This is a genomic window from Devosia sp. GW821-FHT12F11, assembly GCF_058806655.1.
The window spans coordinates 339,185-452,259 of record NZ_JBXAPX010000002.1 but is presented as its reverse complement, the minus strand read 5'-3'; the positions used below and the strand labels follow the sequence as shown (position 1 = coordinate 452,259).

The window sequence follows — 113,075 nt, the reverse complement described above, 5'->3', positions numbered from 1 at the left end:
GCGTGGAGCAAGCTTGCCATGCAGAGATCCCTCACCGTCATCTACACTGCCATTGTCCTCGATGCCGTCGGCATCGGCCTCATCTTCCCCATCCTCCCCTCGCTGCTCGCCGAGGTGACCGGCGCCGACAACGTCGCCGCCTATATCGGCATCATGACCGCGCTCTATGCCGTCATGCAGTTCGTCTTCGCGCCGATCCTCGGCGCCCTCAGCGATCGGCTCGGTCGCCGCCCGGTGCTGTTGATTTCGCTCGGCGGCGCGGCGATCAACTACCTGTTTCTCGCCTTCGCGCCGAACCTCTGGCTGCTGTTCATCGGTCGCGCCATTGCCGGGCTGACCAGCGCCAATGTCTCGGTTGCCACCGCCTACGTCACCGATATCTCACCTGAGGAAACCCGGGCCCGCCGCTTCGGCCTGCTCAATGCCATGTTCGGCATCGGCTTCATCATCGGCCCGGTGCTCGGCGGCGCGCTGGGTGACTACTGGCTGCGGCTACCCTTCATCGCCGCCGCCGTGCTGAACGGCGCCAACCTGCTGCTCGCGCTTCTCGTGCTGCCCGAGTCGCGTACCCCGAGCCGCGACAAGCTCGATCTCGGCGCGCTCAGTCCGCTCCGCTCGCTGCGCTGGGCCCTGTCGCTCAAAAGCCTGAGGCCGATGATCTTCATCTTCTTCGCCTTCGCCGCCACCGGCGAGGTTTACGGCACCTGCTGGGCCCTATGGGGTAGCGACACCTTCCAGTGGAACGGCTTGTGGATCGGCCTGTCGCTCGGCGCATTCGGCGTTTGCCAGACGTTGGCGCAGGCCTTCCTCCCCGGCCCCGCGGTAAGACTGCTCGGTGAGCGCGGCGCTATCCTTGGCGGCATTGCCGGCGCGTGCATTGCGCTCGTTGTCATGGCCTTCGCCACCCAGAGCTGGCTGATCTTCGCCATCATGCCGGTCTTCGCGCTAGGCGGCATCGGCGCCCCGGCGCTGCAGTCGCTCGCCACGCGGCAGGTCGACGAGAGCCAGCAGGGCCAGTTCCAGGGCGTCCTCGCCTCGGCGGTCAGCCTCGCCTCCATCTGCGCGCCGCTGCTGTTCTCGAGCCTCTATTTCGTCTTCCGCGACCACTGGCCCGGCGCCATCTGGCTTTCCGTCGTCGCCCTTTACGCCGTGCTGGTGCCGCTGGTCTTCAGCCTGCGGCTCAAGCCGGTCTCTCCGACGCCTGAAGCTCCCAGGAAAGCCGCGACCGGCAGGTCGGTGTCGGCGCGCCCCTAGACCCCCCGCACCAACTCCGGATCCACCAATGCGCCCTTGTGGCCGATCACCACGCCGGCCACCCGGTGGGCGCGCTCGGCCGCCTCGACCGGCGACAGGCCGCGAGCTCGGCCGCTGAGATAGCCGCCGTTGAATGAATCTCCGGCGCCGGTCGCATCGACGACCTTGTCGGCCGTCGGCGCCGGCACATACTGGCGCACCCCGTCGGCGGTGGCGACGAAGGCAGGCTTCGCACCGTCCTTTGCCACCACTTCCTGCGCCCCCAGCTTCAGGTAGCGCTCCGCCGTAGCCTCAGGCGAGGCATCGCCGAACAGCGGCGCTTCGTCGGTATGCGTCGGCAGCACGATGTCGGCGATCGCCGCCGCGGCCGTCAGCGTCGAGGCCATGATCTTCGGACTGGTCCATAGCGCCGGCCTCAGATTGGTGTCGAACACCACGGTCGCGCCGGCGTCGCGCGCCTTGACGATGGTGCGCATCAGCTTGCCGCGGGCTCGCGGCGCGAGGATCGCCATCGAAATTCCCGAGAAATACACCGTATCGGCACCCACCACCGCGGCCTCCAGTGCTTCGACATCATCGGCGAGAAGCTTGGCTGCCGATTGGCCGCGCCAATAGGTGAAGTGCCGGTCGCCCTTTTCCTGGTGGATCATGTAGAGCCCAGGGCGGCGGTTGGCGATCGTCTGTATCCGCTCGGTGCCGATCCCCGCTTTCTTGATGAATGCCCGCATCTCGGCCGAATACATGTCGTCGCCGAGCGCCGTCACATAGTCGACGTCCCAACCTTCCGGCAGCAGGGCCCGTGCGTACCAGGCGGTGTTCAGCGTGTCGCCCGCATAGCCGAGGCGGTACATGCCGCCTTCGCCGCCAGACATTTCGATCATGGCTTCGCCGATACTCACGAACCGTTTGGTCACGCCGTCTTTCCCCTCAACTGCCCAATGCTTATGCCGGGGATATTTTGCCCACGCAACCGCCTGGTATGGCAGTCCCCGACATGCTCCGTTATTGATGCACGTCGCCCACCTGATCCCACCCCGCGCCGCGTGGTGGGGAGGGCCGTCTGCCTACGGGAGGAACCGTCGCATGCCACGCCTGTCTATGTCCGAAATCCGTTCAGACGCCGTCCACACGCGCGGTATCCACGTGATGGATTACGACCGGTCGACGGTCACTCCGGGCATCGTCCACCTCGGCATCGGCGCCTTTCACCGCGCCCACATGGCCGCTTATGTCGACAGCCTGCTGGCCAACAACCCCAGTTGGGGCATTATCGGCGCCTCGCTTCGCCGGCCCGATACCCGCGACGCGCTGCAGCCGCAGGATTTCCTCTACACCCTCGCCATCCGCGATGCCTCGGGCACCAAACCGCGCATCATCGGCGCCATCCTCGATGTGCTCGATGCCAACACGCAGCGCGCCCAGCTCATTGAGACCATGGCGGATCCGGCGATCCGCATCGTCTCGCTGACCGTCACCGAGAAGGGCTATTGCCACGATCCCTCGACCAGCGAGCTCGACGAAAAGCACCCCGATATCGTCCACGACCTCGCTCATCCGGAGACGCCGATCAGCGCCCCCGGCATCATCGTCGCCGCGCTCGACCTCCGCCGGCAGCGCGGGCTCGTGCCCTTCACCGTGATGAGCTGCGACAATCTCCCGTCGAACGGCAGAACCGCCGGCCGCATCGTCCGCCGCTTCGCCGAGCTAAGAGGAGCAGGGACGAACCTGGCGGATTACGTTGGAACCGTGAGCTTTCCCTCGACCATGATCGATCGGATCGTGCCAGCCACCACCGACGCCGACCGCAGCATCGTCGCCGAGATCACCGGTCTTGAGGACGCCTGGCCGATCATGACCGAGCCCTTCACCCAGTGGGTGATCGAGGACGATTTTCCCGCCGGCCGACCGCCCTTCGAAACCGTCGGCGCCGAACTGGTCGAAGATGTCGAGCCGTTCGAGCTGATGAAGCTCAGGATGCTCAATGGCAGCCACTCGACCATGGCCTATCTCGGCTACCTCTCGGGCTATCAATACGTCAACGAAGCCATCGCCGATGCCGGCATCGCGAAGCTCATTCACGGGCTGATGACGGAGGAGGCGATGCCGACCCTGCCGATGGCGCGCGCCACGCTCGAGGCCTATCGCGACCAGCTGCTGGCCCGCTTCGCCAACCCGGCCCTCAAGCACCGCACCTGGCAGATCGCCATGGATGGCACACAGAAACTGCCGCAGCGCCTGCTCGGCACCATCCGCGACCGGCTCAAGGCGGCGCAGCCGTTCCCGCGGCTGGCGCTGGGCGTCGCGGCCTGGATGCGCTATGTCACCGGCATCGACGAAGCCGGCCAGCCCATCGATGTCAAAGACCCGTTGGCCGCGCGGTTGCGCGCGATCGCCGACGAGGCAGGACGTGATCCGGTGAAGCTGGCGGACGGCCTTCTCGCCGTGACCGAAGTCTTCGGCGCCGACCTGCCGCAGGTCGCAGTTTTTCGCGACACCGTCACCAATCACCTGAAATCGCTGCTGGAAAACGGCGCGAAGGAGGCGGTGCAGCGGCTGAGCTGATAGCGTCCGGCGAGGCGAACCCCGTTCGCAAGCATTGACGAGCGGCCGGCTTTGATGCCCTCTTCGCTCGGGGACCGATAGGGGGATGGGTCGTGCGTAAGCTATTGATTGGCATCGCGATCGCGGTGCTGTGCAGCAGCGCGGCCAGTGCCGCCAGCACGTCCGGGGTCCGCTGTGAGGACCCACAGGTCATCGACTACATCAAGACCAACCTCAAGGGGATGAAATCCGAGGACGGACAGCAGCTCTCCAGATATCTCGGCGACAACTCCAAGCTCAGCGCGACCACCATTTCGGCGCACCGCGACGGGTTCGTCTGCAAGATCAGCCTCAGTCTCACATTCGGCGGCAACACCCAGACGATCCGCGGCCGGTTCGTCTACCGCCAGTTTTCAGGCGACCGGGCAAGCGCAACGTTCATCCCGTTCTAGATTTCGTTGGCTTGTTGCGATCCCGAACCGCAAGGGTCCGTTTTGCTGAAGGCCTCCAGGTCGAGACGGCTAAAGCCGCCCCTCCATCGCCCGGTCGAAGATTTCCAGCGCCAGCTTTTTGGTCAGTTCCACCGGGTTGCCACCCGCCGTCGGGTCGACGATCGCCATGTCGCCGATCAGCTCGCGCTTCTCCCCGCTCACCTTGAAGTCCCTCAACGTATTGGGGACGTTGAGCTTGGCGCGGAGGCCATTGATGGCGCTGAGGAACGCGTCGAAGTTCGGCGGGAGACCGCAATAGGCCGCGAGCCGGGCGATCTTGGCTTCGATCGCATCGCGGTTGGCCACCAGTACATAGGGCATGAACACCGCATTGGTCATGCCGTGGTGCGTGTCGTAGAGCGCCCCGACCGGGTGGCTCAGCGAATGGATGGCGCCAAGGCCTTTCTGGAAGGCAGTCGCGCCCATTGCCGCCGCGCTCATCAGGTGACCGCGGGCTTCGATATCGTTGGGGTTCTCTACTACCTTGGGCAGGTTCTCGAGTGCCAGCCGCACCCCTTCAACGGCGATGCCGTCGGCCAGCGGGTGATACCCCTTGGCGCAATAGGCCTCGAGGCAATGCGCCAGGGCATCGAAGCCGGTGCCCACGGTGATGAAGGTCGGCATACCGACCGTCAGCTCCGGATCGGCAATCACTACCTTGGGCATCATCAATGGGTGGAAGATCACCTTCTTGGTATGCGTCGTCTCGTCGGTGATCACCCCGGCGCGTCCGACCTCCGAGCCGGTCCCGGCGGTGGTCGGCACCGCGACGATCGGGAAAATCCCCTTGGGGTCGGCGCGGGTCCACCAGTCGCCGATATCCTCGAAATCCCACATCGGCCGGGTCTGCCCGGCCATGAAGGCAATCACCTTGCCGGTGTCGAGGCCCGAGCCGCCACCGAAGGCGATCACCCCGTCATGCCCGCCCTGCCTGAGCACCTCGATGCCGGCGTTGACGTTGGCCGAGATCGGGTTGGGCTTCACATCGGCGAACACGCCGACCTCGAACCCGGCATCGCGCAGCAGTTTCAGCGTGTTCTGCGTCACCGGCAGGTTCACCAGCCCGGCATCGGTCACCAGCAGCGGCCGCGCAATCCCTGCAACCTTCAGCGCCTCCGGCAGCTCGGCAATACGGCCGGCGCCGAACTTCACGGCGGTGGGATAATTCCAGTTGGCCTTGGTCGTCATGTTCCCGGTCTCCCGATAGCCCAGTTCTCCACCGGGTCATTCCCGCGAAAGCGGGAACCTCTGTTTATGTCTCACCACCCAAACGGGTTTTCCCGCTTCGCGGGAAGGACCCGGCAAGGGTGGCATCACCATGCCCCAAACGACGTGGTGGGGCCCTAAACCTTCTTCAGGTGATAGCTCTTGGGCTGCGTCAGGTTCGCGTAGCCGATCTCGCTCAGCGCGCCGCCCTTGCCGGTTTCCTTGACCCCGGTCCAGACCAGTGCCGGATCGAGATAGTCACAACGATTGGCGAACACCGTGCCGGTCTCGACCTTGCTGCCAATCTTCGCCGCCACTTCGAGGTCCTCGGTCCAGATCGAGGCGGTCAGCCCATAGGGGCTGTCGTTCATCAGTTCGATCGCCTCGGCGTCGTCGCGCACCTTCATGATGCCGACCACCGGCCCGAAGCTTTCCTCGCGCATCACGGCCATCTGGTGGTTGACGTTGGTCAGCACTTCCGGCGCGAGATAAGGCGAGCTCTCCTCGTCGAGGTCGTGCTTCGAATTGAGATGCGCCTTGGCGCCCTTGCGCAGCGCCTCCAGCGTCTGCCCGCGTACCAGGTCGGCGAAACGCGGCGTCGCCATCGGCCCGACCATGGTGTCGGCGTCGAGCGGGTTGCCGAGCGTCCAGCCCCTGGCGTTCTCGACGAAATCCTTGACGAAGCGGTCGTAGACCGAGGCGTGCACGTAGATGCGCTCCACCCCGCAGCAGCTCTGCCCGGAGTTGAAGAACGAACCGTCGACCAGGTTCTCCACCGCGTGCGTCAGGTTCGCATCCTCGCGCACATAGGCCGGGTCCTTGCCGCCGAGCTCCAGCCCCAGCGTTGCAAAGGTCCCCGCCGCGGCGCGCTCGATGCGCCGCCCGCCTTCTACCGAGCCGGTGAAGTTGACGTGGTCGATCTTGCCCGAGCCGATCAGCTTTTCGGTATCGGCGTGGTTCAGCACCAGGTTCTGGAACAGCCCATCCGGCATTCCGGCCGCCTGGAACGCCTCGGCGAAGCGCTCGCCCACCAGCAGCGTCTGCGAGGCGTGCTTCAGGATCACTGCGTTACCCGCCATCAGCGCCGGCACGATCGTGTTGATCGCCGTGAGATAGGGGTAATTCCACGGCGCGATCACCATAACCGTGCCCAGCGGCTCGCGCGCGATCCAGCGCGTGAAACCCGGCTTGTCCGGCCGCATCGACGGCTTGAGGCTTTCCTCGGCGATGCCGATCATATGGCGCGAGCGCTCTTCGACGCCGCGCTTTTCGCCGCCATAGCGCACCGGCCGACCCATCTGCCAGGCCAGTTCCGGCACGATCTCGTCGTTTTTGGCGAGCAGGGCATCGAGGAAGTGCTCGAGGAACTTCACCCGCTCCTTGACCGTCACTTCGGCCCAGACCTCGCGGGCCCGCCGGGTCTTGGCCACGGCGGCGTCGATCTCGGCGCCGGTGGCGACCTTGCGCTCGGCATACACGCGCCCATCGATGGGCGAGACGATCTGGACCCTGTCGGTCATCTGTCACCTATGTGGTTGTGCCCGGAGTTCTAGCTGCGCTCGAACCCGCGCTTCAACTCCCAATCGGTGACGCGCCGGTCATACTCGAACTGCTCCCAGTTGCCGGTATGCACGTAATGCCCGATCACCGGCTCGCCGAACGCCTCGCGCAGCATGCTCGAGTTCTGCATCGCGGCCACCGCGTCGCGCAGAGTCTTGTGCACTTCCCGTAGCTTCTCGCCGACATAGGCGTCGCCGGTGAAGGCTGGCTCGAGCGGCAGCTTGTCCTCGACGCCCTTCAGCCCCGCCGCGATCAGCGCCGCATAGGCGAGGTAGGGGTTGAGGTCCGCCCCGCCGATCCGGCACTCGACGCGCACCCCCTTGGTGTTCTCGCCGCAGAGCCGAAACCCTGCTGTGCGGTTGTCCGACGACCAGATCGCCTTGGTCGGCGCGAAGGTGCCGGCCTGGAAGCGCTTGTAGGAGTTGATGAACGGCGCGAGGAAATAGGTGATGTCGCCGGCATAGGTCAGCAGACCCTGCATGAAATGCTTCATCAGGTCGGACATGCCGAGCTTGTCGTTGCTATCGACGAAGGCGTTCTTGCCGCCTTTGGCGAGGCTCATGTGGATGTGGCTCGACGAACCGGCGAGCCCGAAGTCCCACTTGGCCATGAAGGTGATAGCCTTGCCGTGGCTGTGCGCGATCTCCTTCATCGCGTTCTTCATCACCACATGTCGGTCCGCCATGGTCAGCGCATCGGCGTAGCGCACGTTGAGCTCTTCCTGCCCCGGGCCCCATTCGCCTTTCGAATTCTCCACCGGAATGCCCGAGGCCTGCAGCTGCCGCCGCATGGCGCGCAGCACCCCTTCTTCCTTGGTGGTCTGGAAGATGTGGTAATCCTGGATGTAGTAGCCGGCGGTGGTGAGGTTCCTGTAGCCCTTGTCCCAGGCCGAGCGAAAGCTCTCGTCGAACAGGTAGAACTCCAGCTCCGAGGCGAAATTCGCCGTCAGCCCGAGCTTTTCCAGCCGTTTCAGCTGCGCCTTGAGGATGGCGCGCGGGCTGTGCGGGATCGGCTCGTGATGGTGGTGGTCGACGAGGTCAGCGAGGATGATCGCCGTGCCCTCCAGCCACGCCGCCTTCATCAGCGTCGTGAGGTCGGGCTTCATGACGAAATCGCCATAGCCCTTGGCCCAGTTGGCCGCCTCGTAGCCGGGCACCGGCTCCATATCGATATCGTTGGCGAGCAGGTAGTCGCAGCCATGCGTCTCGTCGATCGCCCCGTCGAGGAAGAACTCGGCCTGGAAGCGCTTGCCGATCAGTCGGCCCTGCATGTCGGGAAACGCCACCAGCACGGTGTCGATGGTGCCGGCTTTCACGTCGGCCTTCAGTTGATCGAGCGTATAGGCGGCTTGTGCCATGGCAGAACTCCCTCGGAACGCTGGTCTTGTTGTTGGTTGGGAGGGGACCGCGGCGCCTGGCCGCGATCCCCGGGGCCCTACTTGTTGGCGTGTGCGAGCGCGAACTCTTCCTCGGGCGAGAGGATGAGCTTGTGCCGGCCGACCACCGCGAAATAGACGATGCCGACCGCGCACCAGACGATCACCCAGATCACGCCCTTGAAGAAGTTCGGATCCTGGATCTGGTAGCCCAGCGTCACCGCCGCGATGATGATGGTCAGCACGGCGCCGGGGACGCCCACCGGGCTCTTGAACGGCCGCTCGATGTTCGGCAGCTTGCGGCGGAGGATGATGAAGCTCAGCGCCTGCGCGATGTAGCTCAGCATTGCGCCGAACACCGCCATGTTGAGCAGCACCGAGCCGATGATGTCGTCACCCAGCTGTGTTTCGCCCGGCCCGCCGCCCCCATTGGCGAACCAGATCACCAGCATCACGCCCAGCCCGAGCACCGAACCGGCGATCATGGCGAAATGCGGGGTCTTGTACTTGGCATGCGTTTCCGACAGCGCCGATGGAAAATAGCCGGCGCGGCTCAGCGAATAGACCTGCCGCCCCTGGGCGTAGAGAATGGTGTGGAACGAAGCGACGAGGCCGATCAGCGCCACGACGCCGAAGGCCGAAGCCGCCCAGCCCACATCCGGGAACATGGCGCGGATACCGTCGAGCGCCGGCTCCAGCGACGAGCCCAGAGCAAACGAACCGACGCCGGCGATCGAGGGGTTGAGCAGCACCACGAGGAACGCCGACAGCGCCAGCGTGGCAAAGCCCAGCATGATGCCACGCGGCATGTCGCGCTTCGGATCGACCGATTCCTCTGCCGCCAGCGGCACCTGCTCGATGGCGAGGAACAGCCACACCGCGAAGGGCAGGGTGGCGAGCACGCCGCCAAGGCCCTTGGGGAACCACTCGCCGCCGCCTTCCGGCAGCTCGGAGCCATCAGGGGCGATGTTCAGCGCCCAGCGCGAGAAGTCGATATGGCCAAAGGCGCTGATGTAGAAGAACGCCAGGCCTGCCAGCGAGATCAGTGTCACCGCCAGCGTCACCTTGTAGCTCAGCGCCACCCCGAAGATGTTGAGCGCCAGGAAGATCGCGTAGAACACGATCCATAACACCGGGTAGAGCGAGGTATCGAGCCCGGTAATCGAGCCGAAATAGGCCGAGATGAACGTACAGATCACCGCGGGCGTCAGCACGTACTCGACGTTCTCGAACAGACCGGTGACGAACCCACCCCAGGGGCCCATCGAGCTGCGGGCGAACGAGTAGGCAGCGCCGGTATGGGGCAGCGCCGGGCTCATCTCGGCGATCGAGAAGGTCAGGCCCAGATACATGATGGCGATGATGATGCCGGCCACCAGCATGCCGCCCCAGCCGCCGGTGGCGAAGCCGAAGTTCCAGCCCGAGAAGTGACCCGAGATCACCGCGCCGACGCCCAGCGCCCACAGCGACCAGATACCGGCATAGCGCTGCAGGCCGCGCTTTTCGAAGTAGGTCTTGTCGCGGGTGGCGTATTTCACACCACCCGCCTGCGTGCCCGTGGCACTAGACGGAATGTCAGCCATCAAACCCTCCTGTGAACTGACGTGTTCTGCTCGGTCGGTGATGTAGCCGCTGCCCAGCCGCGCGACCCAAGCGCGGCGGTGAGGCATCGGGCCAGCCGGGCGGCCCATAGGCTCACCCCTTCTGGTTCGAGAATTTCGTTGTGTCGGATCTCGATCATCGACGATTCGAGCCCCCGTCCGTCGCCGTGATGCTCCAGCGTGTAAGTGACGCCGTTGAGCGCCGAGTAGGGCTGGTTCCAACCGATGTCGAGGCTCGCCTCGTCGGCCGCCAGCGCGTCACGCAGCGCCGCGGTGAACCGGTTGTCCCGCCCATGGATCAGCCCGATCGGCCACGGCCGCGGCACATCCTTGTAGAGCGGGGTGAACGAATGCACCGTCACCAGCACCGTCTCGATTCCGGCCGCCTTGCGGCGGTCGAGCACACCCTCGAGCGCCGCGTGAAACGGCGCGTGATAGGCCCCGATCCGCTCCGCTCGCTCGTTGTCGCCTATGCCCTGGTTGCCGGGAATGTCGGTCCGCTCCGACACCACCGGGATCAGGTCCGGCGCGTCATGGTCGCGGTTGCAGTCGATCACCAGCCGGCTGACCGTCGAGGCCACCAGCGACGCGTCGAGCAACTCGCTGAGCTCGAGCGCCACCGCCATGGCGCCCGGGTCCCAGGCGACATGCATCAGCCGCTGGTGTGGCGTCAGGCCAAGATCACCATAGCGGTCGGGGAAACGGTTCGAGGCGTGGTCGCAGGCCAGCACGAAAGGCGATCGCCCCTCGGCGTTGAACACCAGCACTGGCGGAATGACGCTCGCCTCGTGGCTCACGCCGGCCTCATGGCCCACCATACTGACCCCTGTGGGACGTGCCGGCCCCCAAGCCTTCGCCCCTGCTGTCTGATCCGCGCGAGGCCCTCTCGGGCGGATCGTTAACGGGCAGTTGACGGGTTTTTGACCGTCTGGTCAATCCACCCGCTACATCTCGCTGTGGGACTTCATGAAGGCCTGCGGGGAGACGATGATCTTGCCGTCCACCTCGCCGATCAGCTTGTCGTCCTTGCCCTCGTAGCTGAGCGCGTGCAGCACGGAACGGATGATCCCCAGCCGTCCGCGTTTCTTGTCGTTGTTGAACACGATTCGCCACGGCGCGTGCTCGGTGTGGCTCGCCTCCAGCATCCGGTTGCGCGCCTTGGTGTAATCGTCGAAGCGTTTCAGCGCTTCGAGATCGATGGGCGAGAGCTTCCACACCTTCAGCGGGTCATGCCGCCGGTCGTGGAAGCGTTTGAGCTGCATTTCGCGCCCGATGGTGAGCCAGAACTTGAACAGGTGGATGCCATCGTCCACCAGCATCTTCTCGAAATCCGGCACCGCCCCGAGGAAGCGGTTGGTTTCTTCGGGCGTGCAGAACCCCATCACCGGCTCGACGCCGGCCCGGTTGTACCAGGAACGGTCGAACAGTACCTGCTCGCCTGCCGCCGGCATCCAGTCGACATAGCGCTGGAAGTACCATTGCGTGCGTTCCCGGTCCGACGGCTTGGGCAGCGCCACGGCCATGTTGAAGCGGGGGTTGAGGTTCTCGAGATAGCTGGCGATCGAGCCGCCCTTGCCGGCCGCGTCGCGCCCCTCGAACACGACGACGATGCGCTTGCCGGTCTTTGATTGATCGTGCTGCAGCAGCGCCAATTGCCGCTGTACCTGCAGCATTTCGGTCTCGTAGACGTCCGAGTCGAGCTTTTCATCATAGGGAAAGCCCCCGGACTCGAGCGCCCTCTTCTTGATCGAACGCGGCAGCACCGGGTCTTCGAGGTCGAAGCCCTCCAATGCGTCGGACATGAACGAACTCCGTGGCCTGTCATGACGGTGTCACAACCGTGCTATGAACACCCCGATCTGGCAAGCCGGGGTGAATCGCCCCAGGGCTCCCAAGGAAGGCTCGATGGCGGAAGAAGCGCAGCGCTCGGCAACGGGGATCACGTGGCTCGATACGGTCAGGGCCCGGCTTTACGGCCGGCTGCTGATGCTGCTCGCCATGGGGCTGGTGTTCATGACCCTGGCCGGGCTCAACCTCATCGATCCCTGGCTCGATATCCTCGCCTACGCCATCATCGTCGGCATCGCCGCCCTGGTCCCTGAAACCAGTGAGTCCGCCACCGGCGCCGCCCCTGGCGCCAGCACCACGGAGCTCGCCTTCGCCGATGCTGTCCGGCACTTTGCCGATGCGCTGCCCGACCCTTCGATCGTCATCGACCGTCGCAGCGTTATCGTCCATCTCAACGGTCACGCGGCCCGGCACTTCCCGGGCGTCGTCGCCGGCAGCCCGATCGCCTTCACCATGCGGTTTCCGCAACTGCTTGCCGCCATCGAGGCCGCACGGCTGGGCGCCTCGCAGACCATCGAGCTGCATCAGACCGTCCCGACCGAGACCTGGTACAAGGCCACCGTCGCGCCGCTCGCAGCCGGCGATCCGCTCAATGATGGGGTGCTGGTCATCACGTTGCAGAGCCAGACCGAGGAGAAGCGCCTCGAGATGCTGCGCACCGATTTCATCGCCAATGCCAGCCATGAGCTCCGCACCCCGCTGACCTCTCTGGTCGGCTTTATCGACACGCTGCTCGGCCCCGCCGCCAACGACAAGGAAGCCCGCGAACGCTTCCTCGGCCTGATGCGTGGCCAGGCCGCCCGCATGGCCAAGCTGATCGAGGACCTCTTGTCGCTGAGCCGCATCGAGATGCGCCAGCACATGCGCCCCACCGCCCCCGTCGAGCTGGGCGCGCTGCTGCGCGAAGTCGCCGAGGGCCTGCATAAGCTCGCCGAAGACACCGACACCAAGCTCAGGGTCCAGGCGCCGGACGAGCCGGTCACCGTCAGCGGCGATCGCGACGAACTCTACGAGGTGTTCGAGAACCTTATCGATAACGCCATCAAGTACGGCGCCGACGGCGATACCATCGACATCACCCTGTCACCGGATGCCGGTCGTCGTGGCTTCGATGCCATCGTCTCGGTGGTCGATCACGGCGTCGGTGTCGCCGCCGAGCATGTGCCGCGCCTGACCGAGCGGTTCTACCGCGTCGATGCCGATACCAGCCGCAAGAAGAAGGGCACCGGCCTCGGCCTCGCCATCGTCAAGCACATCGTCACCCGCCATCACGGCGTGCTGTCGATCAAGAGCCAGCCGGGGCAGGGCACCCGCGTCGACGTGCTGCTCAGAAAATGACAGTCGCCCGGGTTTCCACAGGCCGAAATCCGTAGAGATAAAAATAGTCATTATAGATCAACGATCTAGGCTGTCACAGAAATGCAATCCCAGTGTCATAAAACCTTGTGACAACGCCCCTAGGTTCCGCCTTGCAGACAGGGCGGCCGGAGGAACCGGGACCGTCGACTGGCCTGAAGGGGCCGATCCTTCCGAAAGGGAACATCATCATGAAGATTGCAGTTTTCGCGAGCGCCGCGGTTATCGCGCTTGCCGCCGGCCTTGGTGCGGCCGCGGCGCGCGACCAGGTCCAGGTCGCCGGTTCGTCCACCGTCCTCCCCTATGCCAAGATCGTCGCCGAGTCGTTCGGCGAGGCCTTCCCCGACTTCAAGACCCCGGTCGTCGAGTCCGGTGGGTCGGGCGCCGGCATCAAGCAGTTCTGTGAAGGCGTCGGCGAGGACAAGATCGACATCGCGAATTCGTCGCGCGCCATGAAGGCGGAAGAGCTCGAGACCTGCAAGACCAACGGCGTTGCCGAAGTTGAGGAAGTCAAGATCGGCTACGACGGCATCGTCTTTGCCACCGACATCGCCGGCCCGGATTTCGCCATCCAGCCCGCCGACATCTACAAGGCGCTCGCCGCCCAGGTCGTGGTTGACGGCAAGCTCGTCGACAACCCCTATACCAAGTGGAACGAAGTGAACCCGGCGTTCCCCGAGTGGGATATCGCTGCCTACATCCCGGGCGAGAAGCACGGCACCCGCGAAGTGTTCGAGACCAAGCTGCTCGACGCCGGCTGCGACAAGGACGCCCTGAAGGCCGCTGGCGTGGCTGACGATGCTGTCGCCAAGACCTGCATCGCCATCCGCAAGGACGGCAAGGCCGTCGACATCGATGGCGACTACACCGAGACCCTGGCGCGCATCGACAGCAACAAGACCGGCGTCGGCGTCTTCGGCCTCGCCTTCTACGAGAACAATGCCGACAAGCTGAAGGTCGCAACCGTCGGCGGCGTGGTGCCCTCGACCGAGACCATCTCGTCGGGTGAATACCCGGTCAGCCGTCCGCTGTTCTTCTACGTCAAGAAGGCGCACATCGGCGTCATTCCGGGCCTCAAGGAATATGTCGACTTCTTCATCTCGGACGACATGATCGGGCCGGACTCGCCGCTCGCTCAGTATGGCCTCGTGGCGGCTCCCGATGCCGAGCGCGAAGAGATCCGCGCCAAGTTCGAAGCCGGTACGGCTCTCTGATACGACATCTCGGCGCGGGCCTCGGGTCCGCGCCGTCTCCCGCGCATAGCGCGGGTCTACCCGCCCGTAGCGGCGGTCTAACCGGGGCAAGTGAGGCGTCATGTCAGCAGGCTGGGTAGTAGCAATCGTTCTGGCCATTGGTGCCGTGGCTTATTTCTTTGCCGCCCAGCGCGCCCGCGTGCAGCGCGACGGCACCGACCGGTCCAAGGAAGTCGCGCACTCGCTGCCGACCTATCACGGCTGGCTCGCCTTCATCTTCGCCACCGTCCCGGCGCTGCTGGTCTTTCTCGTTGTCAGCTCCGTCTCGGCCGGCTTGCTCGACAGCCGCATCCGCTCGGAGGTCACGGCCCACATCGCCGATCCTGCAGCCGCCAGCCTCTCCATCGGCATTGTCCGCAATGCGTCGAACGCGCTGACCCAGCTCAATCTTTCGGGCGCCAATGTCCCGACCTCCTATGCCGCGCTGCGCGATATGGCGACGTCGGCCGGCATCAGCCTTGCCGAGAGCGGTGAGGACTACATGGTGCCGCTCGCTGCCAGCGTGAATGCCGATGCCGGCGTCCACAAGCTGATCGGCCAGGGCCTGACGCTGCTGCTGTCGCTTGCCGGCGCCGCCTTCGCCTACTCCCGCATCCGGCTGCGCCTCAGGGCCCGCAACCAGGTCGAACGGGTTGTGCTGTGGTCGCTGCTGGCCGCCTCGTCGGTCGCCATCCTCACCACCGTCGGCATCATTCTGTCGATGCTGGGCGAGACCATCCACTTCTTCTCCGAGGTCAACCCGCTGACCTTCTTCTTCGGCACCGTGTGGGACCCGCGCTTCGCGGACGCCGGTGCAGGCGCGACCAACGGCCAGTTCGGCCTCATCCCGCTGCTCATGGGCACGCTCTATATCGCCCTGGTCTCGATGCTGTTCGCCGTGCCGGTCGGGCTGATGGCCGCCGTCTATATGGGCGAGTACGCCTCGAACCGGGTGCGCTCGACCGTCAAGCCGCTGCTCGAACTGCTCGCCGGTATCCCCACCATCGTCTACGGCATCTTCGCCGTGGTGACGCTGGGGCCGTTCTTCCGCGATCTCTCGGCGGCGCTCGCCGGCGGGTTTTCCTTCATCCAGGCGCAGTCGGTGTTCACCGCCGGCATCGTCATGGGCGTGATGCTGATCCCGGTGGTCTCCTCGCTTTCCGATGACGTGATCACCGCGGTACCCCGTTCCATGCGCGACGGTTCGCTGGCGCTCGGCGCCACCCGGTCCGAGACCATTCGCAAGGTGATCCTGCCGGCCGCGCTCCCCGGCATCGTCGGCGCGCTGCTGCTCACCGCCTCGCGTGCCATCGGCGAAACCATGATCGTGGTGCTTGCCGCCGGTGTCGCCGCCCGCATCAACTTCAACCCGTTCGAGGCGATGACCACCATCACGGTCAAGATCGTCAACCAGCTCACCGGCGACCTCGAGTTCAACTCGCCGCAGACCCTGGTCGCCTTCGCCCTCGGCCTCACCCTCTTCACGCTGACGCTCGGCATGAACGTCTACGCGCTCTACATCGTGCGCAAGTATCGGGAGCAGTATGAATGACCGACGCAGCCTTGCCCCACGCCACCGTGGCCACCACGGCTTCGGCCCGTCGTGATTTCGGCCTGAAGCGCCGCCACGCCGCCGAGTTCCGCTTCCGCCTCTATGGCATCGTAGCCATCGTCATCGGCCTCGGCTTCCTCGCCGTCCTGCTGGTTTCGATCTTTTCGAAGGGCTACACGGCCTTCGTCCAGACCGCGATCACCGTTCCGGTGGAGTTCTCGGCCTCGATCATCGACAAGGACAATGAGCGCGCCACCAACCCGCGCGTCCTCGTCTCCGCCAACTACCCGATCATCGCCCGCAATGCCGTGGCCAAGGCGCTTGGCGTCTCGCCCGACGACAAGGCGGCGATGCGCGATATCGGCAAGTTCGTCTCCGACGGTTCGCGCTCGACCCTGCGCGAGATCGTCGTCAACGACCCCTCGGTGATCGGCACCACCCGCAACGTCACGCTCCTCGCCGCCGCCGATATCGACAGCGCCAACAAGGGCCAGATCGATCTCAGCGTCCCCGAGAGCAAGCGCAAGGTCTCCGACCAGCAGGTCGCCTGGCTCGATCAGCTCAAGCAGGAAGGCGCCATCTCGACGCCGTTCAACTGGGGCCTTCTCACCTTCGGCGCCTCCAGCCGCCCGGAGACCGCGGGGCTCGGCGTGGCGCTCGTCGGCTCGCTCTACATGATGGCGATCGTGCTGCTCTGCGCGCTTCCCATCGGTGTCGCCGCCTCGATCTATCTCGAGGAATTCGCCAAGAAGAACCGCTTCACCGACTTCATCGAGGTGAACATCAACAATCTGGCTGCCGTGCCGTCGATCGTCTTCGGCCTGCTCGGGCTGGCGGTGTTCATCAACTTCTTCGGCATGCCGCGTTCGGCGCCGATCGTCGGTGGCCTCGTCCTCACGCTGATGACCCTGCCCACCATCATCATCGCCACCCGCGCCGCGCTCCGCTCGGTGCCGCCCTCGATCCGCTCTGCGGCGCTCGGCATCGGTGCCTCGAAGATGCAGATGGTGTTCGACCACGTGCTGCCGCTCGCCACCCCGGGCATCCTCACCGGCACCATTATCGGTCTCGCTCGGGCACTCGGTGAAACCGCGCCGCTGCTGCTCATCGGCATGGTGGCGTTCGTCGCCGACCGCCCGACCACGCCGCTCGACCCGGCGACCGCTTTGCCCGTGCAGATTTACATGTGGGCCAACGAGGCCGAGCGCGCCTTCGTCGAGCGCACCTCGGGCGCCATCATCGTGCTGCTGCTGTTCCTCGCCCTGATGAACCTTGCCGCCATTCTCCTCCGCCGCCGCTTCGAGCGCCGCTGGTAACCTCTGACCTGGATGACCGACATGTCCCTCGAATCCGCTGCGACCATTGCCGCTCCCGTCTCGCGTCCCAACGCTCTGCCGAAAATGACCGGCGAGAATGTCGGGGTGTTCTACGGAGCCAAGCAGGCGCTGTTCGACGTCAACCTGAAGATCGAGCAGTTCAACGTCACCTCGCTGATCGGCCCCTCGGGCTGCGGCAAGTCGACCTTCCTGCGCTCGCTCAACCGCATGAACGACACCATCGACGGCTGCCGCGTCACCGGCAAGATCAACCTCGACGAGGACGATATCTACGATCCGTCGATCGACGTGGTGGAACTGCGCGCCCGCGTTGGCATGGTGTTCCAGAAGCCCAATCCGTTCCCCAAGTCGATCTACGAGAACGTCGCTTACGGCCCCAAGATCCACGGCATCGCCCGCAACAAGGCCGATCTCGACGAGATCGTGCACTCCTCGCTGCGCCGCGCCGGCCTGTGGAACGAAGTGAAGGACCGCCTGCAGGAGCCGGGCACCGGCCTTTCCGGTGGTCAGCAGCAGCGCCTCTGCATCGCCCGCGCCATCGCCACCAAGCCAGAAGTGCTGCTGATGGACGAACCGTGCTCGGCCCTCGATCCGATCGCCACCGCCGTCATCGAGGAACTGATCGACGAGCTACGTGAGAACTTCACCATCGTCATCGTCACCCACTCCATGCAGCAGGCCGCCCGCGTCAGCCAGAAGACCGCGTTCTTCCACCTCGGTAAGCTCATCGAGGAAGGCAAGACCGAGGACATCTTCACCAATCCCAAGAACAAGCAGACGCAGGACTACATCACCGGCCGTATCGGCTGATCCGAGAGGAATTCGAGAATGGCATCGCTCAACGAGCACATCGTTTCCTCTTACGAGGACGAACTCACCAACCTCAACAAGGCCATTTCCGAGATGGGTGGCATGGTCGAACAGGCCATCACCGAGTCGGCCGTCGCCTTGCTCAAGCTCGATCACAAGCAGGCCCAGGACGTGCGCCTGTTCGACAAGAAGATCGACGACATGCAGCAGCGCATCAACGACGCTGCGGTGTCGATCATCGCGCGTCGCCAGCCGATGGCCGCGGACCTGCGCATGGTGGTGACCTCGATCCAGGTCGCCAACGATCTCGAGCGCACGGGCGATATGGCCAAGCAGCTGGCCAAGCGCGCCATGCAGATCGAGTCGCTCGGTCTCGCGCCCAAGTTCTACAATGGCGTCAAGCACATGAAGGAACTGGTGGCGCGGCAGCTGAAGAGCGCCATCGATGCCTACCTCAATCGCGACTCCGCCGCGGCGGTCGAGGTCTGCAGCCGCGATGACGAGGTCGATGCGATGTACAACTCGCTGTTCCGCGAACTGCTCACCTATATGATGGAAGATCCGCGCAACATCACGCAGTGCACGCACCTGTTGTTCTGCACCAAGAGCCTCGAGCGCGTCGGCGACCACGCCACCAACATCGCCGAAGCCGCCTACTATCTCGAAACCGGCCGCCACCTCGGCGCCGACGAACAGCAGCGCCAGCCGCGCTGAATCCCTTCGCCGTCTCATTGCGACGGCGAAGGTCTAAGCCTTTGATTTCCAGAGCTCTCAGGTCCGTAGCTGTCCTGAAAGCACTCTAGGGGTGATCCGATGTCCGCTACCATCCTGATCGTCGAGGACGAAGCCGATCTGGCCGTCCTGCTGCGCTACAACCTGGAAGCCGAAGGCTTCCGGGTCGCCACCGCCGCCTCGGGCGACGAGGCGGTGGAGCGCATCCGCGACGGCGTCCCGGATCTGATCCTGCTCGACTGGATGCTGCCTGGCCTTTCTGGCATCGAACTCTGCCGGCGCTGGCGCTCTCGCGAGGAAACCGCGCGCACCCCGATCATCATGATCACCGCGCGCGGCGAAGAAGAGGAGCGCGTCCGCGGCCTCGCCACCGGCGCCGACGATTATGTGGTGAAGCCGTTCTCGATCCCCGAGCTCCTCGCCCGCATCAACGCGCTGCTCCGCCGTTCGAGCCCGCAGCTCGTCACTGCGGTGCTGAAAGCCGGTGACCTCGAGCTCGATCGCACCAGCCACCGCGTCCGTCGCGGCGGCCGCGAAGTGCACCTCGGCCCCACCGAGTACCGCCTGCTCGAATACCTGATGCGCCACCCCGGCCGCGTCTACTCCCGCGAGCAGCTGCTCGACGGCGTCTGGGGCAACGATGTCTATGTCGACGAGCGCACCGTCGATGTGCATGTCGGGCGCCTGCGCAAGGCCATCAACCGCCACCGCGACGCCGACCCGATCCGCACCGTCCGCGGCGCCGGCTACGCCTTTGACGAGCGCTTTGCGGCGGTGAGTTGAGCGCCAAACCCACCGGCGTCATCCCCGCGAAGGCGGGGACCCAGTGGGATGTCTCAACGCCAGCGAGGGCCGATAGTCCGCACTGGGTTCCCGCCTGCGCGGGAATGACGCCGGTGGGTGGAACCGAGTCCCCTAAATCACCCGCTCCGCACAGATCCGATAACTGTCCGCCCACGGCCGCAGCTGTTCGAACGTCGCGCTGGCCGCCAGTACATCGGCATCGGCGTAGCGTCGCCCGATGATCTGCATGCCGACGGGCAGCCCATCCACCAGCCCGGCCGGGATCGACGCGGCCGGATGCCCGGTGAAGTTGAGCGGGTAGGTGAGGCACCAGCCGATCCCCTGGTCGACGGCCTCGCCGTTGACCTCGCGCGGCCCGTGCGTGTTGCCGCCGACCTCGTTCTTGACTGGTAGCGCGGCGACCGTCGGGGTGATCACCAGGTCATAGGTGGCGAAGGCAGCCTGGAACGCGTCGTAAATCTCCGACCGCATCGCCTGGTCGCGGCGGAGGTCCGCCGCCGTCATCGTCTGCCCGTAGCTTTCGATCCAGTGCAGGTACTCCGGTGGGAAATCCCCGCGATGCTGCCCGAGCAGGTCGAGCCCACCGGCTTTCACCGCCTCCAGCGTTCCCAGGTTGAGCGGCATCATCAGCCGTAGCCAGAGGTCGCTCAGCTCGCGCTGCGAATAGCGGATGCCGAGCTTGATTTCCTCGACCTCTGCGCCGGCTTCGCCGAACGCGGCGACGGCCCGCTTCACCGTCTCCGCCACCCGCGGATCGACCGGGAACACGTCGAGATTAGGGCTGTAGCCGATCCGGAACCCCTTGATCGACTTCTTCAGGGCGCCGAGGTAGTCAACCGTTTCGTCTAGGCTCAGCGGGTCGCGCGGATCGTAGCCGCCGAGCACGCTCATCGCCAGCGCCGCATCTTCGACCGTGCGGGTGATCGGTCCCTCGAACACATAGGGCAGGTCGCCGGCAAACGCATTGGGCCGCATCACCACCGGCACGCGCCCGAAGGCCGGCTTGTAGCCATAGACCCCGCACCACGCCGCGGGGATGCGGATCGAGCCGCCGGCATCGGTGCCCTCGGCAATCGACACCAGGCCATCGGCGACGATCGCTGCGCTGCCACCGGAGGAACCGCCCGGGTTGCGTGTCGTGTCGAACGGGTTGCTGGTCGGCCCGAACAGGTAGTTGTCGGTCACTCCGCGCAACCCCATCACCGGCGCGTTGGTCTTGCCCACGAGGATGGCGCCGCCTTTTTCGATCCGCTCGGCGAACGGGCAGTAGAACTGCGCGATGTTGTCCCTGAGTGCCCGCACCCCGCCGAAGGTTGTCGGCCAGCCCGGCTTGAAATCGAACAGGTCCTTGATCGCTGACGGCACGCCATGTAGCGGCGGCAGGACCGCTCCGCTCATCACCGCTGCCTCGGCCGCCTTCGCCTCGCGACGCGCATCGTCGAAACCGAGATAGATCAGCGCATTGAGGCTGGGGTTGCGCGCTTCGATCCGCGCGATCGTTGCCTCCATCACCTCGACCGGCGACACTTCGCGCTGGCGGATGCGTCGCGCCATTTCGGCAGCGCTCACATAGGAATAGTCACTCGACACGTCGCGTCCCCCTCTTGTTTCCGGGCAGGATACTCGACGGGAAAGCGGGCCCCGCACAATGCACCGTTCGACGGGGAACGCTGATCTACCATACCAATTCCTGCTTGCCTTAACCCGCTGCTTTTGTTCAGGTCCACGGCCGGTTGCGGCGAGGGATGAGGAAGATGAAGACAGCGTTGGTCGTATGGGGTGGGCTCGAGCTGCACGAGCCCGAAAAAGGCGCGCATATCGTGCGCGAAATCCTCGAGGGCGAGGGTTTCGAGGTCGACGTCACCGGCGACTACACGGCGCTGGGTGGCGAAAATGTCGGCTCCTACGACCTGATCGTGCCGCAGATCACCGGCGGCGAACTCGACCGCGAGAACTCGATCCGCTTCTGCGCCGCCATCGAGGCCGGCACCGGGCTCGCGGGCTTCCACCACGCGCTGGCCACCAGCTTTCCCGGCAATGCGCGGATGCGCTTTCTCGGCGGCTGCACCTTCGCCACCCACCCGGGCGATATCATCAGCTACCGGGTCGACCCCAAGGTGACGGACGACCCGATCATGGCCGGCATAACGAGCTTCGAGCACACCTCGGAGCAGTACTACATGCATGTCGACCCCACCGTTGAGGTTCTCGCCACCACGACCTTTTCGGGCGAGCACGCCTTCTGGAAGAAGGGCGCCGAGATGCCGGTGGTCTATAAATCCGCCTATGGCCACGGTCGCGTCTTCTACACCGCGCTCGGCCACAAGCCGGCCGAGCTGGACAAGCCCGAGATCAAGACCATCCTGCACCGGGGGCTGCTATGGGCAGCCCGCTGATCCCCTCCCGTCCGGTCGGCGCGACCGGTCTCGACATCAGCCGCATCGGCTTCGGCGGCGCGCCGCTCGGCGACTTGAAGCGGGCGCCGACCGATGCCGGGGCCCGCGAAGTGCTTGAGGCCGCCTGGGATGCCGGCATCCGCTACTTTGACACTGCCCCGTTCTACGGCGCCGGCCTGTCGGAGCGTCGGATCGGCGATTTCCTGCGCGACAAACCAAGGCAGAGCTACGTTCTGTCGACCAAGGTGGGGCGTCTTCTGGTCCCCGACCGCGCCTTTGCGATGGAACGCCACGGCGATCCGCGCGCCCTGCCGTTCCGGCCGAAGTTCGATTTCACTTACGACGGGGTGATGCGCAGCTACGATAACTCGCTGCAGCGGCTGGGGCTCGAAAGCATCGACATCCTGTTTCTCCACGATATCGGGGCCTTCAGCCAGCGCGAGCGCCATGCCGAGACCATGAAGCAGGCACTCGAAGGCGGCGGCATCCGTGCGCTCGAAGAGTTGCGCGCCTCGGGTGCGGTGAAGGCGATCGGGGCAGGGGTCAACGAGTGGCAGATCATCGATGAGCTGATGAACCATGCTCGCTTCGACATTTTCCTGCTCGCCAACCGCTACACCCTGCTCGACCAGCAGGTGATCGACACGCTACTGCCGCGGGTCAGGCGCGAAGGCGTAGCGATCGTCGACGGCGCTCCGCTCAACAGCGGCATCCTCGCCACGGGTCCGGTTCCAAACGCGATTTACGACTACGCGCAGGCGAGTCCCGAGATGATCGAGAAGACCCGCCGCATCGAGGAACTGTGCCGCAAGCACGGCACCACGCTGATCCGCGCCGCACTCAACTTCCCGCTCGGCCACGAGGCGATCACCGCCATCATCCCTGGCTTCTCCAACGTCGCCGAGTTCAACGACAACCTTGCCGGCTATCGCAAAGCCATCCCCGACGCACTCTGGGCCGAGCTACGGTCGGCGGGCCTGCTGCATCCGAATGCGCCGGGCCCCGTTACCCCGATACTGGCGTAGGATACGCTCGAAACTTCCAACCACCCCGGAGGCCCCCATGGGCGAACGCATCAAACTCACTGCTTCCGATGGCTTCGTCCTCAACGCCTACCGCGCCGCGCCGGAAGGCAAGCCGCGCGGCGGCGTCGTGCTGATCCAGGAGGTCTGGGGTCTCAGCAACTGGGTCCGCAGTGTCGCCGACCGCTGGGCCCGTCACGGCTACCTGACCATCGCTCCGGCGATGTTCGACCGCGCCGAATACGGCTTCGAGAGCGAGAACTATGGCGCCGACCACTTTCCTCTGGTCGGCGAGCTGATGAAGAAGTTCTCGATGGAGACCGCCATGACCGACGTCGAGGCCGGCATCAAGGCCGCTTCCGAAGCTGGCAAGGTCGGCATCACCGGCTATTGCTTCGGCGGCCGCGTGAGCTGGATCGCTGCCAGCAGGCTGTCCGGCCTCAGCGCCGCATCGGCCTACTATGGCGGTGGCGTGCCGAACTACATCGAGCTGACGCCCAAGGTGCCGATCGAGATGCATTTTGGCGACAAGGACCAGGGCATTCCGCTCGAGCAGGTCGAGCAGTTGAAGGCCCGCCACCCGGAGGCGGATATCTACGTTTACAGCGGCGATCACGGCTTCTGTAACAGCGACCGTCCGGACAAGTTCGACGAAGCCTCCTGCACCAAGGCCTCGGTGCGCTCGCTGGAGTTCTTCCATAAGCACCTTGGCTGACCTCGCCCGCCACCTCGGCTATCTTGAGGAGGCGGTGGCCGACGCACGAACGGCCATGCTGTCGCGCAGGAAAGCGATGCTGGCGGCCTATCTGGTCGATGCCTACGCCGACCGGTTGTTCAGGGCGAGGGCCGAGCCGGCGGCCGATGTGCTGGAGTTTCGCGCCGCGCTCGCTGGCGCCCACCCGGCACTCGCCAGCCTCTTCGATCTCGTCGGCGGCCGGGCCGAACTCGTCACCGAAGCCGTCGAAGTGCCGCTCGCCAAGTATAGCAAGCTCGGCGTCGAGGACTTTATGGTCAGCCTCTACAACGGCCACACCGTGCAGCGCCTGCGCATCATTGGTCCGGATGGCAGCCGGCAGGACGTGCACGAGGTGCTGGCGGCGGCGCTGGAGGCCTACCTTGGAGAGGGCGGCACCACCCCCTCCGAGCTGCGCTAAGTCGCTGACGCGACAAGCTGCGCTTGCCTCCCCCATCAAGGGGGAGGTGGGGGCCGGTGGATTGGACTGGATCGCGCCACATACACTGAACGGCACCTCCCCCTTGATGGGGGAGGATGGGAGGGGTGGGGCTACAGGCGAGATGTGGCGGTTTGAGGGGGCTCGAGCGCGACTACCGCTCCATCGCCTCCAGCAATTCCAGCAGCTTCCGCGTCGTCTGCCAGCTGCGGATGGTCATCGATTTGTAGAGCGGCGACTCCATGATCCTGCTGAGCCGGCTTTTGGTCCGTTCGGCGCTGAGCCGCTGCGAGTAGATCATGCCCTCGCCGGGCCACACCTTGTCGACGCCGTCGCGCGGTTTGAACACCGCGAAGGCCTCGTCGCGGTCGATATCCATCAGGAATATCGCGTCGCTGTGATACGTGTCGGGTTCGTCGCCGAACCCCTTGGGCCGTTTGTCGACAATGGCCCTGAGCTGCTCGTGGCTGAGCACCAGCACCTTGACCAGCTCGTCATCGAGCTTGAACGTCGCCGTCAGCCCGTCCTCGATCTCTCTGGCAATGTTGGGGGCCGCGAGTTTCGAGCGGAACATGGCGTTGCCTGAGGCGATGTAGGTCGAGACATCCTCGAGCCCGATCTCTTCCAGCAGCTTTTTCAACCCCGCCATCGGCACCTTGTTCTTGCCGCCGACATTGATGCCACGCAGCAGCGCCAGGTAGGTGGTTGTCGCCATGCTGTCCTCCCGCTTCGTCGAGACCCTCAAAATGACAAAGGCCGGGATCGCTCCCGGCCTTTGTTGAAATCAATGCGACGCTCAGCGCTTCTTCTTGTCGATCTGGTGGTAGGCCCGGCGCGAGTGGAACTCGCAGTAGGGCTTACCCTCGTTCGAGTGCTGGCCGCAGAAATAGAAGTCCGGGGTCAGCGGATCGCCGATCGGCCACTTGCAGGTGTGTTCGCTGAGCTGCAGCAGGGTCAGCCGTTGCTCCACCGGGATGAAGAGCTCGGCCGCCTGCGGCGCCATCTCCATCTCGACCGCGAATTCCTCTTCCATCTTCAGGGCCGTTGCGCCGTGAATGGCGCCACCGCCACCACCGCCGCTCCCGACATTCATCGAGTTGCGGGTCTTCATCACCGTGCCCAACCCGCTCGAACGCGAGGTGCTGGCCGGCGAGGAAACGCGGCGGGCGGCGGGACGCGGTGCACTGCGCACCCGCGGCGTCGACGTCGCCGGCTTGGCGCGGCCCGAGAGCTTCAGCCGATGCACCTTGCCGATCACCGCGTTACGGGTAACGCCTTCGCCCAATACGCCCGCGATCTGACTGGCGCTCAGCCCCTCAAGCCAAAGTTTCTTGAGCAGCTCGACGCGTTCTTCAGTCCAGCCCATCAACTATCCGCTCCTAAACCGCCATTCAGGACTCTGACAGACTCCTCAGCCGTGCCGTTGCCTCAGCAACAGCCCGATACGCTACGCATCGTAGGTCTGATGGGTCCGCCACACGAGATATCGTGTCCCAATGCCTTGATACTACACGGGTCGCGGAATCCGGTGCAAGAGTCGCTGCCGTTTTACACGGGGAAAAAGCGTCTGCAATTTGGCCGTCGTCGGAAGCCGCTTCAAATCAGGCACTTGAGGGCGGCAAGCCCCGTTTCCGTTGACTTAAGTACTCCACAAAGGCATATGGAGAGCCTGCAACGCGCCGCATTTTCGCAGCGCGTTTTTGGTTTTTGTGGGGCTTTTGCAACAGTCCCGGAACGAGCCCATGAAAGGGGTGCGAATATGTCTGCGCTGTACGGTACGTATGCCCGGTCCGACCTCGCTTTTGAGCGGGGCGAGGGCGTGCGATTGTTCGCGCAGGACGGCACGCCCTACCTCGATTTCCACGCCGGCGTGGCGGTCAACGCGCTGGGCCACGGCGACCCGCACATGGTGGCGGCGCTCAAGGCGGCGGCCGAGAGGGTCTGGCACACCGCCAACACCTTCACCATTCCCGAGCAGGAACGGCTCGGCCAGCGGCTGGTCGAGAACACCTTCGCCGATGCGTGCTTTTTCACCAACTCGGGCACCGAAGCGGTGGAGTGCGCGGTCAAGACTGCCCGGCACTATTTCTGGGCCAAGGGCGAGAAGGACCGCTACGAGATCATCGCCTTCACCGGCTCCTTCCATGGCCGCACTATGGGGATGATCGCCGCCTCCGGCAACGAGCATTATCTCGAAGGCTTCGGCCCGCCGCTCGAGGGCTTCAAGCACCTGGCGCCCGGCGACCTGAAGGCCGTTGAAGCTGCCATCACGCCAAAAACCTGCGCCATCCTGATCGAGCCGGTACAGGGCGAGGGCGGCGTTACCGCCATGACCGCCGAGTATATGCGGGGCCTGCGCGCGCTCTGCGACAAGCACGGCATGCTGCTGATCCTCGATGAAGTGCAGTGCGGCTATGGCCGCACCGGCAAGTTCTTCGCCTATGAGTGGAGCGGCATCGAGCCCGACATCATGGCCGTGGCCAAGGGCATCGGCGCCGGCTTCCCGCTGGGCGCCTGCCTCGCCAAGGGCGAGGTGGCCAAGTCCATGATCCCCGGCACGCACGGCTCGACCTATGGCGGCAACCCACTGGCCTCGGCCATGGGCAACGCCGTGCTCGATCGCATGCTGGCGCCCGGCTTCTTCGATCACGTCGACAAGATGGGCCAGCGGCTCAACTGGCACCTGCAGCAGTTGGCGCAGCGCTTCCCGAGCCAGGTCCTCGAGCTACGCGGCAAGGGCCTGCTCGCCGGCATCCGCATCGCCTCGCCGGTGCGCGACGTGGCGGCCCGGCTGCGCGACGAGCATCACATGCTGGCCATGACTGCCAATGAGAACGTGCTTCGCCTGTTGCCGCCGCTGGTGGTGACCGAAGCCGACATCGAGGAGGCGGTCGGCAAGCTCGCGGCCGTCTTCGAGGCCATCGAGGCCGAGGCCCCCAGCAAGGCAACCGCCTGATCCCATTCACGGCACGCGATCTGAAGGGCGGGAGACAGCAGCTCCCGCTCGGCGCGTTCCGAAAAGGAGAGGTCCCGAAATGACCGCTACCCCACCTAGGCACTTCCTCAATCTCGACGATTTCGATGCCACGACGCTGCGCGGCATGCTCAACCAGGCCGTCGAACTCAAAGAGCGACTGAAAAAGGGCGATCGACCGCAGCTCCTCAAGGACAAGGTGCTGGCGATGATCTTCGAGCGCCAGTCCACCCGTACCCGCGTCAGCTTCGATGTCGGCATGCGCCAGCTCGGCGGCGAAACCATCTTCCTCACCGGCCAGGAAATGCAGCTGAGCCGGGAAGAGACGCTCGCCGACACCGCCAAGGTGATGTCGCGCTATGTCGATGCGATCATGATCCGCATCCTCACTCACCAGGATCTGCTCGATCTGGCCGAGGCCGCCACCGTACCGGTGATCAACGGCCTGACCCGCCGCGCCCATCCGTGCCAGGTGATGGCCGACGTCATGACCTTCGAAGAGCACCGCGGCAGCATCAAGGGCGCCAAGGTGGCCTGGGTCGGCGACAGCAACAACGTGCTGGCCAGCTGGGTGAACGCCGCCGAGCTGTTCGGCGCTGAGCTGACCATCGCGGTTCCCGAGGAGTACGCGCCGGAAAAGGACCTGCTCGCCGACATCAAGAAGGCCGGCGCGGCGGTCAAGCTGATCGAGGATCCCCAGGAAGCGGTGCGCGGCGCCGACCTCATCATCACCGACACCTGGGTGTCGATGGGCGACACCGACGCCGCAGAACGCCGCCGGGCCTTGAAACCCTACCAGGTGAATACCCAATTGATGGGCTTGGCCGACAAGGACGCGCTGTTCATGCACTGCCTTCCGGCCCATCGCGGCGACGAGGTGACCGACGAGGTCATAGACGGGCCGCAATCGGTGGTCTTTGATGAAGCCGAGAACCGGCTTCACGCCCAGAAGGCGATCCTTTGTTGGGCCCTGGGCCAAGACCGGCAGAATATCTGACCGGCAGAACATCTAGCCGTTCTGCGACACTGTTATGCGCGACACGAACCAGCGCGGGACCCCGATCCGATAGCGGAGCGGGGTCGTTCCCGCGAGATTGGATTATGGATGACTCAGACTGAGCTCAGCACCTATGGCCTCGATCGCCCGGAGTCGGGCGATGATGTCGTGGTGCCCTTCACCCTCGAAGGGCTCGATAGCCGCGGCCGCGTGGTCCGCCTCGGGCCGGCCCTCGATGCGATCCTCACCCGCCACAACTACCCCGCTCCGGTGGCGCGCCTGCTTGGCGAAGCCGTGGTCCTGGCCTCGCTGATCGGCTCGTCGCTGAAGTTCGAGGGCCGCTTCATCATGCAGACCCAGACCGATGGTCCGGTGAACCTGATCGTCGTCGACCTCGATGCGCCGGATGGCCTGCGCGGCTATGCCCGCTTCGATGCCGACGCGGTGATGATGGCGATCGAGCGCGGCGAGACCAAGCCGGGCCAGCTGCTCGGCAAGGGCCACCTCGCCATGACCGTCGACCAGGGCGTCCATATGGAGCGCTATCAGGGCATCGTGGCGCTCGAGGGCGGTACGCTCGAGGATGTGGCGCACGCCTATTTCCAGCAGTCCGAGCAGATCCCGACGCTGGTGCGCCTCGCTGTTGCTGAGCATTCGGTGCGCGGCGCCGGTGGCCCGCAGTGGCGGGCCGGTGGCGCGCTGGTGCAGTTCCTGCCGCCGCACGGTCAGTCGGTGATGCCGGACCTGCCGGGCGACGGCGATTTCGACAACCCCGAGACGGCCGATCCGGATTTCGTCGAAGACGACAAGTGGACGACCACCCGGGCGCTGCTCTCGACCGTCGGCGACGACGAACTGGCCGACCCGGATGTCTCTGCCGAGCGGCTGTTGTTCCGGCTGTTCCACGAAACCGGCGTCCGCGTGTTCGAGCCGATCGCGCTCGAGGAGCGCTGCACCTGCTCGGCCGAACGGATAGAGGCCATGCTGCGCGACAATTTCTCGGCCGAGGAGCGCCAGGAGATGGTGGTCGACGGCGAGATCGAGGTGGTGTGCGAGTTCTGCTCGGCCGATTACCACTTCAAGCCGCACGAGTTCGACGAGCAGCACTCGCACCAGCATTAGGACTGCCGTACCTGGTAACCCGGGTGGGCGCGATGTTGCGCCCCCAACAAGGTGTCATCCCAGCGAAAGCTGGGACCCATTCATCCACTTGCGCTGCGGCGAGTTGGGTCCCAGCTTTCGCTGGGATGACACCGAGTTTGGATGAGCTCTCCGTTCCCCATCCATCGGGCAGCGTAGGGAGGGCCGGTGTGCATCGCGCGTGACTCCGTCACATCAACGGGAGTAAAATCCCCTTGTCTGCGGAGGCCTCCCATGTCCGACGCCACACATCCCAGGTTCGGTTCCGACGAGTACCGCGCGCTCGGCTCACTCGCCATCACGCTCCTCGTCATGGCCGCGCTGCTGTTCCCGCCTGCGGGCACGCTCGCCTGGGACCGTGGCTGGTGGTACCTCGCCAGCTTCGTCGTCGCGATCCTCGTGGCGATCGTCTACATCTGGCGCGTCGACCCCGAACTCTTCGCCATCAGGCGGAAGCCCCAGGCTGGCAGCAAGCCATGGGACCTCGCCTTCGTCGCGGTGACCCTCACCTCGATGGCGGCCATCCTGTCGGTGGCCGGACTCGATTACCGCTTCGGCTGGTCGCAACTGTCTGATGGCGTGGTCTGGCTCGGCTACCTGATCTTTGCCGCCGGGTTCTGGCTCACCGCCTGGGCGCAGGGCGTCAACCGGCACTTCGAACTTACGGTGCGCATCCAGACCGATCGCGGCCACAAGGTCATCGACGCCGGCCCCTACGCGACGGTCCGCCATCCCGGCTATGTCGGCGGCGTGGCGCTCGGCATCGGTACGGCGCTGGCGCTGGGCTCGCTGGTGGCAGTCATCCCCGCCGTCTTCTGCGCTGTCGCCCTGGCCTTGCGCACCCTCGCCGAGGAAGCGACCCTCAGGGAGGAACTCGCGGGCTATACCGACTACATGCACAGGGTCCGCTTCCGCTGGGTCCCCGGCATCTGGTGACGAGGCGGTCGCTTCACTCGCTCGCCAACGCCACCACCGGATCGAGCCGCGCCGCCGCGCGCGCCGGCATGAAGCCGAACAGCACGCCGATCAGGCTCGAAGAGACGAACGCCGCGATGATCGTCGTCGGCGAGTAGATGAAGCTCAGCCCGCTCACCAGCTTTTCGACGCCGAAGCCGATCCCCAGCGACAACAATACGCCCACCGTGCCGCCGATCAGGCAGACCAGCACCGCTTCGATCAGGAACTGCTGCAGGATATCGCCCTGTCGCGCCCCCACCGCCATGCGCACCCCGATCTCGCGGGTCCGCTCGCGCACCGACACCAGCATGATGTTCATCACCCCGATGCCGCCGACGATCAGCGAGATCACCGCAATCGCCGAAATCAGCAGCGTCAGCGTCTGCGAGGTTGACTGGATGGTCTCGCGGATCGTGTCGGTGTTCTGCAGGCTGAAATCTACCGTGCCGTGCCGCTGCTCGAGCAGCGCCTGGATCTCCGCCTGTGCCTCGGTGACATCAGCGCTGTCGGCGACGCGGACGGTGATGGTAGAGAGCCAGCTCTGCCCCAGGATGCGCGACATTGCGGTGGTGTAGGGCATCCAGATGCTGATCGCGTTCGACTGCGGCCCGAAATTGTTGGTGCTCGCCGCAACGACGCCGATGATCCTCAGCGGCACATTGCCGACCAGCACGACTTGACCGACCGCATCTTCGCCATTGGTGAACAGGGTATCGCGCGCCGTGGTGTCGATCACCGCCACCTGGGCGAGCGAACTGGTGCTGGCCTCATCAAAGGCGGCACCCTCGACGAAGCTGCGGTTGTTCACCCGGAAGTAATCGGCGCCAACACCCTGGATCTGCGCGGCAGCACTGACATTGCGATAGCGCGCCTGGCCGCTGCTCGACACCTGCGGCGTGACGCTGTCGGCATATTTCTCGGCCGCAATCGCCGCTGCATCTGCAGGTACCAGCGTGCGGATCGCATCGCGCCGCCGGTCGGCGGCGTTGGTACCGGGCATGACGTTGATCGTGTTGGTGCCGATCGAGCTGATCCGGTCGAGCACCGTCTGCTGGCTGCCTTGCCCCAGCGCCACCACCGACACCACCGAGGCGATGCCGATAATGATGCCGAGCATGGTGAGGAAGGTGCGCAGCCGATGGCTCGACAGCGCCCGGAGCGCCATCTGGAACGCCTCGCCGACCCGGTCCAGCGCCTCGCGCCAGCGCGGGATCCGTCTAATCGTCTCGGCGGCCTTCCGCACGGGCCCGGCGGCGTTGTCCTTGCGTCGATCGGCGATGATCACGCCGTCGCTCAGCTCCACCACGCGGTCGGCCTGCGCCGCCACGGTCGGATCGTGGGTGACGATGATGATGGTGTGGCCTTCGGCGTTGAGCTCCTTGAGCAGCGCCATCAGCTCCTTGCCGCTCCTTGAGTCGAGCGCTCCGGTCGGCTCGTCCGCGAGGATGATCTCGCCGCCGTTGATCAGCGCCCGCGCCACACTCACCCGCTGCTGCTGGCCGCCGGACAGCGCATTGGGCCGATGGGTGAGCCGCTCGCCCAGCCCCAGCTGCTCCAGCAGCTTATGCGCCCGCTCCCGCCGCGCTTCCTTGCGGGCCCCGGCATAGATCGCCGGCACCTCGACATTCTCGAGCGCATCGAGATCGGCCAGCAACTGGTAGCGCTGGAAGATGAAGCCGAAATGCTCGCGCCGCAGCTCCGCCAGCTCGTCCGGCGCCAGCCGGGCGATGTCGCGTCCGGCCAGCCGATATGCGCCGGTCCAGCCATTATCGAGGCAGCCCAGCACGTTCATCAGCGTCGATTTGCCCGAGCCCGACTGGCCGATGATGGCAATCATCTCGCCAGCCTCGATGTCGAGGTCGATATCCCTGAGCACCGTGATGCTCTCGGCGCCGACCGGGTATTCCCGGCGCAACTGCCGGATGGAAATCAGCGGTTCGGTCATCGCCTCGGCCTCAGCGCCCGAACCCAGCCGGCGGGCCACCGCCGGCGAGGATGTTCCGGTTGGCGCCCTGGCCGTTACCGCTGCGGGTCGCCGGAGCGGCTGCTGTGGTATTGACCACGAGATCGCCCTCCTCGAGCCCCGAGAGCACCTCCGCCGTCACGTTATTGTTGAGCCCGATGGTGACCTGCCTGGGCTCGGCGGCCTCTTGCTGCTGGTCCCAAACCTGAAGCGTATAGCTGCCGTCGCGACCCTTGCGACCCAGCACCGAGGCGGGCACCGTCAGCACGTCATCGGCCGATTTCAGGACGATCGTCACCTGCGCCGTCATCGAGATACGCAGCTTGTGGCCCGGATTATCCACGTCGAACAGGCCATTGTAATAGACTGCAGTGCTCGACGAGCTCGATGTGGCGTCGTCCGAGGCGATCGAATCCGGCGCCGGCTCGACGGCGCGGAGCGTCGCGTTGATGCGGGTATCGGGGTCGCCGAGGATGGTGAAATAGACCTGCTGTCCCGGCTCCACCCGCGGCACGTCGGCCTCCGAGATCTCGGCCTTCACCACCATCTTGTCGAGGTTGGCGAGCTTGACGATGGTCGGCGAGGAATTGTTGGCGTTGACCGACTGTCCCACTTCCACCGACACGGCGACCACCGTGCCGTCGGATGGGGCCACGATCTTGGTGCGGTCGAGGTTGAGCTCTGCCGCTTCGACATTGATCTGTGCCTGCTGGATCTGCGCCTCGATCGCCTGCAACTGGCCCTCGGCCGTCTGCACCGCCAGTTGCGCCGCCTGCAGGTCGGCGTCCGAGATCAGCTTCTGCGGGCTCAGCTTCTCGGCCCGCTCGAGTGCGGTTTTGGCCTGTCCGAGGTTGGCGGTCTGGATGGTCTTCTGCGCCTCGGTATTGGCGAGCGAGGCCTGCGCCGCCTTCACGGCGTTCTGCTGGTTCAGCGAGTCGATTTCGGCGATCACGTCGCCGGCCTTCACATCGTCGCCCAACTGGACGTTGAGTGTCTTGATCCGGCCCGAAACCTCGGCGCCGACGCTGACCAGCGAACTGGCCTGGATCACCCCGGACGCCAGCACCGTCTCCTCGACATTGCCACGCGCCACCGGCGTCGTCCGCGGCACCTCATCCTTGGCAGGCGCGCTGAACACCAGCCAGCCGGCGCCGCCTGCGCCGAGCAGCACCACCAGGACGATCCATTTCAACCACCGCTTCATCGCCGCACCTTGGAAGCCCAATGCCCATTGCACCTAAAGTAGAGCGTGCCGGTCAAGAAGTCGCATTAGGGCTTGGTAAGGTGGGTGAATTCTTCGCAAGGTCGGGCGAGTTCAGCCAACTGTCAGGAAGGTTTCGCTATCCTGGGGCATCGCGATCCCAGCTCAGGCGATGGAAATGTCGATGCCCAGATATACCGTCACGCTGTACGACTTCCGGGCCAAGCCACCCAGCGTCAGCCTGCCGCAGACGGTGGAGGCGCCCGAACCGATGTCGGCGGCGCGTCAACTCACCGACCAGCCCCTGGCGCTGAACGGCCATTTCGGCAACCTGATCGCCGAAGTGACGCGCTTCGAGGGCAAAGAGCTTGCCCAACGGGTGATGTTCTACCGCAAACCCTAGACCTGGCAGTTGCGGTTCGGCTCGACTCTGCTAACTTGCAGCTACCCTGCTGTTCAGGCAGGGGAATTTCTTGAGGCATACTATGAAGAAGACCTATTCCAAGCCGGTGCTCGTCAAAGAGCAGAAGCTGACTACGATCACTGCCGAGCCGGTTTCCAGCAAGGTATCGTGATCTGGAGGAACCGGAGCGCTGCTCCGGTTTCCCTTTCCGTCAACAGCACGGAGTGAGTTTTCAGATTCGCGATAGTTCGCTGATCCGCCGTCACAGCGCCTTTGGGGGCGCATGGGAAGAGTTATGAAGAAGACGTATGCCAAGCCGGCGCTTGTCAAAGAGCAGAAGCTGACCGCGATCACTGCCGTTTCCAGCAAGGGTTCGCTCCCGCCAGGCTGACCCGTGGACCCGATGATCCGGGTTGAACGAGGTTAGCCCGAGCATCGAATTGGGGATGAGAATGAAGAAGATCTACAGCAAGCCGACTCTCGTGAAAGAGCGGAAGTTGACCTCTATCACTGCCGTGTCCAGCAAAGGTGCACCGCCGCCGCCGTGATCTGAGGCGGCGCGACAACCGCGTTAGAACCAGAATTGCCTACCGCAAACATTGGGGATCAGTATGAAGAAGACCTATTCCAAGCCGACGCTCGTCAAAGAGCAGAAGCTGACCTCGATCACTGCCACGATTGCGAGCAAGCCTCCAATCTGATCCGTCTAGACCACTCCGGCTGACGCGATCCGTGCGCTGTTTGCGTCGGCCTGTTGTGCGTTTTCCCCGCTCCGTGCAGCAGACGTGAGTTCACGTCCGCCTTGGGATTTGGTACCTTACCGCTGAGTGTCTGCATTGGGGCAGACTTCAGGGGTGCCTGACATGAAGAAGCCATACAACAAGCCCGCGCTCGTCAAGCAGCAGAAGCTTGCGTCGATCTCGGCCGCCAGCAGCAAGCCTGCGTGACGATCAATTGGGGTGGGCTTCTTGCCCGCCCCAATCCCGTATTTGCGTCATGTGCCCGATCTCCTGTCTGGGATCGGCATCGTAGACCGCTGGACCGGCAGCCGATCCAGCCCTGTTGATCTAGATCTGGTGTGTAGATGGATGCAGTGTACCGCCTCGGCGACGATGTCTCGTTCGAACAGGTAGGTGAGGGCGCTGTTATCCTGCTGCTTGGCAGCGGACAGCTCTACTCGTGCAACGACACCTCGCTGTCCTTCCTTCAGCATCTCGATGGCGTCCGCAATGTCGAAGACGTGGCGCGCCGTATGGCCGATGAATTCGAGATCGACGCCGCGACGGTTGCCGACGACCTGCCCGAGCTGATTGCCGGTCTGGTTGCAGAAGGCATCATCGTGCATGCCGCGTGAGCCCCGAGACACGCCACGCCCCGGGCCGCTAGACCGGCTGGCGTTCCGCCTGCGGCTCTGGATCAACGCCCGCACGCTCCCCGCGCGCATCGCCGGGCGCGACTTCTCCGAGATCCTCGCAGACGCCTCGTCGGTGCCGCCCAATAGCTGGCCGCAGTTCCCCGTGCCATATATCGCTCGGGCCGTCCGCCGCGTCGCGCGCTGGCCGATCCTGCTGCGCAAAAATCGCTGCCTCCGCACCGGGCTGGTGGGGTTTGCCGCGTTGCGCCGCTGTGGATACGAGCCGCGGCTGCATTTTTCTGTCGACCCAAAGTCCATGGGTCAGCCAAGTCTGAGCGCCCACTGTTGGGTGACGCTGGACGGCGTCGAAGTCATCAATACCCGCATCCGAGGCCAGGTGCAGATCCACGTGCACGCGGCTCCGGCGATCGGGCCTGCGGACCCGCAGGGAGCCAGTGTTTGATCCAGAAGTTCTTCGACCTGCAGGGCGCTTCGTTGCGCGTAAGCGCCATCCAGCCGGTGCTGGTGGATTTCTTCGGCCGCATCTTCGCCGGCCGCTCGCGCCCGCTGCCGACCGCGCCGCTGGCTTTTGGCGTCACCATCACTTCCGGCGAACCGTTGTCGGTGCCGGGTGGAGCAGACCTGCTCTATGAAGGGCCGATCCTCGATGAGGGTGACGCCTGCTTCTGGCAGGGTCCCGAAGGGCGCGTCCTGGTATTCCCAGGCGTTATCTCACTGACCCTCTCGGACCAGGCGCGCGAGGCCACCATCATCGTGGCGCCGGGCGCCGAGGAGCGCATCGTTATGACCTGTGGGCAGTTGGCCCTGCAGGCTGCGCTCCTCGCGGCCAAGCAGTTTCTGGTCCACGCCGCCGGATTGACGCTGCCGGATGGTCGCGTGGCGCTGATCTTCGGCAAGAGCGGAGCCGGCAAGACCACCTCGACCCTCGCGCTCGCGGCCGGTGGCCTTGGCCTCTGCGCCGACGATGCGATGGCGTGCAACGTCAGCGGCGATCGCCCGACCGCCTGGGGCATGCCGAGAAACCTCAAAGTGCACCGTCGCACCGCCGAGATGCTGCCCTGGGTGCAGCCGCTGCTGAGCGGCGACTGGAGTGCCGAGGACGAGCGCCCCCTGGCCCTGTCGGCGCTCCGCACCACGGTCAGCGTTGAGAGTATCGCGGCTCGCGAGATCGCCGCGATCTTCGTGCTCGAACGCAGCGGCAGGGCGACGAGCCACTGCGAGCCGGTGAGCAAGGCCGAGGTGCTGGCGCTTGCCGCCGCCGACAACGTCCGCTCCACCCGCGTGGGGGTGCCCGAGGGCGAACGAGAACTGTTCAAGCGGCTCGGCGAGCTGGTGCGGGCAGTGCCCACCTATCGGCTGTCCGCCGGGTCCAACCCAACGGACCTGGCGCCGGTCATGCTGGCGGCGCTCGATATCGAGAAGATCATCGTATGATGCCTGCCGAGCTCGACAAGCTGCTGTGCAGCCTGGCCGACCCCGAGGCGCCCGCCCCGGCGCTACCCCCCGACGCGGTCGATCCGCTGCTCAAGCTGGCGCGCGATCACAATGTGCTGCCGGTGGTGACGCGGAAGCTCGCCGCGCAGCACAGCACCCCCGACCTTCGGGCCGCGCGGAGCGAGCTGACGCTTCTCGTCGGCCTGTCGATGCACCTGCGCGGCATCGCCACCAAGGTCGATCGCCACATCGCCGACGGGCAACTCGAGGCGGTGATCGTCAAAGGCCCGGTTTTCGCCCGCCAGATCTACCCGACGCCATCGGATCGTCCGTTCACCGACATTGACATCATGGTCGCGCCGTCCGCCCGCGCGCCGATCGGCGAACTGCTGACCGGACTCGGCTACCAGCTGTTCCGGAAACCGCTGCTCGATCACACCGAGCAGAACCAGGAAGAAAAGTGGATCCAGCCCGACATGGATGCACTGCTGATCGAGGTGCATGGCAACCTCGTGCATTATCAGGGCCTGCGCCGGCGCATCAGCTTTGGTTATGCCGAGTTCACCGCCAGTGGTCGGCGCGACGCGACGGCCGGCCTGCCGCAGTTCTTCGTCGCGGTGGTCCATGCGGCTCTCGGCCACAAGTTCCACCAACTCCGCCTTCTGGTCGACGTGCTACAGGCCTGGCGCCACCTCTCCGCCGATGAAGTGGCTGCGTTGCCACAGCTGGCGCAGCAACTGGGCCTCGCTCTCGAAGCGCGCCTCTGCCTCGAACTGATCGCCGACCTGTTCGACGTTCCCGGGGCCGAAGACGTTGCCCGGCGCATCGCCGGCGGCGGCGCCAGCAGTCTCGCCACCCGCCTTGTCGATGGTGCCACGGTGCTGGCCGCGCCGACGGCTTTCCTCTCCAAGGTCCGCCGCCACACCTTCCGCGGCCTGCAGCGCATCGTGCCGCGGGGCACCCAATGATCGGGAACCTCTCGTTCATCGCGATGCTTCCGGCCCGCGCCGCGCTGACCGATGTCCGTGCGGGCGCGACGCTTGACGCCGGGGGTATCCGTGAGCGCGCGAGGGAGAAGGCCGCCGAGCTGTCGCGCCATGGCGTGACGCGGGGCGCGCGGGCCGTGGTAGCCGAGACCAACCCGGTCGATTATCTGATCGCTATCTTCGCCTGCTGGGAAGTCGGACTCGTCGCAGTGGCGGTCAATCCAGGCCTCCGGCCGGAAGAGTGCGACAACGTCCTGCGGACCACCGGCGCAGCGCTCTGGCTCGGGCCGCAGCGGCCGGGATTGGAGGCCACGGGAACGGCACAGCCCGCGCCGCTGGGCCTCGATGATCCGGCGCTCATCCTGATGACCTCCGGCACCACGGGCCGCCCCAAGGGCATCGTTCATTCGGTGCGGAGCCTGTTCGCTCGGGCATCGCTGAACATCGCCGAGATCGGCCCGCATGTGCTGCGCGAAACGCTCTGCGTGCTGCCGGTATTCTTCGGCCACGGCCTCATCGGCAACGTGCTGACGCCACTGTTGGCCGGTGGGCGGGTGCATCTCTGGCCCAGCCCGGCGCTCAACGAACTCGCCGGTCTTTCCGGTTACATGACGTCGCACCGCATCAGCTTCATGAGTTCGGTCCCCTCCTTCTGGAAGCTTGCGCTGCGCCTCTCGGCCCGACCGGAGCCGGTGCTCGAACGCGTGCATGTCGGCTCGGCGCCGCTCTCGATCGAGCATTGGCGGGCCATCGCCGAATGGTGCGGCACGCGCCAGGTGTTCAACATGTTCGGCATGACCGAGACTGCCAACTGGATCGGCGGCGGCAGCCTCGACGAGGCCGAAGCGCGCGACGGCTATATCGGCCGGCTCTGGGGCGGCAGCGTCACCATCGCCTCGGATGGCAGCGGTCGCGGCGAAGTATTGGTGCAGAGCCCCTCGATGATGCTGGGCTACTGGCAGCGCCCCGACTTGGATGCGGCCGCGTTTACCGACGGCTGGTTCCGTACCGGCGATATCGGCGAGCTGGACGGGCAGGGTAACCTCATCCTCGTCGGGCGCAGCAAGTCCGAAATCAACCGCGGTGGCATCAAGATCCAGGCCGAGGAGATCGACATGCTGCTGGAGCGGCACGAGGCCGTTGCCGAGGCCTGCGCCTTCGGCATTCCGGACGCCATTGCCGGCGAGGCGGTAGCGGCGGCCATCGTTCTGGCTGACGGCGCGCAGTTCGATCCTGACGCGCTGAAGGCCTGGTGCCGGACCCGCGTCCGCGACGAGGCGGTACCGTCCCGGCTATTCGCCGTCCCGGCCATCCCGCGCAATGATCGCGGCAAGATCGTGCGCGCCGATGTCCGCGCCATGGTCGAACGCCAATGAGCAAGCTGGTCATCGGTCCGCTGGAAACCGAGCGCTTCATCCTCAAGCCAATGGGGATGATCGAGGCGCTGCGCGTCACCAACAGCTGGCGGCATGACGCGGACATCCTCAACGGGTTGATGCAGACCTCCAAGCCCCGTTCGCTGGGACACTGGGTGCTGCGGGGCCCGCTGCCGCGCACCAGAAACCGCTTCGCCTTCGCCATCATTCCGAAAGGAAAGCAGATGGCCATCGGTGCGCATATGGTGCGGCTCCAGGGATATCGTTCGGCCTATGGCACAGTCGCGCTGCACGATCGCGACTGGTGGGGCAAGAACGTCGTGGTCGAGGTCCGCGCCCGGCTGCTCAATCACTTCTTCGCGCATTGCGGCATCGAGCGGTTCTATGGCGTGGTGGATTCACGCAATGTCTCGTCGATCTTCAGCTACCGCCGGCTGGGGTTCGACCACGTCGGCACCTGGCATCGCCAGAAGCAGAACCCGGTCACCGGCGACGTCATCGACTTCGTCAACTTCGAGATGTTCCGCGATCAATGGATGCGCGGGCCGTTCTGGGAGGCGCCCGATGGGCATTGACGAACGCGCCTGCACCATCGTTGGGGAGGCACTCAACTGCCCGGGCAGCATCGGCATCGGCGCCGATATGGCCTCGGTCGCTGCGTGGGACAGCCTCGGCCACATGGCGATTGTCGCCGGCATCGAGCGCGAACTCGGCCGTAGCCTCACGGCCGAGCAGATCGCTTCGATTTCGTCCGTCCGACGCGTCGCCGAACTCCTCGCCAGCTAGTCAGGCAAACTAGACCTGGCTGAGCCCGTACTCGAGGTCGCGGATCAGATCGTCCGCATCCTCCAACCCCACAGACAGGCGCAGCAGGCCTGGGGTGATCCCCGATTCCAGCCGAACCTCCTCGGTGAACCGGGCGTGGGTGGTGGTGCCCGGATGGGTGATCAGCGACTTGGCATCGCCAAGATTGTTCGAGATCAGGATCACCGCCAGCGAGTCCGACAGCGTGAACGCCGCCTCGCGCCCGCCCTTCACCTCGAACGCCACCAGCGTCGAGCCATTCGCCATCTGCCGCTTGGCCAGCTCGTATTGCGGGTGCGAGGGGTGGAATGGGTACGAGATGCGCTCGATCTTGGGATGGTTGGCGAGGAAGTCGGCTACCCTGGTGGCGCTCTCGGTCATCTGCCTGACGCGGATCGGCAGCGTCTCGACCCCCTTCAGCAGCACCCAGGCGTTGAACGGCGACAGCGACGGCCCGGTCTGCCGCAGCAGGGTGTGCACGTCGCCTTCGATCAGCGCCTTCGAGCCGAGCACGATGCCGCCCAGCGCCCGGCCCTGGCCGTCGATATGCTTGGTCGCCGAATAGGTGACGAGATCGGCGCCCAGCTGCAGTGGCTTCTGCAGCATGGCGGTGGCGAACACGTTGTCGACGATGAGCTTGGCGCCATGCGCCTTGGCAATCTTTGCGACCGCGGCGATGTCGACCAGCTCGAGCGTCGGGTTGGTCGGCGTCTCGATGAAGATCACCTTGGTATTGGGCTGCATCGCCCGTTCAAAGTTCTCGGGGTCGCGCCCATCGACCAGCGTCGAGTTGACCCCGAACCGCGGCATCAGGTCTTCGACCACATAACGACAGCCGCCGAACAGCGCCCGCGCCGCGACGATGTGATCGCCGGCCCGCACCTGGCTCATCACCGCGTTGGTGACGGCGGACATGCCGGTGGCGAAGGCTCGCGCCGCTTCCGCCCCTTCGAGCAGCGCCATCCGGTCCTGGAACATCTCCATCGTCGGGTTGGAGAAGCGCGAGTAGTTATGCGCCGGCTTGTTGATCTTGTTGAGGAACAGGTCCTCGGCATATTGCGAGCTCGGGTATGAATAGCCCGAGTTCATGAAGATGGCTTCCGAGGTCTCTTTGAACTGGCTGCGCTGCGTGCCGCCATGGACGAGCATCGTGGCTGGGGCGCGGTTCTTTTCGTCGCTCAGCGGGTTCTTCGACTTCGACATGTCCTTGCCTCGAAAACAAAAAAAGCCGGCACGCATGGGCGGCCGGCTCGAAGGTCCCTTTAGCGACTTGTTTTAGGTGGCTGCAATCAGACCGGCCAAATCACCACCATGCACCAAGCGTCACCGCAAAGGCGCATAGCGTGGATATACGACCCATGCCGTCTTGGCGTCAACGCCTCAGGTTGCTAGGGGATGTATCCAGGTTGCGGGGTAGACCATTGGATAGTGAGCTTTGGGCCAAGGGCGTGTTTCCCGCCCGTTTCATCGAGCGTCTGGCGGCGCGCGGCAACATCGTCACCGATCGCCCCTTCGACGCTGACCAGGTGCAGCCGGCGAGCCTCGACCTGCGGCTGGGTAAGGTCGCCTATCGCATTCGCTCGAGCTTCCTGCCGGGTCGCGAACACACCGTGGCCGAGCGCATCGAGACGCTGAAGCTGCATGAGCTCGATCTCACCAACAGCGCCGTGCTCGAGCGCGGCTGCGTCTACCTGGTGCCGCTGCAGGAAAGCCTGAACCTGCCGGATACCGTGTCGGCCGGCGCCAACCCCAAAAGCTCCACCGGCCGGCTCGACGTCTTCACTCGCGTCATCGGCGACCACGCCCGCGGCTTTGATACCCTGCCGCACGGCTACAAGGGCCCGCTCTATCTCGAGATCAGCCCGCGCACTTTCCCGGTGCGTGTCCGCACCGGCTCGCGCCTCAGCCAGATGCGCTTCCGCGTCGGCGACAGCCGGCTGACCCTGTTTGAGCACAAATCGCTGCACAATGTCGAAACCCTGGTGTTCGACGCCAACGCCGAGGTCGGTGACGGCGTGCTGTTGTCGATCGACTTGAAGGGCGCCGACCGCAACGGTCTGATTGGCTTCCGCTCGAAGCGCCACACCCCGGTCATCGACATGGACATCAAGGATAATCTCGATGTGCTCGATTACTGGGAGCCGCTGATCAAGCGCGGCGCCGACGAGTTCATCCTCGATCCCGACGAGTTCTATATCCTCGTATCCCGCGAGAGCGTGCACGTCCCGCCGGCCTATGCCGCCGAGATGGTGCCGTTCGATCCGCTGGTCGGCGAGTTCCGCGTCCACTACGCCGGCTTCTTCGATCCCGGCTTCGGCCATTCCGCCGCCGGCGGCACCGGCAGCCGCGCCGTGCTCGAGGTCCGCAGCCGCGAAGTGCCGTTCCTGCTCGGCCACGGCCAGACCATCGGCCGCCTGATCTACGAGCGCCTCGCCGAGGCCCCCGATCGGCTCTATGGCACGGGTCTGGGCTCGAACTACCAGGCCCAGACGCTGAAGCTGAGCAAGCACTTCAAGCCGTTCGCGCTGTAGCGCCGACGCCGGTCGCGCCCGCTGGCGCCGCAGCTACGCCTGCTCGGTCGCATACAGCGCCGCTGAGCAGGTCGCACCTCCCGTACTGACGAATGTACTTGCGCCGACTGTCGATCAGGCAGCGCGGGCAAGTCTGTCCGCCCTGCGTTGTCCTCCCGCATAGGCCGTCGCGGCCAATCGTTATGCAGTGATTTCAGACACTTGCTTGGTTGCCAAGTCACCCGTAACCGTGCCTGCGCAAATCTTCGTTAAGGTTAAGTAATTCTCAACAGGTTATCGACAATGTGGCGCAAGCCGGGGGTTTTGCCGGCATTGATCATACTTGGCTCATTTGAAGGTGGGTGGGGGCATGCGCCTGAAGGTTGCGCTTTTGGCTGGTATCAACGCGGTTCTGCTGGGGACGACGGCCGCCAGCGCCGCCGACCTGGATCAACTGGTCATCGAGGAGCCCGGGAACCCCTGGGTCGTGACCATCGGCGCCGGTGTGGCGGGTTACGCTTTGCCCGGCGTCGTCGGATCTTACTTCGAGGTCGATGGCAGTCAGGTCGAGCTGGAGTCCGATGGACTGGCGCTGGGGGGGCTCGTTGGTGTCAGCGCGTCCACGCAGCTGGGTGAGAAGGATGGCACCATCAGCTCGCTCGGCATCTCCGGTTTCATGTCCTTCGCGACCCGCAGCTCCAGCAGCACCATTGCGCTGGGCAACGACAGCTCGCTGTTCATCCCGGGTATCACGACGCCGACAGGCACGATTACTCTGACCACCGATCCGGCGGGGCCGACGGCTGCCGCCGTGGTCAGCGGTACTGCCGACATGAACCAGGTGGCAGCCATCCTGTCCAACTCGGGTGGCGCCACCAACGGCTACGCCGTCAATCCTGACGCAGGGGGCAGCGGCTTCTCTTATGTGGGCATCGCGACGCAGACGGGCGCCCCGAACCTCGCCTATGCCTTCGGCGCCGTCGCCGATGAAACCGGCGGGGTTTTCCTGGCGGTCGGCGACCTCGAAGGCTGGACGGTAAACACCGACGTCTCGCATGACATCGTCTATACCGGCGGCGACGTGACCTTCGCTCTCACCAAGACCCCCGAGGCGGGCGAACCCACCATCACCGGCTATGCCGGACCAAGCTACCGCTTCCTGGGGCAGGGCATCGCGACCGAGATCTCGGTTGACGCGGCCGAGCTGCAGCCCACGGCGCCCGCCAATTTCGCCTATCCGCTCTATACTCAGACCACCGATGAGACGCTGGACTCGCATTATGTCGGCGGCATCGTCGGCGGCAACATCACCATGCCTGTCGCCGAGACCGCGAGCCTTACTCTAGGTCTTGAAGGCGGCGCCTACTTCATGGGAACCAGCTACGATGTGCGGGAGACCTACGCCGTCTCCGGCGGCGTACCGAGCCCTGTCGACCACTCAGTCGAAAACGCCGTCGAGATGGGCGATGACAGCGGCTTCGCCTACGCGGTGCGGACCCAGGCGAACTACACGACTGCCATCGGCGAGGCGATGCAGTTGAGCTTCGGCGTCGGTGGTGAGTATTTGTCGCGGGTCGCCTCCATCGGGCGCGATCCGGCAGCAATCGCCAGTGCATTCCCCGACCCGGTCGCTGGGGACGACGCCACATATGTGGGGCCCAACGACAACCGTGGCGGCAGCTTCCTGACTTTCGGCGATATGTGGTCGTTCACCTTGACCGCCGGAATTACCGGGCAGTTCTGATCAGACGCCGGCATATGGGCAAAACGGGCGGCGCAGGGCGTCGCCCGTTTGTTTTTGGTTCGCGCTGGGCGCGAGCCCCGCGCAGGTTATTCCTGCGTGATGATGGCGATCTGACCGACGCCGACCTGGCTGACGACGGCGGTATTGCCGGTGCCCTTCTGATCGATGATGGAGAGCTGCAGCAGGCCATCCTGAATGGTCACGGCCTCGTTGAAATCGCCGTGCTGCGTGGTGCTCGAAGCCTGGAGGGATCCCCACTGCTCGGTGTGGGAGAAGTTGCCAACACCGCGCTGCTTGGTATGCACCGCCTGGTAGCCGGGGAAACCGACCTGCAGGGTGTTGGAGTAGTTGGCCGCACCCTTCTGGCTGGTTACGGCGATCTGGACGTTGCTCCCCAAGGGTGAGGACTGGGTGATATAGGCGGTGTTGATGCCCCAAGCGAAGGCGGAGTTGGTTGCGAGAAGCACGGCGGCGGCAGAAAGCAGAACGCGATACATCTTCTATTCTCCTGAGAATTAAAGTCGCTTTGAAAATAAACAGCGACCGAAATCCCCCGCCGCTGTCGCCCGGCAAAAGAACTCAGAAGAACAACGTCTACAATAAAGTTATCGTAGGGCGATGATGAGGCAAATGACATTGAAGCGTCATATTTACCAATCCGAATTGTGGGATGGATTGCCCTTATGGGTGAGCTGTGCGTCGCGACCATTCATTTAAGACGTGCAAGGCCGAGCCGTCCGGTGCTCGCGGTGCGAACGATCCGCCAACCTGGTATGAATGTACTGTCTGGTGCCACGTCCTGCCCGAGCGCGGGTGGACCGGCCCGGCCGCCGAGCGGTTGCCGTGGGTGCGGTGTCCTGATCGGAGCGGCGTGCCTGGCTGTGGTCCCAGCGGCCGGTAACCATCCTCATGGTATACATGCGGTAAACGCCAGGAACCGGGCTAGAAGTGGCCGTGAGCTCGAGGATGGACTGCAGGCGACGGCCACCGCCGAAGCTCAGCAGAATCGGGACGGCAACGTTCTTGCGGCAGGAGGGCGTGACCTTCTCGGCGCTGGTAAGAAGAGTACAAACGCATGGGCTTTGCGCAGAACAGTCTGACCAGCTGCATCTATGACATGGCGCTGGGCCGCTCGAACTGGGACACCATTCTCGATATCCTCGCTGCGAGCTTTCCCGGCTGCATCGTCACCGCCTCGGCGGATAATGTTGCAACCGGCACGAACCTCGCCTTTGCGTCCCGCGGCTTGGCCTCGGCCGCCGTCGCGAGCTACGTCTCCACCTATGCCGCACTCAATCCGATCCTGCCGGCAACCGCCGCGCTCGCCCCCAACCAGGTTTTCCACGACAACCACCTGCTCGACCGCACCGCGATGGCGGGAGCGCCGTTCAATCAGTGGGTGGCCCGGCTGGGAGATTTCGCTGCGTCGTCGGGAGTGGTGCTGCTCCGCCAAGGCACCCGCCAGCTGACTCTCGAGGTGCGCTACTCGACGCAGCGCCAGGCCGAGCTTCGCCCCATTATCGCCGGCGTGCTGTCGGAGGCCGCGCAGCACTTCGAACGGGCTTTCGAGATCGCCAGTCGTACGCGTTTCTCCGGCGGCCGCGGCTATCTGGAGGGTGTAGTCGCCGACCTGCCGTTCAGCGTGTTCTTCGTTTCCGAGGACATGCGAATTCACTACTCCAACTTCCACGGTGAGGCCCTGCGCCGCCAGCATGGCGGTCCGTTCAGCAGCGCCGACGGCATCCTGCGCGCGGCCGACGAGCAGGCCGACGGCCAGCTGCGCACCCTGGTCGAGCGTGTGACCACGTCGAAGCGTGCCCCGACCTCGGTGCAGCAGATCGTACTGGGTGGGATGGACGAGCGCTATTTCGCCATTGCGCGCCTGGCCCTGCGCAGCAACCAGCACTACCAGCTGCACGACGCTGTCCTCGACCCCGGGCCCCTGGTGATGCTCATCATCCACGGCAGCCTCGAAATGTCGTCGCTGCCGACCGATCTCTTGTGGCGCGCCTTTTCGCTCACCGAATCCGAGGCTCGGCTGGCCGAGGCGCTGCTCAACGGCGCCACGCTGGCGGATTTCGCCAGGGAGCGAGAGGTCTCCAAGCAGACCCTGCGCAACCAGCTGGTGGGGGTCATGCGCAAGACCGGCACGCGACGGCAGTCCGAACTGGTGTCGCTGCTGACGCGCCTTGCGCTCACCTGCCTCTAGGCTAACGCCGGCGCAGCGGTTCGCCGGGCGGCAGCTCGATGTCGTCGATGAAGCAGTAACGCCAGGTCTCGCCGATCTCGTAGGACTGGATCACCGGATGGCCCGTGGCGTGGAAATGCCGGCGGGCGTGGCGGTTGGGCGATTCATCGCAGCAGCCGACATGGCCACAGACGAGGCAGACCCTCAGGTGTATCCATTCGTCGCCGCGCGCCACGCACTCGGGACAGGTGTCAGCCGAGCTCGGCTCGACATCGCGGATCAACGCGTCATGGGCGCAGCGCCCGACCTCATCGAACGACATGGGGCTTCTCCGGTGTCGCCGGGCGACCGAGCCGCAGCGGCAGCACAATGCGGAATTCGGTCCGTCCGGGGTGCGAAGTGAAACTGATGCGCCCGCGGTGCCGGTTGACCACGATATTGTGTGCGATGTGGAGCCCGAGACCCGTGCCGACGCCCTGTGCCTTGGTGGTGAAGAACGGCTCGAAGATGCGCCGCCCGACCTCCTCGGGGATCCCCGGTCCGCTGTCGGCGATCAGCACTTCGACCTCCTCGCCCAGCCGCTTGGCCCCCACTTCGAGCCGGCCCTCGCCGCCCATCGCCTGCACGGCGTTGTCGATCAGGTTGGTCCACACCTGGTTGAGTTCGCCCGCATAGGCCTCGATCCGGGGCAGGGCCGGCTCGTACATCCTCGTGACCGCCACGCCATGCTTCAGCTTGTGATTGAGGATCATCAGCGTGTCGTCGAGGCTCATGGCGATGTCGACATCCTGCACCGGCGCCTGGTCAAGGTAGGCATAGGCCTTCACCGACTTGACGATGCCCGAGATGGCCTTGGAGGCGACCTCGATCTCCTCCATCAGTTGTTGCGCTGCCAGCCCGCGCCCGAGCCACTGCAGCACCGGATCGACATGCGCCGTCGCAAAGGTGGCCAGCACCGGCTCCAGCCGCTCCACCGACCAGCCATAGGCCGCCATGGCCGGAGCGATCTCCCAGGGCTCGGCTATTCCGAGCGCTTCGAGCCGCTGGCTCAGCCGCGACTCGATCCGTCGTGCTTCGGCATCCGAGCAGCGGGTCGCCCGGCAATCGGCGATGCTGCGCTCGAGTTCCGCCAGCCCCTGCCGCTCCTCTTGTGTCATCTCCAGCATGCTGAGTTCGACCGTGCGGCGCCGCCACCCCTCGAACGCTTCGCTGAGATATCCGGTCGAGCGCTGGATCGCTGCGGCGGGGTTGTTGAGTTCATGCGCCAGCCCGGCGGCCAGGGTGCCGAGCGCCGCCAGCTTGTCCGACTGCACCAGCGAGGCCTCGGTGCTCCTCAGCCGCGAGGTCACCGTGCGCAGCAGCGTTGCCGCCGCCTCCGGCCGGCGCGCCAGCAACTGGCGGAACGCCTCCGAGCCGATGGCCAGCAACTCGCTCGGCTCGGTGGCCCGCACCGATGCGGTGCGGGGCGCCTGCTCTAGCAGCGACATTTCGCCGAGGAACTCGCCTGGTCCGCGCGTCGCCAGAGTCACCTCGTGACCGCCATCCTCCTTGGTCACCTCAACCGCGCCCGCGAGGATGATGTAGAGCGAGCCGCCTTGCTCGCCCTCGCGGATGAACACCTCGCCGGGGGCGACGTTGACCCGCTGGCCGGCATGCCAGAGCTCGCTGGCTTCCGCCTCGCTCAGTTCGGCAAAGATCGGCACCTGGCGGATCAGGTCGGTGCTGTGCCCAGCGTCGGTGGCGGCGGCGGACATGGCTCAGCCACCGGTTGCCGGCGGTGGCCGTTGCGCCGGGGCAGGGCCGCGCAGATGCTGGTGGACGAAGGTTACCGCCATCGCCCCTTCACCGACCGCCGAAGCGATGCGCTTGGTCGATTGCCGCCGCACGTCGCCGGCAACGAAGATTCCCGGCACGCTGGTTTCCAGCCAGAACGGCTCCCGCTCCACGAGCCAACCCCCGGGCTTGCGGCCGGGTTCGCGCACCAGGTCCGGCCCCGAGAGGATGAAGCCTTGCGCGTCGAGCTGCAGCTTGTCCTTCAGCCAGTCGGTCCGCGGCGAGGCGCCGATGAACACGAACACCGCCCGCGCCGGCACCTCGGTGACCGACCCGCTGGCGCTGTCGAGCACCGCTACCGCCTCGAGACTTTCCTCACCGATCAGCGCACTGATCGAGGCGCCCGTCTCTACCGCGACATTCTCGGCCTCCTCGATCCGCTCGATCAGATATTGCGACATGCTGTCGGCCAGCGATTTGCCGCGCACCAGCAGCGTCACCGAGCGGGCGAAACGAGCCAGGTGCAGCGCCGCCTGTCCGGCGGAATTGCCGGCGCCGACGACGAAGACATCCTGTCCGGCGGTGCCCATCGCCTCGGTCATCGCCGCACCGTAATAGAGCCCGGCGCCCGAGAGCCGCTCCGCCCCCGGCACGTCCAGCAGCCGATACGACACGCCGGTCGCGACGATCAGGGCCTGCGCCGCGACCTTGTTGCCGTTGCTCAGCGTCAGGATATGGTAGCCGTCCTGCGTCTCGAGGTTCAGCGCTTCCACCGGCGTCAGGATTTCGGCGCCGAAGCGCCGCGCCTGCTGCACGCCGCGGCGCGCCAGGTCGGCGCCGCTGAGCCCGACGGGAAAGCCGAGATAGTTCTCGATCCGCGAGCTGGTGCCCGCCTGTCCGCCGGGCGCCTCGCGCTCGATCAGCAAGGTCCTGAGCCCTTCCGACGCTCCGTACACCGCTGCGGCCAACCCCGCCGGGCCGGTACCGACGACCACCAGATCGTAGGTCTCGGCCACCGCATGAGTGTGCAGCCCGACCTTTTCGGCCAGCGCCGCGATGGTCGGACGCGACAGCGCCGTGCCGTCGGCGAGGATTACCAGCGGCAACGGTTCAGCCGCAGCCCCCGCCAGTTCGCGCAGCGTTGTCGCCTCGGCGTCGGTCTCGATGTCGAGCCAGCGATACGGCACCAGGTTGCGGGCGAGGAAGTCGCGCACCCGATGTCCGTCGGCCAGCCAGCGATGACCGATCACCCGCACCCCTTCGAACACCGGCTGATAGTTGGCCCGCCAGTCGTCGAGCAGGTCGTCGAGCACCGGGTAGAGCTGCTCCTCCGGTGGGTGCCACGGCTTCATCAGGTAGTGGTCGAGCTTCACCTCGTTGATCGCCCGGATCGCCGCGTCGGTATCGGCATAGGCAGTGAGCAACACGCGCCGCGCCTCGGGATAGAGCTCCATGGCCCGCGCCAGAAACTCGACGCCGCTCATCTCAGGCATCCGCTGGTCGGCGATGAACAGGGCGATCACCCGGTTGGCAAGCTTGAGCTCTCCCAGCACCTCCAGCGCCTCCGCCCCGGAGGCTGCGCGTTCGATGTCGTAATTTGCCGCGTAGTGCCGCCTCAGGTCGCGCGTCACCGCGGCGAGAACCGAAGGTTCGTCGTCGACGGCAAGGATCACCGGTTTTTCCATGGGCTAGGCCTGGAGAATCTGCGGCAGGGCGGCCGCCGGCGGAGGCAGTTTGATCTCGTCCCTGAGGCTCGCTGCCTCCTCGCGCGCCCCGGCCGCCGCCTCCCGCTCGCCCAGCGCATCGGCGACGTCGCCGAGCACGCTCAGGGCGTTGGCGAGATATGGCTTCAGGTCCATGCGGCGGAAATAGGCGATCGCCGAACTGATGGTGTCGCGCGCCTCGGCCGCCCGGCCGAGCCGCAGCAGCGCCCGCGAGAACGGCATGGCCAGCGCCGCCACCACGAAATCGTCGTCGGTCGATCGGGCGCTGTCGATGGCGCCGCGCAGCTTTTCGACCGAATCCGTCGAGCCCTTCTCGAACTCGGCCTCCGCCACGCCGGCGCGGATCAGGTTGATGTAGTAGTCCATGCCCACGGCGTCGGCGAGTTTCAGCGACCGCCGAAACTGCGCCAGCGCATCGTCGATGTTGCGTTTGTCGAGTTCGCCGCGGCCGACGCCGAAATAGCCAGCGCAGGCGCATTCGAGCCCGTTGGCCGACATCGCCAGATCCGCCCCGATATGCGCGTGCTCGAGCCCCGTCTCGATGTCACCCATGTCGTAATACGCCATGCTCGCGCCGATATGCACGTCTGCGCGCTTCACCGGCGAGCCAATGCTGGGGATCAGTGCCAGAGCCTCCTCGACCAGTGCACTGGCCTCGTCGAACTGGCCCAATCGCGCCAGCGCAATCGCCCGATAGGTCAGCGCGTGGCCAAGGATATCCGGCGCGTCCTGCTTGCGCGCCATATCGATCACCTCGGCCAGCTTTTCCTCCCCAGAGCGGGCATCCCGCTCCACCAGCGACCAGGTGGCGATGAACAGCGGCAGCAGCAGCACCTGGTCGTCGCCGGTCTCGGCTGCCAGTGCCTGCGCCTCTTCGAGGTAAGGGAAGCCGCGTGACGGGAAGCCGGTGACCATGTGGACGTTGCCCACCCACGACAGGGCGAGACCCAGTCTCCGCTTGTCGCCGAGCTCGCGGGCGATCTGCACCGCCCGTTCCATCTTTTCCAGCATGCCTTCGTACTGGCCCCGGCGGTTGCGCACCCAGGCCCATTCGAGCACGGCATCGATCAGGTCGGCGGGCATGGCGGCCGGCATCTTCTCGAGCGTCGACAGAATCCGGTCGCGATGCTCGAGCTCTTCACGCACCGCGTAGAGCCGGCGCGCATTGTCGGCGGCGACCCTGGCATATTGCAGCGTCCGCTCGAGATCGCCGGCTTCCTCGAAATGGTGCGCCAGCATTGCCGCGAACTCGTCGCGCCGCTCGGCGAACAGCAGTTCCAGCGCCGAGCCGCAACGCGCGTGGAGGTCCTTGCGCCGCGACCGCAGCAGCAGGTCATAGGCCGCCTCGCAGGTCAGCGCGTGCTTGAAGATATACTCCCGCTCGGGGTCACGCGCCTTCTCGCGCACCAGTTGCTCGTAGCTGAGCGTCGCCAGATGCGGCTCGATATGCTCGATCCGCTCCAGCGCCGGCCCGCTATGCAGCACCGATTCCAGCACCCGGTGCTGGAACACCCGACCGATCACCGCCGCCGTCTGCGCCACTCGCTTGGTGGCGTCGGGCAGCCGGTCGATGCGCGAACTGAGCACGCCCGCCAACGTATCGGGGATGGTCGCCTCGAGGATGGCGCGGGTGGCGCGCCAGTGTTCGCCTTCGCGCACCACCTGGCCACCGTCGATCAGCGATCGCAGCACCTCCTCGAGGTAGAACGGATTGCCCTCGGAGCGCTCGAGGATCTGTGCCCGGATGCTTTCGGGCAAGTCCTCGATGTGGAGGAGGTTTCCCAGCAACTCGCTCGAACCCGCCGCATCGAGCGGCTCCAGGTCGATGCGCGAGAAACTGCTGCCGAGGCTCCCCTGCAACCGATCCAGCAACTGCCAGCTTTCCGCCTTGCGGTCGGGCCGCATGATGGTCACCAGCATGATCGGCTCGAACGCTGCCAGCGTCGCCACCTGGGCGATCAGTTCCAGTGTCGCCGAGTCCGACCAGTGCAGGTCATCCATCACCATCACGTAAGGCGTCATGCCGCCGTCGGCGTGCATCACGGTCTTGATGGCGTTGACGATCGCCGCCGCAACGCCATTGACCACCGCCTCACCGGACATGGCGCGGAGCGCCATGCGGCTGGCGTCGCCCTCGACCGCAATCATCGTTTCGTAGAACGGGATGTCGCTCTGCTTGAGCCCCAGCCGCGTCACCCATGCGGCGATCTTCTCGCGCACGGCGGGCGCCGCGTCCATGTCGTCGGCCCCCACTATGGCCCGGCCCAGCTGTCGCCATGGGTAGTAGGGCACCGACTGACCGTAGGAGATCGCCCGGGATTCTCGCCAGATCGGCCGCGGCTCGGGCAGCGCATCGCGCAGGTGCTTCAGCTCCGCGATCAGCCGCGACTTGCCGAGGCCGGCTTCGCCGATCACTGCCACCACCGAGCCGATGCCCATCGTCAGGTCACCCAATCGGTCGCGCAACAGTCCGATCTCGCGTGCGCGCCCCACCAGCGGCGACGACAGCCCCTCGAGCCCCCGCGTCGCTTCGGGCACCGCCTTAATGCCGGTGACCTCGTAGGACTCGACCGCCTCGGTCTTGCCCTTCATTTCGATCCGGCCGCGCGGCCGGAAATCGAACAGCGCGTGCACCAGTTTGTAGGTGTCGGCGCTGATCAGCACGGTACCTGGTTCTGCCGCCGACTGCAGTCGCGCCGCGACATTGGCGGCGTCGCCGAGCGCCGTGTACTCGGTCTTGATCGCATCGCCGACGAACGCCAGCACCGCCATACCGGTATTGATCCCGACCCTCAGGTCGAAATCGACGCCGTGCTGCTGCCTGATGCCGCCGGCATAGCGCATCGCCGCGTCCTGCATCTCGAGCCCGGCGCGCACCGCCCGCTCGGCATCGTCCTCATGCGCCACCGGCGCCCCGAACAGCGCCAGCACCGCATCGCCCATCAGCCGCGAGACCGTGCCGCCATAGTGGGAGACGGCAGCATTCATGAAGGCGAAGGCGCCGTTCATGATGCCGGCCCAATCCTCCGGATCCATCTGCTCGGCTATGGCGGTGGAACGGGCCACGTCTGCGAACAGCACCGTCGCAAAGCGGCGTTCGCCTTCCACGGATCGCGCGACCTCGAGCGCATTACCGCAATTGGCGCAAAACTTAGCCGCGTCCGGGTTGCTGAAACCGCACTTGAGACACGTCTGCATCGCCATCTCTCGATGGACCTGCCGATCGGACATCAAGCCCATCGGCTACAAGTCCTGTCGGTACCTTAGCGTTCAGAAGAGACCCAAACAAGCCACGGCTTCGGGAGCGCTGTGCTGCTGTCATCGGTGAGGCTGCGAGAATAGGTCGCAATTGACAAGCCCGTGTGCCGATGTGATCATCAAATCCTAAGTGCCGGTGCCTAAAGCAAATATGGCTCCGATTCTAATTGGCCTCAGACCATCCGGGCCATGTTTGCTCTATAGCGATGCGCCACGCATAGCTGAAGACGAGCAGAGCCCCTGCCTCGCCCGATGTCTGTTTTGCGCCCCGCATTAGGCGCCGACTGCCTCATCGTCTGCCCTCTGGAGGAGGAGTGGGATGGTCGTAGCAGTCGTTCTCGTCCTGATCGTCGTCGGCTCGGTGGTATTCCACTTCCTGAGCCCCTGGTGGTGGACGCCGATCGCCTCCAACTGGGGCTATATCGACAATACGATCATCATCACCTTCTGGATCACCGGGGCGGTGTTCACAGCGGTGGTGCTGTTCGTCGCCTATTGCGTCTGGCGCTTCCGCCACAAGGAGGGGCAGAAGGCCGATTACGAACCTGAGAACAAGCGGCTCGAGAGCTGGCTGATGGGGCTGACTGCGGTTGGCGTCGCAGCCATGCTGATCCCCGGCCTGTTCGTCTGGGGCCAGTTCATCAGCGTGCCGGCCGAAGCCACTCAAGCCGAAGTTGTCGGCGCGCAATGGCAATGGGCCTACCGGTTGCCTGGCGCCGACGGCAAGCTGGGGCTCTCCGACACGCGCCTCGTCGCCGCCGACAATCCCTACGGCATCAAGCCCGACGATCCCAACGGCCACGACGACGTGCTGATCGAGGCCGATTACCTGCACCTGCCGATCGGCAGGCCGGTGAAGATGCTGTTGCGCTCGGTGGATACGCTGCACGATTTCTACGTCGCCGAGTTCCGCTCCAAGATGGACATGATCCCCGGCGCCGTCACCTATTTCTGGTTCACCCCCACCCGCACCGGCCAGTTCGAAGTGCTCTGCGCCGAGCTCTGCGGCACCGGCCACCCCTACATGCGGGGCGGCGTCGTGGTCGACACCCAGGAAGATTACGACGCCTGGCTCGCCGGCCAGCAGACCTACGCCCAACTCTATGCGCCGGAGGTGCTCAAGACGGCCGACATCAAGTAAGGCCGCCGGGACTTCCGGGCGCGATTTCGCATCAGATGACGTGCGAGGAGGCACTCTGATGGTCGACGCCACTCACGGGCCCGATGCCCACGCTGCCGAGTTTCCGGATGTCGAACTCTACCATCCGCGAAGCTGGTGGACGCGCTACGTCTTCTCGCAGGACGCCAAGGTAATCGCCATCCAGTATGCCAGCACGGCGCTGGCCATCGGCATGCTGGCGCTGGTGCTGTCATGGTTGATGCGCATGCAGCTGGCCTTTCCCGGCTTCCTCACCTTCATCGATGCTGCCGCCTACTACCAGTTCATCACCATGCACGGCATGATCATGGTGATCTACCTGATCACCGCGCTGTTCCTCGGCGGCTTCGGCAACTACCTGATCCCGTTGATGCTGGGCGCGCGGGATATGGTGTTCCCTTACGTCAACATGCTCAGCTACTGGACCTACCTGCTCGCCGTGCTGGTGCTGGTGGCGAGCTGGTTCGTCCCCGGTGGGCCGACCGGGGCCGGCTGGACGCTCTATCCGCCACAGGCCATCCTCTCCAACACGCCGGGGCAGGAGGGCGGCATCGTCTTGATGCTGGTGTCGCTGATCCTGTTCGTCATCGGCTTCACCATGGGCGGGCTCAACTACATCGTCACCGTGCTGCAGGGCCGCACCCGCGGCATGACGCTGATGCGCATGCCGTTGACGGTCTGGGGCATCTTCATCGCCACGATCATGGCCATGCTGGCCTTCCCGGCGCTGTTCGTCGCCTGCGTCATGATGCTGTTCGACAAGCTGCTCGGCACCAGCTTCTTCATGCCGGCGGTGGTCGAGATGGGGAACCTCCTGCCGCACGAGGGCGGCAGCCCCATCCTGTTCCAGCACCTGTTCTGGTTCTTCGGCCACCCCGAGGTGTATATCGTCGCGCTGCCGGCCTTCGGCATCGTGTCCGACCTGATCAGCACGCACGCCAGGAAGAACATCTTCGGCTACCGCATGATGGTCTGGGCCATCGTCATCATCGGCGCGCTGAGCTTCGTGGTCTGGGCCCACCACATGTATGTGAGCGGCATGAACCCCTATTTCGGGTTCTTCTTCGCCATCACCACGCTGATCATCGCGGTTCCGACGGCGATCAAGGTCTATAACTGGGTGCTCACCCTGTGGCGCGGCGATATCCATCTCAACCCGCCTATGCTGTTTGCGCTCGCCTTCATCGTCACCTTCGTCAATGGCGGCCTTACCGGGCTGTTTCTCGGCAACGTGGTGGTCGATGTGCCGTTGTCGGACACCATGTTCGTCGTCGCGCATTTCCACATGGTGATGGGGGTCGCGCCGATCCTCGTGATCTTCGGGGCCATCTATCACTGGTACCCCAAGATCACAGGCCGCATGCTCGACAACACGCTGGCCCACGTCCATTTCTGGGTCACCTTCCTCGGCGCCTACCTGATCTTCTTCCCCATGCACTATCTCGGCATCATGGGGGTGCCTCGGCGCTATTTCGAATCCGGAGATATCTCGTTCCAGCCGCCTTCGGCGCATGACCTCAACATCTTCATCACCGTGATGGCGCTGATCGTCGGCGCGGCGCAACTGGTGTTCGTCTTCAACCTCATCTGGTCGATCCGGCACGGCAAGCCTTCCGGCGGCAACCCGTGGCGCGCGACCACGCTCGAGTGGCAGACGTCGCAAACGCCGCCTGTCCACGGCAATTTCGGCCGCGAGCTGCCGGTGGTCTATCGCTGGGCCTATGACTACAGCGTGCCCGGCGCCGCTGAGGACTTCATCCCGCAGAACCAGCCTGGCACCAATCCGCCGCACGCCGAGAAACCTAGGAAGCGCAAGGGTGCCAGGCAATGAGTGTCGTGGTGATGTTCTTCGCTATCCTGGCCGGCCTCGCCGGCTGGTGGCTGGCGCGCCAGCGGCTGACCGTAAAACCTTGGCTGGAGCAGGGGGTGATCGAGGGCGTCCCCGATTTTGAGGCCTCGCGCGATCCCGCCAAGCGCGTCGGCCTCGGCTTCCTGCTCGCCGTCGTCGGTTCGCTGTTCGCCTTGCTGACCGGCGCCTACTTCATGCGCCGCGAACTCGGCGATTGGCAGCCGCTGCCGGTACCGCCGATCCTCTGGTTCAACACTGCGATGCTGGTGCTGTCGAGCCTCGCGCTCGAATGGACCCAGCGGGCGGTGCGTCAGCGCAACCAGACGCAGCTCCGCCTCAGCCTCGCTGCGGCGGGCGTGTTCGCCATCACCTTCCTTGCCGGTCAGCTCATCGCCTGGGGCGAGCTGTCGGCCTCTGGGTATGTCGTCGCGGGTAATCCCGCCAACAGCTTTTTCTATCTCGTCACGGGCCTGCATGGCCTGCACATCCTCGGCGGCCTCGTGGCGCTGGGCTGGGCGGGCATCAAGGCCTGGGGCAAGGGGGGCGTCGATAGCGTCCGGCTCAATGTCGAGCTTTGTGCCACCTATTGGCTGTTCATGCTGTTTGTCTGGATGGTGCTGTTCAGCCTGCTGGCCGGCTGGGCCAGCGATTTCATCGCATTCTGCCAGCAGTTGCTGAGCTGAGGGGGAGCCTCACATGTCCGATCCGGCCGTGACCCACACCGACCCGCAACCAGGCCTAACCGGTTTCGTCTCCGACTGGTCGTCCGACAAGACCGCCTTCAAGACCGCCTCCTGGGGCAAGGCGATGATCTGGATCTTCCTGCTCTCGGACACCTTCATCTTCAGCTGCTTCCTTATCGCCTACATGACTGTACGGATGTCGACGGCCGAAGCCTGGCCGAACCCGTCCGAGGTGTTCGCGCTCGAGATCGGCGGCGTGCAGGTGCCGTTGATCCTCATCGCCATCATGACCTTCGTGCTGATCTCCTCGAGCGGCACCATGGCGATGGCGGTGAACTTCGGCTATCGCCGCGACCGGGTGAAGACCACAGTGCTGATGCTGCTGACGGCAGCGCTCGGCGCCACCTTCGTCGGCATGCAGGCGTTCGAGTGGACCAAGCTGATCTCCGAAGGCGTCCGCCCGTGGGAGAACCCCTGGGGGGCGCCGCAGTTCGGCTCGGTGTTCTTCATGATCACCGGCTTCCACGGCACCCACGTCACCATCGGGGTGATCTTCCTCATACTGATGGCCCGCAAGGTCTGGCGCGGCGATTTCGACACCGGCAAGAAGGGCTTCTTCACTTCGCGCAAGGGCCGCTGGGAGATCGTCGAGATCACCGGCCTCTACTGGCACTTCGTCGACCTGGTGTGGGTCTTCATCTTCGCGCTGTTCTACCTGTGGTGAGAGGCAAATCATGGCTGAAGCACACATGAGTTCGGAAACTCTGGCTGCCCCGGCGGCCCACGCCGAAGGACAGCAGCATCCTATCCGCCTCTATCTGATCGTCTGGTTCTGGCTGTTCGTCCTCAGCGCCTGCTCCTACCTGGTCGACCTGTTACAGTTCCAGGGGTACCTGCGCTGGGGCCTGATCCTCATGCTGATGCTCGGCAAGGCGGGGCTGATCATCGCGGTGTTCATGCACATGGCGTGGGAACGGCTGGCGCTCAGCTACGCCATCCTCGTGCCGCCGGTGCTGGTGCTGATCTTCGTCGTCATCATGGCGTTCGAGGCGGATTACACCTTCTTCACGCGCATGGAATTCTTCGGCGCGAGCCCCGCGGTGCCCGCGCCGGTTGTGCACTGATTCCGGCCCGGCCTATTGGGCGGGCGGCGGGGAGAGTGTCGCGAGGTAGGCGATGACGTTCTGCGCGTCTTCGGGCTTGGGCAGTCCGGCGAAGCTCATCTTGGTGCCTTTGACGAAATCCCTGGGCTTGGCGAGGAACTGCGCCAGGTTCTCGGGCGTCCACACCAACCCGCCGGCGCCGGCATCCTTCATCGCCTGCGAGTAGCTGAAGCCCTCATAGGTCCCGGCGGTCCGTCCGACCACGCCGGTGAGCACCGGACCGACCTTGTTCGTTGCCCCTTCGCCTGCTGCGTGGCAGGCCATGCACTTCTTGAACACCGTCTCGCCCAACGCGGCGTCGCCGCCCTGAGCCAAAGCTCCTCCGCCGCTCAGCATGAGAACGGCAATTGCAATCGCAGTCCGAACCATCTCACGACCTCCTTGACCGACCCCGCGCCCGAAATCAGCTCCGGGTACGCCCGGGTCAGCGGCAGGACTATAGCGCAAGCGGAGGCGAGAGGATGTGCTTTTGCGTACGCGACGGTTCCAGGCACCGCGCTCCCGGCCGCTGCAGAAGGCGACATCGCCGAACGGCCTTCAGCGCAGTGAGCGGTGCGTCGCCGGGAAATTGCGGAGCAACCATCGCGCCAGGTCCTTTCACCGTTCAAATGAAACGATGAAAGGACATCTATTTTGCAGCGCTTTCCGAGCGCTCGGTCGTTCTTGTCCCCTCGGGCGCGAGGCCGTCTCACCTCACCCGCTTGACGCCGCGTCCGGCTTTCGGCACATACAACCGCGTCGCGGGTGTAGCTCAATGGTAGAGCAGAAGCTTCCCAAGCTTACGACGAGGGTTCGATTCCCTTCACCCGCTCCAATCCTTCATCCAGGTTCGTCCGAGTAGACCGCGAGACCATTGGTTATGCTGGGCTTTGCCTGGCGCGCGTGAGGCGCCGAGGTGCGGTCGCGGCATTGGCACAGCGCCGGCTCCTGTGCGCCTTCCTCGAGCCGGCCGAGCAGTTCCGGGCGGTGAAGCTGCACGAGCGGGAAGCGGCGGCCGAGGCCGATCAGTTGGTGACGCTGGAGCGCGGCACGTAGAAGCCGACGGGCGTTCCGGCCTCCATCCTCTCTGGCCCGATGCTCTGGGCGCGGCGGCCGGCGGGCCGGTCCGTGCTCAGCCGTTCGCCAGCAGGGTATCGCGGTCGATCTCGGGGCCGATAAGCGCCAAGCTCTGGCCCTGCGTGACGGCCGGAAGGGTGCGCAACCCGATGAGGTAGCCGGTGACGGGGGAGAGGAGGTTCCTTGGGGGGCGGCTCGGATCCTCGGGTGACCAGATGCGACCGACGGGCTGGCCCTCCAAAACGGGACTGCCAGGCTCGAGCAAGACTTCGAACAGGCCGCCCACCGGCGCGACGATAGCGTCAAAGAGACCGCTGGCGACGGAGCCGACCTTGCCATCGTCATAGCGGCAATCGACCAGCGTGGCGGGCCGCAGGCCGAGAGAAGCGCGGGTGACGACCTCTCCCTCAAGCACGCCGAAGTGGCGCAGCACATTGGTTAGCCCGCTCCAGGCGAGCTCCTGCACTTCAACGGGGATGCGACTGCTGCCGCCCAGCTCGGTGGTGACGACGATCTTGCCTTGGCGCTCGGCCTCGTTGGGCAGGTAATTCCCGTCGGAGGTGTAGAAGAAGTGGAAGTCCGAATTCCACGCTTCCATCGCTTCGAGCATGGCCTTGCGCTGCGCCGGGTCGCGGGGGACGCACATGTGCGAGCAGGGCGTGATCCAGCCGATACCGCCTGCCGAATGGAGGTCGATCACGATATCGGCGGCCGGGAAGAGCACGGTGGTGAAGAAGTGCGCCAGGCGCTCGATCTGCCGCCCATCCGGGGCGCCGGGGAAGGAACGGTTGAAGTTCTCGCCGGAGGGCCACAGGCGGGTGTGTGCCCTGGAGGCTTGGGTAGAAATGACGGGAACGATGATCAGGCGACCAGCCACACGCGCGGGCTCGATCTCGTGGGCCAGGCGCAACGCGGCCAACTGCCCCTCATATTCGTCGCCGTGATTGCCGCCCGAGATGAGAACGGTGGGGCCGCTGCCATGGGCGATGGTGACAATGGGCACGAGCGCTTCGGCGGCGCCGGTGAGCGGATCGGCGGGGACGCGGAGGGTGCCTGCCTGCCTCCCGGGTTTGCCGAAGTCCACCGGGTTGTTGATCAGCGACTTCTCGGCCCTGACGTCACGCATAGGGCATCCCTCCTCGTTCAGCTTGCAGTGAAGCATACGGTATACTGAATGTCCAGCATGCGATCCGGCAGTTCGGGCAGATCGCGGGATGCGTTGAGGCATTCGGGGTTCATGGCCAGATCTCCTCTCGAGGGGACGACCATTGCTGGCAGGCTGGCGCCAGCGAGTAATGTTCTCCTCACTTTCAGACGTGCCGGTGCCGACGGTCTACGCGGCGCACCGCATCATCCGGGACTGCAACGAGCCCTTTGTCGGTCTGCTTGCCTCGACGCGCTCCGTCCGCAGGTCGCTCGTTCAAAACGGATCGTCTTCATGCGCGGAAAGACACGGCTCGAGCATTCGAGCCCCAGTTCGCGGGGAGGCGAGAAACTGGGCCCAGTTTGGGCCGAAAGTCGCGACACACCAAGTCTTTGACAGCACTGCGTGATTTGCCCCCATCTCTGTCGGCAGGACGGGACCACAGAGGGGATAGTGAGCCGTGCACCGGATCGCAGTGGATATTGGCGGCACCTTCACCGACTGCGTGCTGGTGGACGAGGAAACGGGCGCCGTCACGCTTCACAAGCAGATGACGACGCCTGACGATCCATCCCAGGCGGTGATCGAAGGGGTGCAGGCGCTGCTGGCCGCCGGCGCGATCGAGATCGCGGACATCTCCGCTCTCGTGCACGGCACGACGCTGGTGACCAACGCGCTGATCGAGCGCAAGGGCAGCCGGACCGGCATGCTGGTCACGGCGGGGATGCGGGACATCCTCGATATCGGCCGCGAGCGCCGCTACGATTTGTTCGACCTGCGGCTCGCTTATCCGCAAGCCGTAGTGCCCCGCAGCCTCAGGCGCGAGATCCCCGAGCGCATCAGCTTGGACCGGACCGTGACGGAACCGCTGAATGCGGAGGCGGTTGTCGCCGCGGCGCGCGAGCTGCGGGGGGAGGGCGTCGAGGCCATCGCGATCTGCTTCCTCAACAGCTTCGCGGACGATTCGCACGAGCAGGAGGCCGCCCGGCTGGTGCGGCAGGCGGTGCCGGAGCTCCTGGTGTCGGTGTCGGCTGAAGTGTTTCCTTACATCCGCGAATATGAGCGGTGGACCACGGCGACGATGAACGCCTATGTGCAGCCGTTGGTGGACCGCTACATCTCCCATATCGACGAGCGGCTGCAGGCCATCGGCTTCGGTGGCAAGTTCTACATCATGACCTCGGGTGGCGGCATGGTGACCCCGACGACCGCGCGCCGCTTTCCGATCAGGCTGCTGGAATCCGGACCCGCGGCAGGGGCGCTGATGTCGGCGCACCACGGCAAGGTGGGCGGCATTGATAACCTGCTCTCCTTCGACATGGGCGGCACCACGGCCAAGGGAGCGCTGGTGCGCGACGGTCGGCCGTTGCGCAAATATGAACTCGAAGTGGCGCGCGTGCACGAATTCAAGGCCGGCAGCGGCCTGCCTGCAAAGGCTCCGGTCATCGACATGATCGAGATCGGCGCAGGGGGCGGCTCAATTGCGGCCATCGACGAGCGCGGGGTGATCACCGTCGGACCCCGAAGCGCCGGCGCCAAGCCGGGACCGGCCTGCTATGGCCGCGGCGGCACCGAGCCGACCCTGACCGACGCCAATCTGGTGCTTGGCTATTATGACGCGGCCTCGTTCCTCGGCGGCCGGATGGGACTCGATGTCGAGGCGGCTCGGCGGAGCATCGCGACCCGCATCGCCGAGCCGCTCGGGCTCGAGGTGATACGCTCCGCCTGGGGTATCCATGAGGCTGTGAACGAGCGCGTCGCCAGCGCCTTCCGTATCCACGCCTCGGAGCGGGCCTTCGACTACCGCGACTCGAGCATGGTGGCGTTTGGCGGCAGCGGGCCGGCGCATGCAGTGCGCATCGCTGCCAAGCTCAACGTGCCGCGCGTCGTGCTGCCACCGGGCGCGGGGGTGATGTCCGCACTGGGGCTGTTGCGCAGCCCGTTCTCCTTCGAGCTCGCGCGCTCGCAACGGATCGGCGTCGCGGCTCTCGACGACGCGGCCTATGCGGAGTCCTTCGACGGTATGGAGCGCAATGTGCGCGAAGTGCTTGCCGATGCGGGGCTGTCCGGCGAGGCTGTGTCCATCACGCGACGCCTCGACATGCGCTATCAGGGGCAAGGCTATGAACTGGAGGTGCCCGCCGGCGAAAGCCCCGACGGGCTGGCTGCTGCGTTCCTCAAGGTCTATCGCGCGGTGTTCTCATCCATCGAAATCGATGAGCCTGTGGAAATCGTCAACTGGAAGATCGAGGCCGTCGGGCCGGAGCCGATGGCAGGCCGGCCATTCCGCTACGACCGGGATTTTTCGCCTGGAGCGGCGCTCAAGGGCGAGCGGCTGGCTTACTTCCCGGAGGACGGACCGGTGCTGGTGCCGGTGCTCGATCGCTACCGGCTTCGGATTGGCGCAGTGGTCGAAGGGCCAGCCATCATCGAGGAGCGCGAGTCGACGCTGGTGCTCGGTTTCGGCGACCGTGCGACCATCGACCGCCATCTCAATCTCGTCGTCGACGTTTCTGGAGTGAGTCAGCAATGAGCGTCATCGACCCGGTCAGCCTGGGCATCATCTGGGACCGCCTCATCTCGATCACCGACGAGACACTGAGCAGCCTCGTCAGAACCTCGTTCTCGACCAATGTGCGGGAGAGCTACGACCTCTCCTGCATGCTGTTCGACAGCAAGATGCGGTCCATAGCGCAGGGCACCTACAGCGTGCCCTCCTTCACCGGCACGGCGCCCAACACCGTCAGATTGATGCTGGAAAAGCACCCGCCGCACACATTGCGCGACGGCGATGTGCTGGCCACGAACGACCCTTGGATCGGTACCGGGCACCTCCATGACATCAATGTGCTGCGGCCGATCTTCCATCGCGGCCGGATCGTTGCCTATTCGCTGTCGATCACCCACCTGCCCGATATCGGCGGACTGGGCTTTTCGGCTACCGCCCGGCAGATCTACGAGGAAGGCCTCCGGCTGCCAGTGGTGAAGCTGGTCGAACAGGGCCAGCCGAATCTGCTCCTGTTCGAGCTCATCGGCCTCAACGTGCGGGTCCCCGAGCAGACGCTGGGCGACTTCCACGCCAATATCGCCTGCAACGAGGTGGCGGCGCGCCTGCTGGTGGAGTTTCTAGACGAGTACGGGCTCAGCGGCATCGACGATGTGGCCGACGCTATCGTCGCAAATTCCGAAAAGGCGCTGCGCGCCGCGATTTCTGCGATGCCGGATGGCAGCTATGAGCATGCCATCGACGTCGAGGGCGGCGAGGACAGCCTGAAACTCGCCATTCGGCTCGACGTCATCGGCGACCGGATCCATGCCGACTTCACCGGGACCAGCCCGGCGCTGAACATGGGCATCAACGTTCCGATCGGCTACAGCAAGGCGTTTGTGGTCTACGCGGTCAAGTGCGTCACCACGCCTGCGATCCCCAACAATATTGGCTGCGTGACGCCGATCACGGTGAGTGCGCCGGAGAACTGCATCCTCAACGCCTTGCCGCCCTACCCGACGGGGGGGCGCCATGTGATCGGCCACTTCGTCAATCCGCTGACCATGGGCGCCCTGGCACAGATCGTGCCGGACAGGGTGCAGGCGGAATCCGGCATGATGAGCCTCGTCAACATCCAGGGGCGCCATCGGGACGGGCGCGGAGTGTCCTCGATCTATTTTTCCTCGGGCGGGTTCGGAGCGCTGAAGGGGACGGACGGGCTGCCAACGATGCCGAGCCCCTCCAACATGACCGGGACGCCGGTCGAGGTGTGGGAAGACATCACCGGCATGACGGTGCGGCGGAAGGCGCTGCTCGCCGATTCCGGCGGAGCCGGTGCGTTTCGCGGCGGGCTGGGACAGGAGATCGAACTCGTCAACGATACCGGCAACGAACTCACCATCTCATGCCTTGCGGGCCGCACGCAGTTCGCGGCTCAGGGGCTCGCCGGCGGCAGGCCCGGAGCCCTGCGTGCCTGCCTCATCAACGGCGCACCGGTGCATCCCAAGGGGCGTTATTTCCTCCAGCCCGGGGATGTGCTCACACTCTTTGAGCCGGGCGGCGGCGGGTTCGGTGCGCCGGAGCGGCGCGATCCGGCGCGGCTCGCCGAGGATATTCGCGAGGGGTTCGTCAGTCTCGATGCGGCGCGGCGCGATTATCGGTATGGCGGTTAGCAAGTGGTGACCTACGACCTGCGCAGCGACTTTCTGGGGCCTCCGACCGAGGCCATGCTGGACGCGATGGCCAGGGCGGCCGCCGAGCCCGACGGCTTCGAGCTGCGCGAGAACCGCCATCAGCGTGAGCTGGAAGCCTATGCGGCGCAACTGCTCGGCAAGGAAGACGCGCTGCTGTTTCCCACCTGCACCATGGCCAACCTCGTGGCAGTGATGGCGCAGACGGCGCCCGGCGACATCGTGGTCGGCGACGCGCAGAGCCATTGCTTGACCTCGGAGGCGGGGGGCGTAGCGGCCTTGGCGGGCACGATGACCCGAGGGCTGGATGGCGACAATGGTCAGTTGCCGCTCGACGCGCTGGCCGTGGCCCTCGGCGGCTCTCCCCATCCGCAACGCTCGAGCGCGCGGCTGGTGATGCTCGAGACAACCCACAATCGCGCGGGTGGGCGGGCGTTGCCGCTGTCCCATATCGAGGAGGTTGGCGAGTTGGCCCGCCGCGCCGGGGCGGCACTTCATGTCGATGGCGCCCGCTTCTTCAATGCGGCCGTGGCGCTCGGCCTTTCGCCCGCGGCGATGGCCGCGGCGGCGAACAGCGTTTCGCTTAGCCTCAACAAGGGGTTGTGCGCCCCAAACGGTGCGCTGCTGGTGGGATCGCGCGCGCTGATCGCGCAGGCAGTGACGTTGCGGCAGCGGCTTGGCGGCGGGATAAGGCCGGCGGGCCCCATCGCTGCGGCGGGGCTGGTGGCGCTCCAAACGATGATGCCGCAGCTGCAGCGTGACCACGACAATGCGCGCTTGCTGGTGGCGGAGTTGTGCCGGCTTGGCTTCGATGCCGGTCCGCACGAAGGGGGCAGCAATATCGTTATCGTGCAGACCGGTGACGGGGGCGAAGCGTTCGTCGGTGCGCTGGAAGCGGCCGGCGTGCGCGCCATTGGGTTCGGACCGGGCCGAGTGCGGCTTTGCATCCATCGCGGGATCGATGAGGCCAGGGTGACTGCCATCGCCGATGCGTTTGCGATGGCGGCGAGGGCGATGGGCAGAAAGCTGGAGGATTGAGAATGTCGAAATGGGGGCCGATGCCAGAGGACCTGCAGGCCGCACGCCGGGTTGTGGTGTCGCGCAACGTGATGATCCCGATGCGCGACGGAAAACGATTGGCTACGGACATTTACCGGCCGGGGCTCGAGAACGGCGATCCAGCACCGGGGCCGTTTCCCGTCATCCTCACGCGCACCTCCTACGACAAGTCGAACGCAGTGATGCAGGTGGAGCCGGTGGGGCATTTCTTCGCCGCGCATGGGTATGCCGTTGCGATCCAGGATCTGCGTGGGCGCGGGGAATCCGAGGACGTCGGCAACTACCACCACGTGGCCAACCCTGCCGAAGGCGATGATGGCTATGACACCGTGGAGTGGCTGGCGGCGCAGCCCTGGAGCAACGGCCGAGTGGGCATGGTCGGAACGTCGCACAGCGCCGTGTGCACCAATGCCGCGGCGCTGAAGCGTCCGCCTGGGCTGAAGGCGGCGTGGATCGACTCGGCGCCGACAAGCGGCATGGACTGGCAATGCAGGCGCGGCGGCGCCATGGCGATGCAGATGTTTCCCGCCCTGTTCGTCCACGCCCATGACGCGCCGGAAATCCGCAATGACCCGGCTGCGCTGGCGCGCATCGAGTGGGGCGGACGACATGTGCGCGACCAGTTGCTCAGCATGCCCTTCAAGCCGGGGCAGACGGCGCTGGCCGCGGTGCCGAACCTCGAGCGGATACTGTTCCACTATTACCAGGACGGCACGTTCAACGATTTCTGGGCGATGGAAGTGCTCGACAACAAGTCGCGCTGGGATCAGTTCGCGGACATCCCCTGTGTGCTCTCGACGGGCTGGTACGATCTCTTCACCGAAGAGGCAACGCAGCAGTTCGCCGAACTCGCGCGGCGGAAGACGGCTCCGATGAAGCTGATCGTGGGCCCATGGAACCACACCGCGATGCGCGGCGGTGGCAGCGTGGTGGGTGAGGTGGATTTCGGCGCCAGCGCCGCCTGGGGATACGTCCGCTACAACAGCGAACGGCTGCGCTGGTTCGACCGCTGGCTCAGGGACATCGAGACCGGGGTCGAGGACGACCCGCCCGTGCGCCTGTTCACGATGGGCGGCGGGGACGGTACGATCAGCGCCCCCACGGCGAGCGGGGCAGGTGTGTTCGGCACCGGCATCGCCGCCAGGGGCTATCTCGCCCATGGAGGTCGCTGGCGAAGCGAGGCAGAGTGGCCGCTGTCACGCGCTGCGCCTACCCCGTTCTACCTCCATCCGGGCAACCGGCTCTCGACCGAAGCACCGCCGGACAGCGCCAGCGCCGCCACCTGGACGCACGATCCAGAACATCCGGTGCCGACGCTGGGGGCGAGCGTTGCGCCGTTTCTCGAATTCGTGCCGCTGCCCAAGGGCATCTCGCCCGACTATCTGTCGACGCGCGGCCGGATGACCACTTTCACCTATGACGGCCCGATGCATCAGCGCGAACGGCCCGACATCTTTGGCTCGGCCGAGCCTTATCCGATGCTGTCGGAACGCGCCGATGTGGTGGTGTTCGAAACCGAACCGCTGGCGGGAGCGGTGGAGGTGACCGGGCAGATCAGGGTGAAGCTATGGGTCAGCTCCAGCGCGCTCGACACCGATTTCACCGCCCGGCTGATCGACGTCTATCCGTCCAGCCCGGAGGTGCCGGAGGGCTATCATATGAACATCGTCGACTCGATCCTGCGCGCCCGGTTCCGCGACGGCTTCGATGCCGAAAGGCTGATGGAGCCGGGCACGGTCTATCCCATCACCATAGTGTTGCCGCCAACCTCGAACGTCTTTGCAAGGGGACATCGCATCCGTCTCGACATCGCTTCCTCCAACTTCCCGCAGTTCGACGTGAACCCGAATACGGGCGAGCCGCTCGGTCGCCACACCCATACCGTGCGGGCGCGGAACAGCGTCCACTTCGGCGCGAGTCATCCCTCGCACGTCGTACTGCCGATAATGCCTGCGGAGGTGACAGGCTCGCCTGCCGCGCTATAGTCCGGTCTCCCGCACGGCCTCGCTGGTGAGGCGGTGCCCGACCATGCGCGCCATGAGTACCATCTACGACACCACCGGACTCAGCCCCGAGTCCACTCGCCTCAGCGAACTCGAATATTCGATGATCGTCTCGATCAACGGCTTCTGGAGCTGGGTCTCGCACTGCGCCGAGGCGGCAGGAGGGCGGGGCATGGGGCCGCTCGACGTGCTGGTGCTGCATGCGATCAACCTGAGGGCGCGCAACAAGCGGCTGGCCGATATCTGCCTCGTGCTCAACGTCGAGGACAGCCACACCGTGGCCTACTCGCTCAAGAAGCTCGAGGATTACGGCTACGCAACGCACCGCGTGGACGGCCGCGACCGCATCTATCAGAGCTCTCCCGACGGCGATGCCTTCTGCGTGCGTTACCTCGAAGTGCGCGAGAAGTCGCTGGTCGAAAGCCTCAAGGCCGACGAGGTCAATTTCGGCCAGCTCGACGACACGGCAAAAACCCTCAACCGGATGGCGCGGTACTACGACCACGCCAGCCGGACGGCGACGATCAGCAAGCGCCGCTAGGTCGCTTCACTGTCAGCCTCACGTGAGACGACGCAGGTGGCTTTCCCGTCCACGCGAGATGAAATGGTCTGGCCGGCGCCCGTTCAGCGCTCGCTGCGGTGGCGCGGATCGATGATGTCGCGCAGCCCGTCACCCATCAGGTTGAGGCCCAGAACGGCCACCGCGATCACGATGCCAGGAAACACGGCCACCCACCAAGCTTCCTGGATATAGGTGCGGCCATCCGCGATTATGTTGCCGAGCGATGGGGCTGGGGGCGGCGGGCCGACGCCGAGGAAGCTCATGATGGCTTCCGCGATGATCGAGACGGCGAAGACGAAGGTGAGCTGTACGATCAGCGGTGACAAGGCATTGGCGAGGATGTAGCGGAAGATGATGCGCCCATGCCCGGCGCCCACGGCCCGCGCCGCCTCGACATATTGCATGCCTTGCGCAACGAGCACCGCGGCGCGCACGACACGGGCGGTGCGTGGCGTGTAGGTGACGGTGAGGGCGATGATCACGGTCATCTCCGACGGCCCCAGGGCCGAGGCGAGCGCGATCGCCAGCAGCACGCCCGGGAAGGCCATCAGCCCGTCGAGCACGCGCATGAGCAGACCGTCCAGCCAGCGCACATAGCTTGCGAGCGTCCCAAGGACGGTCCCGAGGATGCCGGTGAGCAGCGCCACGATGAGACCGATCGTCAGTGAGACTCGCAGGCCGTAGATGACCCGGCTCAGGATGTCGCGACCGAAACCGTCGGTGCCGAACCAGAATCGCTCCGATGGCCCCATCAGGATGTCGCTGTAGTTGCTCTTGTTCGGGTCATATGGGGCGACCCAGGGCGCCAGCAGGGCAATGGCCGTAAGGACGAAAAGGATCGTCGCGCCGATCAGGAAAGATGGGTGGATCGCAAGTTCGCGCACGAATGTCAGCGTGCGACGGCGCCGCGCGCGGCGCATCTCGCTGCGGAGCGATCCGCCGGCGTCGTCGAGTGTTTCGATGGTTTCAGCGCTCATCGCGCACCCTTGGGTCGATCAGGCCGTAGAGCATGTCGACGACGATGTTGACGAAGACGAAAATCGATGCGGTTACCAGCAACCCTCCCTGGATCACAGGAAAGTCGCGGCGCTGGATCGATCCGACGATCAGTCGTCCGACGCCCGGCAGGGAGAAGACCGACTCGATCACCACCGCGCCTGAGAGGAGCACGCCGGCGGTGACGCCGACGACGGTGACGATGGGGACGAGCGCGTTGCGGAGCGCGTGCTTGAACACCACCACGCCGCCGCTCATGCCCTTGGCACGTGCGGTGCGGATGAAGTCCTGATCCAGCACATCGAGCATGGCGGAACGCGACATGCGGGCTATGACGCCCATCTGGGTGAAGGCCAGGGTGAGGGCGGGGAGCGTCATGTAGCGGACCCAGCCCCAGAAATCCTCGGTGAATGGCACGAAGCCGCCAGTGGGCAGCCAGCCCAAGGTGACGCCGAACAGGATGATGAGTACGAGCCCGAACCAGAAGTCGGGAATGGACAGCCCGATCAGGGCGGCCACCATCGATCCCTGATCGAGCCAGCTGTTGTGGCGGACGGCGGCGAGGACGCCGAGCAGGGTGCCCATGATGGTGGTGAGCAGCAGCGACAGGCCGGCGAGCGACAGTGTGACGGGAATGCGCTCGAGCACGGCATCAACCACGGAACGGTTGAGCAGGTAGGAATAGCCGAGATCGCCATGCAACAGGTCGCCATACCAGTTGATGGCGCGCTCGATCAGGGGGCGGTCGATGCCGAGCTGCTCGCGGATCTGCTGGATCTGTTCGGGGGTGGCGTCGGTGCCACCGATCTCAGCGGAGACGTCGCCGGGCACCAGCCACATAATGACGAAGGTCATCAAGGAGACGACGAAGAGCACCGGAATGGCACTCAACAGCCTGCGGGCAAGAAACAGAAGCATGGCTTTTTCACCCTCGGGCAGACACGGGTCCGGCGGAGCCTGAGGGCCCCGCCGGGGAGGACTTTTGGCCGCTGTTACTCGGCGCGCCAGATGTCGTAGACGCGCGGGAAGCGGAAAGTCTTGAAGCCTTCAATGTTGGCGCGCGAGGCCTGCATCTGGCCGGTGTCGCCCAGCTTGATGATGCCGAAATACTCGTAGAGGCGCTTCTGGATCTTCTCGAAAACCGCCTTGCGGTCTTCCTGCGTCGCACCGGTGATCAGCTCCTGGTACAGCGCTTCGAGCTGATCGTCCTTGGCGACGAAGTGCGGGCGGGTACCGGTGAGAGTCGATGTGATGGCCACAGGGCCGAGATACGGCTCGATGCCCATGGTCAGCGTCCAGGCGTTCCAGCCGGTGTCCTGCATGCGCAGGTTCAGCACGGTGGGGAAGTCGACCTGGTTGATCACCGTGTTGATGCCGACCGCCGTGAGCTGCTCGGCGATCACGACAGCGGCGCGACCATGGAACGGAATGGTGTTGTCGGTGATGATCGTGAACGGCTCGTTGTTGTAGCCGGCCTCGGCGAGGAGCGCCTTGGCCCGCTCGACATCGTGCTTGTTGTAGTAGTCGGCAGCGCCGACATCGCCAACATCATAGGGCGTGCCCGGATAGGCCCAGTTGCCGTTGGCCTTGAACAGACCCTCAGAAGCGATGCCGACGATCGCCTCCATGTTCAGCGCCACCTGCACGGCCTCGCGGAACTTGACGTTGTTGGTCGGCGCCTCGTTGGCATTGAGGATCAGCGTGCCGAAGGCCCATTGCAGGTTTTCGTAGAGCTTGATGCTGGAGTCGTTGGCGAGGCGGCGGGCCGCCGGCACCGGAATCTGGTCGAGGATATCGACCTCGCCGGCCTCGAGCGCCGCGACCTGGGCGCCGGGCTCGGGCATGATGCGGAAGGTGACCTTGTCGAAGTAAGCCGTCTTCTTGCCGCCGAAACCGTCCGGCCCGTCATAGCGGGTGTCCTGGCTGTAGTCGGCGAACTTCTCGAGGGTCACGTGGCTGTCGGGCACGTACTCGGTGATCTTGTACGGGCCGGTGCCGACGAGGCTGGTCTTGCCGGGCTCGGCATTTGCATCCTCTTCGGGAATGATCACGGCCGGCGAGCGCGGGTTCGAAAACGACTCGAGGAAGGTGGGCGTCACGCGCTTCATGGTCAGGGTGACTTCATGATCGCCCGTCGCCTCGACCTTTTCCACTGGCTCGAGATTGGGGGTGGCGCCGACCCTGAGGTAGCGATCGAGGGACGCCTTGACGTCGGCGGACGTCATTTCGTCTCCGTTGTGAAACTTTACTCCCGTGCGGAGCTTGAACACATAGGTCAGGCCATCCTCGGAAATCTCGACGCCTTCAGCCAGCATCGGGATAGGGACGACGTTTTCGTCGAAGCCATAGAGCGTCTCATAGACGTTCATGTTGATGTTTCGCGACGCGCCGGAGGACGTCGTCATGGCATCGAGGCTGGGCGGATTGGAGCCCTGCGCGACGACGACTTCGCCGCCGGAAACCTGGGCAACGGCCGAGCCGGCAGGCAGGATCGCAGCCAAAGCGATCACGCTGGTCATCGTCAGCGTGCGCAAGACGGAAGTTAGCCTTCTAGGTCTGAACATAGTCATCAAGTCTCCCCGTTTGATACCGTCGGATCATGGCTCAGTCCTCCCCTCGGGGACTTGCGGGTCGGGCGCTTGGTAGCGTATGACCAGCGGGCGATGATCGTATATTGCGATACAGTATACCATCTCATGACTAGAGCGCTGTCAATCCATCGAGCCCAAAATGCCTGCAACCGCATCTTCAGCTACAAGTGGCCGCCTCGCGGGTCTGACCCCGCTGGTCGCCAAGAGCCTGGTCAATCAGGTGGTCGACGCCATCGTGGAGGCGGCCGCGAAGGGCATCTTCCTGCCGGGTGACCGCATCGTCGAGGCCGAGCTGGCGCGATCGCTGAACGTCAGCCGCATTCCGGTGCGCGAGGCGTTGCGGCTGCTGGAGAGCCAGGGTGTCGTGGTGTCCGAGCGCTATCGCGGCATGCGCCTGATGAGCGTCGACATCGACCGGCTGGAGAAGATCCTCAAGGTGCGCCTGGTGCTGGAAAAGCTGGCTGGCGCCGAGGTCATGGCTCGACTGAAGACGACGCCGGACGTTCTCGGACCACTCGAAAACGTGCTGGCCGAAATGCACAAGGCCGCACGGGAAGACGACGGTTACCGGGTGGCGCGGCTCGACACCGAGTTCCATCAGGTGCTCTGCGCGCTGTCCGGCAACGAAGTTCTGCTGCACACCTTCGAGCAGTTGTCGCGGCAGCTGACCATCATCTTCGGCCTGTCGACGATGAAGAAGGGCGTGCTGAGCATCGTCGAGGAACACGACGTGGTGCTGGAGACCCTGCGCTCCGGCGATCAGGCGGCCTTCGACGAACTGATGCAGGTCCATATTCTCGATTACTCACGAGCCGTCGACTACGAGCACTTGGTCGAGCAATTGCGGAAGCTGGAGGGCCGGCGGAAGACCGGCTGATCCCCGGCAGGCAATGATCCGCTTGCAAATCGTATATCTGTATACGATCATCGCGACAGACCGTACGTGGCTGGGGGCATCGCGACTTCATGACAACTAGTGCCTCCGCGGTGCCCGCCGAAGTTCCGCTGCTCGAGGTCGAGAACCTCAGCGTCAGTTTCGCCCGCACGACGATCGTGCGCGACATCAGCTTTTCCCTGCAGCCGGGCGAGACGCTCGGCATCGTCGGCGAGTCGGGCAGCGGCAAATCGATGACGGCACTGGCGCTGATGCGCCTGTTGCCGCCGGGCGGGCAGCTCAAGGCCGACCGGTTCACCCTGCTCGGCGAAGACATGCTCCGCGCCGGCGAGGCGCGGCTCGAAGAGCTGCGCGGCTCGGCGATGGGCATGATCTTTCAGGAGCCGATGACGGCGCTGAACCCGGTTCTGACCATTGGCGACCAACTGATGGAAACGGTGCGGCGCCACACCGGCATCGGCCGGAGGGAGGCGCGCGACCGCGCCATCGAGGCATTGCGGCGCGTGGGTATCCCTTCGCCCGAGCACCGGATCGAGGAGTATCCGCACCGTCTTTCAGGCGGCATGCGCCAACGCGTGATGATTGCCATGGCGTTGATCTGCAGGCCCAGGCTGCTCATCGCCGACGAGCCGACCACGGCGCTGGATGTGACCATCCAGGCGCAGATTCTCGACCTGATGCTCGGCCTGCAGGACGAGTACCGGATGGGCATCATCTTGATCAGCCACGACCTGCGCGTGATCTCGGCTTTCACCAACCGGGTGCAGATCATGTATCTGGGGCACGTGATGGAGCATGGGTCGGCCGCCGATGTGTTCGAGACTCCTCGCCATCCCTACACGGAGGCGTTGCTTGCCTCGATCCCGCCGATCGATCACGACGAGGAGCGCCTGAAGGCAATCGAGGGCACCGTGCCGATGGCGGCGGCGCGCCCCCCGGGGTGTCCGTTCGAACCGCGCTGCACCTATGCCAGACCGCCCTGCGCGGCCGCGGTGCCGCCGCTGGTCGAGTTCGGGGGAGGGCACGGCGCCGCCTGCATCCGCGATAACGGCTACCAGTTCGTGGCGGGGGCAGCGCGATGACCGATACCAGCCCCAGCGCACAGCCGCTGCTCAAGGTTGACGGACTGAGCCGCAGATTCGTGCTGGGCAGCCGCAAGCCGTTTGCCGAGAAGCGATACCTTCATGCCGTCGACAATGTCAGCTTCAGTATCGCGCGCGGCGAGACGCTGGGTCTTGTCGGCGAAAGCGGGTGCGGCAAGACGACAACCGGTCGGCTGGTGCTGCGACTGATCGAGCCCACCGGCGGGTCGGTGAGCTTTCGAGGCGAAGACGTGCTGGCGAAATCGCCGCAGGAGATGCGGCGGCTGCGCCAGGACATGCAGATCATCTTCCAGGATCCGTTTGGCGCCCTGAACCCGCGCATGACGGCGGGTGAGCTGATCGTCGAGCCGATGGTCATCCACAATATCGGCGACAGTGTCAGCCGCGAGAGCCGGCTGCGCAAGCTGCTGGACCTGGTGGGACTGACGCCGGCGCATGCCAGCCGCTTTCCGCACGAATTCTCCGGCGGGCAGCGGCAGCGCCTCTGTATCGCCCGTGCGATTTCCCTCGAGCCCGACTTCATCGTCTGCGACGAGGCGGTGTCGGCGCTCGACGTGTCGGTTCAGGCGCAGGTGCTCAACCTGCTGCAGGATCTGAAGCACGAGCTTGGACTGACCTACCTGTTCATCTCGCACGACCTCGGCGTCGTGCGGCATATCTCCGAGCGGGTCGCGGTGATGTACCTGGGCCAGATCGTCGAGATGGGGCCGCGGGCCGCCATCTTCGAGTCGCCCAGCCACCCTTACACACAGGCGCTACTAAATTCCGTACCCTCTGCAGCAAAGGGACGGCGGTCCTTCTTTACCATTCCGGGCGACGTGCCGAGTGCCGCCAATCCGCCGAGCGGCTGCCGCTTCCACACCCGTTGCCCGATTGCCCAGTCCATCTGCAGCACCACTGCGCCGCCCGCCACTCAGCTCGGCCCTGGCCACACGGCCGCCTGCCACTTTGCAGCCCCCTTCAACGCCATTCCCGTCGGCGCGCCCGCCAGCGCCTGACGGTCTCTTGTGTCGTATGATTGTATACGATAATTCGGCGCGTCACCAATCGAGGAGCTTTCCATGCCTTTGGCCCCACGGGAAAATATCGGGCCCGTCCGCATTACCCGCATCGTTGCGGCGCCGCTGTTCGGCGAGAGCCCCAAAGGCGGATGGTCCGTCGAGATCAAGGCCGAGGACTCCATCCACGCGCTGATCGCCGTGCATACCGATGCCGGCATCACCGGGTACGGCAGCGTGTTCACCGACGGACGCCTGGTCGAGGCCGCACTCGAAGTTCTCGAGCCCTACTATCGCGGCGAGAACGCGCTCGAGCCCGAACGCGTTTCCGAAAAGATGCACCAGAACACCTTCTGGATGGGGCGCGGCGGTACGCTGACCCATGCCGTGAGCGGCATCGACATCGCGCTCTGGGACATTCTTGGCAAGGTCACCGGACTGTCGGTCGGCCGACTGATGGGGGGACGCCACCAGGAGCGCGTCATGCCCTATTGTTCGCTGCTGATGGAAGAGCCGGCGCAGATGGGCGACGAGATCGTCCGCTGGCGGGAGCAGGGGTTCAAGGCGTTCAAGATCGGCTGGGGCCCGTTCGGCCGCCGCGACGACTACCGCCTCGACGAAGCCATCGTGCGCGCGGCCAAGGACGCCCTGCCGCCGGGCGGCCGGCTCATGGTCGATGCCGGCGCCAGCGACGCTTACTGGCCGAACGGCCTGAAATGGGCGCTTCGCACTGCCGACATGCTGGCCGACCACGACGTCGACTGGTTCGAGGAGGCAGTGAAACCGGATGCCCTCGAGGATTTCATCACGCTGCGCCGTGAAACCCGTGTCCCGATTTCGGGAGGTGAGGTGCTCACCCGCCGTCAGTCCTTCATCCCGTTCCTGGTGCAGGGCGCCTTCGACATCGTGCAGCCGGACGTCACCAAGGTGGGCGGCCTGAGCGAGCAGCGTCGCATTGCCTGGATGGCGCAGGATCTCGGCGTCCGTTATGTCGGCCATGGCTGGAACACGGCGCTCGGCATCGCGGCAGACCTGCAACTGGCATCGGCACTGCCGAACGTCGATCTGGTCGAGTACATCGCCGGCAGCGCCTATGTGGACAACATCATGGCGAAACCGTTCGAACTCGATGCCGACGGCATGCTGGCGATCCCGGACAGGCCCGGGCTCGGCGTGACCCTCGATCGCGACAGGGTTGCCCGGTATTCGCCCAAGGCCAGCGAGCTATTCTAGGCCGGCGCGTACTGGTCACCGGAGCGGAGGGCTGCCTGGGGCGCAAGCTCCTGAAGGCCCTCCGCGCTTCAAGGCAAGGCAGCTCTTGAGCGTTTCACCGTTTGAATGAAACGCCGAACGCCTTTGATTTTGTTGCGCTTTCGAACCGGAAAAGTCTGCAATCCCTGCCGTCGCGGGGACAGGCTTTTTCCTGAAAGTGCTCTGACTCACCGCGGACGAGTCCGCGGACGAGATCGTCTGCAACTGCGTCGCAGACGACAGCGTGGCCTGATCCGCAGGGCCTGCCATCCATCGAATGCTGGAGCGTGTTGACACACGGTATACCGTATGTCAGCCTTCCCTCTGTCTTGCGGTGACGTTAAGCAAGCAGGGAGAATGCAATGACCGACTTTTTGCGCGATGAAGACGGCATGGTGCCGAAGCTAAGTCGCCGCTCGATCCTCAAATCCGCCGCAGCGGCGGGCCTTTCCGCCACTGCCATTGCGGCGCTCGGCAGCATCATGCCGATGCGCGCCTTCGCCCAGGAGGGTGCACCCTCCGGCGCAGTCGTCTACGGCAATGCCGAGCCGCCAACCTCCAACTACTGGGACCCGGCCGCCGGTTTCGGCCTCGTCGATGAGCAGGTCGCCTCGCTGGTGCACGACACGCTGATCGCCTTCGACGTCGAGGGCAAGATGCAGCCGTCCGTCGCGACGGCATGGGAGCTGGTGGGCGACAAGCAGGTCAATCTCACGATCCGTGACGACGTGAAGTTCCATGACGGCACCCCGCTCACGGCTGAAGACGTAAAGGCGTCGATTGACCGCCTTGGTGCCGGTCAGCTGGCCCAGTCCATGGTTGCGACGCCCGGCATCGTTGCCAACATCACGTCCCCGACCACGCTCGAAGTGCTGTCCCCGACGGCCTTTGGCGTCGTGCTCAACATGCTGGCTTTCGTCAAGATCCTGCCCAAGGCCAACATCGACAACCCGGACAATTTCAAGAACGGCGCGCTGGGCTCGGGCCCGTACAAGTTCGTTTCCTATAGCGGCAACGATGTCGTGCTCGAGGCCAACGCGGACTACTGGGCAGGCGCCCCGAAGATCCAGTCGGTCACGTTCCGCTACATCGAAGACGCGCAGGCCCGCATCAACGCCTTGCTGGCCGGCCAGGTGGATATTCTCACCCGTGTGTCCTCCGAGGATCTCGCCCGCGTCGAAGGAAATGCCGATTTCTATGTCAACGGCCAGACGCCCCCGGCACAGGTCGTTGTGATCTACCAGCATAACGGCCCGCTCGGAGACCTGAAGCTGCGCCAGGCGATCGCTCATGCTATCGATCGCGAAGGCATCGCCAAGTCGATCATGAAGGGCACCAACCCGGTCGGCTTTTCCTCGCTCCCGACCAGCTCGACCTTCTACACCCCGCTCGAGCCCAAGTTCGAATACGATCTCGAAAAGGCCAAGGCGCTGCTCGCCGAATCCACCCATCCCGATGGCGTGACGCTGCGCATGTCGACCTCGACGCTGGTGCCCAACCAGATCGAAATCGACCAGGTGATTGCTGCTTCGCTGCAGGCCATCGGCATCACGGTGGAGGTCGAGCGCCTCGAAGTGGGTGCGTTCCGGTCGTCGTACAATACGTACGACATCAACCTGAACACGCTGGGCGTGTTCAACAACGACCCGGACTTCCTGCTGGGCTTTTACACTGGTGGCACGGCCCAGGCCGTCTTTCACTACAGCGACCCCAAGTTTGACGAACTGCACGCCGTACAGCGTGCTGCCGGGCCGGACACGCGCGCCGCTGCCGTCACCGCTGCAGCGCAGTATCTCTGGGACAACCAGGTCACCATGTGGCTCTCGGACGAGGTCTGGTACTTCATCGTCAACAAACGCGTCGTCGACTATGTCCGCGCTCCGCTCGTTGGCGAAAACCTGCTCCCTCAGGTTTCCGTCGCATCGTAGCCTCCCGGCGACGAGGGGCCGGAGCCATGCTCCGGCCCCACCTTTCCATTTGATGGGATAGAACCGCGTGAGCTCCTATGTCCTGAGACGACTGCTGCAATCGATCATCATCGTGGTGTTCATTGCCGTCGCGGTCTTCATCGTGCTCCGCCTGTCCGCCGGCGATCCCGCCCGCATCCGCGCGCCAGTATTCGCCCGTCCTGATGTCATCGAACAATATCGCCGCGACTTCGGTATCGACCGGCCGCTGCTCGAACAGCTCGGCGCATTCCTCTGGGGCGCGATCCGCGGCGATTTCGGCCAGTCTTTCCGGTTCCAGGCGCCGGTGATGCAACTGATCCTCGACGCCCTGCCGCGTACCTTGCTGCTGGCGGCCGTCTCGCTCGTGCTCTCGCTCGTCGTCGCCGTGGGCCTGGGCAGCCTGGCCGCCATGAAGCCGCGCTCGATCTGGGCCTGGATCTCCTCGGCCCTCGCCGCCCTCGGCCAGTCCGCCCCCGTCTTCTGGTCCGGCGCCGTGCTCGTCCTCGTTTTTGCAGTCGGCCTGCGCTGGCTGCCCTCGGGCGGGTTCAACGGTCCCTCGAGCCTGGTGCTGCCGTCCATCGCGGTGGCGCTCTCCATCCTGCCGACGCAACTGCGTGTGCTGCGCTCGTCGATGGAGGCCTCGCTCAAGGAAGAGTACATCCGCACCGCGCGCGCCTTCGGTCTCCGCCAAAGCCGCATCACCTTCGTCTATGCGCTCAAGAATGCCAGCCTGCCGCTGCTCACCGTGATCGGCGTCGATATCGGCTACCTGCTCGGTGGCGTCATCGTCGCCGAGGTCGTCTTCGCTTTTCCGGGCATCGGCGAGCTGGCGCTGGTGGCGCTCAATGCCCGCGACTACCCCCTGATCCAGGGCATCACCATCGTCACGGCGAGTACGTTCGTCGTGGTCAACCTGCTGATCGACCTCGTCTATGAGCGCATCGATCCGCGCATTCGCATGGAACGGTCATGAATATTCTCGCCATCGGAGCCCATCCCGACGACATCGAAGTCCAGTGTGCCGGAACGCTCGCGCTCTATGCGCAGGCGGGTCACAAGGTCTTCATGGCGGTAGCGACGAACGGCAATGTCGGCTCGCCCACCCACAGTCGCGAAGAGATCGGCGCCATCCGCAAGCAGGAACAGATCAACTCCTGCGCGCTGATCGGCGCCGAACTCATCTGGATGGATTTCGACGACGAATGGCTGTTCAACGATCGGCCGACCCGCACCCGGTTCATCGATGCCATCCGGCAGGCGGACCCCGATGTGATGTTCATCCACGGCCCGACCGACTACCACCCCGATCACCGCATTTCCGGCCAGGTCGCCGAAGATGCGCGCATTCCCGCGTCGGTGCGGCTGGTCGAGACGAGCCTGCCCTACACCAAGAAAATCCCGCACATGTTCTACATGGACAACCCGACCGGGCTCGGCTTCGAGCCGGAGGCCTATGTCGACATCAGCGCAGTGATCAAGACCAAGCAGGACATGCTGCGCTGCCACGCCAGCCAGGACGCCTGGATCCGCGCCGTCTATGGCGAGGAGGTGTCGATCACCGACCTGATGGACAAGAACGCCATCAGCCGGGGCCAGCAGATGAACGTCGCCTTTGCCGAAGGCTTCCGCGAGGTCAAGACCTACCCGCGCACCGGCAATTTCGGCCTGCTCCCGGGCTTCGGCCGTTGAGCGTGGTTCAGGTAGAAGCGAGCGTGCCGCGGCTCGGCTGGATCAGCCGGCTGCGCCCGGGTGTGCCGCTGACCGTCGGCGTCATCATGCTGGTGCTGATCGTGCTGAGCGCGATCGCGGCGCCGCTGCTGGCGCCTGCCGGCCCGGCGGTCGTCGATCTCGGCTCGGTGCGTCTGCCGCCTTCGGCCGAGCACTGGTTCGGCACCGATGCGATCGGGCGCGACCTGTTGGCCCGCATCCTCTATGGCGGACAGGTCTCGCTGCTGGTGGCCGGCGCCGGCATGATCGGCTCGCTCGCGCTGGGCACGCTCATGGGCATGCTCGGCGCTTTCGGCGGCTACTGGGTGCGCGCCGTCGTCGATCGTGCCATCGATATCCAGCTCGCCTTTCCCTATGTGCTGCTCGCCATCGCCATCACCAGCGTGGTCAAGCCTTCGACGCCCGTGCTCATCCTGCTGATGGTGCTGGCGGCATGGGCGGGCGCGGCGCGCGTGGTGCGCTCCATTGCCCTGCAGGAACGCGGCAAGGACTACGTGAAGGCTGCCTCCGTCATCGGCGCGTCGCAGTTGCGCATCGCACTGCTGCATGTGTTTCCGAGCGTGTTGCCGAGCCTGCTGGTGCTCGCGGCGATGCAGATGGCGGCCATGATCGTGTTCGAAGCGACGCTGAGCTTTCTGGGCATGGGCGTGCAGCCGCCGACACCGAGCTGGGGCGGGATCATGCTGGACGGCAAGAACTACATCACCTCGTCCTGGTGGCTGACGACGTTGCCGGGTCTCGCCATTGTGCTCACCTCGATCAGCCTCGTGCTCATCGGCGACGGCATGCAGGCGCGCACCGACGCGTTGCGGTCTCGCGAAGGAGATGAATGATGGCGCCCGTCCTTGCAGTCGAAAACCTCTCGATCAGCTTCCCCGGTACGCGGGGCCGGATCACCGTCGTCGAGGACGTGTCGTTCACGCTCGAGGCCGGCCAGAGCCTCGTCATTGCTGGTGAATCCGGTTCGGGCAAATCCATGGTCTGCCAGACGCTCCTCGGCATCGCGCCGGGCGCCGCGTCGGTGACCGGGACGCGCATCGACTGGAAGGGCCGCGACCTGCTCACCCTGCGCGAGCCGGAATGGCAGGCGATCCGCGGCGCCGAGATCGCCATGATCTTCCAGGACCCGACGGCGGCGCTCAACCCGCTGATCACCGTCGAGAACCAGATCATCGACGCCATTCGCGCCCATCGGCGCGTCAGCCGGGCCGAAGCGCGGGCGCGGGCCGTCGAAGTGCTTGGTCTTGCCGGCTTTCCCGAACCCGAGCATCGTATGCGCAGCTATCCCAGCGAACTCTCGGGCGGTCTGCGCCAGCGCGTGGCCATCGCCCTCGCGCTCTCGTGCTCGCCCTCGCTGATCGTTGCCGACGAGGCGACGACCAACCTCGACGTCTCGATCCAGGCGCAGATCGTCAAACTGCTACGCGAGCTCAAGGACCGGCTGGGCCTCGCCCTCATCTTCGTGACGCACGACCTTGGCCTCGCGGCCGAGATCGGCGGCGACCTGCTGGTGATGTATGCTGGCTGCGCCGTCGAGCGTGGACCAGTCAAGAACGTCCTCACCGACCCGTGCCACCCCTATACAAGGGGCCTGCTGCGGTCGGCGCCGACGCTGAAATCGAGCCGCGCCAATCCGTTGCGGCCAATCCCCGGGCAGATGCCCAAGCCCGGCTCGGTCGGCGCCGGCTCGCCGTTCCGCTCGCGTTGCCCGGTGGTGGTGGATGGCGTGTGCGCGGCGCAGCGCGCCGGGTGGACCAGCGCCGGTCCACGGCACGACGTCGCCTGCCACCGCTTCGCGCTCGAGGGACGGGAGGGCCTGCGATGAGCGGCGAGCTCGTAGCCGACCGGATCACCAAGACCTTCACCGTAAGCCGTGGCGGCACGACGCGCGAACTGCGCGCGGTCAACGACGTGAGCCTTGCCGTGGCGCCCGGCGAGATCGTCGGCCTCGTAGGCGAGAGCGGCTGTGGCAAGACGACCCTGTCGCGAATCATGATCGGCATCGAAACCGCCTCGGCGGGCGAGATCAGCTATGACGGCCGCCCGGTCCGAACGCGGGCCGAGTGGCGCGCCCTGCGACGGTCTGTGCAATATGTGTTCCAGGACCCGTTCACCGCGCTTTGCCCGACCATGCGGATCGGCGACGCGCTGGCCGAGCCGCTCGCCATCCACGGCATCTGCCCGCCGGCCGAGCGCAAGGAGCGCGTCTCGCGCATGCTCGAGATGGTCGGCCTGCACCCCGACATGGCGCGGCGCCTGCCCAACCAGCTCTCCGGCGGTCAACGCCAACGCGTCAACCTGGCGCGGGCCCTAATGCTCGAACCCAACGTGCTGATCTGCGACGAAATCGTCTCGGGTCTGGATGTGTCCGTGCAGGCGCAGGTGCTGGCGCTGCTGATCGCACTGCAGGAAGGGCTGGGGTTAAGCCTCGTGTTCATCTCGCACGATTTGCGTGTTGTCCGATATCTGTGTACCCGGGTTCTTGTGATGTACATGGGAGAAGTCGTCGAACAGGGCGATGTCGAAACAGTATTCGATCACCCACAGCATGCCTACACACGGTCCTTGCTGGCCGCTATTCCCGACCATTCCCGCTTGTCGGCGGGTGCGACGACCTGACAAGAACGGCCCGGTGACTGGAGGAGCCACCCGCGATGCGTAATGCATCAAATCTGACCGCCAACACGCGTCGACCGGCGCTCTCGCCCATTGAGCGCGCCCGCACGACCACTGACGAGGTGGAAGAGCGGCTCATTCTCGCGATCGCCACCGGCGACAAGGCGTTCGGGGATCGCATCACCGAGGCCGAGATCGCCTCGGCCCTCAAGGTCAGCCGGGTCCCGGCGCGCGAAGCCATGAAGAACCTGCTGCTGCGTGGCGTGCTGGTCGAGGGCGAGCAGCGCGGGCTGCGCGTCTCCGATTACAGCGCCGCGCGGATCGCCGAACTGTTCGAACTGCGCCTCGCCATCGAGCGGATCATCTTCGAGCATGTGATGCGTGAGGGACGCGATCGCGGGCCGCTGCTCGAGCAACTGGAGGTGATCGTCGAGCGCATGCGGAGCCTCTCGGGTTCGGGCGATGCGGTCGCCCTGAGTTCGGTCGACCTCGATTTCCACCGCACGGTCGCCCGCCATTCGGGCAACGAGTTGGCCGCGCAGATCTGGGAAGGGCTAGCCCAGCACCTTCTCATCGTCTTTTGCCGCGACTGGTCGAGCGCGTCGGACCGCACCGGCGAAGTGCGGCTGCACGAGAGGTTGATCGAATTCATCCGCAAGGGCTCGCTGGCCGACCTCGACGCCGTGCTCAGGCTGCATTTTTCCGAGCCGGCGCAGCGCAGTTAGGAAGGCCGAACAGATGACATCAGGGCTATCGCGGCGGCTCGACGGCCGCGTCGCGGTCGTGACCGGGGCTGCCCGCGGCATCGGCGAAGCGATCGCCGCACGCCTCGCGGCCGAAGGCGCCGCCGTGCTGCTGGCCGATATCGATGGCGATGTCGCCACCGAGGCCGCCTCGCGGCTGTCGCAGTCGGGCTCGCGGGCCGAGGGCGTGCAGACCGATATCACCAGCGAGGAGAGTATCGCCGACCTGCGCCGCAGGGTCGAAGCCGACCACGGTCGGCTCGATATCCTCGTCAACAATGCTGCCATCCTCGACGGCACGCCGCTCGATCGGCTCACCCGGCAGCGCTACGACCTGGTCCAGCAGGTCAACCAAAACGGCGCGCTGTGGACGACGCTGGGCCTCCTCGACCTGCTGAAGGCCTCGGGGCAGGGGCGCGTCGTCAATATCGCGTCCATCCTCGGTGTGCGGGCGGCGCAGGACTCGGTTGCCTATGCCACGGCCAAGGGCGGTGTCCTGAACATGACGCGGGCGCTGGCCGTCGACCTCGCCCCGCACGGCATCCTCGTCAACTGCATCTGCCCAGGTTTTGTGGATACGCGCATGGCGCTGCTGCCCGATGGCAGCGGGCACGAACACGAGACCGACTGGTTCCGCGACATCTACATCAAGTATGGCCGTATCCCGCTGAAGCGGGCCGCGCAACCGGACGATATCGCCGCGGCAACGCTGTTCTTCTGTGGCGACGATTGCCGCTATGTCACCGGCCAGTACCTGCTGGTTGATGGTGGCGTGTCGTCCACCTTCTAGCGGCGACGGGGCAGTCCGATGGTTGAGGCCGTGCGCAGGCGGGTCGAGTTGCGGGCCGGGGACCTGCTGCTGGAACTGGCGCCTGAACTGGGTGGTTGCGTTGTTCGCTTTACGCATGCCGGGCGGCACCTGATGCGGTCCTTTGATGTCCCGGCCGGTGTCGCCCCGCACGCGCTCCATGCCGGCATGTTCCCCATGCTGCCGTTTGCCAACAGCCTGCGCGACAATCGCTTCGAACTCGATGGTCGGCAGTACGAAGTGCGGCCCAACGTGGCAGGGACACGGCTCAACTACCACGGCAGTGGCTGGCAAAGGGCTTGGCGGTTGGCCGGGAGTGGGGCCGACCATTGCCGACTGGTGCTGGACGAGGTCGAGGAAACGCCTGGCTACGCCTTCAGTGGCGAACAGCGCTTCACGCTGCGGCCCGACCGGCTTGATGTCGATCTGGCGGTGACCAATCGCAGCGCGCAACGGATGCCGTTCGGGTTTGGACTGCACCCATGGTTCCCCCGCCACGGGGATGCGCGCGCAACATTTGCCGCGCGACAGGTCCTGCGCGAGGATGCCAACTTCCAGGCGTTCGAACTCGCCCGGATCCCCCCGGAGCAGGATTTCGCCTCGGGCATCGAGCCGCCGCGCAGTTATCAGAACCGCTGCTATGCCGGCTGGGATGGGATGGCTCGGATCGCGTGGCCCGGGCTGGGGCTGGCTCTCGTCATTGAGGCGGAGCCGGTTTTCCAGCACCTGATGTTCCATGTGCCGCCCCATGATTTCGAGACGTTCTGCCTCGAACCGCAGAGCAATCGCACCAGCGGCTTCGACGGGGTCGGCACCGACTCCGCTGCGCCTGGCGTGCATATTCTGGAGCGCGGCGAGACACTTGCGGGGCGCATCTCATTCCAGATCGAGGTCGCCTCCGCACAATAGCGGGCGCTGCAACAAAGCCACAACGCGTTGACTTTCGGCATATGGTATACCATGGTGCATTGCACCTGGGGGGCACATATGACGGCGCTGCAAGTCGAAAAATCCAGAATCAGCAACCCCATAGACTTCGATAAGGATGGTCGACAAGCGGGCTATCTGCGTGCGCCGCTGTCGCGAAATACTTCGGGTTGGGGCGTCATCGAAATCCCGATCATCTCGGTGAAGAACGGCAGGGGGCCGACAGTCCTGCTGACCGGCGGCGTCCATGGCGACGAGTATGAAGGCCCCATCGCCATTTCGCGGCTGGCGCGGACCCTTGATCCTGCCAAGGTGCAGGGGCGCGTGATCATGATCCCGGCCTTCAACATGCCGGCCGTGATGAACGATACGCGTTTGAGCCCCGTCGATAATCGCGACATAAACCGCTGCTTCCCCGGCAATCCTCGCGGCACGTTCTCGGAGATGCTGGCGCACTTCCTCGACGGCTATGTGCTGCCGCATGCCGATGTGTCCGTTGACCTTCACACTGCTGGCCACAGCATGGAGTCGGCCCTCTCCACCAACATGCACTATGTGCCTGATGCCGGTATCCGGCAGAAGACCATGGAGACGGCGGCGGCGTTCGGAGCGCCGTTCAACACCGTGTTCTGGGGCGTCGATGAAGGGGCGACCTTCACCTCCTGCGTGGAGCGACGCGGCATCGTGTCGATTGGAACCGAACTGGGCGGCTGGGGACGCGTCAATGTTGAGGGCGTGCGGCATGCGCGCCGCGGCATCGACAATGTGCTTAAGCACTGGGGCGTCATTGAAGGAACGCCCGATACGACGCAGCGCGATGGCAGCCCGACGACGCGCCACATGATGGTTCGCGACCCCGCGCTCTACAGCTTCTCGCCCGCAGCCGGCCTCTTCGAGCCCGCGAACGTAGCTGGTGATGCGGTGAACGCGGGCGACCCTGCCGGGTGGCTGCATTTCGTCGAGGATATCGACCGTGATCCCATCCAGATCAACTACCAGCGCGACGGCATGATCTGGATGGCGGCGGGACCGGGACGGGTTGCGCGCGGCGACGTCGTGGCCGTGGTGATGCAGGGATACGACGCCGATCTGGCATCCAACTGAGGAGAACCCATGCGCATACTTGTCGCCGAGTGCACGCAGGAAATTTCGTCGTTCAATCCGCTGCAATCGGAATATGCCGATTTCGCAATCGATCTCGGCGAAAGCCTGGCAAACCGGCGTGGGCTGAACACCCATATCGGCGGGGCCCTGTCGGTGTTCGACCAGCGGCAGGATGTCGAGATTGTGTGGACGATTTCGGCGCGGGCGCCGAGCACGGGGCCGCTTTCGGCGGGCGGCTGGGCGCGCCTGCGCGAAGAAATCCTGGGCGAGATCCTGCCGCATGCCGGAAAGGTCGACGCCATCTATTTCTCGCTGCACGGTGCAATGGGCGCCGTGGATGAGCCCGACCCGGAGGGCGCTCTGCTCGAAGCGGTGCGTGAGGCATTCGGCGACCTGCCTATCGTGATCTCGCTCGACCTGCATGGCATCCTGACCGACAAGATGCTGCGACAGATCGATGGCCTCACCATCTACCAGACTTACCCGCATGTCGATTTCGCCGACACCGGCGCGCGCGCTGCGCGGCTGCTGCTCGACATCGCCGACCGCGGGCTAAAGCCGGTCATCGCACGTGTCACGGTTCCGCTGCTTGCGCGCGGCGACGAATGCATCACCAAGACCGGCTGGTACGGCGACGTGCTGCGCGAAGGTCAGTTGATGGAGCGCAAGGGGCAGGCTCTGGCGGCGGGCGTCATGATCGGCAATCCATTTACCGATGCGCCTGAGCTATGCACTCAGGCGATCGTGGTGGCCGAGTCCGACGCCGCATTCGCGCAGGATGCCGCGACCCACCTCGCCAACCGCATGTGGGAGGGCCGGCAACGTCTCGTCGGCAAGCTGATCGGGGTTGAGCCTGCGGTCGAGCTCGCCAAGGGCATGCCGGGCACGGTGGTCTTCACCGATGCGGCGGACGCGACCTCATCGGGCGCCAGCGGTGACTCCAACGTGCTGCTTAAAGCGCTGCGCGAGGGCGGCTATGAAGGCCGGGTTCTGGCGCAGATCGTCGATGCGGCGGCCGCCGCGGCCGCTCACCGGGCCGGCGTGGGCAAGGCCCTGTCGCTCACCCTCGGTGGCACGGTCGACACGAAGCGCTTCAGCCCGATGCCGGTCGAGGCAACGGTCGAAAGCCTCTCGCGCGGTCGCGCGCGGCTCGAGACCATGGGCCTGATGATGGATGGCGGGCTGACCGCGGTACTCACCTTCGACAATTTCACCGTCGTGGTGCTGAGCAAGCCGGCGTTCCTGATGGACCGTGCCTTCTACTATGCCAACGGCCTCGATCCGGCGGATTTCGACCTGGTGGTCGTGAAGTCACCGCACACCGAGTTCCACATGTACGACCTGTGGGTCACCAAGAACTTCAACGTCGATGCACCGGGGTCGACTTCCGCCAATGTCGCATCGCTTGGCCACCGGCTTTGCGCGCGGCCGGTATATCCCATCGAAGCCGACACGAGCTTCGTTCCCAAGCCCGTCGTCTATCGGCGGGCAGGCTGAGCGGCCGAACCAAATCCCAAACAAGGTAGACACCGACAATGAAGATCGATGGCGTAGACTTCTTCTATATTTCCATGCCGGAGGTAACGACTGCTGCCGACGGCAGCCAGGACGCGCTCGTCGTGCGAGTCACGGCCGGCGGGCATGCCGGCTGGGGTGAGTGCGAAGCGTCGCCGCTGCCCTCCATTGCCGCCTTCGTGACCCCGATGTCGCATGGCGCCTGCCGACCGGTATCGGCTTCGGTTCTGGGCGAGCGCCTCGACGGGCCGGACGACATCCGCCGCATGGCGGCCACTGTCGCCTATAACAGCATGGATCTGCTGCAGGCGGCCCATACCTGGTCAGGCATAGAGATGGCGATGTGGGACCTGCTCGGTCACGCCCGCGGCGAACCGACCTGGAAGCTGCTGGGCTACCCCCGTTCATTTCCCAAGACCCCCTATGCCTCGGTGCTCTTCGGCAGGGATGCGCAGGAGACGTTCGGCCGCGCCAAGGAGATCAGCGCCGCCGGGTTCCGAGCAGCGAAATTCGGCTGGGCACCCTTCGGTGACTCGCTGGAAGGCGACATTGCCCATCTCGACGCGGCGCGGGAGGGCCTAGGCCCCGATGCGTTCCTACTGATCGATGCCGGGCAGATATTCAACGAGGATGTCGAAGCGGCGGCGCTACGGCTCGATGCGATGGAGCGCAACCGCGTCACCTTCTTCGAGGAGCCGTTTCATGGCTCGGCCTACGGGGCCTATGGCGAACTCAGCAAACGCGTGAAGACGGTGAAAACCGCGGGCGGCGAGGCGGCCCACAACCGCTACATGGCGGAGCACCTCATCGACTTCGGCGGGGTCGGATACATCCAGATCGACTGCGGCCGCATCGGCGGGCTGTGGCCGGCCAAGGAAGTGGCTGACTATGCCGTGAAGAAGGGCGTGACCTACATCAACCACACCTTCACCTCGAACCTGGCGCTGAGCGCGTCACTGCAGCCCTTCGCCGGTCTCGAGGACCATACGATCTGCGAGTATCCCACCTCTCTCAAGCAGGTGGCCACCGACCTGACAAAAAACCACATCGAACGCGACGCAAACGGCCAGATCAACGTGCCCGACGCTCCGGGCCTCGGCATCGAGATCAATCCGGCGGCGTTGACGCAGTACAAGGTCGACGTCGAGATCAAGGTCGACGGCAAGACCATCTTCCAGACGCCCAGCTTCTGAGGCGACGAGGCAATGGCGCACGCCTCAGTGAGACGTGCGCCTGCCCCTTCGCTATCGGTTCGTCTCGCTCGATGGAATGACGGCCGAAGCGATCGACCAAGCGGGAACCAGCAAACTGCTTCCACGGTATCCAGCGCTTGTCGTTGATACATGCCAGCCGCTCGATCTTCCAACCCGTCGGGAACCCTGTGGCGACCGGTTGGCGTCCCGTAATGCGCCAGAGCAGGTGACCGACACGGTCAGCCTGCCCGCCGCTAGCCGGTCGTTCCCGGGTCGGCGACGGCAATCCAGCCCTGGGGCAGGAAGCCGCGGGCGTCGATCGGCCAGCTAGCGTTGGCGGGGAGTTGCGGTTTGCCGTTGACGCAGGCCCAGGTCCCGCTCGGCGCCAGCAATTGCTCGACATTGGGGTTGCGCTCGCAGAACTCGCGCATCTCCTGCACCGTCGGCGCCATGTCGCAGATCGGCCCGATATAGGACGTGCAGGCCAGCACCGCACCCTCGAAACAACGCCAGCGTACGCGGTCGCGGGCCGAGCCGGCAGGGATCAGCAGCGCGCTGGTTATCGCCGTGACGGTGGCCGGACCGCTGTAGCGATGGTCCACATAGTCGACCGTGCCCACGGCGCGGCAATAGGCGAACGGGTCGTCATAGCTTTCTGGCGGCGCCACGGCGGCGAGGCGCGTCGGCGCTGCTGCCGGTTCGCTGACCAACGGGGCGACCTGCGTGTCGGGTGCCGATGCAGCGGCCTGAGGAGCGGAGAGAGCGGCGACGGCCGGGGTCGTCGCGGCAGGCGCGTCGAGCGACCGGGCGGCGGCAGTAGACGCATCGCTTGTCGTTGCCGGCGTCGCCGGCAGTTGCAGTTTCGCTGCCGCAACGGGCGCGGCGGCAGCGATCTGAGGTGCGGCGGCCTCGGGGGCGGGCGCTTCGCCACTGGCCGCGACCATCGGGGTGTTCAGTGGGCTGAGCAGGGCGTCGAGCGATCCGTCGCGGTAGATCAGGTAGCCGCCCGCGGCAATGATGGCGATCACCAGCACGGCGCCGACCGCCGCCAGCGCCGCGACCCAGACATTGCCGCGTTCGGTCCGCGCCGCGGTGCGCCGGCGCGGTGGTTCGCTCCGAGGTTCCGCTTCACGCCGCCGGGCCTCCGGCTCGTGGTGTCGTACCTCCGGCTTCCGCTCACGCCGCTCCGGCTCGCGTCGCCGCACCTCGGGTTCGTGTTCCCGCACCTCAGCTCGCAGTTCGGGCGCGACCCGGGCCCGCGCTGCTTCGGGTTCGGGCTGGAGCTGCTCGCGCCGCGCTTCCGCCCACATATCGGGATCGTGACGACGCGGCGGCTGCTGCGCATCGAGATTCTGCCAGCGCGGCGGCGCGCTCGTTGGCCGAGAGGTGACGGACACATCGTCGAGCGTCAGCGGAATGGCCCGCTTGGGCGGCGGCGGTGCGTCCTGCCGCGGCATCAGCATCGGGTCCATGCGCAGCGCTGCTTCGCGCTCGAACTCGCTATCGTTCTCTTCCGGCGCTTCTGCCGCCAGCCGCCGGTTGCGCCGAGCCTGCCGTCGGCGCCGGACCTGCAACTCGCCGGCGAGGAACGCGAACAGCGCGGCAAGGCCCGCTGCGCCAGCAGGCGCCAGCACATGGTAGGTGAACAGCTGCGGCACCGAAATGGCGACCCCGAGCCAGCCGGCGGCGGCGCCGATCAGCAGCAGCGCAGCGAAGCCCGGCGTCACGGTGGCGAGCACCCCGCCGAGTAGGGCGGCGCCGGCGATGGTGTACCAGATGATGGTGCCGAGCAGCCGCTCGTTCGAGCTGTGAGTCCAGAAGTCGAGGAATGGGGAAATCAGGTCTACGCGCAGCGCACTCGGCGCCAGGAGCGCAAACAGCCCCGCAATCAAGCCCAAGAACAGCGCGGCAATTCTCACCGTTTATTTCCTCGATGGTCTTTGTTGCGCCCCCGCGGGCGAAGCATGCCCATGGGCGCCGCCGAGCGCAAGCCGGCATGCGTGCCCGATGCACCGTAACCCGCCCATGTTGCTGTCGCGTATTGCCTTTCGGCCCGCTCTCGTGATCATGAAGGCATGAAAGTCCTCATCCTTGGTTCGGGCGTCATCGGCACCACCTCCGCCCATTATCTGGCGCAGGCGGGCCACGAGGTGACGGTGATCGATCGCCAGCCGGGGCCGGGGCTCGAAACCAGCTATGCCAACGCGGGCGAGCTGTCCTACGGCTACGCCTCGCCCTGGGCCGGGCCGGGCATCCCGGTCAAGGCGATCAAATGGCTGCTGATGACCGATGGCCCGCTGGTGCTCAGGCCCAAGCTCGATCCGCGCATGTGGATCTGGGGCCTGCAACTGCTGGCCAACTGCACTGAGCGTGCTTACGCCATCAACAAGGGCCGCATGGTGCGGCTGGCCGAATACTCGCGCGATATGATGATCGCGCTGCGCGCCGAAACCGGCCTCGCTTTCGACGGCCGCCAGCAGGGTACGGTGCAGCTGTTCCGCGAGCAGAAGCAGCTCGATCATGCCGCTGACGACATCGCCGTGCTGAAGCAGTATGGCGTGCCCTACGAGGTGCTCGACCCCAAGGGGTGCGTCGTCGCGGAGCCGGGACTTGCGACGGCCACGGTGCCGTTCGTCGGCGGGCTGCGCCTTGCCAACGACGATACCGGCGACTGCAAGATGTTCACCGAGGCCCTTGCGGCGCGTGCTGCCGGCCACGGCGTCGCCTTCCGCTACGGCACCACCATCCGCCACATCGCCACGAACGCCGGCGCGGTGACTGGCGTTGCGACCGACAAGGGCATGCTGACCGCCGACGCCTATGTCGTGGCGCTCGGCAGTTATTCGCCGCTGCTGTTGCGCCCGCTAGGCATCGGCCTGCCGGTCTACCCGATCAAGGGCTACTCGCTCACCGTGCCGATCACCGATGCCTCGGTGGCGCCGGTTTCGACCGTGATGGACGAGACCTACAAGGTGGCGACGACCCGGCTCGGCGACCGCATTCGCGTCGGTGGTACCGCCGAGATCGCTGGCTACGACACGGCGCTCCACCCCTCGCGCCGCGGTCCGCTCGACCGCTCGCTGCGCGAGCTGTTTCCTAATGCCGGCGATGCCGGCAAGGCCAGCTTCTGGTGCGGGCTCAGGCCCATGACGCCGGATGGCACGCCGGTGCTGGGGCGCTCGAAGTTCTCCAACCTCTATCTCAATACCGGCCACGGCACGCTTGGCTGGACCATGGCCGCCGGTTCCGGCCGGGTGCTTGCCGACATCATTTCCGGCAGGACGCCCGACATCGAGGTCGCTGACCTCGGGCTAAGCCGTTACGCCTAGTCCTCGGCGTGAGTCGCTACGCCTAGACCTCGGGCCGTGCCGTTACCCCTGGTCCCCGGCTTGAGCCGCTACGCCTCCTGATCCGCGCTGCGCCACGATCGGTCGAAAATCGAGAGCTTGGGAACAGCGGCCATCGGCCCTCGCCTTTGCCGGCGAATTGGGCGATAAGCCGGGGATCGCTCGCCCCGGGACGTCATGCGCGCCTTACTGTTTGCCCTCGCTCTGCTGCTCGCCCCGTCGGCGCCGGTGATGGCGCAGGCGCTGCCCTATCACATCGATCCCGGCGCGCGCGAAATTGTCCCCAGCCTTGCCGCGGTGCCGTCGATCCGGTTCCTCACCACTGCCGATTTCCCGCCGTTCAACTTCCGTGACGACAAGGGCGAACTGGTCGGCTTCAATGTCGACCTGGCGCGGGCGCTGTGTGCCGATCTCGCCATCACCTGTACGGTGCAGGCCTGGCCCTGGGACCAGGCGGCGCGGGCGCTGGAGGACAGGCAGGGCGATGCGCTGATCGCCGGCCTGGCGCTGACGCGCGAGAATGGGGCGCTGTTCGACTTTTCGCAGATTTACCTGATGCTGCCCGGCCGCTTCGTCACGCCCGTCGCTGCCGCCTCCGGGTTCGAGCCGGCATCGCTCAACGGCAAGCGGGTGGCGGTACGCCGTGGCTCGACCCATGCCGAGTTCATCCGTCGCTACCTGCCGGAGGCCGGAGTGATCGAGTTCGATAGCGAGATCATGGCGCTCGATGCGCTGTCGAAGGGCGAGGCGGACGCCTATTTCGGTGACGCGATGCGCGCCTCGTTCTGGCTCAACGAGCATGTCGGCTGCTGCGAGTTCGCGGGCGAGCCGTATTTCCGTCCCGACCTGTTCGGCGATGGTCTTGCCGTCGCCGTGCCGGCGGGCGCCGACGCCGTCCGCCAGGTCATCGACTATGGCCTCGCTCGCCTCAAGCGTTCAGGCGCTTATGACGAACTCTACCTGCGCTGGTTTCCGGTGAGCTTCTACTAGACTAGTGCGGAGCCCGACCCGCAGGCGGTGCCCCATTCACCGGGTCATTCCCGCGAAAGCGGGAACCTCCGTTTGCGATATCGGGTCCCAAAACAGAGGTCCTCGCTTTCGCGGGGATGACACCGTGCAAATGGCACCTTTGGACCTTGTCTCAGGCCGAGCGCATGCGGGCACGGGCGCTCGCTTCGATCGCGGCGGTGACCAGCCGGTCGACGTCCAGCCGATCGCGCACCATCTCGAGCAGGCGCAGCTCCTCCTGTGGCAATTGCACGTCGACCACCGCGACCTCCACGGCCAAGGCGTAGGCCGTATCATGCAGGCGCTTCGGCACGGCGGCGATGGCGTCGTCGAGCACGGCGTCGAGGCCGGCGCTGTTGGTCTTGTCGACTGCCGCATTGGCGACCGCCGAGAGCCGCTCGAGGTCGAAATCCGCGAACACCGGCGAGCGCACCACCAGGCTGCCGATCACGTCCAGTTCGTGCTCGGAAATGCCTTCGTCGGACGAGGCGGTGACCACCATGATGTGGATGAGAGCGTCCTGCAGGGAAATGGCCATCGGGTCCTCGGAGGCGTGATCAGGAAAAGGTGCGGACTTTTCCGGTTCGATCTCGCGACAACCAAGACCTGACGGAAAGTCCCGCATAACTAGGCACCGCGCCGCTGCTTGGCAAGGCGGGGCAGGGCGCTTCCCATTGACGCCCGTAGCCGGCTGGTGCAATTGAGCGCCTTCTCCCCACTCAGCATCTGAGGCCTGCCGTGCCCGCGCCGCTTCCGACCCTCGACCCCGCCTTCTTCGACGCCGCCCAGACGGCGCGCGCCTGGCCGTTCGAGGAAGCCCGGAAACTGGTCGCTCGGGTCGAGCGGCTGGGGCTCACCGAAGTGCTGTTCGAAACCGGTTACGGTCCCTCGGGCCTGCCGCACATCGGTACGTTCGGCGAAGTGGCGCGCACCACCATGGTCCGCACCGCCTTCCGCCTCTTGACCCGCGACGAGATCCCGACCCGGCTGCTCTGCTTCTCCGACGACATGGACGGCATGCGCAAGATCCCGGAAAATGTGCCGGATCGCGCCGCCCTCGAGCCCTATCTGCAGATGCCGCTGACATCTGTGCCGAATCCCTTCGGCGGCGACTATCCGAGCTTCGGCGACCACAACAACACTATGCTGCGGCGCTTCCTCGATACCTTCGGCTTCAACTACGAGTTCGCCAGCGCCACCGAATACTACAAGGCCGGCCGCTTCGACGAAGTGCTGCTGCGCGCTGCCGAGCGCTACGATCAAATCATGGCGGTGATGCTGCCCAGCCTCGGCGAGGAGCGGCAGGCGACCTATTCGCCGTTCCTGCCGATCTCGCCGATTTCGGGCCGCGTGCTCTACGTGCCGATGAAGCACGTCGATGCCAAGGCCGGCACGGTCACCTTCGTTGACGAGGACGGCCGCGATGCCACGCTGCCGGTCACCGGCGGCCATGTGAAGCTGCAGTGGAAGCCGGATTTCGGCATGCGCTGGGCGGCGCTGGGCGTCGATTTCGAAATGTTCGGCAAGGACCACCAGACCAACCAGGGCATCTACGACCGCATCTGCGCGATCCTCGGCGGCACCCCACCCGAGCACTATGTCTATGAGCTGTTCCTCGACGATTTGGGCCAGAAGATCTCCAAGTCGAAGGGCAATGGGCTGACCATCGACGAGTGGCTGACTTATGCCGGCACCGAGAGCCTCAGCCTCTACATGTTCCAGAAGCCGCGGGTGGCCAAGCGCCTCTACTTCGACGTGATCCCCCGCGCCGTCGATGAGTACTACCAGCACGTCGCAGCCTATAATGGCCAGGACGCCGCGGCAGCGCTCGAGAACCCGGCCTTCCACATCCATTCGGGTAAGGTCCCGGTGGTCGACATGCCGATCACCTTCGGCCTGTTGCTCAACCTCGCCTCGGCTGCCAACGCGCACGAGAAGTCGGCGCTGTGGAACTACATCTCCCGCCGGCTGCCCAATGAGACGCCGGTGACCAACCCCGAGCTTGACCGGCTCGCGGGCTATGCCGTGCGCTACTTCAACGACGAGGTGAAGCCCACCAAGACGTTCCGGGCGCCCACCGACAAGGAGCGGGCGGCGCTTGCCGACCTCGCCGACCAGTTGGCCGGCAAGGAAGCGCTCGATGCCAAGGAGTTGCAGGACATCGTCTATGCTGTGGGCAACGCCCACTCGTTCGATCCGCTGCGCGATTGGTTCGGCGCCATCTACCAGGTGCTGCTCGGCGCCGATCAGGGCCCCCGCTTCGGCTCGTTCATCGCGCTTTACGGCGTCGCCGAGACTCGCAAGCTGATCGCCGATGCCCTGGCCGGCAAGCTGGTCACCGCCGCTGATTGAACGGTTGACGCTCAGTCGGCGCTGAGGAACGCCACAGAGCGTTCGAACGCCGCCTCGGCGGCGGCAGCATCGTATTCCGGCCGGTCGGCTTCGGCGAACCAGTGGGTGGTGTTGGGATAGACGATGGCAGCGCTCGGCGGGCCGGCGGCCTCGAGCTTCTTGATCATCCCGTCCTGATCGTCGGCGAACGGGTCGGTCTGGGCGAAGTGGCCGAGTACCGGCACCTTCAGCTCGACCTCGCGGTCGGCGTAGTAGGTGACGACGCGCATGAGCGGCAGCTCCTCCTGCAGTTGCAGCAGTTGGAAGCCGCCGAACGAGAAGCCGAGCCGTTGACGCCGCCGCTCACCGCATCATGTGCGGCGAGCGTGTGGACATTGCCGGCGAGCAGGGCCGGGGCCGATTGCCAGTAACGTTCCAGCAGCCCCTGCGCCGCCTCGCGGTCGGTCACCACGTTGCCGTCGAAGGCGTCAGCCAGCCCGACGACGAAGCCGCGACCAGCCAGCCGGCGGCCATAGTTCAGCACCGTCTCGTTGCGCCCCCACCACGGATGGATGACCAGCACACCCGGACCGCTGCCGCCTGGTGGCAAGATGATTTCGAGCTGTTCCATCACTGGCTGGCCCAGACGATGCGGCCCATGCCCTCGACGTCCTTCATCTCGAGGACACGCGGTGGATGGGCGGGGTTGAGCGAGTGGAGTTCCAACAGCTTAGGGGTTTGTCGGTACAGCACCTTGACCAGCACCTCGCTATCCTTGGTGCGCACCACCACACGGTCGCCGCGGCGCATCTGCGCGGTGGGCGACACGACGATGATGTCGCCGTCGCGATAAAGCGGCTGCATCGAGTCGCCTGACACTTCGAGTGCGTAGCTGCCGTCCTCGGGCGCCGAGGGCAGGGCCACCTCGTCCCAGCCCTGCCCCTGCGGAAAACCGGCTGCATCGAAGAAACCGCCGGCGCCGGCCTGGCCGAGGCCGAGCAGTGGCACGAAGGACCGCGTAACGGTCGGCGCCCGTACCTGCACATAGGCGCCGCCACCGGCGAGGAAGGCATCGAAACTCTCGTTCGTCGCGTCCAGCACCTTGGCGACGCTCTCGGTCGAGGGCCAGCGCTTGCGGCCGTCCTTGCTGATCCGCTTGGATCTGTTGAACGCCGTCGCATCCAGACCCGCAAGCCGCGCCAGCCCGGACGCGGATAGCCCATGGCGCTCAGCGATCGCATCGATCGCGTTCCAGATATCGACGTGTGACAGCACCTGCCCAGCCGTTTGCGAGGAAACTTGTCCCATAAGGAAACTAGTCCTAGTGTACGGGCCGTCGTCGGGCTTGTAAAGCCGGCGTGCCGCCGTGGAGGGTGCGATGGGTATAATGGATCTGGTGGCGCGCCTTGGGGTCGCCCTGGCCATCGGCCTGCTTGTCGGGCTCGAACGAGGGTGGAAAACCCGTGAAGAGGAGGACGGCCAGCGTGCCGCCGGCTTTCGGACCTTTGCCCTGTCCGGCCTGCTTGGCGGCATTGCCGCCGCCCTGTCGGCGGTCAGCCAACCGATCGTTCTGGCTGCGATCTTCCTCGGCTATCTCGCCGTCTTTGCCGCTTTCCACTGGCTCGAGGCGAAGCGCGAACAGAACTTCAGCGCCACATCGGTCGTCGCGGGCGCGCTCACCTTCGCGCTCGGAGCCTATGCCGTACTGGGAGAGCTGACCGTGGCGGCCGGCGCCGCCGTGGCCATGACGCTGCTGCTGGCGCTGCGCACCCAACTGCACGCCTGGGTCGCCTCGCTCCAATGGGGGGAGCTGCGCGCCGTCCTGATCCTTCTGGCCATGACCTTCCTGTTGCTGCCATTCCTGCCGCAGCAACCGGTCGATCCGTGGGGCGTGCTCAACCTGTTCGAAATCTGGCTGTTCGCCATCATGATCGCCGCCATCTCGTTCGGCGGCTATGTCGCGGTGCGGGTCTTCGGCGATCGGCTGGGCGTGCTGATGGCCGCCGCAGCCGGCGGCCTCGCCTCGTCGACCGCGGCCACGCTGTCGCTCGCCCGGCTTGGCAAGGACCATCCCGAGTCCGCCAAGCTTCTGTCGGCCGGAATTCTCATTGCCGGCCTGGTCATGGCGCTGCGCGTCGGCGTCGTCGCCGCACTGCTCAATCCGGCGCTGATCCTGCCGCTCGCCGGACCCATCGGCGGGCTGGCCCTCGTCCTTGCCGCCGCCGCCGCGTTCCTGCTGCTGATCGGCAACCGCGAAAGGCGTTCGCCCAAGCTCGAGATCACCAACCCGCTCGAAATCGGCACGGCGCTGAAGCTCGCCGCCTTCATCGCCATCGTCACCATGGCGGCCGAACTCGCTCGCCGGCTGATCGGCCCGACCGCCGTGCTTGCCGTGGCCGCCGTCTCAGGCATCGCCGACGTCGACGCGGTCACCGTGTCGATCGCCCGCCAGGCCGGCCATCTCGGCCTCGATATCGCAACCCTCGCGATCATCATCACGGTCGGAGTCAACACCGTTTCGAAGGCCGTCATCGCGACCGCTGCCGGTGGACGCATTATCGGCCTGCAGGTCGCCGCCGCCAGCGCCGCGGCGCTCGTCGCGGCGGGCCTCGGCTGGTTTTTCTTCCGCTGAGCAGTCCACCCGCTTGCCATCGCGCCCCCGGTCGCCCAAAAGGCTGCGGATGGTTACCTCGATGCACATCCCCCAGTTCATCTACAAGGTCGCGAGCCGCGAGATCTATGAGGCGTCGCTCGCTGCCGGCAGCTTCGTCGGCCAGCCGATCGATCTCAAGGACGGCTACATCCACTTCTCCACTGCGGCGCAACTCGGCGAAACCATCCGGCTCTATTTCGCCGGGCTCGGCGATCAGGTGCTGTTCCAGGTGCCCACAGCGCCGCTCGGTGAGGCGCTGAAGTGGGAAGCCTCGCGCGGCGGCGATTTGTTTCCGCATCTCTTCGCCACGCTGCCGATGTCTTCGGTTTCCGACATGGCGCGGCTCGACGTGCCCGCCGATGGCATCGCCCTGCTGCCGGATTGGGTCAAATGATCTTCTCGCGCCTTTCCCCGCTGCTGCGCATGCCGCTGGTCTCGGGCCTCACCCGCGATACGCTGTTGAAGATGGACCCCGAGATTGCGCACGGCGCCACCATCGCGGCGTTGCGGCTCGGCCTCGCGCCCGAGCAGGAGGGCGTCGATCCACCCGAACTGCATACGACGCTGTGCGGTCTCGACCTCAAGAACCCGGTCGGCATGGCGGCCGGTTTCGACAAGAATGCCGAGGTGCCCAAACCACTCGCGCGGATGGGGTTCGGCATGGTCGAGGTCGGCACCGTCACTCCGCGCCCGCAGCAGGGCAACCCCAAGCCGCGGCTGTTCCGGGTCAATCCGGCCGATGGCGTGATCAACCGCATGGGCTTCAACAACGAAGGCCATGATGCGGCGTTTGCCCGGCTGAAGGGCGCCCATGTCGGCGCCATCCTCGGGGTCAATATCGGGGCCAACAAGGATTCTGAGGATTTCGTCGCCGACTACGTCACCGGCGTCACCCGCTTCGCCGAGGTTGCCGACTACCTGACGGTCAACATCTCCTCGCCCAACACACCGGGGCTCAGGAACCTGCAGGCCGACGAGGCGCTGACCCGCCTGCTGGCTGCGGTGCTGAAGGCCCGCTCCAAGGCCTCGGTGCGCGTCCCGGTGCTGCTGAAGATCGCCCCCGATCTCGACGAGAAGGCGCTCGACGGCATCGCCAGGGTGGTACTCGCCACCGATCTCGACGGGCTGATCGTCTCCAACACCACGCTGAGTCGCGACCCGGTGCAGGGCATGGAGAATGCCACCGAAACCGGTGGTCTCTCGGGTAAGCCGCTGTTCAACCTCGCAACGCAGAAGCTGGCGCAGGTCCGCCAGCGGGTGGGCAAGCTCCCGATCATCGGGGTAGGGGGCATCCACTCGCCCGAGAGCGCCGTGGCCAAGTTCGAGGCCGGCGCCGACGCGATCCAGCTCTACTCGGCCCTGGTGTTCGGCGGGCTCGACATGCTCGACCGGCTGAAGCGCGGCCTGAGCGCCGCGGTGCGGACCAGGGGGCTGAAGTCGGTGTCGGAACTGACGGGCCTGACCACGGCGGAATGGGCGAGCGGCAAGGCTAGCCTCTAGCGTTCGAGCGTGGGGGTGGCCCCACGCACGAGGGCCGATCAGTCAGCTACTGAACAACCCTGCCTTCTTCCGCTCCAGCGCCCACCAGTAGAAGCCGGCGCGGCACAGGAAGAACAGGTGGATCGAGATCCATAGCCCAGTATTGCCGAACGCCCCCTGCAGCACCACGGCGGCGGCGAGGAACAGGGCAAGCGCCAGCACCATGCCGTTACGCATCACCGTGTTGAGCGTGATGCCGACCAGAATGCCGTCGAAGACGAAGGCCGGCATGCCGGTGAGCGAGGAGAGCGCCGCGACCCACAGGAACATCCGGGCATATTCGCGCACCGGCTCGCTGGTGGTCATGAAGTCGATCAGGTACCAGCCGCCGGCGAACCAGACCAGCGCCAGGCCCACGGCGATCAGCGTGCCCCAGCGGAATGCCAGGGTGTAGGCACGGTCGAAGGCCGGCCGCCAGTTGGCGCCGACCGCCTTGCCGCAGAGCTGCTCGGCCGCCTGGGCGATGCCATCGAGAAAAAAGCCAGAAATCATCAGGAAGTTGAGGAGGATGGCGTTGGCGGCGAGCGGCACCTCGCCCAGTCGCGAGCCTTGCGCGGCGAAATCGGCATAGGCGCCCATCAGGGCGATCGAACGGATCATCAGGTCGCGGCTGAGGCCGAACATCCGGCGGAGCGCATGGCCATGGAACAGCTCGTCCGGCACGATCAGCGCCGCTACCTTCCTGAACCCGCCGAAATGGCGGACCAGCAGCACGAGGCCGAGCAGGCACGCGGCCGCCTGGCCGATCACCGTGGCCAGCGCTGCACCATGCGGGCCCCAGCCAAAGCTCATCACGAACAGGATGGACAGCGGAATGTCGAGCCCGTGGATCAGCATCTGCAGCATCATGCCGGTCTTGGCCCGGGCCCGACCGTAGAACCAGCCGAGCAGCGCGTAGTTGATCAGTGAGAATGGCGCCGCCCAGATCCGCACTTCGAAATACTGCTTCAGCGCCTCGGCGACGCCTGCGGTCGGCGCCATCGCGAGGTTGGCCAGCGCCAGCAGCGGCAGTTGCAGCGCGATCATCAGCACGGCGGCGATCACCCCGATGCCGATCGCTCGCGCCACATGCAGAAGGCCGTCGCGCGGGTCGCGCGCCCCGATCGCCTGCGCCGTCAGCCCGGCTGTGCCGGTCCTGAGGAAATACGCCATCGAGAAGATGAAATCGAACACCAGCGCGCCCAGCACGACGCCGCCCAGCATCGCGGCATCGCCTTGCCGGCCGATCACGGTGATGTCGACCAGCCCGGCCAGCGGCTCGGTGATGAAGGCCACGGAAGCGGGCAGCGCAATGGCCCAGACGTCGCGCGAGCGCACGTCGAACGGATAGGTCGGTCGGGTCAAGTCAGTGCTCGGTGAGAAGGTCTATGGCGATATCGGCACGGCCGCGGGAGCGTTTCACCAGATCATAATTGGCGAGGTCGACGCGCTCGACATGCTGCCGGTTGCGCTCGGCGGTGAACAGGCCATGCTCGGCATGCCGGGCCAGCAGCCGCGCCTTCACTGTGTCGCGCGGCAGGTCGATGAACACCGCAAGGTCGAGCAGCGGTCGCACCTGCCACCATGGCGCATTGGCCAGCAGCAGATAGTTGCCCTCGACCACCAGCACCCGCGCGCCAGCCGGAACGATGAAGGCGTCGATCACCACGTCCTCGATCTCACGCGAATAGCCCGGGCCGCTCACCTGCAGCGTTGCCGCCTTCACCCCGGCGAGGAACTCGGCGAACGCCGCGCCTTCGAAAGTGTGCGGCGCGCCCTTGTCCTTAACGGTGCCGAGGCTCTCGAGCTTGGCGTGCCGCATGTGGAAGCCGTCCATCGGCACATAAGCGGCGAGGTCAGGGGTTGTCGCGTTCAGCGCCTCCACCAGCTTCACCGCCAGCGTCGATTTGCCGACCCCTGGCCCGCCGGCGAGCCCGATGGCGATGCGCCCGTCGTAGGTGGTCAGCATGTGCTGCACCCGCTCGATCAGCAGCGCCAGCGCCGCCTCCGGCCTCAGCTGCAACACCTGCTGTTCGTTGTCGTTCATCGGGGCCCTCCGGCGAATGGCGTAGCGGATTCCGAGCCCGTGGCCCACCCCCCTCCCGGCCTCCCCCACAAGGGGGGAGGTGAAGAGGCGATTGTGGCTCGATAGCGCCAAGAGCACCAAAGCGGCACCTCCCCCTTGTGGGGGGAGGATGGGAAGGGGGTGGCCACACACGCTGATGCAAGTGCTCTTGCCCCTTCCACCGCCTCCCCCCATACTAGGCACAAACCGGGAACACCCCTTGCCCCTCCGCTCAGAGATCACCGACTGGTTCGCCGGCAAGGGCTGGGCGCCGCGTGCGCATCAGCTGGCGGTGCTTGAAGCGACCGAAGCCGGGGACTCGGCGCTGCTGATCGCCCCGACCGGCGCCGGCAAGACGCTGGCCGGGTTCCTGCCCACCATCAACGACCTGATCGAAAACCCGCGGCCCGGGCTGCACACGCTCTATCTCTCCCCGCTCAAGGCGCTGGCGGTCGACGTGCAGCGCAACCTGATGACGCCGATCAGCGAGATGGGCCTTGGCATCCGGGTCGAGGCTCGCACCGGCGATACCCCGTCGCACCGGCGGCAGCGGCAGCGCTACGACCCGCCGCAGATCCTGCTGACCACGCCCGAGCAGCTGGCGCTGCTGCTGAGCCACCCGGATGCGAACAAACTGTTCGCTTCGCTCCGGCGCGTCGTGCTCGACGAGTTGCACGCCATGGTCACCAACAAGCGCGGCGAGCTGATGTCGCTCGGTGTCGCGCGGCTCGGCTCCATCGCGCCACAGCTCAGGATCACCGCGCTCAGCGCCACCGTCGCCCGCCCTGACCTGTTGCGAGACTGGATCGCGAGCCCCGTGCCGGGCGCCGAAGCGCGGCTGCTGATGGGGCAGGGCGGAGCGAAGCCGCATATCGAAATTCTGAAGTCTGAGCAGGTGATTCCCTGGGCCGGACACTCCTCGCTCTACGCCATCCCCGACCTCTACCGCACCATCAAGGAGCACAAGACGACGCTCTTGTTCGTCAACACGCGCAGCCAGGCCGAGATGCTGTTCCAGGAACTGTGGCAGGCCAACGAGGACATGCTGCCCATCGCCATGCATCACGGCTCGCTGGCGGTGGAGCAGCGGCGCAAGGTCGAAGCGGCTATGTCGGAGGGCCGGCTGCGCGCGGTGGTTTGCACCTCGACGCTCGACCTGGGCATCGACTGGGGCGATGTCGATCTCGTGGTGCAGGTCGGCGCCCCCAAGGGTGCGAGCCGCATGCTGCAGCGCATCGGCCGCGCCAATCACCGGCTCGATGAGCCGTCGAAGGCGCTGTTCGTCCCCTCCAACCGCTTCGAGGTGCTGGAATGCGAGGCGGCGCTGGAGGCGGTAGAGCATGGCTCGCAGGACAGTGAGGATCCGGTGTCGGGCGGGCTCGACGTGCTGGCCCAGCACATTCTCGGCAGTGCCTGCGCCGATGCCTTCGATCCGGTTTTGCTGCACGCCGAAATCCGCCGGGCCTGGCCCTATCGCGATCTCAGCTGGGAGCAGTTCGAGCGCACCGTCGATTTCGTCGCCACCGGCGGCTATGCGCTGCGCGCCTACGAGCGCTACGCCAAGCTCAGGCCAACCGGCGACGGCAAGTTCCGTATTTCCAACCCACAGGTGGCGCAGCAATATCGGCTCAATATCGGCACCATCGTCGAGGAGCCGATGGTGAAGGTGCGGCTGGTGAAGGGGCGCGGCTTCACCAAGGGCGCCACCACCGGCCCGATCGGCCGCTTCGGCCTGGTGCTGGGCGAGATGGAGGAATACTTCTTCACCACGCTCACCAAGGGCGACACTTTCCTCTTCGGCTCCGAGATCGTCGCCTATGAGGGGATGTTCGAGAGCGAGGCCTATGTCTCGCGCTCGCAGGGCAAGGACCCGAAAATCCCCTCCTACATGGGCGGCAAGTTCCCGCTCTCCACTTTCCTCGCCGATGGGGTGCGCAAGCTCCTCGCCCACCCGGACGAGTGGCACCTGTTGCCCGACCAGGTGAGCGACTGGCTGCGCCTGCAGCAGGAGGCCTCGATCCTGCCCGCGCAAGACTCGCTGCTGGTCGAGACCTTTCCGCGCGGCGCGCAGAACTATCTCGTCTGCTATCCGTTCGAGGGCCGGCTGGCACACCAGACGCTGGGGATGCTGTTGACCCGCCGGCTGGAGCGGGCCCGTGCCCGCCCGCTCGGTTTCGTCGCTTCCGACTACTCGCTCGCGGTGTGGGGCCTGGGTGATTTCTCGGCGTTGATCCGCACCAACCGGCTGTCGCTCGACGACCTGTTCGACGAGGACATGCTGGGCGACGACCTCGAAGCCTGGCTCGATGAGAGCCAGCTGATGCGCCGCACCTTCCGCAACTGCGCCATCATCGCCGGGCTGATCGAGCGCCGGCATCCGGGCCAGAAGGAGAAGACCGGCCGGCAGATCACCGTCTCCTCCGATATCATCTACGATGTGCTCTACCAGCACGAGCCCGACCACATCCTGATCCAGGCCACCCGCCGCGACGCGGCGCGTGGGCTGCTCGATATCGAGCGGCTCGGCCACATGCTTGCCCGCATCAAGCGTCACATCGTGCACAAGCCGCTCGACCGAATCTCGCCATTGGCGGTACCGGTATTGCTCGATATCGGAAAGGTTCCGGTGGTCGGCGAGGCCCGCGAAAGCACCATGGCCGAAGCCGCCGAGGAACTGATCGCCGAGGCCATGGGCGTCAGCCCCGCGTCAAGCGAGATGAGGAAACGGGCGAATTGACTTCAGCCTGGGCAGCGCGCACTGCCCCGATCGACGACAAGGGCGACCCCGTGTACCTGCAGTTCGCCGGTCACAGCTTCGAGCCGCTCCCCTCGGGCGCCCTGTGGTGGGCCGCCGAGGGCGTGTTGCTGGTCGCCGACCTGCACCTCGAAAAGCTCTCGTCCTTCGCCCGACGCGGCAGCCTGCTGCCACCCTACGATACCGGACTGACGCTCCGCCGCCTCGAGGCGGACCTCACCACAACCGGCGCCACCGAAGTCATTGCGCTGGGCGACAGTTTTCACCGCGACGAGGGCACTTCGACGCTGCAGCCGGCCGACCGGTTGCGGCTTGCTACCCTAATGGGCAAGGCCCGCTGGACCTGGATTTCGGGCAACCACGATCCCGCCCCGCACAGCCTCGGCGGCGCTTGTGTCACCGGCCTCAGCCGCGCCGGTCTGACGCTGACGCACGAACCCGGGGCGGGGCAGGGCGTCATCGCCGGCCACCTCCACCCCGCTGCCCATGTGGCGATGAACGGCCGCTCGGTTCGGCGCCCGTGCTTCGTCCACGATGGCCGGCTGATGGTGCTCCCCGCCTATGGCTCCGCCACCGGCAGCCTCAATATCCTCAGTCCGGCATTCGTTGGTCTGCTGCATTGGCCGACGCTGGAGGTGGCGATGATCGGGCGGGGGCGGGTGTACCCGGTGAGCCCCAAGCGGCTGGTGCCCGGCTACGACTGGTAGCCGCTTGGCGACCTCGGTAAGCCGCTTGGCGACCTCTGGCCGTATCGACCCGACCAGCATTTTGGAGAACTGTTATCCGGCGGTGGGCCGTCCCCCCGGGCGCTTGACTGCGCCCGCAGTTATGGAGACCAACCATGCTGCATATCGCGAACGCGCGACTTCCGGTCCTTATCCTCGGCATCACCTTCGTCCTGTCATTTGGCGCCTCGGCCATCGCCGAGAGCCGGGTGGTCTTCCAAGCCAGCAAGGACGACGTCAAGAAAGCCTGCGACAACATCGAGGGCGGTGGCGGCGTTCCGGTGAAGGGCGAAGGCGGCACCGGCTATGGCTGCTACAACACCAATAACGGCGTTCTGGTCGCCTGCTCCGACGGCGGCACCTGCACCGGCTACCTGCCCAAGGGCGCTCCGCGCAAGAAGGCCCTGGGCAATGTGCTGAACTTCGGTGCTGGGTTTGGCTCCGCGCCCGAGGCGAAAAGCTCGGAAGGCGCCGGCGGCGACGGCAGCGGGGGTGGTGGTGCCGGTGGCGAGGTGCCCTGTGGCGGCCCCGACGGCTGCATCCAGTAGCTCGGCGCGCCGAAATAAACTGCTGTCTTGCTCTTGATCGGCATGTAACACACCACCCACGTGTCAGCCTCACACAGGATGGGACGCCTGACATGCATGGGATCGTGAAACTTGCCACCGCTTCGGCGGCTTTACTGTTGCTCGTTGCGCCGGCCCTTGCCGAGACGCGCACTATCGAGCTGCCGGCCTTTAGCGCGCTTGATGTTTCCTCGGGCATCGATGCCGTTGTCAGCATCGGGGCGACGCAGTCGATCACCGCCGAAGCCAAGGACAAGCGATTGCTCGACGACCTGCAGCTCAAGGTCGATGGCAACACGCTGAAGGCCTATTACGACTGGAGCTTCTTCGACATCTTCACGTTCGGCAACCGCGACCAGATCAAGCTGACCATCACCGTGCCGGCGCTCGACAAGATCGAAGCCAGTGCCGGCTCCGACGTCGTCGCCACCGGGGTCTCCGGCGATGCGCTGGAGTTCGGGGCCTCGAGCGGCGCCGACCTGTCGCTCAGCGGCGTGGTGGGCAAATCCATCGACCTCGATGCCTCCTCCGGCGCCGGACTCAAGATCGAGGGCACCTGCGAGACGGGAAAGGCCAACGCCTCGTCCGGCTCGGATCTCGATGCCGAAGATCTGCTCTGCGCCACCATGGATGCCAACGCCTCCAGTGGTTCGGACCTCGAGGTCTATGCCTCGAAGTCGATCAAGGCGAACGCCTCGTCGGGCTCCGACCTCAGCATCTACGGCAACCCGGCCGAGGTGGACCAGGAATCGAGCAGCGGCAGCGACATCAAGATCGAGAATTAGGCTTGGGCACAACCTGGGCTTGGCTAAGCCCACCGGGGGTCATCCCCGCGAAAGCGGGGAACTCCGTTTGCGATCGTGCGGCAGGCACAAAAACAGAGGTTCCCGCTTTCGCGGGAATGACCCGGTGGGTGGGGCACGACCCTAACTTTGCGCGTATGCGCGCAGGTGGGGATGACACCGGCACGGGCGGGGAGGTCTCGCCCTAGCGCTTGAACACCACGCCGCCGAGCCAGCCGGTAAACAGCGCCAGCGCCACACAGACGAGGCCGTAGAGCAGGGGCTGCGTGCGCGCCGATTGGCCGAGGAAGCGCTCGAAGCCGATCTTGCGGACCGAGAAGCCGTCGGATTTCTCGGCGATCACCTTGCCGTCCTTGATCAGGTAGGTATGCGCCAGATAGGGCCCCGGCGGAGCATCCGAGGGCAGCACGACCTGCGCGAAGTAGAAGGTGTCCGACCGGAACACCACGCCGTTCTCGTTGAGCTTGAACATGCCCTTCTGCTGCATCAGCCGGGTGAGTTCCCCGCCGAACACCGTGGCGTCCCACCAACCGGCCTTGGCGGTGTAGCGCGCCTGGTTCTCGAGCGGGATTTCCTTTTCCGCCAAGGTGATCGGGTCGGTGATGTTGCTCAGCGGCGCATCGCTCAGCACCTGGTAGAACGAGGGGAAGCGCTCGAACTCGGCTTGCGAGGTATTGAGCCAGATGCCGAATTGGTTGGTTTTGCGCCGCGCCACCCGGTTCTGCAGCGGCCCGGTTACCGTGATGATCACGTGGTAGGGCCCCTCGACGAAGCGCTGCTCGGCGCCCACCTCCGGTTCGATCGATCCAAACAGCGTCAGCGTCTGGCCGGCAAAGCTCGAAGTGATCGACACCTCGTCCTGGCTCACCTGCGTCACCAGCCGCTCGGCAAGGGCCGGCGAGGCGGCGACAACCAGCGCCAGCGCGAGCAGCAGCCGGCGCATCAGATCACCCCCGACGCGCCGATCACGGCGGTCGAATAGACGTCGCCCGGCGTCAGCACCAGGCTGATGCCGAAGCGGATGGCGACGGCAAGAACGAGGATGGCGAGCAGCGCGCGCAGTTGTTCGCCGCGCAGGTACTTGCCGGCCGAGGCGCCGAACTGCGCCCCCACCGTGCCGCCCACCATCAGGCAGAAGGCGAGCAGGATATCGACGCTCTGGCTGGAGACGGCGTGGAGGATGGTGGTGGCCGCCATCATAGCCACCACCTGTAAGAGCGAGGTGCCGATCACCATGTTGCCGGGCATCCTGAGGATGTAGACCAGCGCCGGCACCAGGATGAAGCCGCCGCCGATGCCCAACAGCGACCCGACGAAGCCGATGGCAACGCCCAGCGCCAGCACCGGGATCACCGAGATGTAGAGCCGCGATTTCTTGAACCGCACGCGCCAGGGCAGGCCGTGGAACCAGTTGTGCTGGTTGGGCAGCTTCTCGCGCACGACGATGCCGGCGCGGCGCTTCATGATGGCGCGCGCCGCCTCGACCAGCATCAGCGTGCCGACGAAACCGAGGAGGATCAAGAAGCCGAGCGAGATGACGAGATCGAGCTGGCCGGCGGCGCGCAGCACCTGGAAGGTCGCGACGCCGCCGAACGCCCCGAGCACACCCGACAGCACCAGGTACAGTGCCATGTGCAGGTCGATCTGCCCGCGCCGGTAGTAACTCAATGCGCCGGAGGTGGAAGCCGCCACCACCTGGCCGGTCACCGAGGCCACCGCGACCGAGGAAGGGACGCCCGAAAAGATCAGCAGTGGGGTCAACAGGAACCCGCCGCCCACCCCGAACAGCCCCGACAGGAACCCGACCGCACCCCCGATCCCCACGAGGAAGAACAGGTTCATCGAAAGCTCGGCGATCGGCAGATAGACCTGCACGTGGGGCGTCCAATAGCACTAGGGCATTCCCGAGGCTCTAGCGTGAGGCCGCGACGGAAATGCGACGGTTTTTCGCGAAATGCCACCGAGCATTAGCAGCAAAATACAAAGGCTAGGTTAGCCTACCGGGTGGGTCGGGAATATGGGACTTAGGCCGTTCCACCTCCCGACCAACTCATTCCAGCCGCTTGCGGAACTTCATATCGGCGCGGTGCTGCTTGTTGCGCTTGATCCGAACCTTGCGGCTTTCGGCTTGTGCCTTGGGGTCTTCCTTGCCGGTATGGAAGTTCAGCTCGCGCTGCAGCTTGCCGTAAGCCCGCCAGCGCGCCGCATCGAGCGCGCCGGTTTCCAGCGCCGCGGCGATAGCGCAGCCGGGCTCGCCGTCATGGCCGCAGTCCCGGAAGCGGCATCGCGCGGCGAGCGCCTCGATATCGGCAAAGGCGGTGGACATGCCATCGCCAGCCTCCCACAGCCCGAGCTCGCGCATGCCGGGCGTATCGAGGATCAGTGCCCCGCTGGGCAGCAGCACGAGTTCGCGATGCGAGGTGGTGTGCCGGCCCCGCGCGTCGTCCTCGCGGATGGCCTGGGTGGCCATTTGCTCCCGGCCGGCCAGCGCGTTGACCAGCGTTGATTTGCCAACGCCCGAACTGCCAAGCAACACGGCCGTCTGTCCGGGCCTGAGATAGGCCCGCAAGGCGTCGAGCCCGGCCCCCGTCACCGCCGAGACGGCCAGCACCGGCACGCCCATCGCCACCGCTTCGATTTCGCTGAGGCGGGCCTCGGCGTCGCTGCACATATCGGCCTTGGTCAGGACGACAACCGGGTCGGCTCCGCTCTCCCATGCCGTAGCGAGATAGCGCTCGATCCGGCGCGCATTGAGATCGGCGTTCATCGAGGCGGCGAGCAGTGCGACATCGACATTGACGGCGACAAGCTGAGCGCGCGCCGCACCCGGGCCGCTAGCCCGGCGCATGAACGTACTGCTGCGGGGCAGCACATGCTGGATGCTGGCGCTGCGCTCGGCCGGCCGCGCCTGGACCGCAACCCAGTCGCCGGTGACCGGAAGCGCTCCGTCCTCGGCGTCATGGGCGAGCTTGCCGGCCAGCGTGGCCGTCAGCTCGCCGATTTCGGTGACGATGTCATAGAGCCCGCGCTGCTGCACGATGACCCGCGCCGGGATCAGACCCGCGGCCGCATGGGGGGTAAATTGCTGCTTGAGCGCATCGCTCCAGCCGTATTGTTCGAGCAAGATGGAATTCCTTGGATCAGGGCCATGAAGGCGCCAGCCGGAATCCCGTGTGTGCGGAAGTTACGCGGCAGCGCGACGGAAGGCGGTTCTCACAATGTCTGTCATCGGAACGCCTCCTCTGTTGCGCGGGCGAGGGGAAGCTAGCCCTCACCCGGGCGCCTGTCAACGCGATCGCGGCGCGCCGGACGCAGGGATTGCCGGAACGCCAGCGGGCTTTGCTTCGTCCATCGCTTGAAGCGCTGGCTGAAATAGAACTGGCTGTCGAACCCCACGGTTTCGGCGATCTGCATCACCGAGAAGCCGGTGCGGGCCAACAGCTCAGTGGCGCGCTGCATCCGGCGCATCTCGAGGTAGCGCTGCACGCTCTGGCCGGTCTCTTCAGTGAACAGATGCGCGAGCCGCGAGCTCGAGAGGCCGACGGCGCCGGCGACATCGTCGAGCAGAACCTTGCTGGCGAGGTTGCCGTCGAGGTAGTCCATCGCGCGGCGCACGCGCGCATCGTAATGCGACGTGGCAGCGAGCGGGTTCATCAGATCGCATTCCAGCAGCAGACCCTCGAGCGCATGCATGGCAAAAGCCTCCCGCTGTCTGAGGTCGCCATGCAGCAACCGGTGCACCTCGTGGAAGCGCTCCGCGGCGTTCGGGGGGGCGGGCCGCAGCAGCAAGAGGCCGGGTGCGATGGCCGGCCAATCGAGCCATTCCAGCCAATGGGCGCGCGGATGGAAGTGCACCCAGAGCAGCTCCCAGCCGGTTGCAGACGCGGCAACCGCATAATCGTGCAGGGTCCCCGGCCGGATCAGCACCCAGTCGCCGGGGCTGGAGATGAGGTCTCCGCCTGCGTGGCCGAACCGGCCGGCGCCGGCGATCGTCAAGATCAGCAGCCAGTCCCCGACGCCATCAGGTCGATACACCCGGTAGCCGGATGTTTCGTGGAAGTGCCCGGTCAGCAGACGGAGGACAGGGGCATGTGCGAGCGCTTGAGCTTGGGCCATAGCAGAATATTACATGCGGTCGACGGAATGTTCCATGTTGCTTGCGGCTTCACCGGCTTAGCTTGCTGGCAATAGGAGGAACCCAATGGCACTGTCGACCGAGCAGAGGCAGCAGTTCGAGCGTGACGGCTTTCTGGCGCTGCGCGGCCTGTTCAGCCGCGATGAAATCGACGAGATCCGCGAGACCTTCATGACGCTGGCCAAGGATGGGCCGGTGCCGGGTTTGTCCGATGTGCCCAAGGCGCGTGCCGGGGCGCCGGCCGCCTCGAGCGATCCCCTCTCGCGCTATCCCAGGATGATGCATCCGCACAAGCACCTGGACAAGTCGGTTGGCCCGCTCGCCTTGCGCTACATGCGCGACCCGCGGCTCCGGCCGATCCTTGCCGAACTGTTCGGCGAGGATCCCTTCGCCTGCCAGTCGATGTTCTACTTCAAGCCGCCGGGCGCCCGTGGTCAGGATCTGCACCAGGACAATTTCTACCTCCGGGTGAAGCCGGGCACCTGCATGGCCGCCTGGGTCGCCGTGGATGATGCCGATGCCGGCAATGGCGGCATGATGTGCGTGCCCCAGACCGCCGGCCTCGACATTGCCTGCCCCGAAAAGGCCGACCCGACGCTGTTCTTTACAACGGAGCATGTCGAGCCGCCGCCGGGCCTCGAGCCGCAGATGATGGAGCTGAAGGCTGGCGACGTGCTGTTCTTCAATGGCAGCGTTATCCATGGATCGACGCCGAACACCAGCACCGATCGTTTCCGTCGCTCGCTGATCTTCCACTATGTGCCGGCCAGCACCATCGAGATGAGCCACTACTACGAAGCCCTGAGCTTCGACGGCGAGAAGCAGGACATTGCCGTCAATATGGATGGCGGCCCTTGCGGCACCACACAGGATCTCCCCACTGGACCGCACTGAAAGTCGAGGGGCTCAGGCCCGCGCGGCGCCGAAGCGGTCGCGGTAGGCGCTGGCGGAGAGGCCGGTCACTTTCTGGAACACCCGCCGAAAGGCAGAAGGATCCTTGTAGCCGACGTTCCAGGCGATCCGCTCCACTGTGTCGCGGCTGAACTCCAGCCGCTCACGCGCCAGTGCAATCCGCAGCGCTTGCACATACTCGGTCGGCCTGAGGCCGGTGGCCTTCTGGAAGCGGCGAAGGAAGGTGCGGGTCTCGAGCCCGGCTCGTTCGGCCAGGTCGGGGACGTTGATCTCCTCGCTGCGATGCGCCTGCAGCCAGTGCTGCACCTTCAGCACCGCGTCGTCGCCATGCGACAGGCGCGGCGCAAAGGTCGAGTAGTGGCGCTGCTCGCGCCCCGCCGGGTCGACCAGCAGGAACTTTGCCGTATCGGCCATCACCGTTGGGCCCAGCACGCGGTGGACGAGGCGGATCCCCAGATCGGTCCAGGCCAGCATGCCGCCGGCAGTGATGATGTCGCCATCCTCGACGATGATGTCGCCGGCAGTGACCTCCACATCCGGAAACGCCGCCCCGAAGGCATCGGCATAAAGCCAGTGCGTCGTCGCCCGTCGTCCCGACAGCAGTCCTGTATGCCCGAGCATGAAAGCGCCGCCGCAAATCGAGGCAATGGTTGCGCCGCTGTCGTGCCGCTGTCGCAGCCAGCCGCCGAAGTCTGCCGCTTCCTCGGCGGTCAGCGGATCGGCCAACCGACCAGGGATGACGATGTATTCGGGCTGCCCGGGCAGCCCGGGATCGCTGTCATAGCTGCGTTCGAAGCCGGCCTCGCCCACCCGCCAGTGGCTGGTGCGGATGCGATCGGCACCGCCATGCTGGCGTGCATAGTCGTTGGCGACCTGGAACGCGTCGGTGAGCCCGTGCACCGATGCCATGGCGCAGCCGGGGTAGAGCAGGAGGCCGATTTCAGTGTGTCTCAACGCGTCCATCGTCTTTGTCACTTCTGGCCCCGACTATGTCAGTTGCGGCAATCGTCGCCGGTCAAGCTCAAGCTTAGGGTCATCACATCGCGGCGGACAAGGGTTCGCCCAACCAAGGAGAGACCCAAAATGACCAAGACCATCGTTCTGATCCACGGCGCCTGGCTCAACAGCCTCAGCTGGGAAAACGTCAAGGCCCGTTACGAAGCCAAGGGCTACACCGTGCTCACCCCCGACTGGCCGTTCGATGATCGCGCCCCCTCGGCGCTGCGGGCCAACCCGGCCCCGGAACTGGCAAAGATCGGCCAGCGCGAGATCGTCGACCACTTCGACAGGATCATCCGCGCCCTGCCGGAACAGCCGATCCTGATCGGCCACTCGTTCGGCGGCGTCATCGTTCAGCAGCTCTTGGCCCGCGGGCTCGGTGTCTCCGGCGCGGCGATCAACCCCGCTCCCACTCCCGGTGTGCCGCTTGGACCCCAGGCCATCGTCTCGGCCCTGCCGGTGCTCGGGGATCTCTTCTCGTGGAAGAAGGCCAAGACCATGTCGCTGAAGTTCTTCTCGACGCGTTTTGCCCAGACCGAACCCAATCCGGCAGCCAAGTATGACCGCTACGTCATCCCCACTGCCGGCAAGGTCTACTGGGATGGGGTGATCAACCCGATGCTGATCGACTGGGCCGGGCAGAACCGCGCACCGCTGCTGCTCATCGGCGGCGGCAAGGACCTGATCGCCGACGCCTCGATGACCGACGCCATCTACCGCCAGCAGAAGAAGGCCAGCACGGTGACCGAGCTGAAGATCTTCGATGATCGTTCGCACTGGACGCTGATGGACAAGGGCTGGGAAGCTGTCGCCGATCTGGCGCTCAACTGGGCCGTCGAACACGCCACCGACAAGCGCCCCGCCTTGCGGCTGGCGGCCTGAATGGCC

The 113,075-nt window shown here is 65.5% G+C and carries 105 protein-coding genes, 1 tRNA gene and 1 riboswitch; of the genes, 71 read left to right on the top strand and 35 right to left on the bottom strand.

The annotated features are described in order from the left end of the window. Positions 1-18: 18 nt before the first annotated feature. Entirely contained in the window at positions 19-1,254 is a 1,236-nt protein-coding gene (locus AC1ROK_RS07775) for a TCR/Tet family MFS transporter (RefSeq protein ID WP_492845497.1), read from the top strand. Here AC1ROK_RS07775 and AC1ROK_RS07770 read toward each other — a convergent pair. After that, entirely contained in the window at positions 1,251-2,168 is a 918-nt protein-coding gene (locus AC1ROK_RS07770) for a sugar kinase (protein WP_492845495.1), read from the bottom strand. The genes AC1ROK_RS07775 and AC1ROK_RS07770 overlap by 4 nt on opposite strands. A gap of 184 nt (positions 2,169-2,352) precedes the next feature. Between AC1ROK_RS07770 and AC1ROK_RS07765 the strand changes: the two genes are divergently transcribed. Continuing rightward, on the top strand, positions 2,353-3,816 hold the full coding sequence (locus AC1ROK_RS07765) for a mannitol dehydrogenase family protein (RefSeq protein ID WP_492846373.1): 1,464 nt from the start codon (positions 2,353-2,355) through the stop codon (positions 3,814-3,816). Positions 3,817-3,908: 92 nt separating this feature from the next. Then, positions 3,909-4,247 (top strand): hypothetical protein, encoded by a 339-nt coding sequence (locus AC1ROK_RS07760; RefSeq protein WP_492845493.1) that lies wholly within the window; start codon positions 3,909-3,911, stop codon positions 4,245-4,247. Between the two features lie 69 nt (positions 4,248-4,316). Here AC1ROK_RS07760 and AC1ROK_RS07755 read toward each other — a convergent pair whose 3' ends face one another. The 6 genes from AC1ROK_RS07755 to ppk2 all read right to left on the bottom strand — a co-directional run bounded on the left by AC1ROK_RS07755 (position 4,317) and on the right by ppk2 (position 11,830). Next, positions 4,317-5,474, bottom strand: a complete 1,158-nt coding sequence (locus AC1ROK_RS07755; protein WP_492845491.1) for an iron-containing alcohol dehydrogenase — start codon at positions 5,472-5,474, stop codon at positions 4,317-4,319. A 155-nt stretch (positions 5,475-5,629) separates the two neighbouring features. Continuing rightward, positions 5,630-7,012 carry an aldehyde dehydrogenase family protein gene (locus tag AC1ROK_RS07750; RefSeq protein ID WP_492845489.1) on the bottom strand — a complete coding sequence of 461 codons (1,383 nt, stop codon included), beginning with the start codon at positions 7,010-7,012 and terminating at the stop codon, positions 5,630-5,632. Positions 7,013-7,041: 29 nt separating this feature from the next. Then, positions 7,042-8,409: a glutamine synthetase family protein gene (locus tag AC1ROK_RS07745; protein WP_492845487.1), complete on the bottom strand. Its 1,368-nt coding sequence runs from the start codon at positions 8,407-8,409 to the stop codon at positions 7,042-7,044. Positions 8,410-8,486: 77 nt separating this feature from the next. Continuing rightward, positions 8,487-10,010 carry an amino acid permease gene (locus AC1ROK_RS07740; RefSeq protein WP_492845485.1) on the bottom strand — a complete coding sequence of 508 codons (1,524 nt, stop codon included), beginning with the start codon at positions 10,008-10,010 and terminating at the stop codon, positions 8,487-8,489. Next, positions 10,010-10,825, bottom strand: coding sequence for an N-formylglutamate amidohydrolase (locus tag AC1ROK_RS07735; protein ID WP_492845483.1), 816 nt, complete (start codon positions 10,823-10,825; stop codon positions 10,010-10,012). The genes AC1ROK_RS07740 and AC1ROK_RS07735 overlap by 1 nt, the downstream gene beginning before the upstream one ends. 147 nt (positions 10,826-10,972) lie before the next feature. Next, positions 10,973-11,830, bottom strand: a complete 858-nt coding sequence (ppk2, locus tag AC1ROK_RS07730; protein ID WP_492845481.1) for a polyphosphate kinase 2 — start codon at positions 11,828-11,830, stop codon at positions 10,973-10,975. A gap of 103 nt (positions 11,831-11,933) precedes the next feature. On the opposite strand from ppk2, the gene AC1ROK_RS07725 reads away from it, so the two are divergent. The 7 genes from AC1ROK_RS07725 to phoB all read left to right on the top strand — a co-directional run bounded on the left by AC1ROK_RS07725 (position 11,934) and on the right by phoB (position 19,678). Next, positions 11,934-13,214 carry an ATP-binding protein gene (locus AC1ROK_RS07725; RefSeq protein WP_492845480.1) on the top strand — a complete coding sequence of 427 codons (1,281 nt, stop codon included), beginning with the start codon at positions 11,934-11,936 and terminating at the stop codon, positions 13,212-13,214. 209 nt (positions 13,215-13,423) lie between these two features. After that, positions 13,424-14,446, top strand: coding sequence for a PstS family phosphate ABC transporter substrate-binding protein (locus tag AC1ROK_RS07720; protein WP_492845478.1), 1,023 nt, complete (start codon positions 13,424-13,426; stop codon positions 14,444-14,446). A 100-nt stretch (positions 14,447-14,546) separates the two neighbouring features. After that, the gene (gene pstC, locus AC1ROK_RS07715; RefSeq protein ID WP_492845476.1) at positions 14,547-16,016 is read left to right on the top strand and encodes a phosphate ABC transporter permease subunit PstC; all 1,470 of its coding nucleotides are present in this window, start codon (positions 14,547-14,549) and stop codon (positions 16,014-16,016) included. Beyond that, complete coding sequence (gene pstA, locus AC1ROK_RS07710) at positions 16,013-17,332, top strand: phosphate ABC transporter permease PstA (RefSeq protein WP_492845474.1); 1,320 nt, start codon at positions 16,013-16,015, stop codon at positions 17,330-17,332. Before pstC ends, pstA begins: the two co-directional genes overlap by 4 nt. 21 nt (positions 17,333-17,353) lie before the next feature. Continuing rightward, positions 17,354-18,163 (top strand): phosphate ABC transporter ATP-binding protein PstB, encoded by an 810-nt coding sequence (pstB, locus tag AC1ROK_RS07705; protein ID WP_492845472.1) that lies wholly within the window; start codon positions 17,354-17,356, stop codon positions 18,161-18,163. An 18-nt stretch (positions 18,164-18,181) separates the two neighbouring features. Beyond that, entirely contained in the window at positions 18,182-18,877 is a 696-nt protein-coding gene (gene phoU / locus AC1ROK_RS07700; RefSeq protein WP_492845470.1) for a phosphate signaling complex protein PhoU, read from the top strand. 99 nt (positions 18,878-18,976) lie between these two features. Next, positions 18,977-19,678: a phosphate regulon transcriptional regulator PhoB gene (gene phoB, locus AC1ROK_RS07695; RefSeq protein WP_055047977.1), complete on the top strand. Its 702-nt coding sequence runs from the start codon at positions 18,977-18,979 to the stop codon at positions 19,676-19,678. 132 nt (positions 19,679-19,810) lie between these two features. Here the strand turns inward: phoB and AC1ROK_RS07690 are convergent, their stop codons facing one another. Then, positions 19,811-21,289: an amidase gene (locus AC1ROK_RS07690; protein WP_492845467.1), complete on the bottom strand. Its 1,479-nt coding sequence runs from the start codon at positions 21,287-21,289 to the stop codon at positions 19,811-19,813. A gap of 164 nt (positions 21,290-21,453) precedes the next feature. Here AC1ROK_RS07690 and AC1ROK_RS07685 point away from each other — a divergent pair, with 164 nt between their 5' ends. Genes AC1ROK_RS07685 through AC1ROK_RS07670 form a run of 4 tightly spaced genes read left to right on the top strand, consistent with a single transcriptional unit; the run spans position 21,454 to position 24,271 of the window. After that, positions 21,454-22,095 (top strand): ThuA domain-containing protein, encoded by a 642-nt coding sequence (locus AC1ROK_RS07685; RefSeq protein WP_492845465.1) that lies wholly within the window; start codon positions 21,454-21,456, stop codon positions 22,093-22,095. Next, positions 22,080-23,120 (top strand): aldo/keto reductase, encoded by a 1,041-nt coding sequence (locus tag AC1ROK_RS07680; protein WP_492845463.1) that lies wholly within the window; start codon positions 22,080-22,082, stop codon positions 23,118-23,120. The genes AC1ROK_RS07685 and AC1ROK_RS07680 overlap by 16 nt, the downstream gene beginning before the upstream one ends. A gap of 37 nt (positions 23,121-23,157) precedes the next feature. Further along, positions 23,158-23,832, top strand: a complete 675-nt coding sequence (locus AC1ROK_RS07675; RefSeq protein WP_492845461.1) for a dienelactone hydrolase family protein — start codon at positions 23,158-23,160, stop codon at positions 23,830-23,832. Then, positions 23,825-24,271 carry a hypothetical protein gene (locus AC1ROK_RS07670; RefSeq protein ID WP_492845459.1) on the top strand — a complete coding sequence of 149 codons (447 nt, stop codon included), beginning with the start codon at positions 23,825-23,827 and terminating at the stop codon, positions 24,269-24,271. The genes AC1ROK_RS07675 and AC1ROK_RS07670 overlap by 8 nt, the downstream gene beginning before the upstream one ends. A gap of 172 nt (positions 24,272-24,443) precedes the next feature. Here AC1ROK_RS07670 and AC1ROK_RS07665 read toward each other — a convergent pair whose 3' ends face one another. Then, entirely contained in the window at positions 24,444-25,004 is a 561-nt protein-coding gene (locus AC1ROK_RS07665) for a DUF1697 domain-containing protein (protein WP_492845457.1), read from the bottom strand. A gap of 81 nt (positions 25,005-25,085) precedes the next feature. After that, complete coding sequence (locus tag AC1ROK_RS07660) at positions 25,086-25,655, bottom strand: GcrA family cell cycle regulator (RefSeq protein WP_055047983.1); 570 nt, start codon at positions 25,653-25,655, stop codon at positions 25,086-25,088. Between the two features lie 393 nt (positions 25,656-26,048). Between AC1ROK_RS07660 and AC1ROK_RS07655 the strand changes: the two genes are divergently transcribed. From AC1ROK_RS07655 to AC1ROK_RS07640, 4 genes are all read left to right on the top strand, one after another. After that, the gene (locus AC1ROK_RS07655) at positions 26,049-27,245 is read left to right on the top strand and encodes an aspartate aminotransferase family protein (protein WP_492845454.1); all 1,197 of its coding nucleotides are present in this window, start codon (positions 26,049-26,051) and stop codon (positions 27,243-27,245) included. Positions 27,246-27,324: 79 nt separating this feature from the next. Further along, complete coding sequence (gene argF / locus AC1ROK_RS07650) at positions 27,325-28,260, top strand: ornithine carbamoyltransferase (RefSeq protein WP_492845452.1); 936 nt, start codon at positions 27,325-27,327, stop codon at positions 28,258-28,260. Between the two features lie 108 nt (positions 28,261-28,368). Continuing rightward, positions 28,369-29,382 (top strand): Hsp33 family molecular chaperone, encoded by a 1,014-nt coding sequence (locus AC1ROK_RS07645; protein ID WP_492845450.1) that lies wholly within the window; start codon positions 28,369-28,371, stop codon positions 29,380-29,382. 252 nt (positions 29,383-29,634) lie between these two features. Next, complete coding sequence (locus AC1ROK_RS07640; protein WP_492845448.1) at positions 29,635-30,336, top strand: methyltransferase family protein; 702 nt, start codon at positions 29,635-29,637, stop codon at positions 30,334-30,336. Between the two features lie 13 nt (positions 30,337-30,349). Here the strand turns inward: AC1ROK_RS07640 and AC1ROK_RS07635 are convergent, their stop codons facing one another. Both AC1ROK_RS07635 and AC1ROK_RS07630 read right to left on the bottom strand, forming a co-directional pair. Beyond that, positions 30,350-32,302, bottom strand: a complete 1,953-nt coding sequence (locus AC1ROK_RS07635; RefSeq protein ID WP_492845446.1) for a MacB family efflux pump subunit — start codon at positions 32,300-32,302, stop codon at positions 30,350-30,352. Positions 32,303-32,312: 10 nt separating this feature from the next. Further along, positions 32,313-33,524: an efflux RND transporter periplasmic adaptor subunit gene (locus tag AC1ROK_RS07630; RefSeq protein ID WP_492845444.1), complete on the bottom strand. Its 1,212-nt coding sequence runs from the start codon at positions 33,522-33,524 to the stop codon at positions 32,313-32,315. Positions 33,525-33,705: 181 nt separating this feature from the next. Here AC1ROK_RS07630 and AC1ROK_RS07625 point away from each other — a divergent pair, with 181 nt between their 5' ends. The 10 genes from AC1ROK_RS07625 (at position 33,706) to AC1ROK_RS07580 (ending at position 39,881) form a co-directional block, all read left to right on the top strand. Next, entirely contained in the window at positions 33,706-33,924 is a 219-nt protein-coding gene (locus AC1ROK_RS07625) for a hypothetical protein (protein WP_492845442.1), read from the top strand. A gap of 295 nt (positions 33,925-34,219) precedes the next feature. Next, positions 34,220-34,315, top strand: coding sequence for a putative RiPP precursor (locus AC1ROK_RS07620; RefSeq protein WP_492845440.1), 96 nt, complete (start codon positions 34,220-34,222; stop codon positions 34,313-34,315). A 61-nt stretch (positions 34,316-34,376) separates the two neighbouring features. Beyond that, a complete protein-coding gene (locus AC1ROK_RS07615) occupies positions 34,377-34,472 on the top strand; it encodes a putative RiPP precursor (protein ID WP_492845438.1) in 96 nt (31 codons plus the stop codon). Positions 34,473-35,008: 536 nt separating this feature from the next. Then, entirely contained in the window at positions 35,009-35,278 is a 270-nt protein-coding gene (locus AC1ROK_RS07610) for a PqqD family protein (RefSeq protein WP_492845436.1), read from the top strand. After that, a complete protein-coding gene (locus AC1ROK_RS07605; protein WP_492845434.1) occupies positions 35,268-35,741 on the top strand; it encodes a lasso peptide biosynthesis B2 protein in 474 nt (157 codons plus the stop codon). The genes AC1ROK_RS07610 and AC1ROK_RS07605 overlap by 11 nt, the downstream gene beginning before the upstream one ends. Then, positions 35,738-36,733, top strand: a complete 996-nt coding sequence (locus AC1ROK_RS07600) for a hypothetical protein (RefSeq protein WP_492845432.1) — start codon at positions 35,738-35,740, stop codon at positions 36,731-36,733. The genes AC1ROK_RS07605 and AC1ROK_RS07600 overlap by 4 nt, the downstream gene beginning before the upstream one ends. Then, a complete protein-coding gene (locus AC1ROK_RS07595; protein WP_492845430.1) occupies positions 36,730-37,701 on the top strand; it encodes a nucleotidyltransferase family protein in 972 nt (323 codons plus the stop codon). Before AC1ROK_RS07600 ends, AC1ROK_RS07595 begins: the two co-directional genes overlap by 4 nt. Next, positions 37,698-39,095 (top strand): class I adenylate-forming enzyme family protein, encoded by a 1,398-nt coding sequence (locus tag AC1ROK_RS07590; RefSeq protein WP_492845428.1) that lies wholly within the window; start codon positions 37,698-37,700, stop codon positions 39,093-39,095. The genes AC1ROK_RS07595 and AC1ROK_RS07590 overlap by 4 nt, the downstream gene beginning before the upstream one ends. Then, on the top strand, positions 39,092-39,670 hold the full coding sequence (locus tag AC1ROK_RS07585) for a GNAT family N-acetyltransferase (protein WP_492845426.1): 579 nt from the start codon (positions 39,092-39,094) through the stop codon (positions 39,668-39,670). Before AC1ROK_RS07590 ends, AC1ROK_RS07585 begins: the two co-directional genes overlap by 4 nt. Then, entirely contained in the window at positions 39,660-39,881 is a 222-nt protein-coding gene (locus AC1ROK_RS07580) for an acyl carrier protein (RefSeq protein ID WP_492845424.1), read from the top strand. Before AC1ROK_RS07585 ends, AC1ROK_RS07580 begins: the two co-directional genes overlap by 11 nt. 9 nt (positions 39,882-39,890) lie before the next feature. Here the strand turns inward: AC1ROK_RS07580 and metZ are convergent, their stop codons facing one another. Continuing rightward, positions 39,891-41,102, bottom strand: coding sequence for an O-succinylhomoserine sulfhydrylase (gene metZ / locus AC1ROK_RS07575; RefSeq protein ID WP_492845422.1), 1,212 nt, complete (start codon positions 41,100-41,102; stop codon positions 39,891-39,893). 38 nt (positions 41,103-41,140) lie between these two features. Next, positions 41,141-41,219: riboswitch (SAM riboswitch) on the bottom strand. 101 nt (positions 41,220-41,320) lie between these two features. Between metZ and AC1ROK_RS07570 the strand changes: the two genes are divergently transcribed. Together AC1ROK_RS07570 and AC1ROK_RS07565 are read left to right on the top strand one after the other, a co-directional pair. After that, the gene (locus AC1ROK_RS07570; RefSeq protein WP_492845420.1) at positions 41,321-42,430 is read left to right on the top strand and encodes a 2'-deoxycytidine 5'-triphosphate deaminase; all 1,110 of its coding nucleotides are present in this window, start codon (positions 41,321-41,323) and stop codon (positions 42,428-42,430) included. Positions 42,431-42,779: 349 nt separating this feature from the next. After that, a complete protein-coding gene (locus tag AC1ROK_RS07565; protein WP_492845418.1) occupies positions 42,780-44,153 on the top strand; it encodes a hypothetical protein in 1,374 nt (457 codons plus the stop codon). A gap of 86 nt (positions 44,154-44,239) precedes the next feature. On the opposite strand, the gene AC1ROK_RS07560 is transcribed toward AC1ROK_RS07565, so the two are convergent. Continuing rightward, complete coding sequence (locus AC1ROK_RS07560; RefSeq protein WP_492845416.1) at positions 44,240-44,650, bottom strand: hypothetical protein; 411 nt, start codon at positions 44,648-44,650, stop codon at positions 44,240-44,242. A gap of 578 nt (positions 44,651-45,228) precedes the next feature. Between AC1ROK_RS07560 and AC1ROK_RS07555 the strand changes: the two genes are divergently transcribed. Further along, on the top strand, positions 45,229-46,362 hold the full coding sequence (locus tag AC1ROK_RS07555) for a helix-turn-helix transcriptional regulator (protein ID WP_492845415.1): 1,134 nt from the start codon (positions 45,229-45,231) through the stop codon (positions 46,360-46,362). A gap of 1 nt (position 46,363) precedes the next feature. Here AC1ROK_RS07555 and AC1ROK_RS07550 read toward each other — a convergent pair whose 3' ends face one another. The 4 genes from AC1ROK_RS07550 to AC1ROK_RS07535 are packed head-to-tail and all read right to left on the bottom strand — an operon-like array spanning position 46,364 to position 52,946. Then, positions 46,364-46,663 carry a UBP-type zinc finger domain-containing protein gene (locus AC1ROK_RS07550; protein WP_492845413.1) on the bottom strand — a complete coding sequence of 100 codons (300 nt, stop codon included), beginning with the start codon at positions 46,661-46,663 and terminating at the stop codon, positions 46,364-46,366. Next, positions 46,650-48,095, bottom strand: coding sequence for a sensor histidine kinase (locus AC1ROK_RS07545; RefSeq protein WP_492845411.1), 1,446 nt, complete (start codon positions 48,093-48,095; stop codon positions 46,650-46,652). Before AC1ROK_RS07545 ends, AC1ROK_RS07550 begins: the two co-directional genes overlap by 14 nt. Positions 48,096-48,098: 3 nt before the next feature. After that, a complete protein-coding gene (locus AC1ROK_RS07540) occupies positions 48,099-49,799 on the bottom strand; it encodes an FAD-dependent oxidoreductase (RefSeq protein ID WP_492845410.1) in 1,701 nt (566 codons plus the stop codon). Between the two features lie 3 nt (positions 49,800-49,802). Then, on the bottom strand, positions 49,803-52,946 hold the full coding sequence (locus AC1ROK_RS07535) for an ATP-binding protein (RefSeq protein WP_492845407.1): 3,144 nt from the start codon (positions 52,944-52,946) through the stop codon (positions 49,803-49,805). A 469-nt stretch (positions 52,947-53,415) separates the two neighbouring features. On the opposite strand from AC1ROK_RS07535, the gene AC1ROK_RS07530 reads away from it, so the two are divergent. From AC1ROK_RS07530 to AC1ROK_RS07510, 5 genes are read left to right on the top strand one after another with little or no spacing between them, the layout of a single operon-like run. Continuing rightward, on the top strand, positions 53,416-54,237 hold the full coding sequence (locus AC1ROK_RS07530) for a cytochrome c oxidase subunit II (RefSeq protein WP_492845405.1): 822 nt from the start codon (positions 53,416-53,418) through the stop codon (positions 54,235-54,237). A 58-nt stretch (positions 54,238-54,295) separates the two neighbouring features. Next, entirely contained in the window at positions 54,296-56,086 is a 1,791-nt protein-coding gene (locus AC1ROK_RS07525; RefSeq protein ID WP_492845403.1) for a cytochrome c oxidase subunit I, read from the top strand. Next, positions 56,083-56,787 (top strand): cytochrome c oxidase subunit 3, encoded by a 705-nt coding sequence (locus tag AC1ROK_RS07520; RefSeq protein ID WP_492845402.1) that lies wholly within the window; start codon positions 56,083-56,085, stop codon positions 56,785-56,787. The genes AC1ROK_RS07525 and AC1ROK_RS07520 overlap by 4 nt, the downstream gene beginning before the upstream one ends. 13 nt (positions 56,788-56,800) lie before the next feature. After that, positions 56,801-57,511 (top strand): heme-copper oxidase subunit III family protein, encoded by a 711-nt coding sequence (locus tag AC1ROK_RS07515; RefSeq protein WP_492845399.1) that lies wholly within the window; start codon positions 56,801-56,803, stop codon positions 57,509-57,511. 10 nt (positions 57,512-57,521) lie between these two features. Further along, positions 57,522-57,911, top strand: a complete 390-nt coding sequence (locus AC1ROK_RS07510) for a cytochrome C oxidase subunit IV family protein (RefSeq protein WP_492845398.1) — start codon at positions 57,522-57,524, stop codon at positions 57,909-57,911. Positions 57,912-57,923: 12 nt separating this feature from the next. Here the strand turns inward: AC1ROK_RS07510 and AC1ROK_RS07505 are convergent, their stop codons facing one another. After that, a complete protein-coding gene (locus tag AC1ROK_RS07505; RefSeq protein WP_492845396.1) occupies positions 57,924-58,319 on the bottom strand; it encodes a c-type cytochrome in 396 nt (131 codons plus the stop codon). A 371-nt stretch (positions 58,320-58,690) separates the two neighbouring features. On the opposite strand from AC1ROK_RS07505, the gene AC1ROK_RS07500 reads away from it, so the two are divergent. Beyond that, positions 58,691-58,764, top strand: a tRNA-Gly gene (locus tag AC1ROK_RS07500). 95 nt (positions 58,765-58,859) lie between these two features. Next, a complete protein-coding gene (locus AC1ROK_RS07495) occupies positions 58,860-58,985 on the top strand; it encodes a hypothetical protein (RefSeq protein WP_492845394.1) in 126 nt (41 codons plus the stop codon). Between the two features lie 76 nt (positions 58,986-59,061). Here the strand turns inward: AC1ROK_RS07495 and AC1ROK_RS07490 are convergent, their stop codons facing one another. Then, positions 59,062-60,132 (bottom strand): succinylglutamate desuccinylase/aspartoacylase family protein, encoded by a 1,071-nt coding sequence (locus tag AC1ROK_RS07490; protein WP_492845392.1) that lies wholly within the window; start codon positions 60,130-60,132, stop codon positions 59,062-59,064. 478 nt (positions 60,133-60,610) lie between these two features. Between AC1ROK_RS07490 and AC1ROK_RS07485 the strand changes: the two genes are divergently transcribed. From AC1ROK_RS07485 to AC1ROK_RS07465, 5 genes are read left to right on the top strand one after another with little or no spacing between them, the layout of a single operon-like run. Then, positions 60,611-62,683: a hydantoinase/oxoprolinase family protein gene (locus AC1ROK_RS07485; protein ID WP_492845390.1), complete on the top strand. Its 2,073-nt coding sequence runs from the start codon at positions 60,611-60,613 to the stop codon at positions 62,681-62,683. Continuing rightward, complete coding sequence (locus AC1ROK_RS07480) at positions 62,680-64,311, top strand: hydantoinase B/oxoprolinase family protein (protein ID WP_492845388.1); 1,632 nt, start codon at positions 62,680-62,682, stop codon at positions 64,309-64,311. The genes AC1ROK_RS07485 and AC1ROK_RS07480 overlap by 4 nt, the downstream gene beginning before the upstream one ends. Positions 64,312-64,317: 6 nt before the next feature. Beyond that, positions 64,318-65,367, top strand: a complete 1,050-nt coding sequence (locus AC1ROK_RS07475) for a threonine aldolase family protein (RefSeq protein WP_492845386.1) — start codon at positions 64,318-64,320, stop codon at positions 65,365-65,367. A gap of 2 nt (positions 65,368-65,369) precedes the next feature. Then, a complete protein-coding gene (locus AC1ROK_RS07470; RefSeq protein ID WP_492845384.1) occupies positions 65,370-67,373 on the top strand; it encodes a CocE/NonD family hydrolase in 2,004 nt (667 codons plus the stop codon). A gap of 43 nt (positions 67,374-67,416) precedes the next feature. Further along, positions 67,417-67,932: a winged helix DNA-binding protein gene (locus tag AC1ROK_RS07465; RefSeq protein ID WP_492845382.1), complete on the top strand. Its 516-nt coding sequence runs from the start codon at positions 67,417-67,419 to the stop codon at positions 67,930-67,932. 83 nt (positions 67,933-68,015) lie between these two features. Here AC1ROK_RS07465 and AC1ROK_RS07460 read toward each other — a convergent pair whose 3' ends face one another. From AC1ROK_RS07460 to AC1ROK_RS07450, 3 genes are all read right to left on the bottom strand, one after another. Further along, positions 68,016-68,930: an ABC transporter permease gene (locus AC1ROK_RS07460; RefSeq protein WP_492845380.1), complete on the bottom strand. Its 915-nt coding sequence runs from the start codon at positions 68,928-68,930 to the stop codon at positions 68,016-68,018. Beyond that, on the bottom strand, positions 68,920-69,867 hold the full coding sequence (locus AC1ROK_RS07455) for an ABC transporter permease (RefSeq protein ID WP_492845378.1): 948 nt from the start codon (positions 69,865-69,867) through the stop codon (positions 68,920-68,922). Before AC1ROK_RS07455 ends, AC1ROK_RS07460 begins: the two co-directional genes overlap by 11 nt. A 74-nt stretch (positions 69,868-69,941) precedes the next feature. Next, a complete protein-coding gene (locus tag AC1ROK_RS07450) occupies positions 69,942-71,468 on the bottom strand; it encodes an ABC transporter substrate-binding protein (RefSeq protein ID WP_492845376.1) in 1,527 nt (508 codons plus the stop codon). Positions 71,469-71,679: 211 nt separating this feature from the next. Between AC1ROK_RS07450 and AC1ROK_RS07445 the strand changes: the two genes are divergently transcribed. From AC1ROK_RS07445 to AC1ROK_RS07370, 16 genes are all read left to right on the top strand, one after another. After that, a complete protein-coding gene (locus AC1ROK_RS07445; protein ID WP_492845374.1) occupies positions 71,680-72,417 on the top strand; it encodes a GntR family transcriptional regulator in 738 nt (245 codons plus the stop codon). 89 nt (positions 72,418-72,506) lie between these two features. Beyond that, entirely contained in the window at positions 72,507-73,517 is a 1,011-nt protein-coding gene (locus AC1ROK_RS07440; protein WP_492845372.1) for an ABC transporter ATP-binding protein, read from the top strand. Beyond that, positions 73,514-74,536, top strand: a complete 1,023-nt coding sequence (locus AC1ROK_RS07435) for an ABC transporter ATP-binding protein (RefSeq protein WP_492845370.1) — start codon at positions 73,514-73,516, stop codon at positions 74,534-74,536. The genes AC1ROK_RS07440 and AC1ROK_RS07435 overlap by 4 nt, the downstream gene beginning before the upstream one ends. Before the next feature lie 63 nt (positions 74,537-74,599). Then, the gene (locus tag AC1ROK_RS07430) at positions 74,600-75,769 is read left to right on the top strand and encodes a mandelate racemase/muconate lactonizing enzyme family protein (RefSeq protein ID WP_492845368.1); all 1,170 of its coding nucleotides are present in this window, start codon (positions 74,600-74,602) and stop codon (positions 75,767-75,769) included. Between the two features lie 380 nt (positions 75,770-76,149). Continuing rightward, positions 76,150-77,715 (top strand): ABC transporter substrate-binding protein, encoded by a 1,566-nt coding sequence (locus AC1ROK_RS07425; protein WP_492845366.1) that lies wholly within the window; start codon positions 76,150-76,152, stop codon positions 77,713-77,715. Between the two features lie 67 nt (positions 77,716-77,782). Next, a complete protein-coding gene (locus tag AC1ROK_RS07420) occupies positions 77,783-78,709 on the top strand; it encodes an ABC transporter permease (RefSeq protein ID WP_492845364.1) in 927 nt (308 codons plus the stop codon). Further along, complete coding sequence (locus AC1ROK_RS07415; RefSeq protein ID WP_492845362.1) at positions 78,706-79,425, top strand: PIG-L deacetylase family protein; 720 nt, start codon at positions 78,706-78,708, stop codon at positions 79,423-79,425. Before AC1ROK_RS07420 ends, AC1ROK_RS07415 begins: the two co-directional genes overlap by 4 nt. Before the next feature lie 2 nt (positions 79,426-79,427). Then, positions 79,428-80,297 carry an ABC transporter permease gene (locus tag AC1ROK_RS07410; protein ID WP_492846371.1) on the top strand — a complete coding sequence of 290 codons (870 nt, stop codon included), beginning with the start codon at positions 79,428-79,430 and terminating at the stop codon, positions 80,295-80,297. After that, positions 80,297-81,289 (top strand): ABC transporter ATP-binding protein, encoded by a 993-nt coding sequence (locus AC1ROK_RS07405; protein WP_492845360.1) that lies wholly within the window; start codon positions 80,297-80,299, stop codon positions 81,287-81,289. Before AC1ROK_RS07410 ends, AC1ROK_RS07405 begins: the two co-directional genes overlap by 1 nt. Beyond that, on the top strand, positions 81,286-82,083 hold the full coding sequence (locus AC1ROK_RS07400) for an ATP-binding cassette domain-containing protein (RefSeq protein ID WP_492845358.1): 798 nt from the start codon (positions 81,286-81,288) through the stop codon (positions 82,081-82,083). Before AC1ROK_RS07405 ends, AC1ROK_RS07400 begins: the two co-directional genes overlap by 4 nt. A 35-nt stretch (positions 82,084-82,118) precedes the next feature. After that, on the top strand, positions 82,119-82,805 hold the full coding sequence (locus tag AC1ROK_RS07395; RefSeq protein WP_492845356.1) for a GntR family transcriptional regulator: 687 nt from the start codon (positions 82,119-82,121) through the stop codon (positions 82,803-82,805). A 13-nt stretch (positions 82,806-82,818) separates the two neighbouring features. Continuing rightward, positions 82,819-83,613, top strand: a complete 795-nt coding sequence (locus AC1ROK_RS07390; protein WP_492845354.1) for an SDR family NAD(P)-dependent oxidoreductase — start codon at positions 82,819-82,821, stop codon at positions 83,611-83,613. 18 nt (positions 83,614-83,631) lie between these two features. After that, positions 83,632-84,540: an aldose 1-epimerase gene (locus tag AC1ROK_RS07385; RefSeq protein WP_492845352.1), complete on the top strand. Its 909-nt coding sequence runs from the start codon at positions 83,632-83,634 to the stop codon at positions 84,538-84,540. A gap of 78 nt (positions 84,541-84,618) precedes the next feature. After that, entirely contained in the window at positions 84,619-85,662 is a 1,044-nt protein-coding gene (locus tag AC1ROK_RS07380) for a succinylglutamate desuccinylase/aspartoacylase family protein (protein ID WP_492845350.1), read from the top strand. 9 nt (positions 85,663-85,671) lie between these two features. Beyond that, positions 85,672-87,159: a M81 family metallopeptidase gene (locus tag AC1ROK_RS07375; RefSeq protein WP_492845348.1), complete on the top strand. Its 1,488-nt coding sequence runs from the start codon at positions 85,672-85,674 to the stop codon at positions 87,157-87,159. A 38-nt stretch (positions 87,160-87,197) separates the two neighbouring features. Beyond that, entirely contained in the window at positions 87,198-88,370 is a 1,173-nt protein-coding gene (locus AC1ROK_RS07370) for a mandelate racemase/muconate lactonizing enzyme family protein (RefSeq protein ID WP_492845346.1), read from the top strand. Between the two features lie 254 nt (positions 88,371-88,624). On the opposite strand, the gene AC1ROK_RS07365 is transcribed toward AC1ROK_RS07370, so the two are convergent. Next, complete coding sequence (locus AC1ROK_RS07365; RefSeq protein WP_492845344.1) at positions 88,625-90,289, bottom strand: hypothetical protein; 1,665 nt, start codon at positions 90,287-90,289, stop codon at positions 88,625-88,627. Positions 90,290-90,445: 156 nt separating this feature from the next. Here AC1ROK_RS07365 and AC1ROK_RS07360 point away from each other — a divergent pair, with 156 nt between their 5' ends. Both AC1ROK_RS07360 and AC1ROK_RS07355 read left to right on the top strand, forming a co-directional pair. Next, positions 90,446-91,699 carry a D-amino acid dehydrogenase gene (locus AC1ROK_RS07360; protein WP_492845342.1) on the top strand — a complete coding sequence of 418 codons (1,254 nt, stop codon included), beginning with the start codon at positions 90,446-90,448 and terminating at the stop codon, positions 91,697-91,699. 195 nt (positions 91,700-91,894) lie between these two features. After that, complete coding sequence (locus AC1ROK_RS07355) at positions 91,895-92,707, top strand: transporter substrate-binding domain-containing protein (protein ID WP_492845340.1); 813 nt, start codon at positions 91,895-91,897, stop codon at positions 92,705-92,707. A gap of 151 nt (positions 92,708-92,858) precedes the next feature. Here AC1ROK_RS07355 and AC1ROK_RS07350 read toward each other — a convergent pair whose 3' ends face one another. Continuing rightward, positions 92,859-93,263, bottom strand: coding sequence for a tellurite resistance TerB family protein (locus AC1ROK_RS07350; RefSeq protein ID WP_492845338.1), 405 nt, complete (start codon positions 93,261-93,263; stop codon positions 92,859-92,861). Between the two features lie 161 nt (positions 93,264-93,424). Here AC1ROK_RS07350 and AC1ROK_RS07345 point away from each other — a divergent pair, with 161 nt between their 5' ends. Further along, entirely contained in the window at positions 93,425-95,077 is a 1,653-nt protein-coding gene (locus AC1ROK_RS07345) for a lysine--tRNA ligase (protein ID WP_492846369.1), read from the top strand. A gap of 11 nt (positions 95,078-95,088) precedes the next feature. On the opposite strand, the gene AC1ROK_RS07340 is transcribed toward AC1ROK_RS07345, so the two are convergent. Genes AC1ROK_RS07340 through AC1ROK_RS07330 form a run of 3 tightly spaced genes read right to left on the bottom strand, consistent with a single transcriptional unit; the run spans position 95,089 to position 96,331 of the window. Then, positions 95,089-95,346, bottom strand: coding sequence for a dienelactone hydrolase family protein (locus AC1ROK_RS07340; protein ID WP_492845336.1), 258 nt, complete (start codon positions 95,344-95,346; stop codon positions 95,089-95,091). Next, positions 95,304-95,687, bottom strand: coding sequence for a dienelactone hydrolase family protein (locus AC1ROK_RS07335; RefSeq protein WP_492845334.1), 384 nt, complete (start codon positions 95,685-95,687; stop codon positions 95,304-95,306). Before AC1ROK_RS07335 ends, AC1ROK_RS07340 begins: the two co-directional genes overlap by 43 nt. Next, the gene (locus AC1ROK_RS07330) at positions 95,687-96,331 is read right to left on the bottom strand and encodes a S24 family peptidase (protein WP_492846367.1); all 645 of its coding nucleotides are present in this window, start codon (positions 96,329-96,331) and stop codon (positions 95,687-95,689) included. The genes AC1ROK_RS07335 and AC1ROK_RS07330 overlap by 1 nt, the downstream gene beginning before the upstream one ends. Before the next feature lie 103 nt (positions 96,332-96,434). Here AC1ROK_RS07330 and AC1ROK_RS07325 point away from each other — a divergent pair, with 103 nt between their 5' ends. The 3 genes from AC1ROK_RS07325 to AC1ROK_RS07315 all read left to right on the top strand — a co-directional run bounded on the left by AC1ROK_RS07325 (position 96,435) and on the right by AC1ROK_RS07315 (position 99,209). After that, entirely contained in the window at positions 96,435-97,688 is a 1,254-nt protein-coding gene (locus tag AC1ROK_RS07325; protein WP_492845332.1) for an MgtC/SapB family protein, read from the top strand. Between the two features lie 61 nt (positions 97,689-97,749). Continuing rightward, on the top strand, positions 97,750-98,103 hold the full coding sequence (locus tag AC1ROK_RS07320; RefSeq protein WP_492845330.1) for a DUF952 domain-containing protein: 354 nt from the start codon (positions 97,750-97,752) through the stop codon (positions 98,101-98,103). Between the two features lie 29 nt (positions 98,104-98,132). Beyond that, positions 98,133-99,209, top strand: a complete 1,077-nt coding sequence (locus AC1ROK_RS07315; protein ID WP_492846365.1) for a quinone-dependent dihydroorotate dehydrogenase — start codon at positions 98,133-98,135, stop codon at positions 99,207-99,209. A 42-nt stretch (positions 99,210-99,251) separates the two neighbouring features. Here the strand turns inward: AC1ROK_RS07315 and AC1ROK_RS07310 are convergent, their stop codons facing one another. Further along, positions 99,252-100,592, bottom strand: a complete 1,341-nt coding sequence (locus tag AC1ROK_RS07310; RefSeq protein WP_492845328.1) for an MATE family efflux transporter — start codon at positions 100,590-100,592, stop codon at positions 99,252-99,254. 1 nt (position 100,593) lies between these two features. Continuing rightward, on the bottom strand, positions 100,594-101,274 hold the full coding sequence (locus AC1ROK_RS07305; RefSeq protein WP_492845326.1) for a nucleoside/nucleotide kinase family protein: 681 nt from the start codon (positions 101,272-101,274) through the stop codon (positions 100,594-100,596). A gap of 238 nt (positions 101,275-101,512) precedes the next feature. Between AC1ROK_RS07305 and AC1ROK_RS07300 the strand changes: the two genes are divergently transcribed. The 4 genes from AC1ROK_RS07300 (at position 101,513) to AC1ROK_RS07285 (ending at position 106,123) form a co-directional block, all read left to right on the top strand. Further along, on the top strand, positions 101,513-104,029 hold the full coding sequence (locus AC1ROK_RS07300) for a ligase-associated DNA damage response DEXH box helicase (RefSeq protein ID WP_492845324.1): 2,517 nt from the start codon (positions 101,513-101,515) through the stop codon (positions 104,027-104,029). Next, the gene (gene pdeM / locus AC1ROK_RS07295; protein WP_492845323.1) at positions 104,026-104,754 is read left to right on the top strand and encodes a ligase-associated DNA damage response endonuclease PdeM; all 729 of its coding nucleotides are present in this window, start codon (positions 104,026-104,028) and stop codon (positions 104,752-104,754) included. Before AC1ROK_RS07300 ends, pdeM begins: the two co-directional genes overlap by 4 nt. A gap of 134 nt (positions 104,755-104,888) precedes the next feature. Next, positions 104,889-105,320 (top strand): hypothetical protein, encoded by a 432-nt coding sequence (locus AC1ROK_RS07290; protein WP_492845321.1) that lies wholly within the window; start codon positions 104,889-104,891, stop codon positions 105,318-105,320. 104 nt (positions 105,321-105,424) lie between these two features. Next, entirely contained in the window at positions 105,425-106,123 is a 699-nt protein-coding gene (locus AC1ROK_RS07285) for a head GIN domain-containing protein (protein ID WP_492845320.1), read from the top strand. A gap of 202 nt (positions 106,124-106,325) precedes the next feature. Here AC1ROK_RS07285 and AC1ROK_RS07280 read toward each other — a convergent pair whose 3' ends face one another. The 4 genes from AC1ROK_RS07280 to AC1ROK_RS07265 all read right to left on the bottom strand — a co-directional run bounded on the left by AC1ROK_RS07280 (position 106,326) and on the right by AC1ROK_RS07265 (position 110,257). After that, positions 106,326-107,084, bottom strand: a complete 759-nt coding sequence (locus AC1ROK_RS07280; protein WP_492845318.1) for a TIGR02186 family protein — start codon at positions 107,082-107,084, stop codon at positions 106,326-106,328. Further along, positions 107,084-108,016: a sulfite exporter TauE/SafE family protein gene (locus tag AC1ROK_RS07275; RefSeq protein WP_492845315.1), complete on the bottom strand. Its 933-nt coding sequence runs from the start codon at positions 108,014-108,016 to the stop codon at positions 107,084-107,086. Before AC1ROK_RS07275 ends, AC1ROK_RS07280 begins: the two co-directional genes overlap by 1 nt. A gap of 175 nt (positions 108,017-108,191) precedes the next feature. After that, entirely contained in the window at positions 108,192-109,265 is a 1,074-nt protein-coding gene (rsgA, locus tag AC1ROK_RS07270) for a ribosome small subunit-dependent GTPase A (RefSeq protein WP_492845314.1), read from the bottom strand. Positions 109,266-109,405: 140 nt separating this feature from the next. After that, on the bottom strand, positions 109,406-110,257 hold the full coding sequence (locus AC1ROK_RS07265) for a helix-turn-helix domain-containing protein (protein ID WP_492845312.1): 852 nt from the start codon (positions 110,255-110,257) through the stop codon (positions 109,406-109,408). 85 nt (positions 110,258-110,342) lie between these two features. Between AC1ROK_RS07265 and AC1ROK_RS07260 the strand changes: the two genes are divergently transcribed. Then, positions 110,343-111,170, top strand: a complete 828-nt coding sequence (locus tag AC1ROK_RS07260) for a phytanoyl-CoA dioxygenase family protein (protein WP_492845310.1) — start codon at positions 110,343-110,345, stop codon at positions 111,168-111,170. 12 nt (positions 111,171-111,182) lie between these two features. Here the strand turns inward: AC1ROK_RS07260 and AC1ROK_RS07255 are convergent, their stop codons facing one another. Beyond that, positions 111,183-112,151 carry a GlxA family transcriptional regulator gene (locus tag AC1ROK_RS07255; RefSeq protein WP_492845308.1) on the bottom strand — a complete coding sequence of 323 codons (969 nt, stop codon included), beginning with the start codon at positions 112,149-112,151 and terminating at the stop codon, positions 111,183-111,185. Positions 112,152-112,271: 120 nt separating this feature from the next. Between AC1ROK_RS07255 and AC1ROK_RS07250 the strand changes: the two genes are divergently transcribed. Continuing rightward, entirely contained in the window at positions 112,272-113,069 is a 798-nt protein-coding gene (locus AC1ROK_RS07250; protein WP_492845306.1) for an alpha/beta hydrolase, read from the top strand. The last annotated feature ends 6 nt before the right edge of the window (positions 113,070-113,075 follow it).

Excerpts from the sequence above, each read along its gene's own strand:
- AC1ROK_RS07595 (WP_492845430.1), top strand. The coding sequence starts at position 36,730 with ATGATGCCTGCCGAGCTCGACAAGCTGCTGTGCAGCCTGGCCGACCCC.
- AC1ROK_RS07665 (WP_492845457.1), bottom strand. The coding sequence starts at position 25,004 with ATGGCGACAACCACCTACCTGGCGCTGCTGCGTGGCATCAATGTCGGC.
- AC1ROK_RS07630 (WP_492845444.1), bottom strand. The coding sequence starts at position 33,524 with ATGAAGCGGTGGTTGAAATGGATCGTCCTGGTGGTGCTGCTCGGCGCA.
- pstB (WP_492845472.1), top strand. The coding sequence starts at position 17,354 with ATGTCCCTCGAATCCGCTGCGACCATTGCCGCTCCCGTCTCGCGTCCC.
- AC1ROK_RS07250 (WP_492845306.1), top strand. The coding sequence starts at position 112,272 with ATGACCAAGACCATCGTTCTGATCCACGGCGCCTGGCTCAACAGCCTC.
- AC1ROK_RS07370 (WP_492845346.1), top strand. The coding sequence starts at position 87,198 with ATGAAGATCGATGGCGTAGACTTCTTCTATATTTCCATGCCGGAGGTA.
- AC1ROK_RS07720 (WP_492845478.1), top strand. The coding sequence starts at position 13,424 with ATGAAGATTGCAGTTTTCGCGAGCGCCGCGGTTATCGCGCTTGCCGCC.
- AC1ROK_RS07390 (WP_492845354.1), top strand. The coding sequence starts at position 82,819 with ATGACATCAGGGCTATCGCGGCGGCTCGACGGCCGCGTCGCGGTCGTG.
- AC1ROK_RS07775 (WP_492845497.1), top strand. The coding sequence starts at position 19 with ATGCAGAGATCCCTCACCGTCATCTACACTGCCATTGTCCTCGATGCC.
- ppk2 (WP_492845481.1), bottom strand. The coding sequence starts at position 11,830 with ATGTCCGACGCATTGGAGGGCTTCGACCTCGAAGACCCGGTGCTGCCG.
- AC1ROK_RS07505 (WP_492845396.1), bottom strand. The coding sequence starts at position 58,319 with ATGGTTCGGACTGCGATTGCAATTGCCGTTCTCATGCTGAGCGGCGGA.
- AC1ROK_RS07515 (WP_492845399.1), top strand. The coding sequence starts at position 56,801 with ATGTCCGATCCGGCCGTGACCCACACCGACCCGCAACCAGGCCTAACC.
- AC1ROK_RS07490 (WP_492845392.1), bottom strand. The coding sequence starts at position 60,132 with ATGCGTGACGTCAGGGCCGAGAAGTCGCTGATCAACAACCCGGTGGAC.
- AC1ROK_RS07560 (WP_492845416.1), bottom strand. The coding sequence starts at position 44,650 with ATGTATCGCGTTCTGCTTTCTGCCGCCGCCGTGCTTCTCGCAACCAAC.
- AC1ROK_RS07325 (WP_492845332.1), top strand. The coding sequence starts at position 96,435 with ATGGGTATAATGGATCTGGTGGCGCGCCTTGGGGTCGCCCTGGCCATC.
- AC1ROK_RS07355 (WP_492845340.1), top strand. The coding sequence starts at position 91,895 with ATGCGCGCCTTACTGTTTGCCCTCGCTCTGCTGCTCGCCCCGTCGGCG.
- AC1ROK_RS07315 (WP_492846365.1), top strand. The coding sequence starts at position 98,133 with ATGCCGCTGGTCTCGGGCCTCACCCGCGATACGCTGTTGAAGATGGAC.
- AC1ROK_RS07675 (WP_492845461.1), top strand. The coding sequence starts at position 23,158 with ATGGGCGAACGCATCAAACTCACTGCTTCCGATGGCTTCGTCCTCAAC.
- AC1ROK_RS07290 (WP_492845321.1), top strand. The coding sequence starts at position 104,889 with ATGCTGCATATCGCGAACGCGCGACTTCCGGTCCTTATCCTCGGCATC.
- AC1ROK_RS07375 (WP_492845348.1), top strand. The coding sequence starts at position 85,672 with ATGCGCATACTTGTCGCCGAGTGCACGCAGGAAATTTCGTCGTTCAAT.
- AC1ROK_RS07470 (WP_492845384.1), top strand. The coding sequence starts at position 65,370 with ATGTCGAAATGGGGGCCGATGCCAGAGGACCTGCAGGCCGCACGCCGG.
- AC1ROK_RS07440 (WP_492845372.1), top strand. The coding sequence starts at position 72,507 with ATGACAACTAGTGCCTCCGCGGTGCCCGCCGAAGTTCCGCTGCTCGAG.
- AC1ROK_RS07540 (WP_492845410.1), bottom strand. The coding sequence starts at position 49,799 with ATGGAAAAACCGGTGATCCTTGCCGTCGACGACGAACCTTCGGTTCTC.
- AC1ROK_RS07725 (WP_492845480.1), top strand. The coding sequence starts at position 11,934 with ATGGCGGAAGAAGCGCAGCGCTCGGCAACGGGGATCACGTGGCTCGAT.
- AC1ROK_RS07395 (WP_492845356.1), top strand. The coding sequence starts at position 82,119 with ATGCGTAATGCATCAAATCTGACCGCCAACACGCGTCGACCGGCGCTC.
- AC1ROK_RS07765 (WP_492846373.1), top strand. The coding sequence starts at position 2,353 with ATGTCCGAAATCCGTTCAGACGCCGTCCACACGCGCGGTATCCACGTG.
- AC1ROK_RS07380 (WP_492845350.1), top strand. The coding sequence starts at position 84,619 with ATGACGGCGCTGCAAGTCGAAAAATCCAGAATCAGCAACCCCATAGAC.
- AC1ROK_RS07350 (WP_492845338.1), bottom strand. The coding sequence starts at position 93,263 with ATGGCCATTTCCCTGCAGGACGCTCTCATCCACATCATGGTGGTCACC.
- AC1ROK_RS07430 (WP_492845368.1), top strand. The coding sequence starts at position 74,600 with ATGCCTTTGGCCCCACGGGAAAATATCGGGCCCGTCCGCATTACCCGC.
- metZ (WP_492845422.1), bottom strand. The coding sequence starts at position 41,102 with ATGTCGAAGTCGAAGAACCCGCTGAGCGACGAAAAGAACCGCGCCCCA.
- AC1ROK_RS07510 (WP_492845398.1), top strand. The coding sequence starts at position 57,522 with ATGGCTGAAGCACACATGAGTTCGGAAACTCTGGCTGCCCCGGCGGCC.
- AC1ROK_RS07520 (WP_492845402.1), top strand. The coding sequence starts at position 56,083 with ATGAGTGTCGTGGTGATGTTCTTCGCTATCCTGGCCGGCCTCGCCGGC.
- AC1ROK_RS07555 (WP_492845415.1), top strand. The coding sequence starts at position 45,229 with ATGGGCTTTGCGCAGAACAGTCTGACCAGCTGCATCTATGACATGGCG.
- pstC (WP_492845476.1), top strand. The coding sequence starts at position 14,547 with ATGTCAGCAGGCTGGGTAGTAGCAATCGTTCTGGCCATTGGTGCCGTG.
- argF (WP_492845452.1), top strand. The coding sequence starts at position 27,325 with ATGACCGCTACCCCACCTAGGCACTTCCTCAATCTCGACGATTTCGAT.
- AC1ROK_RS07680 (WP_492845463.1), top strand. The coding sequence starts at position 22,080 with ATGGGCAGCCCGCTGATCCCCTCCCGTCCGGTCGGCGCGACCGGTCTC.
- AC1ROK_RS07360 (WP_492845342.1), top strand. The coding sequence starts at position 90,446 with ATGAAAGTCCTCATCCTTGGTTCGGGCGTCATCGGCACCACCTCCGCC.
- AC1ROK_RS07645 (WP_492845450.1), top strand. The coding sequence starts at position 28,369 with ATGACTCAGACTGAGCTCAGCACCTATGGCCTCGATCGCCCGGAGTCG.
- AC1ROK_RS07660 (WP_055047983.1), bottom strand. The coding sequence starts at position 25,655 with ATGGGCTGGACTGAAGAACGCGTCGAGCTGCTCAAGAAACTTTGGCTT.
- AC1ROK_RS07460 (WP_492845380.1), bottom strand. The coding sequence starts at position 68,930 with ATGAGCGCTGAAACCATCGAAACACTCGACGACGCCGGCGGATCGCTC.
- AC1ROK_RS07305 (WP_492845326.1), bottom strand. The coding sequence starts at position 101,274 with ATGAACGACAACGAACAGCAGGTGTTGCAGCTGAGGCCGGAGGCGGCG.
- AC1ROK_RS07590 (WP_492845428.1), top strand. The coding sequence starts at position 37,698 with ATGATCGGGAACCTCTCGTTCATCGCGATGCTTCCGGCCCGCGCCGCG.
- AC1ROK_RS07610 (WP_492845436.1), top strand. The coding sequence starts at position 35,009 with ATGGATGCAGTGTACCGCCTCGGCGACGATGTCTCGTTCGAACAGGTA.
- AC1ROK_RS07605 (WP_492845434.1), top strand. The coding sequence starts at position 35,268 with ATGCCGCGTGAGCCCCGAGACACGCCACGCCCCGGGCCGCTAGACCGG.
- AC1ROK_RS07400 (WP_492845358.1), top strand. The coding sequence starts at position 81,286 with ATGAGCGGCGAGCTCGTAGCCGACCGGATCACCAAGACCTTCACCGTA.
- AC1ROK_RS07265 (WP_492845312.1), bottom strand. The coding sequence starts at position 110,257 with ATGGCCCAAGCTCAAGCGCTCGCACATGCCCCTGTCCTCCGTCTGCTG.
- AC1ROK_RS07445 (WP_492845374.1), top strand. The coding sequence starts at position 71,680 with ATGCCTGCAACCGCATCTTCAGCTACAAGTGGCCGCCTCGCGGGTCTG.
- AC1ROK_RS07545 (WP_492845411.1), bottom strand. The coding sequence starts at position 48,095 with ATGTCCGCCGCCGCCACCGACGCTGGGCACAGCACCGACCTGATCCGC.
- AC1ROK_RS07550 (WP_492845413.1), bottom strand. The coding sequence starts at position 46,663 with ATGTCGTTCGATGAGGTCGGGCGCTGCGCCCATGACGCGTTGATCCGC.
- AC1ROK_RS07685 (WP_492845465.1), top strand. The coding sequence starts at position 21,454 with ATGAAGACAGCGTTGGTCGTATGGGGTGGGCTCGAGCTGCACGAGCCC.
- AC1ROK_RS07255 (WP_492845308.1), bottom strand. The coding sequence starts at position 112,151 with ATGGACGCGTTGAGACACACTGAAATCGGCCTCCTGCTCTACCCCGGC.
- AC1ROK_RS07415 (WP_492845362.1), top strand. The coding sequence starts at position 78,706 with ATGAATATTCTCGCCATCGGAGCCCATCCCGACGACATCGAAGTCCAG.
- AC1ROK_RS07385 (WP_492845352.1), top strand. The coding sequence starts at position 83,632 with ATGGTTGAGGCCGTGCGCAGGCGGGTCGAGTTGCGGGCCGGGGACCTG.
- AC1ROK_RS07455 (WP_492845378.1), bottom strand. The coding sequence starts at position 69,867 with ATGCTTCTGTTTCTTGCCCGCAGGCTGTTGAGTGCCATTCCGGTGCTC.
- AC1ROK_RS07465 (WP_492845382.1), top strand. The coding sequence starts at position 67,417 with ATGCGCGCCATGAGTACCATCTACGACACCACCGGACTCAGCCCCGAG.
- AC1ROK_RS07320 (WP_492845330.1), top strand. The coding sequence starts at position 97,750 with ATGCACATCCCCCAGTTCATCTACAAGGTCGCGAGCCGCGAGATCTAT.
- phoB (WP_055047977.1), top strand. The coding sequence starts at position 18,977 with ATGTCCGCTACCATCCTGATCGTCGAGGACGAAGCCGATCTGGCCGTC.
- AC1ROK_RS07340 (WP_492845336.1), bottom strand. The coding sequence starts at position 95,346 with ATGCGCGTCGTCACCTACTACGCCGACCGCGAGGTCGAGCTGAAGGTG.
- AC1ROK_RS07565 (WP_492845418.1), top strand. The coding sequence starts at position 42,780 with ATGCGCCTGAAGGTTGCGCTTTTGGCTGGTATCAACGCGGTTCTGCTG.
- AC1ROK_RS07750 (WP_492845489.1), bottom strand. The coding sequence starts at position 7,012 with ATGACCGACAGGGTCCAGATCGTCTCGCCCATCGATGGGCGCGTGTAT.
- AC1ROK_RS07525 (WP_492845403.1), top strand. The coding sequence starts at position 54,296 with ATGGTCGACGCCACTCACGGGCCCGATGCCCACGCTGCCGAGTTTCCG.
- AC1ROK_RS07640 (WP_492845448.1), top strand. The coding sequence starts at position 29,635 with ATGTCCGACGCCACACATCCCAGGTTCGGTTCCGACGAGTACCGCGCG.
- AC1ROK_RS07745 (WP_492845487.1), bottom strand. The coding sequence starts at position 8,409 with ATGGCACAAGCCGCCTATACGCTCGATCAACTGAAGGCCGACGTGAAA.
- AC1ROK_RS07620 (WP_492845440.1), top strand. The coding sequence starts at position 34,220 with ATGAAGAAGACGTATGCCAAGCCGGCGCTTGTCAAAGAGCAGAAGCTG.
- AC1ROK_RS07635 (WP_492845446.1), bottom strand. The coding sequence starts at position 32,302 with ATGACCGAACCGCTGATTTCCATCCGGCAGTTGCGCCGGGAATACCCG.
- AC1ROK_RS07585 (WP_492845426.1), top strand. The coding sequence starts at position 39,092 with ATGAGCAAGCTGGTCATCGGTCCGCTGGAAACCGAGCGCTTCATCCTC.
- AC1ROK_RS07530 (WP_492845405.1), top strand. The coding sequence starts at position 53,416 with ATGGTCGTAGCAGTCGTTCTCGTCCTGATCGTCGTCGGCTCGGTGGTA.
- AC1ROK_RS07450 (WP_492845376.1), bottom strand. The coding sequence starts at position 71,468 with ATGACCAGCGTGATCGCTTTGGCTGCGATCCTGCCTGCCGGCTCGGCC.
- AC1ROK_RS07655 (WP_492845454.1), top strand. The coding sequence starts at position 26,049 with ATGTCTGCGCTGTACGGTACGTATGCCCGGTCCGACCTCGCTTTTGAG.
- AC1ROK_RS07615 (WP_492845438.1), top strand. The coding sequence starts at position 34,377 with ATGAAGAAGATCTACAGCAAGCCGACTCTCGTGAAAGAGCGGAAGTTG.
- AC1ROK_RS07755 (WP_492845491.1), bottom strand. The coding sequence starts at position 5,474 with ATGACGACCAAGGCCAACTGGAATTATCCCACCGCCGTGAAGTTCGGC.
- AC1ROK_RS07405 (WP_492845360.1), top strand. The coding sequence starts at position 80,297 with ATGGCGCCCGTCCTTGCAGTCGAAAACCTCTCGATCAGCTTCCCCGGT.
- AC1ROK_RS07480 (WP_492845388.1), top strand. The coding sequence starts at position 62,680 with ATGAGCGTCATCGACCCGGTCAGCCTGGGCATCATCTGGGACCGCCTC.
- AC1ROK_RS07580 (WP_492845424.1), top strand. The coding sequence starts at position 39,660 with ATGGGCATTGACGAACGCGCCTGCACCATCGTTGGGGAGGCACTCAAC.
- AC1ROK_RS07625 (WP_492845442.1), top strand. The coding sequence starts at position 33,706 with ATGCCCAGATATACCGTCACGCTGTACGACTTCCGGGCCAAGCCACCC.
- AC1ROK_RS07435 (WP_492845370.1), top strand. The coding sequence starts at position 73,514 with ATGACCGATACCAGCCCCAGCGCACAGCCGCTGCTCAAGGTTGACGGA.
- pstA (WP_492845474.1), top strand. The coding sequence starts at position 16,013 with ATGACCGACGCAGCCTTGCCCCACGCCACCGTGGCCACCACGGCTTCG.
- AC1ROK_RS07425 (WP_492845366.1), top strand. The coding sequence starts at position 76,150 with ATGACCGACTTTTTGCGCGATGAAGACGGCATGGTGCCGAAGCTAAGT.
- AC1ROK_RS07280 (WP_492845318.1), bottom strand. The coding sequence starts at position 107,084 with ATGCGCCGGCTGCTGCTCGCGCTGGCGCTGGTTGTCGCCGCCTCGCCG.
- AC1ROK_RS07740 (WP_492845485.1), bottom strand. The coding sequence starts at position 10,010 with ATGGCTGACATTCCGTCTAGTGCCACGGGCACGCAGGCGGGTGGTGTG.
- AC1ROK_RS07335 (WP_492845334.1), bottom strand. The coding sequence starts at position 95,687 with ATGGAACAGCTCGAAATCATCTTGCCACCAGGCGGCAGCGGTCCGGGT.
- AC1ROK_RS07260 (WP_492845310.1), top strand. The coding sequence starts at position 110,343 with ATGGCACTGTCGACCGAGCAGAGGCAGCAGTTCGAGCGTGACGGCTTT.
- phoU (WP_492845470.1), top strand. The coding sequence starts at position 18,182 with ATGGCATCGCTCAACGAGCACATCGTTTCCTCTTACGAGGACGAACTC.